Source organism: Streptomyces sp. NPDC025273 (assembly GCF_040638585.1).
Lineage (GTDB): Bacteria > Actinomycetota > Actinomycetes > Streptomycetales > Streptomycetaceae > Streptomyces > Streptomyces cinereorectus.
Genome location: NZ_JBEZYP010000011.1, coordinates 1 through 115,343 on the forward strand (window position 1 = coordinate 1; position 115,343 = coordinate 115,343).

Sequence of the window (115,343 nt, forward strand, 5' to 3'; positions counted from 1 at the left end):
GCTAGGTCACTCGCATCAACGGAGCTTCAGCCCGTTCGGTCACACCCCGCCGACCAGCCACTTCACAAGATCAATTCGATCTTGCAAGAGCCCTGCCAGATGACCCCGCTCAATACGACACCGGATTCCGGCTACCTTCCCTTCTTCGGCAAGGACTCCATCAAGTTCCTCGGCACCAAGGTGCGCTGCGGCAAGGACACCGGCGGGTGCGTGGAGGAGGAGACGGGCATCACCTGGGCAGGGGGTGAGGAGCCTGCCTGGGACGGGAACAGCGACACCGATGTGGTTTCCGGCAATGTGACCCACAAATGGAATGGTTCACTCCAGAACGAGTCCGGCCTGAAGGACATCGACCTGTCGAAGAATTTCCCGGTGGACTTCGCCTGGCTCTTCACCTCGGAGCAGGAGCTGGTGGACCCCGGGAAGGGTGGTTCATGGGAGATCGTCGAGGGGTCGACGGGGTCCGTCACCGTCCGGTGCGACAAGGTGTACGCGGTGCACGGCTGCGTCCTGCCCGACTACGTGCCGGGGTACAAATTCAACGCCGCGAACTACCCCGCGGCTTCGGCGCACGCGTGGCTGATCCAGAACAAGACGAAGTACAAGGGTCTCGGCGCGAGCCCGGACTATCCGCTGAACTACATCCCGGGTCCCCGGGGCGACGAGAAGATCCCCTCCCGGCCGGGCGGGGACGCCACCGGGTACAACAAGAACGATTCCCGGGAAAAGGTGATGTGCCCCTTGAGCGGCTCGAAGCGGGCCGATGGGTGGGTGCCGAAGAAGCGGTTCCTCAAGCACCCGTTCACATTCCTGCACCATGAATTCCTCCCGTCCGGGATGCCGGACAAGATCTCCTGCGACGAGTACCCGTTCGCGGCGACCTACCAGTCGCCGGGTATGCCCTCGGCGGTCGGCGGGCTGATGCCGGCCGGCGTGAACGGCGGCGGTGAGTGCGTGCAGACTGCGGCGGTGAAGGCCGACGACGGCTCGGAGCACCTGGTCGACGATACCCGCTACGACCCGCCCACCTGGGAGGAGACCTGCGGCCGTTCCTCGATGTCCAATGCCATTAACGGCGGCTCGATGAACCGGATGGCAATCGGAACCGAACCGTTCCTGTCCTCGATGCGGATGCTGGACAAGGACGCGTTCTGGGTCGACCCGGGCAACGAATGGTTCACGGGCTGTGACACGTCCGCACTCGAGGTCAAGTGCCGGATGGAGAAGTGAGCCCGGGCCGCGGCACCACCCGCGTCGGACCGTGAGGACCCTCACGTGCTGACGGGCGGGCGGGGTGCGACACCGAGTGGTGCCCCGCCCGTCGTCCCCGGTGCGGGTTCGGGGTCCGGGTCGGGGTCGGGGTCGGGGTCGGGGTTCAAGGATGCAGGGGATGCCAGGGTGCCTCGTCGAGGGACACCCGCTCCGGGTCCTCCCACAGCAGACAACCGAGGGCTATGCCGGGCCGACTGCGCGGATCGATCAGCGGCCCCGTTCCCGACTCGAGAGCCTCCGCGAAGGCCGTGAGATACGCAGCAAGGGACGTGACATAGGCGGGCGTGGGCTCCAGCGGGGCCAGGCCCTCGTCGGGAAAGCGTGTGACGTGCCCCGAGGCGGCCTCGACGGCGAACCCGTAGTGGCCGTCCCCCGGGGCAGCCCAGGGCGCCCGGTCCGGCCGGCCGGAGCCGGCCAGGGCGACGGCCGGCAGAGCGAGCATCCGGTCCAGGGGAAGCCATTCGGAGCTCTCTGGCAGCCAGGCCGCGGGATTGACCTCGCCCTCCTCGTCCCCGTCGATCTCGTAGGACTCGGTCCCGTCGTGGAGGGCGAGCAACGTCCGCAGATCCTCGTGGAGCGGCACGTACTCGTGCGCGTGGGCGATGTCGAGGTCGCTGGCCGGGGGTCGCAGGGAGCGGTGGGAGCCGGGCGCGTTCTCGGCGAGCCACGTCTCCACCCGTTGCCACGCCCGCCATGTTTCCATGTTCATGATCGGCAGCGTACTGGCTCCCGGAGCGGGGCGGCAGGAGGTCGGTCTCACCGAAGTTGCAGGACATCCGGACGCGACTCGACGGCCTGCCGACCGCCATGGACCAGAACCAGTGGCTGCCCTCCAACTCCGACGCGGAGCGACGGGAGTGGATACGGGCCAATCGCGAACACATCAAGGACGCCGCCGCCTATACGGGCCTGCCGGCGGACGTGGTCGCCGGAATCGCCTGGCAAGAGGTGCAGGGCGATCCGAAGTGGGTCGACGACGTGAGCGACAACGCCCGGCAGAACCAACACTAGGTATGGCCGGAGTTCCAGTGGGTGGCGGACAAGGTCGGCCTCACCGGTGAAGCCGACCAGACCTCCATGGGCCCCATCGCCATCCAGATTCGCAGGTCTGCGGAAGTGCTCGGGTACGACCCGGAGAACATGACGCAGGCCCAGCGCGACGAGGTGGAGAAAGCCACTCAGGACCCTGCGACCAATGTGTACATCGCGTCGGAATACCTCGCCCAGCTGAAGGCGGAGAGCTCCTTCGCCGGCGTGCCTGCCGACCAGATGACTCCCGCGCAGTATCAGGAGCTGGCCGCCCGGTACAACGGTGGCCCGGGTTGGCAGACCGACGACGCACAGGCCTACGGTCGCGGCTTCGGTTACAACCTGGACCAGGCAAGGCAGGCACTGGATGACTGAACAGGACACGAAGGAACGGACGCGAAGGCCGCCGGGGAGGGCGGTCGCAACAGCTCTGTGTGCCGCGTTTCTGCTCGTGCTGCATGCCATCGGCGGGTTCTTCCTGCTGAACGCCCTGCTCGTCGAGTCCGAGGGCCCGTGGGACAGGACGGTCACGGACACCGCACGGGCGATGGCTCTTCTCGCCCTGGTGACGGAGCTGCCGGCCGCCGCGGTCACGGGGGCCTTCGTCGCGCTGGTGCGACTTCGGCGCTGGTGGTTCGTCATCCCGGCCGTGCTGATCCTGGCGGCGATCGCGCGGATGGTGTTCCCACCGGTTCCGTAACGGCCTTGGCGAAAGCCGGGCGGGCGAAAGCTCACCCCCCGGCTCGGCAGGCTACCCACCTTCTCTGTGACCCACCTGGGAAAACCGTCCCGCAGACGGTGACCTTCGACGTGGAGTCAACGGCCGGATCCGAAGAACGACACTCTCGGCCCCGGTCGTCCGTGGAACGTGTGGAACGTGCATGACCTGCCGGGGAGGCACAACCCGCCCTCGGTGTGCCGCATCCCCGACCAGGGTCATTCTCGTAACGAGCCGCTCACGCACCGTCATCTGGCGCGTGTCGTCAGGCCCGGGAACCCACGAAGAACGACCCGAAGGAAGACCTCCATGGCATCGCCGCAGACACCGGAGCAGAAGCCGCCCCTCCCCCGCAGGACACCTGGTGGGAACACCACCGCCACCGCCCGCTCTGCCGCCGCTGATCTCCCCCAGCCAGGGTCTCGGTCCGCCATGGCCAAGATCCAGGAGGCCGTCGAAGCCCGCGACACCCTCGCCGCCGCACTGTCCGCCGCCGGCATCCAGCTGCCCGCGTTGGACATCCGTACGCCGTGGCCGGAGCCGGACTCCGCTGCGGGCGATAGTGACGACGGACGGCAGCAGCGTTACGCCCTGATCCACCTCGGCATCTGCGCCGCCCCCGTCGCGCTGGTCCTGGCAGACGTGATCAGGAAGGGACTGGACAGGTGACCGATGCCGGCGTCCCCGACCTCGGGGCGGCCGTACACGACGGCGGGAGTGGCCGAGTGGGGCTGGTGATGGGCCAACAGGGCCCCTACCTCCAGCTCCGCCCACTCGGTGGGGGCCGCGAGTGGGACGCCGACCCCGCCCGCGTACGGCCGGCCAGTCGGGAGGAGTTGCTCAGCGCTCAGCTCGCCGAGGTGAACGCCCGCAGCCGGCGCACGATCTGATCACCGCCCGTCCCGCCGGGCCACCCGCCCCGCCCACCACGGTCCAGCACACCGGCCGGGCAGACCCACGCCCGACGCCTGTGCGGGCTCCCCGAGCCCGGCCCGTCCCCGATACCCCCGCCGCCCGATCCTGCCCTCCCCTAGGATGAAAGAGATCATCTGCGGCCCGACGGGCTTCCGTTCCGCGTCAGCGGACTGAAGAGGACATGCCCCCACCCGCACGAGTTACTTCGTGCTGCCTGGGGGCATTCCTTGCTGTTCCGCGAGTCCGCCGCGACCGTCGCCGCCCGCAACCTGGAAGGGATGCTGGCGCTGCACCTGATGGAGAACTTCCAGCACGCGCACGGCTGTCGGCCCTCAGCGTCCGAGGTGCGGTCCTGGGAGCGCAGCCTCCCCGCCCTCACGGGTGCCCTGCTCGATGCGGGGCTCGGCGATGTCGAGATGCTGATCGAGTACACCCTCCCTCTGACCAGCAAGCGCGCCGACGTGATACTCGCCGGGGTCCACCCGTCGACCGGCGACCCTTCGTACGTCGTCGTCGAGCTGAAGCAGTGGAGCCAGGCCTACGCCGAGGAGGAGGACCCCCTGCTCTGCCGGATAGACGCCTACCCGCGTCCCGTGCTCCACCCGGTCGAGCAGGTCCGTGGCTACTGCTCCTACCTGCTCTCGTTCAACGGTGCGCTGGAGCGGACACCGGAGGCGGTCGCCGGAGTTGCGTTCCTGCACAACGCGACGGAGTTCGGCATCAGTTCGCTGCGCGAGGTCCCGGAGGACCTTCAGGGCCGCATGTACACCGCCGAGCAGCGCGGGGCGTTCCTCGACTTCCTCCGTTCGCGGCTCGCACCCAAGTCCGGTGCGCGGGCTGCCGATCTGCTCGTCCAGGGCCGGACGCGCCCGTCGAAGCAGCTGATGGCCGTCGCTGCGGCCGAGGTCCGCGACCGCGAGCAGTTCGTCCTGCTCGACGAGCAGCGGATCGCCTACGAGCTGGTGCTGTCGGCGGTGCGCAGGGCGAAGCGGTCGAACCACAAGCAGGTGGTCGTGGTGACCGGCGGCCCCGGTTCCGGAAAGAGTGTCATCGCCTTGTCGCTTCTCGGCGAGCTGTACCGGCGCGGGGAGACTGCTCTGCACGCGACCGGTTCGTCGTCGTTCACCACGACCATGCGTAAGATCGCCGGCGCCCGGAAACCCGAGGTGCAGCAGCTGTTCAAGTACTTCAACAGCTTCATGGAGGCCGAGCCGAACGAACTCGACGTCCTCATCTGCGACGAGGCCCACCGGCTCCGGAAGACCTCCGCCAACCGCTACACCACGGCCGCTCTGCGCACCGACCGCCCGCAGGTGGCGGAGCTGATCGACGCGGCACGGGTGCCGGTGTTCCTGCTCGACCAGCACCAGGTGGTGCGCCCCGGCGAGATGGGGACCAAGGAGCAGATCAAGGACGCCGCCGCCGCGCAGGGTCTCGACTGCATTGTGGTGGAGCTGGACAGCCAGTTCCGCTGCGGCGGCAGCGAGGCCTATGTGAAGTGGGTCGCGAACCTGCTCGGGCTCGAGGGCGACGAGCCGACGGCCTGGGAGCCGGACGGCAAGGTGGAGCTGCTGATCGCCGACAGCCCGCAGGAGCTGGAGGACTTCCTCGTCGCCCGCCGCGAGGAGGGCGAGGGGAAGAAGTACAGCGCGCGCATGGCGGCCGGGTACTGCTGGACGTGGACCAAGAAGATCACGCCGGAGATGTCCGAGCTGCCCCGCGACGTCGTCATCGGAGCGTGGTCACGGCCCTGGAACGTTCCTGGCGATCGGTCGTTGTTCGGCGCCCCGGCGGCGCCGCTCTGGGCCAATGATCCGGCCGGTTTCGGCCAAGTGGGCTGTGTGTACACCGCTCAGGGCTTCGAATACGACTGGTCGGGCGTGATCATGGGGCCCGACCTGGTGTGGCGGACCGACCGCTGGGTGGTGGACCGTACCGCTTCGAAGGACCCGATCTTCACCAGGTCGACCCCGGACGCCGAAGTCCACCGGCTCATCCGCAACACGTACAAGGTGCTGCTGACCAGGGGGATGGTCGGGACGATGATCTACTCCACGGATCCGGAGACCCGCGAGAAACTGCGCTCGCTCGTCCGTCCAGGCACGGGAGTTGAAGCGGCCGCTCTCGTCTGATCCGGGATTACGGAACCATCGTTCCGTTCTCGCACACACACCCTACGATCGGACGGCACCCGCGCCACCGCCCGTCGGAGAGTGAGATCCGCCCATGGCCCAGCAGCCGCCCCTGCTCCGCGATGTCATCGACATCAAGGAGTCCCTCTCGACCTCGGACTTCGTCCTCCAGCTCTCGGAGGCGACGACCCCACAGGGCGCCGAGCGCGCTCTGCGGGACTACGTGGTCACGGAGCGGCTGCGGGACAACTTCGACGAGGCGCTGGGGCTGATCAAGGCGGCGCTGGACGGCCACACGTCCAAGGCGGCTTACCTGCACGGCTCGTTCGGTTCGGGTAAGTCGCACTTCATGGCCGTCCTGCACGCCCTGCTGAGCGGCAGCCCCGCCGCCAGGTCCCGGGCGGACCTCGACCCCGTACTGACCAAGCACGCCTGGCTCGGCACGGCCGGCAAGAACTTCCTGCTCGTGCCGTACCACATGCTCGGGGCCAAGGCCCTGGAGCAGCGGGTCCTCGGCGGTTACGTCAGCCATGTGAAGAAGCTGCATCCCGAGGCGCCGACGCCGCAGGTGTACCGGACGGACGCGCTCTTCGACACCATCCGCTCCCTGCGCGAGCGGCACGGCGACCGCTTCATCATCGACGGCCTCGCGTCCGCGGATCCCGGCGCGGCGGACGACGATGACGAATGGGGCGAGGCCTTCGCCTGGGAGCCGGGTCTCCTGGACACGGCGCTCGCCGCCGAGGAGGTGCACGAGTCCGGCCAGGCGCTCAACCTGGTCAGCCCCTCCGCACCGGCGGAGCTGCGGGCCCGCCTCGTCGAGGACGCGAGCACGAACCTGCTGCCCGGGTTCGCGCAGAACGCCGCGGAGGACGAGCACGGGTTCGTCTCCCTCGACGCGGGCCTGTCCGTCATAGCCGAGCACGCCAAGTCCCTCGGCTACGACGGTCTGATCCTCTTCATGGACGAGCTGATCCTCTGGCTCGCCACCCTCATCCACGACCAGAAGTTCGTGGCCCGCGAAGCCAGCAAGATCACCAATTTCGTGGAGGGCGGTGACGCCCGCCGTGCCGTCCCCGTGGTGTCCTTCATCGCCCGCCAGCGCGATCTGCGGGAGCTCGTGGGCGAGGAGGTGTCGGGAGCGGCCGAGTCGTCCATCCAGGACACCCTCAACCTGGCCTCCGGCCGCTTCGACAAGATCACGCTGGAGGACCGCAACCTCCCCCAGGTCGCGCACGCGCGCCTGCTGACCCCCAAGGACGCCGAGTCGGCGGCACTCGTGAACGCCGAGTTCGAGAAGACCCGCAAAGTGCGCCAGGAGGTGTGGGACACCCTGCTGGGCTCCGACCGGGGCACCGACGGTGTGGGCGCCGACGAGGAGAGCTTCCGTCTGACGTACCCCTTCTCGCCTGCCTTCATGGACACCCTCGTGCATGTCTCCTCCGCACTCCAGCGGAACCGGACCGGCATGAAGCTGATGGGCCAGCTCCTCGCCGACCACCGCGACGAGCTTCGGCTCGGCGACCTCATCCCGGTGGGCGACCTCTACCCGCTGATCACGGCGGGCGGCGACAAACCCTTCACCGACAGCCTCAAGGTCGTCTTCGAGGCGGCCGACAAGCTCTACCGCACCAAGCTGCGTCCGTATCTGCTCGGCACGTACAACGTGTCCGAGGAGGACGTGGAGCAGTACACCCACCGCGGTCCCGCCGGCATCACCGATCCCGAACTGCGCGGCCGAGTGAAGACGTTCGTCGGTGACAACCGGATCGTCGGCACCCTGCTGCTGTCCGCCCTCGCGCCCAGTGTCCCCGCGCTCGCCGACCTCACGATCCGCCGGCTCTCCGCCCTCAACTACGGTTCCGTGGTCGCGCCGATACCCGGGCGCGAGTACGGCATCCTGAAGAACAAGGTCGCCGAATGGGCGGGCCGTTTCCCGGAGATCAAGGAGACCGGCACCGACACCAACCCGGGTGTGCGCCTCGAACTGACCGGTGTGGACGTCGACTCGGTCATCGCCAACGCCAAGGTCAACGACAATCCGGGCAACCGTCAGGCGCTGGCGAAGCGGATCCTCTCCGAGGAGCTGGTGCTGGAGCACGGGCAGCTGACGAGCCGGGTGAACTTCGACTGGCGTGGCACGAGCCGGAGCGCCGAAGTCGTCTTCGGGAACGTCGCCGACGAGGAGGAGCTGCCCGACCACGACCTCATGCCGCAGGAGGACAGCCTGTGGCGGATCGTCGTCGACCTCCCCTACGACGAGAGCGAGTACGGCACCGCCGAGGACGTCGAGCGCATGCGCCGGCTGCGGGAGAAGCAGCAGGGCGAGCGTTCCCGCACGGTCGCCTGGCTGCCGGCCCACCTCTCGGCGCAGCGGTACACCGACTTCTGCCGCCTGGTGGTCATCGACAAGGCCCTCTCCGACGGGCAGCGCTTCGACAGCCAGTACGCCGGTCACCTCAACGCGGACAACCGGGCCCGCGCCAAGGGTCTGCTGGAAACCCAGCGCGAGTCCCTGCTCAAGAACGTGAAGGCCGCCTTCAAGCAGGCGTACGGCCTGGCCGAGAAGAAGCCCACCGATGTGGAGCTGGGTTTCGGCGACCACCTCCAGGCCCTCCGCGATGTCGACGGGCTGGTCTTCTCCATGGGCCAGTCCCTGCGCGACGGTCTGCGGCACATCGCGGGCAAGCTGCTGGCGGCCCAGTTCCCCGACCATCCAGACCTGGACGCCGAGAAGACCGGTTTACCCCTGAAGGCGGCCGACGCCCGCAAGGTCTTCACACACATCCAGGCCGCCGCCGAGGCTCGCGACGGACGGACCGAGGTCCCGGCCGGGGACCGCAAGCTCCTTCAGCGCATCGCCGGTCCGCTGCGCCTGGGACAGCAGAAGGAGGCGTACTTCGAGCTGTCCCTCTACTGGGCCGACCACTTCCGGCAGCTGGCCCGCGAGCGCGGCGCCACCGGTGACCTCTCCCTGATCACGCTGACCGACTGGACGGACCTGCCACAGCCGCGAGGGCTCCCGGAGTTCCTCTCCCGGCTCGTCGTGGCCTCGTTCGCCGAGATGGACGACCGGGTGTGGGTGCGCGGTGGGATGCCGCTCGACCCGGCCCCCGAGCTGTCGCAGATCAAGGACGTCGACACGCTGCGCAGCCAGCCGCTGCCGTCGCAGGAGGACTGGGACACCGCGCGCCGGCGCTTCGAGGCGATCTTCGGGAAGCCGGCTCCGGCCCTGCGACGGGGACGCATGGTCAACCAGCTCGCCCGGCAGATCATCGAGCAGGCCCGCCTGTACGAGGACCACGCGGTCGCTCTCGTGGCGAAGCTGGAGGAGCACGCGGGATTCCTCCGGCTCGACGCCACCGACGAGTCGGGACGGCTTCCGCTCGCCCGGCGGTCGGTCGACCTGCTCAAGGCCCTCACGCGCGCGGCAGGGCAGGGTGCGGCCGGAGCGAAGAAGACGGTGGACGCGCTGGCCGCCTTCGAACTCGGGCAGGTCGGCGCGGACCGTTTCGGTACGTCCGTCACCCAGGCCAGGGAAGTGGCCAGGGCCCTGACCGACGCGTCCTGGACCACGCTCGAACTGGCCACCAGCGAGGGCCCCGAGGGGCAGGCCCTGCTGGAATCCCTGCGCAACGCCGCCGCCGCCGACCAGCGGACCAGCCCTCTGCCGGAGGCACTGGCCCGGACCCAGCGCGAGGTCCTGGCGCTGGTCAAGCGCAACCGCGCCGCCGCCACTCCACCGCCGCCCGCTCCCGCCCCGCCGAGCGCCGGCCAAGTGCGGCTGGACACCGACACCAGCCACCCGCCCGTCCCCACCGACCGCACTCCCGCAGCCACGGTCTCCGGCGGCACGCCGATACGGCGGTCGGGGGGCGGGCGTACCACCGCGGCGCGTGCCGTGGCGGAACTGCAGGCGGAGATCGCCGAGCTGGCAGCGCGTGAGCCCGGTGCGACGGTCCAGATCACCTGGCAGGTCGTCGCGTCATGAGCACCACGCAGGTGACCACGCGGCTGAACATCGCCACCATCACCCAGTACCTGACGTCCCAGACGTCGCTGGCCGCCTCGCTCACCGGAGCCGGGCGCCGCCGTGCGGTCCTGCTGCGCTCCGCGCCCCAGTGGGACGGGCCGGCCGAACCGGCGTGGGCCGAGGGCCGCACGGCCCGTATCGCAGTGGCTCCCTCACCCTTGGCCGTGCACGAGCTCCTTCTGGACCACCTCGGTGAGCCGACCGCAGGCACCGGGCCCGCCGTGCTCGTCGTGCTGACCGACCGCGAACAGAGCGAGCTCGACCCCGCGATCCTGGCCCGCGCCCACAAGAAGCGCATCGACACGCTCGACAGCTGGGACGTGGTGCGCGAGGCCTTCGGCGCGGAACAGGTCGACACCCGGCTCAAGGACTCCAACTGGGCTGCGGAGGCCCTGCTGGACGCCACTCCCCCCGGGGGCTGGCCCCAGCTCGCGGGCGGTGTGCTCTCCCGGCAGAAGGCCCTCTCCGTACTCGCCCTGCGTCGTCTCAGACTCGGCAGGTACGACACCGAGTCGGGCGGACGGCCGGCCACCGTGGCGACGGACGCCCTGGACACCCACGCTCTCCTCGGGTGGTCCCTGAGTCCCGGTGGTCCCGAACGGCTACTGGAGCTGCGAGGGCCCGAACGGGCCGGTCTGCGGGACTTCCTCGGCGAGGCGGACCAGGCGGGACTGGCCGGTGCGGCCCTGCTGGCGCTGATCGAGGCCGAACACGGCGCGGACGCGGTGGCGTTCGGTCTGGTCTGCGGGGCACTGTGGCTGCACGCGAAGCCGGACGCCGACGTCTACCGTGCGCGGGGACGTGCCGAGCGCTGGTTCGGCGAGAGGCCCCTGGCCACCGGGGAGCAGCTCGATGCCCTGGCGTCCGCGTTCGGGCGTGCCTGCGAGGAGTACGCGAGTCTGCTGCTGACCGCGGGGGGCCGGGGCCGGGACGGGGAGAGCGACGAGGCGGCCCGGGAGGCACGCCGGGCCGACGACACGGTCCTGGAGCGGGCTTCCTCCGTCGTCCGGCAGTTCGGGGCCGAGTCCGCCGCCCGGGCCAGTCCCCTGCTCCCGCTGGGACTGGAAGCACGCTTCACCGCGGTGGGACAGGCTCTGGAAGCCGGCCACCCCGGCCCGTTGACCGCGGCCCTACGGGACCTGGAGGACCACCGCCGGGCCGAGGGTCCCGACGCCCTGTCCCGCATTCGACGGGCCCGGATGGGCGGGCGGCTGGCACAGTGGCTGGCCGGTGAGCCCTCCGTCGGGTGCGACTCGACAGGTGACGGCATAAAGCGCCACCTCGCGGAGACCGGATGGGTGGACCACGCCCTGGAACACATCGAGGCCGGCGGCGACCCGGACCCCGTCCTGAGCTCCGCGTACGACAGGCTGGGAGCCCGCATCCGGGAGCGACGGCACGAGATCGACCGGCACTTCGCCCGAGCCCTCGCCACCTGGACCGCGGCAGGCACACACCCCGGCTCCATGCTCACCGTGGAGTCCTTCCTCGAGCGGGTCGTGCAGCCGGTCGTCCGTGGCACGGACAGCAGGCGAGTCCTGTTGCTCGTCCTGGACGGCATGAGTGCGGCGATCGCCACCGAGCTGGGCGAGGAACTCCGCTCATCGTGGGCCGAGTTCGATCCGGTCAAGGAGGGCGAGCCGCGCCGCCGGGCCATGGCCGCCGCCCTGCCGACCCTCACCGCCGTCTCCCGTACGTCGTTGTTCGCCGGACGACTGATGAAGGGGGCACAGGCGGACGAGAAGCGGCTCTTCCCGCAGCAGAAACTGTGGGGCGGTGCTCCGGCGGCCGTCTTCCACAAGGACGACCTGCGCGCCGCGAGCGCCGGGGAGACATTCGGTCCCGCTCTCGGTGAGGCACTGACCGACGGACGCACCCATGTGGCCGTCGTCCTGAACGCCATAGACGACCGCCTGGCCAAGGAACAGAAGCTCGGCGACGGGGCGTGGCGGGCCGCCGACGTCCCCGGCCTGGTCGACCTGCTGAGGGTGGCCGCGGTGCAGGGTATGGCGATCCTGATCACGAGCGACCACGGGCACGTCGTGGACCGACACGGCACGAAGGTCGGCGCGGACACGCCTGAATCGGCCCGCCACCGCCTGCCCGGCGGGGAGCCGGGTGCGACGGAGGTGGCGCTGACGGGCCCACGGGTGGTCTGGCCCGGTCCCGCTGCGTCGATCGTGACCCTCTGGGACGCCGACTCCCGGTACACCGCGCACAAGGCGGGTTACCACGGTGGAGCCTCCCTCGCGGAGTTCACCATCCCCGTCCTCGCTTTCCTCCCCTTCGGGGCGATACCGCCCAGGGAATGGCGGGAGCTGGGCGATCAGCGGCCCCCATGGTGGTTCCTGGACGAACGCGCGCCCGCCGCCGCACCCGTACCGGCCCCGTCCAGCCCCGCATCCGCTTCCAAGAAGCCGACTCGACAGGCGCCGTCGAAGACGCAGGCCGAACTGGCGCGGACACACGATTCCCTCTTCGATGTCGTCCTGGTCCCGTCGGACGAGACCGCGGACGCCCTGGTCATCCCGGAGCTGCGTACCCGGTCGCAGGCGCTGGTCGCCGCGCTGTTCGCCTCGGCGGCATTCCAGGACCAGGTGGAGCTCCTGGCCCGCAAGCCGCGCGAGCGTGAGCTGGACAGGTTCCGGCAGGCCGTACAGGAGCTCGCCGATGCCGGAGGGACCCTGCCGGTGACGGCGCTGGCACAGCGCGTCGACTTCCCGGTGAGCCGTGCGGACGGATTCGCGGCGGTCCTGCGCCAGTTGCTCAACTTCGACGGTGTGCAGGTCCTGGAGACCCTGCCCGACGGGCGCACTCTGCGCCTCCATCAAGGTCTCCTGCGAGACCAGTTCGGGCTGGGCTGAGGGACGGGGAGCGCGGCGGTCAGGAGCGCAGCCGCGCCCCCTCCTCCGGTCCAGGGGGAGTGAGAGACTGTGACGGTGAGTTCAGAGAAGTCGAACCCCTCCTCCCCCGCGTCGGCCGTCCGTCGGCGGGCGGTGATCGGGGCGCTGCGCCGCGGTGCCGTGCCCGACAGTGGGTTGGATCTGCTGGCCACGGGCCTCGACCGGTTCGAGGCGGCACTTGACGCCGAGCTCGACGCGGTCGCTTCGGGTGGGGCGGTGTTCAAGGCCGTGCGGGGGGAGTACGGCTCCGGCAAGACCTTCTTCACCCGCTGGCTGGGCGAGCGGGCCAAGCGTCTGGGCTTCGCGGTCGCCGAGATACAGGTCTCGGAGACCGAAACCCCTCTGCACAGGCTGGAGACCGTCTACCGGCGGCTGACCGAGCGGCTCACGACGACAAGCTTCCCTCCGAGTGCGCTCAGGCCGATCGTGGACGCCTGGTTCTACGCGCTGGAGGAGGACGCCCTCGCGGCCGGGGCTACCGAGGACGAACTGGCCGGTGAGGTCGAGACACTGCTGACCGCCCGGCTGGCCGAAGTCTCCCGACACGCCCCTTCCTTCGCCACCGCCCTGCGTGGATACCGGGCCGCCCTCGCCGAGGGCGACGAAGCGACCGCCGCCGCCGTGCTGGCCTGGCTCGGCGGCCAGCCGCATGTGGCCGCGGCTGCACGGCGATCGGCCGGGGTCCGGGGCGATCTCGACCACTTCGGCGCTCTCGGCTTCCTGCAAGGGCTGCTGACCGTGCTCCGCGATTCGGGGCACCGGGGGTTGTTCGTGGTGCTGGACGAAGTGGAGACGCTCCAACGGGTACGATCCGACGCCCGCGACAAGGCGCTCAACGCCCTGCGCCAGCTCATCGACGAAGTCCACTCCGGTCGCTTCCCGGGCCTCTATCTGGTGATCACCGGAACCCCCGCCTTCTACGACGGACAGCAGGGCGTGCAACGGCTGGCCCCGCTCGCGCAGCGCCTGGCCACCGACTTCACCACGGACCCACGATTCGACAATCCCCGTGCGGTGCAGCTGCGGCTGCCCGGCTTCACGCAGGACTCGTTGGTGCATCTCGGCGTGACCATCCGCGATCTCTACGCGGCGGGGGCCACGGCCACGGATCGCGTCCACACACTCGTGGACGACACATACGTCGCGGACCTCGCGCGGGCGGTCGGCGGCGCGCTCGGCGGCAAGGTGGGGGTGGCGCCCCGGATCTATCTGAAGAAGCTGGTGGGTGACGTCCTCGACAGGGTCGACCAGTTCGACGACTTCGACCCGCGGCGGGACTACAAGCTGACGATGGGCGGCAACGAACTCAATGACGTCGAAAGGAACGCCGCGGCCGGCCGCGCCGACGACATCGAACTGGACCTCTGATGGCGGAGGCACCCACCTCGAGTGACCCCGTGGACCGGCTGGACCCGGTCGTCCTCCACCACGTGGTGAACACTCTGGGCTGGCCCGACCTGCGGCCGATGCAGCGTGCGGCGATCCACCCGCTGATGGACGGGGAGGACGCCATCCTCCTCGCACCCACCGCCGGGGGAAAGACCGAGGCCGCGTGCCTGCCCATCCTGTCAGCCATGTCGGAGCAGCGCTGGACCGGCACGTCCGTCCTGTATCTGTGCCCGCTCAAAGCGCTGCTCAACAACCTCGTGACACGTATCGACGGATATGCCCAGTGGCTCGGTCGCCGGGCCGCGCTGTGGCACGGCGACACCAGGGAGTCCCAGCGGCAGCGCATCCGCAGCGAGCGGCCGGACATCCTGCTCACCACGCCGGAGTCGCTGGAAGCGATGCTCATCGGTGTCAAGACCGATCACTCACACCTTCTGGGAGGCGTGCGGGCGGTGGTCGTGGACGAGGTCCACGCCTTTGCGGGTGATGACCGTGGCTGGCACCTGCTTGCGGTGCTGGAGCGCCTGGAAAGGGTCGCCGGACGTCCCGTCCAGCGCATCGGACTGTCGGCGACCGTCGGCAATCCCGAGAACCTGCTCACCTGGCTGCAGGGATCGGGGGCGGGAAAACGCCCGGCCCGCGTCATCGCCCCCGGTGCGTCCGCCGGCTCCACCTCTCCTGCGCCCCCCGCCGGCGAGGTGGAGCTGGACTACGTCGGCTCTCTGGAGAACGCCGCCAAGCTGATCACCGCGCTGCACCGCGGTGAGAAGCGGCTGGTGTTCTGTGATTCCCGACGGCAGGTCGAGCAGTTGGGCGCTGCCCTGCGCGAGCGCGAAGTCACGGTGTTCCTCTCGCACGCATCGCTGTCGGCCGCGGAGCGCGCCAGGTCGGAGCAGGCCTTCGCCGAGGCCCGTGACTGCGTCATCGTGTCCACCTCCACGCTGGAACTGGGCATTGACGTAGGCGACTTGGACCGTGTCATCCAGATCGACTCACCGAGCAGTGTGGCCTCGTTCCTGCAACGCATCGGGCGTACGGGGCGGCGCCCCGGCAGCACGCGCAACTGCTTGCTCCTCGCCACCCGGAAGGACACCCTCCTCCAGGCAGCCGCACTGCTCCTGCTCTGGGGAAAGGGCTGGGTCGAACCGGTGAACCCACCACCGGAACCACGCCACTTGGTGGCCCAGCAACTGCTCGCCGTCACCCTTCAGGAACAGCGGATCGGTGACCGGTTGTGGCCCGACCAGTGGAACGGGCTCGCTCCCTTCGACCTCTCGGCGGAACCGATCGTGCGCCACCTGACGGACCAAGGCTTCCTCGACTCGGACGAGGGCCTCCTGTTCATCGGACCTGAGGCGGAAAAACGCTTCGGCCGACGGCATTTCATCGAGCTGACGGCGTCCTTCACCGCGCCCCCGCAGTTCACCGTCCTCTCCGGGCGCACCGAGATCGGCCAGGTGGACCCCTCGGTACTGACCGAGGAACGCCCGGGGCCCCGCCGGCTCCTGCTCGGCGGACGCAGCTGGCAGGTGACGTTCATCGACTGGACCCGGAAGCGGGCCTTCGTCGAGCCGGCCGACGGGGGCGGCATCGCCAAGTGGAGCAGCGGCTCGCTCGTCGGCCTCTCGTACACCCTCACTCGCGCGATGCGGGAGGTGCTGCTGGGGGCCGACCCTCCGGTCTCTCTGACCCGCCGGGCCGAGGTGTGCCTGGCCGAATGGCGGGAGGAGGCCCCTGCGCTCGTACACCCTGGAGCCACTCTCGTAGCCCGCCACGGCACGGACGTCCGGTGGTGGACCTGGGCCGGATACCGCGCGAACGCGACGCTTGCCGCGACGCTGCCTTCGATCGCCGACCCTGTCCAGCGGCCGACTGACTCCTGTCTGCGGCTGCGCGAGGACCTGACTCCTGACATGTGGCGCGCGAGCCGTCAATCGGCCGGCAACGGCACGGCCCTGGTACTTCCGGATGTCGACCGCCGCGCCGTACACGGCCTGAAATTCTCCGTGGCCCTGCCCGAGCGGCTCGCGGTGGCCACAGTCGCCGCGAGGCTCGCCGACTTCGACGCGGCACGTACGGTCCTCCAGGAGCCCGTGCGTCACCACCGTTGACCGCCCCGCCGTCTGCCCGCTCACAGCGCCCCGGCACCGAGACCCATCCCGGGGTGAGTCGACGTCCTGCCTCCTCCCCCACGCGAAGCGATCAAGGAGAAGGGCCAGCAGCCGCTGACCGCCGGCCGCTCATGCAGCCACCGGGCCCGGTGACCAGGCACCGCTCACCGGGAGACCCGGTCCGTCCGCGTGTCACTCCGGATCGTTCCGGGTGCCCTGCCCGACGCTCCCCCCACTAGCTTGTCGACGGCCCGCAAGACCGACCCGTCCGGAGCCCGGGGAGCAGCGATGCCGACGACCGTCACCACCGACCGCTCTGCCGCCACCCTGCTCAGGGATCAGGAGCGCCAAGTGCTCTCCGCGGTCGGCTGCGGCCTGCGGGACGACGAGATCGCCGCCGCCCTCGCCGTCCCCGAGGCCGCCGTGGCCGAGCACCTCGCGCGGATCCTGGTGAAACTCGGTCTGCGCGACCGGGCCGCCGCCATCGTCCACGCCTTCGACTGCGGTCTGGCCGTCCCCGGGCATGGCCCCCGCACACGGCCGGTGAGACCGGTTCCGCGTGCCGTCGCCGTGCGAGCGGCGGGACCGAGGGTACGGATCTCCCTGCTCGGGCCGCTGCAGGCGTGGCGGGACGGGCGGCCGCTGAACCTGGGGCATCTGCGCCAGCAAGCCGTCCTGGCGGCCCTGGCGCTGGGCGCGGGGCGGTCCCTCAGTCAGCAGGTGCTGCTCGATGACGTGTGGGGGATGGAGCCGCCGGTCGCGAACGTGGTGCCGGTGTACATCTACCGACTGCGCAAGGTCCTGCGCGTCGGGGACGGTCCGGACTCGGTCATCACGCGCGGACTCCGTGGTTACCAGCTGCTCCCCGACGCGGTCGACGTGGACGTGGCACGCATGGAAGAGCTGGCCGCCGGCATCGGGAGGGCCGATCGAGCGGGCGAGCCGCTCGAGGCGGTCCGCCTCTGTGCCCAGGCGCTGGAGCTGTTCCGCGAGGAGCCCCTGGCCGGTCTGCCGGGGCCGCTGGCCGAACTGGAACGGCTCCGGCTCACCGAGCGCAGAATGGCCATCGTGCAGCGGAAGGTGGAGTGGCAGCTGCGCCTCGGCCAGGAATCGGAGGCGATCGCCGAGCTGTTCGCCCTGTCGGCGGCGCACCCCCTCAACGAGCGGTTGGCCGCGATGCTGATGCGGGCGCTGTACCGGAACGGACGCCGGGCCGACGCCCTGACGGTGTTCGAGCGCGCCCGCCGCCTTCTCGCCGCCGACCTCGGGGTTCCTCCGAGCCGGATGCTGCGGCGGGCGCACCAGATGATTCTGTGCGGTGACGAAGCCGGTCTCGGCCTCATCCCGTCGGCCGGGTCCACCACCGGCCCGTGATCACCAGGCGGCGGGATACCAGGCGCCGTTGTACCACTGCTCGTTGGCGCTGTCGTTGTGGTGATCCATGTTGAAGTCGTTGGGGTAGTTCCTGACGTGGTTGCCCGGGTACGTCCAGATGCCGGCGGACTCGTCGCAGACGTAGTCCCAGTGGCAGATCGTCTTGACCGGTATGTTGCCGAAGAACCTGTCGGCGCCGGCGAGCGGGGCGCCGACGATGCCGCCGAACGGCACGGATCCCCCGTTGGCGCCGGGGCCGCCCTGGCGCTTGGGGTCCGCTATGAGAACGGCGTTGACGTTGCCGAAGGTCTGCCAGTTCTCGGTGACCCAGATGTGCACCACCGCGGCGCCCAGGGAGTACCCGCCCATCTTGACGTGCTGGCCCGGACACGCGGCACGCTGGTCGCGCACAAGCCGGTTCAGCTCATCGACGCCTGCCCGCGCGCTCGCGCCGTTGGGAATCTGGGTGGGGTACCCGACGTGCTGCTGGATGTTGCCGGTGAAGCCGTCGTTGTTCCACGAGCTTCCCGTGCCGCCGACGACGATCGTGTAGGTGCCCTCGCACGAAGCCGCCGCTGCCGCCTGCGCCGTGGACGCCTGTGTCACCGAAAGCCCTGCCGTCAGCAGGAGTCCGGCCAGCGCGGCCGCCATCCTCTTCGCTCGCATTTCGTTCCTTCCCCTGTGGTCCGCCTACGGCTCACGACATTGGCAGGGGCCGATGACATCCCGATGAAACGCGCGGGAGGGCCGATTCCATCGTCATTTCATCGGTGCTTCCTACTGTCGGCCGCCGACGACCGGAGTCCACGACGGAGGGGCACACATGGCAGGAAACGGCTTGTACCGCATATGCACCAGACTGGCCTTGCTGGCCGGCATCTGGGCGTTGGTCGTCGGGATGACCGCCTCGGTCGCCGTCGCCCGGCCCGGGCCTGCTCCGGGGCCGGGCGACGACCGGTCCGGTGTCTCCCGGTACTTCAGTGGCCCGCAAGGCTTGGCCATCGCGACCGCGCCGTGTGACCCGGCAGGTCCGTCGGCCACCGACGGCGTGATGGCCGACCAGCTCAACCCGCAGCTCGGCGCGAAGATGGCCGGCTATCTGAACGCGTACAAGATCTCCTGCGCGCGGATGGTCACGCAGGCGGTGAAGGACCGGGGGCTCAACCGGAGAGCCGCGGCGATCGCCATCGCCACGATCATCGTGGAATCCAGCATGAACAACTACTCCGAGGCCGTCGACCACACCAGCATCGGACTGTTCCAGCAGCAGGACTGGTGGGGCACCCGGGAGCAGCGGCTGAACCCGGCCTACGCCACCAACGCCTTCCTCGACGCGATGGAGCGGGTGTATGCGGGCGGCTCGTGGAACGACGCGCCGATCGGCGACGTGTGCTGGCGGGTGCAGCAGCCGAGAGAGGACCTGCGCCACTTGTACGGGATCGAGGCGGGCGACGCCACGCTGATCGCCAACGCGTTGTGGTCCGGTACGAGCACCGGCCCCCGGCATCCGTACGCCTCAGGCCGGGTCGTGTCAGGGAAGTCCGCGGACGGCCGTCTCGAGGCGTTCGCCGCCGGGGCCGACGGCGTCTATCACGCGTGGCAGACCGCGGTGAACGGCGCCTGGTCGCCGTGGCGGTTCGTGGGTGGTCCGCGCAACGCCCAGCTGGCGGTGGCGTCCAACGCGGACGGAAGGCTGGAGCTGTTCGCACTGTCGGACAGTACGTTCGATCACATGTGGCAGACCGGACCCAGTGCCGGGTGGTCCGCCTGGGAGAACTTCGGCACCGGCGGGTCCCGACTGGCGGCGGGCAACAACGCCGACGGCCGGATCGAGGTGTTCGCCTCCAACGCCAACGGTGTGTTCCATCGCTGGCAGAGCGCGCCCAGCGGTGCCTGGAACAACTGGGAAGGCACTCACGGCGGCCCTGCCCACGCGCGACTCGCCCTGGAGAACGCGCCTGACGGGCGCCTCGAGGTCTTCGCGCTGTCCGACTCGACGTTCGAGCACCTGTACCAGACCGCGGTCAACGGCGGGTGGTCCGCCTGGGAGAACTTCGGTACGGGAGGACGCGCCGTCACCGCCAGCCACAACCAGGACGGCAGGCTGGAGGTGTTCGCCTCCAACGCGGACGGGGTGTTCCATCGCTGGCAGACCGGTCCGACCACGTGGTCGGCGTGGACCGGTACCGGCGGGATCCCCGACGCCGAGCTGGCCACGTCGCGTTCGGTCGACGGGCGGGTCGAGGTGTTCGCGATCAACTCCACCACCGCGAGCCATGCCTGGCAGACCGGTCCGAACGCGGCGTTCTCGCAGTGGGAGAGCTTCGGCGGCGGTGGCACGTCGATCGGTGCGGGCAACAACGCCGACGGCCGCATCGAAGTGTTCGGCACCAGCCATGCCGGGGTCTACCACCGGTGGCAGACCGGCTTCACCACCTGGTCGGAATGGGCCTGGCTGAACGATGCCGGCCCTGCGATCACCTAAGGGCTGTCCTTCGTCCGGATCAGGCCGGACCCCGCGAGCCCGGCCTGATCCGCATGACGGGCCCCAGGTCGCCGGTCTTGCCGTCGGGCCCCAGATGGCGGGACCTCTGGGCGTCGACCATCAGATGGGTGTCGGCGAGGGTGCAGATGTGTCCTCGGCCGCCGCATATCCGTAACCCGTCCCCAGCCCCTCCCGGTCCGAGACGATGATGTGCGGGATCCCGTACTCGGTGTAGCGAATCGTCGCCTTGTCCGGCCCCGTTTCGGCGGCTGCCGCCCTCGTGACCGTCGACCCGCCGGCCGCCGGCGTGCTCATCACCGCCACGGCGGCCAGGACCGCGTCGGCAGCCTCGCACTGTATCTCCTGCGTGCCATCGCCGTCCTTCCCCTCGTGCAGGCCGTCGTCCGAACGCGGCCAGGCCAGGAAGGACCGATGGAATCTCGATGACCAGCGGCAACAGACATAGCCGACGTGCTCCCGCCTGTCAGTCCGTAACGTTCCGGGGTCTTTCCGGACCGGCCTGTTGCTAGCTTCCGTACCGCTCGTCCGCACGGCCCCGACCGTCCATCCCACTCACCCCGAGACCGACAAGGGGAGGAGGACTCGTGCTTCCAGGGTTTTCCCGACGCGCACTGACCTGGGTTCTCGCATCGACGACCGCCTTGCTGCTGCCGACGCTGCTGCCCGCGACTCCGGCGGCGGCAGCCCGGACCGCCGCCGCCGCGGCCTGCCCGGCCGCCGGTTTCGTGTCCCAGCACTTCCACGACGGCCACAACGGCACCGACATCGCCAACGTCGTCGGGACGCCGATCTACGCCGTGGGCGACGGCGAGGTGACCATCTCCGGGTACGAGAGCGGCTACGGCCAGTGGATCCGGGTCCAGCACCCCGACGGGAGGATCTCCGAGTACGGGCACATGGTCCGGCGGGACGTCTCGGCCGGCGACCGCGTCGTGGCCGGTCAGCAGATCGCCCTGATGGGCGCCGAGGGCAACTCCACCGGTCCCCACCTCCACCTGCGGATCTGGGCAGACCGGTCCACCTCCTACGGTATCGACCCCGAGGTCTACCTCGCGGAGCGCGGAGTCGTACTGCCCTGCACGCCCGGCAGCGGTCCGCGGCCCGAACCGCTGGTGTATCCGGCGGAGTCCGGCCGGGTCGTGTCGGCGCGGTCCGCCGACGGGCGCCTGGAGCTGTTCGCCGCAGGAGCCGACGGCATCCACCACGCCTGGCAGCGGCAGGCCAACGGCACCTGGTCGGAATGGGAATCGCTCGGCGGACCCGGCAACGCCGAACTCGCCCTCGCACCGAACGCCGACGGCCGCCTGGAACTGCTCGCCATCAACGGGAACACCTTCCAGCACCGCTGGCAACTCGGCCCGTCCGGCGGCTGGTCGGGATGGGAGAGCTTCGGCGGTGGCGGCCGGGACACGGCGGCCGGTGTGAACGCCGACGGCCGCATCGAGGTCTACGCCTCAGGACCGGCCGGGCTCTTCCACCGGTATCAGGTCGCCCCGAACGGCGGCTGGTCGGAATGGGAGTCCGCGGGCGGCGGCCCCGCCGACAGCCGTGTGGAGATGGAGAAGGCACCCGACGGACGCCTGGAGGTCTTCGCTCTCAACGGCAGCGTCTTCCAGCACCGGTACCAGACCGTCCCCAACGGGGGCTGGTCCTCATGGGAAGGGTTCGGCGAAGGCGGCCACGACCTGACGGTCGACCACAACGCCGACGGCCGTCTGGAGGTCTTCGCCTCCGGCCCGGTCGGCGTGTTCCACAAGTACCAGACAAGCCCAACGAGTTGGTCCGAATGGGAACCCGTGGGCGGCCCCGCCGACTCACAGCTGACCAGCGAACGCACCCCCGACGGCCGCGTCGAAGTCTTCGCCATGAACGGCACCACCGCCCTGCACATCTGGCAGACCGGCGTGAACGCCCCCTACAGCGACTGGGCCCCCTTCGGCACCGGCGGCACCGAGGTCACGGCCGCCACCAACGCCGACGGCCGCATCGAGGTCTTCGGTGCCAGCCACGCCGGTACCTTCCACACCTGGCAGACCGGCTTCGCGACCTGGTCCGACTGGACGTGGCTCAACGACTCCGCCGGCCCCGCGGTCGGCTGACCCTCTGAAGGAACTCATGTTTCCGATCAGCAGACGGAGCCTGTTACTCGGCGCCGCCGGCGCCCTCCCGCTCCTGGCCGCCGGCCCGGCCGTCGGTGCCGCCTCCGAGGACGCCGCGCCCCCTGACCGGGTCGGCGCGGGACCCTTCACGTACGCCTACGACCCGTCCACCTCCGCGGGCCCGCGCTATCTCAACGATCACACGCTGATCGAGGCTCAGGGCCGCTGGCACCTGTTCGGCATCGTCGGGAACAGTGCGCCGCGCGGCGAGTCTCCGGACAGCGCGGCGGAGATCTCCTTCGCCCACGCCTCCGCGCCGAGCCTGCACGGACCGTGGACCAGCCACCCCGACGCGCTCGTCGTCGACCCGTCCTACTTCGGCGAGGAGCACCTGTGGGCGCCGCACGTCGTCGAGGCGGGCGGCAGGTTCTGGATGTTCTACGCCGCCGGCGGCGCGAGCGGCGCGGCGATCAACCTCGCCACGTCGAGCGACCTGTTCACCTGGACCCGCGAACCGTCCGGCCCGCTGTTCCGGGGGCTCGCGGCGCGTGACCCGATGGTGCTGCGGGTCGGCGGCGAGTGGGTCATGTACTACACGGAACTCTCCGGCCCCGGCGGCCACCATGTCGTGGCCTACCGGCGCTCGGCCGATCTGCTGCACTGGAGCGAGCCGGGCGTCGCGTTCACCGACGCCGGCACGGACGCGACCGTCTCGGTCACCGAGTCGCCGTACGTCGTCGAACGAGACGGCTGGTACTACCTGTTCATCGGTCCACGCAACGGCTACGAGGGCACCGACGTCCTCTCGTCGCGGGATCCGTTCCATTTCGGGCTCGCCGGATGGGCCGGACACGTGGCCGGTCACGCCGTGGAGGTGGTCCGTGACGGGGAAGCCTGGTACGCCGGCGCCGCGGGCTGGTTCCGGAACGGGCTGTACGTGGCGCCGCTGTCATGGCGGGACACGCCACCGCCGTGGCAGAGCCCTGACAACCCGGTGGCCGGACTCGACGTGGGCGGCCGTCTGACGGTGTTCGCACTCGACGCCGCCGACCGCGCCATGCTGCGGCGCGTCCAGCTCGACCCGCACACGGACAGCTGGTCGGACTGGGAGCCCTTCGGAGGGCCTGCCGGTGCGGTTCCCACGCTCGGACGCACCAGCGACGGCAGGCTCGAGGTGTTCTCCCTCGCCCCGGGCGGCGCCAAGCTGCACCATCGGGTGCAGCGGCCGGACGGCGGCTGGCACGACTGGGAGGAGTTCGGCGGCCCGGCCGGTGCCGCCCCCGCCGTCGCCCGTGACGCCTACGGCAGGCTGGAGGTCCTGGCCCTGAGCCCGGGAGGCGCATCCGTCGCGCGGCGACGGCAGAGGTCGGCCGGATCCCTGGCCTGGGACCCGTGGGAGCCCGGGTTCGGCGGTGCGGCGGGCGCGCCACCGGTTATCGCGTCGAACGCCGACGGTCGGCTGGAGGCGTTCGCCCTCACCCTCGGCGGCTCCGGCATCGACCACCGTTGGCAGGAGGCCCCGGGCGGCCCCTGGACCGCGTCATGGCACCGATTCGGCACCGCGGCCGGCGCCGCGCCTCGGGTGGCCAGGGACGGCAGCGGCCGGCTCACCGTCGCCGCGATCGGACCGTCGGGCGTGGGAACCTTCGCCCGGCGGCAGGCCGCGCCGAGCGGCGGCTGGGGCGACTGGCAGCCGCTGTTCGGCTGGAGCGCCGCCGCCCCGGCGTTCGCCGTGAACGCCGACGGCCGGCTGGAGGCGTTCTCACTGACGCCCGGCGGAGCCCGACTCGGCCACCGCTGGCAGGTCACTCCTGGCGGGGACGCCCATCCCGGCGGGGAGTTCGGTGAGCCCGGCATCCGGCTCGTCGCCACTCCCACGGCGGCGCTCGACGCCGCCGGGCGGCTGCACGTCTTCGCCGTCACCGTCGCGAGCCGGATGCGGACCCGCGTGCAGGCGCAGCCGAGCGGCGGGTGGCAGCCGTGGACGGCCTTCGGGGACCGCCCGGTCGCACCCCTCGTGTCGGGCAGCCCCGCTCTCTGAGCGGAGCGAGCGGGCGGGCGTTCGGATCTCGCCATGGGAACGGGGCTTCGGCGCTTCCTTCGCGCCGCCCCTCCCCCCTGCACCGGGCTCCTGCCCTCCTCATGCGGTGACTTTCCCCACTGTGCGCGGTCGGGAACGAGGCCTCCACGGTCCTCGGCGGCCGGTCCGGCGATGTGGCCGAAGTGCGCCGGTGAACTCCCCTGAGAGATGAGTATCGTTCCGCTGGTCCGACAAGCGACGCGTGGAACGGGGGGAGCGGTGAGCGGCGTAGTCGTCCATCTGCCGCAGGGAAGCCGTGGCACCGCCGGCGGCGAACCGCCCGGTGCCGCGATGACGTTACGACTGGGTCCCGGCGAAGTCGCCCGCTTCGGACGGGGCTCCACGGCGTTCCCCGTCGAGCTGCGCCTCGACGACCCGGCGATCTCCCGGCTCGCCGGGGAGATCCGAGTGACCGACGACCACTGGCAGTTGACGAACCACAGCACCACCCACAGCTATCTCGTGGAGAACCCGGAGGGAGCGGGGGAATACCTGAGGGTTCCGCCGCGACGGGTCGGGGCGCCGATCCCGTTCGAGTTCTCACGCGTCGTACTGCCCACGCGCGGTGACGTCACGGTCTCCTTCCAGGTGTTCGCTCCAGACCACGTCTATCTGGACCCGGAGGCCATGGGCGTGCCCTGGGGGAACAGCACGGTCACCGCGTACTCCCTGAACGAGACGGCCACGTACTTCCTCGTCCTGGTCGCGCTCTGCGAACCGCGTCTGCGCGACCAGTCACGCGTGGCGGTCCCCACCACTCCCCAGATCGTCGAACGGCTCAGAGGGCACCTCACCGGTGGCGAGCTGACCGCACGGGCGGTCAGCTCGCACATCGACTACCTCGCCGAGGAGAAGCTGCGCATCGGCGTCCCGGACGCGCACGAGCCCGGCAAGGGCGACCGCCGCAACGGCAAGCGGGAGGAGGTCGTCGGGCTGGCGCTGCGGTTCGGGCTCGTACGGGAGGAGCACCTCGCGCTGTTGCCGCCCCTGGCAAGGGCCGGAGGGCGGGAGCGGCAGGCCGCGCCATGAGACCGCCGCACGGCCTGGGGGGCACCACCGCGTGCGGCCCGACGGACCTGCTCCCACCCGGCTACCAGGTCGGAGAGTGGGTGGTCACCCAACTGATCGGTTCCGGGGGCTGGTCGACGGTGTACGCGGCGCGACCGGCCGACGGGCACCCGGGCCGGACCGGCCGGGCCGCCACGCCTCAGGGCCCCGCCGACGTCGCACTCAAGATCATGCCGACCGCCGGGCTCGCGCCGCGCCAGGCACGCAGGATCGTGGAATCCGCCCGCCGCGAGGTCGAACTCGGTCGCAGGGCCGGGCATCCCCGGCTGATCGGCCTCCTGACGTCGTTCGTTCTCGCCGCACCCGACCGCCCCTCGCTGGAGGGCGCGATCGTGCTGGTCATGGAACGGGCGGCCGTCAGTCTGCGGGAGCTGGTCGACGCGGGGGTGCCCGAGGCCGATCGCGGCCGGCTGATCGCGGGCATCTGTGAGGGGCTCGCCCATCTCCACCGGTCGGGCTGGGTGCACGCGGATCTCAAGCCGGAGAACATCCTGCTGGGCAGGGACGGCTCCGTGAAGCTCTCGGACTTCGGTCTCGCCACCGAGCTGACGGGGACACACGGCTACGCGCCTCCCATGGGCACCCTGGACTACTTCCCGCCCGAGCGCTGGAAGGCGTCACTCGGCGAACTCGGCGTGCGGGTCCGGCCGACCGCGGACATCTGGGCGCTGGGCATCGTCATCCACGAGGTGTTCGCGTCCGGCGGCTCACCGTTCGCCGGAGCCACACCCATGGCGCGGGGCGCCGCGGTCCAGGAGTACGGCGAGGGGCGCGCGCCGCTGCGGATGGACCACGCCGTGCCGCCGTTCTGGCGCGCGCTGGCCGCCGACTGCCTCGCCCCGACCCATGAGGCCCGCGCCCCGCACACCGCCGAGAGCCTGCTCGCCCGCATCGCCGCCCACCAGGAGACACCCGAGCCGGGGGCGGGACGGCCGGGCGGCCGGGCCCGCGCCGCCGTCCTGGCCGCCGCGCTGTGCGCAAGCGCCGGCGCGATGCTGTGCTCGGACGCGGTACGGGCGACCTCGGCCGCGCCGCCCGGCCGTGCGGTCGCCCCGACGCCCGGCACGATCCGGGTGTACAACGCGGAGCGGGGCTGCTGGGAGCGGGTCGACCGGGACCCTCGGTGCAGCTTGGGTCTGGCGATCGACCCCGTGCGGCCCTACACCTCGGAGAACGTCGTACCGACCAGGGTGTGGCACGGCGACGTCCTGACCGCCGACTGCCAGGTGCCCGACGGGGAGCCCGTCATCGACGAGGAGGACCGCCGGTCCACCCACTGGTTCCGCGTCCGCCTCCCGGCCGGCTCCGAGCCCCCCACCGCATGGCTCCCCGCCGTACGCACCAGGGAACGCCCGGCGCTGCCGGAGTGCCTCCACTGATCTCGCGCGGGCTCGGACCCGACCGCGTCGGACACGGTCCCCCCGGATGATGGTGCCGTGGTGGGACAGCAGGACGGGCGCGCCGGTGACAGCGTCCCGCGCGGAGGGCACGTCCACAGCGGGACGACGTCGGCCGCCCGGACTCTCCCGGGCGCGCCGGCGGTCGGCTCGGCGGAGGGCCGGGGATCACCGGTCGTGGGACTGCGGCGAGAGCTGCCCGTGACCGGCGGATCATGTGCGTGCCGGGTCAGGTCCATGCCTGTCGTTCCCGGGCGCGGGGGTCGTCGATCTGCGTCCAGTCGGCGTCGACACGCATGGTGGCCCGGCGCTCGGGGCCGTACGGGTCCCAGCCGGGATCGCCGGTCGCGGCGAACCGGATCCACGTCGCGTGTACGCGGGGGGCGAGACCGGCGGGCGGCTCGTCCGGGCCGAGCAGGGCACGGGTACCGCGCAACCGAGGTATCTGCGTGAGATCGAAGACGAAGGGCAGTTCCACCGCGTGGGTGGCGCCGAGCTCCCCGTCCAGGGCGTGGGAACGCCACGCGAACTCATAGCTGAAAGTGGTGGATCCGGACCGGCCGGCGTGTGCGTCGGCCAGGGCCCAGCTGCCCGCACCGAACAGGGCGTCGCCCATGATGGCGGACCGCAGCTCGCCGGGAGTCGCCCTCGGGCGGGTCCTGCGGTACGTACCGACGAGCCGGGCCGGGTCGGGATGCGCACGTGCCGCGACGGCATCGACGTCCTCACTGGTCGAGGTGGCGTACGCGCCCACCGGGACCAGGTAGAGGTTTCCCTCCTCCGTGTTGGTCCCGATGAGCAGGTCGACGCCGGCGCCGAGACCCGCGGCGACGGATTCGGCGGGCTGGGTGTCCAGGACCAGGCTGAAAGGGCTGAGCCCGATGAGCGGGTCGTGGTGCGTCGCTGTCCTCAGGTCCGTGCCGGCGAGGGCGGAGGCCGCCTCGACCAGGCGGTCGTCCGTGATCTCCGCGAAGGCATCGGCATGGGGTTCGATACCCAGGACCCGGGCCGCCGCCGTGGTGACGCGGGCGGCCTGCTCGGTCGTGAACGCCCCCAGGCCGTTGCCGCTCTGGACGATCGCCCGGTGGAACAGACCCGCGGCTTCCGGGGCGGCCAGGACGCCGCCGACTACGGTCGCTCCCGCCGACTGGCCGAAGAGGGTGACGTTGTGCGGGGCACCTCCGAAGGCGGCGATGTTGTCCCGTACCCAGCGCAGCGCGGCCACGACGTCGAGCAGGCCCCGGTTGGCGGGCGCTCCTGGGATGTCGAGGAACCCCCCGATCCCGAGCCGGTAGTTGAGGGTGACGAGGACGACACCGTCGCGGGCGAAGGAGGATCCGTCGTACAGCGCGGACCGCGTCGACCCTGCGACGAATCCACCGCCGTGGACGAACACCATGACGGGCAGATCGCCGTCCGCGTCGGCCGGCGTCCAGACGTTGACCGTGAGGTAGTCCTCCCCGCGGCTCCAACCGGTCCCGAAGTAGGGGGTCATGTCCACGCTGCCGAGCTTGCGTGCGGACTGCGGAGCATTGGGCCCCGGCGTCGTGGCATCCCGTACGCCGTCCCAGGGTTCGTGCGGCCGGGGTGGCGCGAACCGGCCGGCACCCCGGGGCGGGGCGGCGTAGGGGATGTTCAGGAAAGCGGTGGCGCCGCCTTGGCGCAGACCGCGGACGGATCCCTGCGTCGTGGTCACGACGGGGTCGGTGCGATGGTTCACCGGCGACCTTTCCGCAGGGCTCAGCCCTGCTCTGTGTACGGGGCGAAAGGGGCCCAGCCCTTGACGGCGAACCTGCTGCCGTCGCGCACCACCTGCGCGGCGCCATGGCCGCCCAGGTGTGCGGGAATGACGAGGGTGTTGCTGTCCGCAGCCCGGCCCAGCACCTTGCGACGGGTGGCGCGGGCCTGTGCGGGGTCCTCGCAGAAGCAGCTGTTGGAGTCCGGTTCGAGGATCTGCACCGGACTGTGCAGCAGGTCGCCTACGAAGACCGCGCGGTCCGTCCCTGAGGTGAGGGTCAGTACGGAGGAGCCGGGGGTGTGTCCGGGGGCGGTTTCCAGGCGCAGGCCGGCGTCGATCTGATGGCTGTTCTCCCACAGCAGTGTCTGGCCGGCGCGGTGCACCGGGGCGACGCTGTCCTCGAACACGTTCTGGTTGCCGCGGCCGAGTACGGACGTGTGACCGTTCTCCGGGTTCCAGAAGTCGAAGTCGTCCTTCGGCATCAAATAGGTGGCGTGGGGAAAGGTGGGAACCCAGGTCCGCCCGTCCAGGTACGTGTTCCAGCCGACGTGATCGATGTGAAGGTGTGTGTTGATCACGATGTCCACGTCCTCGGGGCGGACGCCGGCGCGGGCGAGGTTGTCCAGGAATCCGGTGTCCATCCGGCTCCACACCGGGGCGTACGGGCGCTCCTTGTGATTGCCCACTCCGGTGTCGACGAGAATGGTCCTGCCCTCGCTGCGCAGCAGCCAGGTCTGGATCGCCGAGTTGACGATCCGGGTGCCGGCGTCCAGGAAGTCCGGGACCAGCAGGGCGCGGTGTTCTTCCCATGCCTTCGCGGGGCCGTCCGGGAAGAAGGTCTCAGGAGTCATGTCCACGGGCCCGAAATACTCCCGGACGCGGGTGAGCGTGATGTCGCCCAGGGTGATGGTGTTCACGGTCGGTCTCCCTGCGTTTCCTCATCAGCCGTCCGGCAGAACGGCTGTCGGTGGTGGGGCGGGACGGAGTGCCTGCCCCCGGCGTCAGGGACTGGTGGTGTCGCCTCGCTCGGCGATCCAGCGCGCCAGGGCGAGGAGGGTGCGCTCGACGCTGGTGGCCATGTGGTCACGCAGGGCGTCGAGGTCGCGGCGCGTGCTGCCGAGCACCGGGTCCAGGCGCAGCAGCTGCCAGGACTGCTCCACGACGGTCCCGGTACCGTCGGCACGGAAGGTCCAGCGCCATCGGACGATGTCGTCGACGACGAAGGCGAAGACGCTGCCGGGCAGGCTCTCGACGACCTGGGAGCGGCTGCCCCACTCACGCTCGCCTCTGCGGTTGCGTCCCTGGAAGTGGGCGCCGGGCCAGGGCCCGTCACCGTCGTCGTAGGCGACGCCATGGGCGCTGGGGCTCCAGGTGCTGATCGTCGAGACATCGCTGATCAGGTCGAACAGGGCATCCGGGGAAGCGTGGACCCACGTGTTGCGGGTGAACGTGTACGCGGCCGCCTCGGGGGCGGGCACGGAGTCGATCTGGCGTGCGGTGTCGTGCAAGGGATGCTCCGGGATCGGACGGCCGGCGGACAGCGGCCGGAATCGGGTGAACGGTGCAGGATCCATGTCACCGTCATCGCGGCCGCGGAGCCAGACCGGGCTGTGCCTATCCTCGGCAGGGTCAGGTTCCCGGCGCTCCGTGCGCAGATGCTGGAGCCACGAGGGGACGGCGGGAACCCGTGAGCTTGCGATGCGGACAGGACGCTGACGGCTGAGGCGCGTCAGTCCGTCGCCAGCGGCGATCGGCCCAGGAGCACGATGCCGATCACGGCCGCCGCCGCGCCCACCATCTGCACCGCCAGGGCCCCGGCCGAGAGTGCGAGCTGTTCGCCGAAGACGGCTACCCCGATGACCCCGGCACCGATCGGCTCCAGGGTGTCGATGATCGGCAGGCTGATGGCCAAGGAGCCCGCCTGGAAGGCGCTTTGTGACAGGACCAGGCCCAGCACTCCGACCGCCATCAGCGCGTACAGCTCCCAGTGGAAGAGCGCGCCGAAGCCGTCCGTACGCACTCGGTCGGCCGTGCTCTTGGTCAGGCCGTCGAACAGAGCCAGCATCACTGCCGCGGCGACGGCGTACGAGGCCGGCCGCACCGGCCCTCGCCGGCTCGCACCCACGGCGGTCAGCAGCGCCACAAGGCCGGCGACGACCGCGAGCACAGGCACCCACTCACGCACCGCCGCGACAGACGAACCCCCGGGGGATTGAGGGAGTGCCGTCAGGAACACCGTCAGTCCCCCCACCGTGCAGAGGATTCCGGTCACCTCGGAACGGCTCAGCCGCTCCCTGCGCCGCACCGCCAGCAACGGCAGGGCGAAGACGAGATCGGTCGCCGCCAGGGGCAGGACCAGAACCAACGGCCCGAAGGCCAGTGCGAGACTCAGGAAAGCGAAGGAGGAGATGGACAGCCCCAGCCCCGCCAGCCACATCGGCCGACGCGCCAGGTCGAACAGAAGTCGAAGACGCAGCGACTCCCGCGAGGGCGCCTGCCGCGCCGCCTCCTGCTGGAGCACCGACCCGACCCCGAAGCACAAGGCGGCCATCAGCGCGCTCAGCACCGCCACCGCGGCGTTCATGTGCCCAGGATCCTCACGCCCGCTCCGCGTTCGGCGTCCGACACGCGGGAGGGAGGGCTGAACGCATCGCCTCCGGCGCCTCGCGAGCACGCCGGCCGCCGTCCGGTTCGCGTGACAGTCCCCGTGGCGAAGCGGTGGTCCGGGCGTCGGCGGCTGCCTCGTCATTCACGGCGATGACGGCAACGGGCGCGGCGCAGTGGTGAATCACCGCATGGGTGACGGACCCGATGTGCGTGCCCAGTGACCCTCTGCGCACGCGTCGGCCGACGACCACGAGATCCGCGCCCACCGCGGCGTGCAACAGCAGTTGAGCGGGGCCACCGACACACGCTCGCTCCACGAGGTCCACCGAGGGGAACTTCCGCCGCCATGGCCTCAGGTCCTGGGCAAAGCGCCGCCCGATGTCCGGGCCCATCTCCCGCTCGGCCGCCACGAGTGCCGAGGCGTCGCGGACCACCGGGGGGATCGACCATCCGTACAACGCGACGACGCGGTCACCCCGGCGTGCGGCCTCCTGGAAACCGAAGTCGAGGAGCGGGCCGAAGGACTGGTCGATGTCCACCCCCACGACGACGTCGCGCGAGGGACCGGTCAAGGCGGACGGGTCCGGGGCAGCGACCGGCCCCGGCGTCCGGACGAGCACGACAGGTCGCTCCGTGGCACTGATCGTTGCCATGCTGACCGAGCCGAGGAGGAAACCCCTCACACCACTCAGTCCGCGCGAGCCGAGCACCAGCAGACCGGCTTCGGCCGCATCAGCGGTCAGGGCGGCGGCGGGCCGTCCGGACAGCTGCCGAGTGTCGATCTCAAGAGAAGGGTGCTCTCGCCGCACGGTCTCCGCTGCCGCGGCCAGCAGCTCCTCTGCCCGGCGGCGCCGCGCATCAGGTCCGATGCCTGGCACGGTCGCACCCGCCCACTCGTCCGCGTGCACGAGGCGCAGCGGCACACCCCGGAGTTCTGATGCGCCTGCGGCCCATTCCGCGGCCGCCATGCTCTCGGGCGACCCGTCCACACCGACGGTGACCGGGCTGGACATACGGCGCCCTCCATTCGGATGACGACACGGCTGCGCTTCTCCCGAGACCACGTCTCTTGTGACTCGCGTCGGCATCCCATCGGAAGCCGGCGACCGAGCCCGGGGCGGCGCAGTTCAGCCGCCGCTCGGCTGACGCCTCAGCGTCCAGTATCCCAGAACAGGCCGGACCCGCACGCGCCGCGCCCGTCAGCCAGCCGCAGGAAGACGCGCATGGCAAGCCAGGCGGTGCGCTTGTTGCCGACGGCGGCGTGGATGTGCCGCATGGTGCCACCACCACCTGAACGAAAGACGACGCACGCCCAGACGGGGAAAGCCCGGTCATGAGTGCCTGGCGATATGCCGACAGTCTCGTCGGTAACATCCGATAGGATGCCGACACGCAAGTCGTCAAGTTTCAGCAAAGCAACGGGGGCGTCCCGTCGCCTGCGCCCGTCACCCTCATCGCTCGGAGATTCCGTGTTCCTCGCCCTACGCGATCTGCGCTTCGCCCGCGGTCGCTTCGCCCTCATGGGTGCGGTGGTCGCACTCATCGCCGTACTCGGCGTACTCCTGTCCGGACTCGCTTCAGGCCTGGCGGATGCCGGCATATCCGGTCTGCGCGCGCTGCCCATGACCCATATGGCCTTCGACCAGAAAGCGACCAGCGAGCAGTTCTCCCGTTCGACCGTGGAGCAGAAGGACTGGGAAGCCTGGTCCAGGGCCCCGGGCGTGGAGCGGGCGGAGCCGTTCGGGAACACCCTGGCCAACGCCCAGGTGACCCAGGGTGCCGAGAAGGGCGAGCAGGTCAACCTCGCTGTCTTCGGTATGGCGCCGGACTCACCCATGGCTCCCAGCTCCGCCAAGGGTGAGGGTCTGAAGGAGAACAGTGCGGGGATTGTCATCACACGGGAGATCGCCGATCTGGGTGTCGAGGTCGGGGATGTGCTGACCGCGGACAGGAGCATGGTGCGGCTGAAGGTCGTAGGCGTGGTCGACGAGACCGTCTCCTACGGCCACATCGGGGTCGCCTACACAGATCTCGACACCTGGCGGCATCTGCACTACGGCCTGCCGGGTGACCTGCCCGAGGCCGCACGCCAGCAGGCCACGGCGGTCGCCCTGACTCTGGAGGAAGGTGCCGACGTCGCCGCCGTGGCGAAGGCGACCGCCACCCGCGCCGACACCAAGGAGACCACCTTCGACGCGTCCCCGGGCTACGCGGCCGAGTCGAGCACCATGGCCCTGATCAAGGGCTTCCTGTATGCCATCTCCGCTCTGGTCGTCGGTGCCTTCTTCACCGTCTGGACCGTGCAGCGCAAGGCCGAGATCGCCCTGCTGAAGGCGCTCGGCGCCCCCACCGGATACATCCTGCGCGACGCACTGGCACAGGTCGTCGCCGTGCTCGTCGGTGCGACGGCCTGCGGCACCGCTGTCGGCCTGGCCCTGGGGAGCGCAATGATCGGAAAGGCCCCGTTCTCCCTCTCCGCACCGGCCATCGCCACTTCCTCCGGCCTCCTCATCGGCCTCGGAACCGTGGGCGCCATCGTTGCCGTACGCCGCATCACCGCCGTCGACCCCCTGACCGCTCTGGGAGCCACCCGATGACCACACCCTCCACCGACCACCGGGCCGCCTCGGACGCGGCAGGCTCCGGTGGGCTGCGCCTGCTCGACATCAACCTCACCCTGGGAGACGGCGACACCGCCGTCACCGCCCTCGACCACGTCGACCTGACCGTCGCTCCTGGAGAGTTCGTCGCCGTCGTCGGCCCCTCGGGCTCCGGCAAGTCAAGCCTCCTCGCCGTCGCCGGAGGCCTTCAGCAACCCACCTCGGGCAAAGTCCACATCGCCGGCACCGAGCTGACCGCTCTGTCGGACAAGGAACGCACCGCGGCCCGCCGTCGCCATATCGGCTTCGTCTTCCAGCAGTCGAATCTGCTGGCCTCCCTGACCGTCCGGGAACAGCTTCTCCTGCCCCTGCACATCGACGGACGCCTCGACGCCGCGGCCCGGACCCGGGCCGACGAGCTCATCGACGCGGTCGGGCTCTCACACCGCGCCGGCTCCCGTCCGCACCAACTGTCCGGAGGCGAACGCCAGCGCGCCGGTCTGGCCCGCGCACTGATGACCTCCCCCGCCGTCCTGCTGGTGGACGAACCCACCTCCGCGCTGGACCGGGTACGTTCGGCCGAGGCGGTGCAGCTGATCGCCGAGCAGACCCATGAGCGCGGCACGGCCACGGTCATGGTCACCCACGACACGGCGATAATGGACACTGCCGACCGGGTGTACGAGATGGTCGACGGCCGCCTGTCCTGACCGGGGCCGCAGGCCGACGCCTCAGCTCCCGGCCCCGCTCGCCACCCAGGAGTCTGTCCCGCATGCCGAAGATCAACGCCTCCACCGTCGCCGAACATCGCGCGCAGCAGCGCGAAGCGCTGATCGGGGCAGCGATCGACATCCTGGTGAACGAGGGCGCCACCGCCGTCACACCCGCGGCGGTCGGCGCCCGGGCGGGCCTGGCCCGCTCCAGCGTGTATCAGTACTTCAACTCCTCCGCAGCCCTGCTGGCCACCATCACGGAGGAGGCGTTCCGGCGCTCCAACGAAGCACTCGCCAACGCCATGGCCGCCGCGAACGGCCCGGTGGAACGCGTCGAAGCGTTCTTCAGAGAAAGCCTCCGCCTCGGTGCCGAAGGCGCGCACCGGCCGACGGCCGCCCTCATGAGCGCCGGTCTGCCTCCCGCCGGCATGGAGAGGCTGTTGGAGCTCCACCTGGAGCAGGTCGCACCGTTCCGTGACGCCGTCAGGGAGATCGACGTCCCCGAACCCGAGCTCACGGCCGACCTGATCGCCGGAATGCTGCACACGGCCCTGTCCGCCGTGGAGCACGGCACCCCACTCGATACGGTCACCGAGCGCACTCTCGCGCTAGTACGCCGCTGCCTCACTCCGGCCGACAGCATGATCCACGAACCGAAGCAAGGTGCCCGAAGGCCCCGTATCCCAAGCTAGGGCCTCGACCCACGGCCCGAGGGCGCCAGTCACGTGGCTGCCCCGGCATCGGCAAAGGGGCATTCGTCCACCAGCTACGCCTACGACGACGCCGACCAGCTCACCTCCACCACCGCCGGGCCACCACCACCGCAACCAGGAGTACCAGCGGTAGGATAGGTAGCATGAGTGAAGCTACCGGGAAGTACTCCATCACCATGCCGCGGGACATCGCCGAGGCCGCCCGCGGCCGCAGCGGCCCCTCCGGCCTCTCCGCCTACGTGGCCGCAGCGGTCGCCCGTCAGATCGAGCGCGACAATCTCAACGAGCTCATCGCCGTCGCGGAGGCGGAACACGGCCCCGTCACCGACGAGGAGATCCAGGCCCTGCGCGACGTGCTCCACCAGGCCCGGCAGCAGCAGGGATCTGGCCGGGCGGACGCCGCGTGACCCGCACGTCCCCCGCGGTCCCGGGCGGCTCCCTCGTCCTGGACAGCGAAGGGCTGGCGAAGGCCGTCCTGCGCGACCGCACGGTCACCGCCTGGCTCGCCCTCGCCCGCGCCGATGATCTCCGGGTCATCACCTCAGCGGCCACCCTGGTCGAGGTCATCCACCCCCGGATCAACCGCCCCGCCCTGGAGTGGACCCTTTCCCGGCTAGTCGTGGAACCGGTCACCGACCCGCTCGCCCGGCACGCCGCCACACTCCTCACCGACTCTGGGCTCCACGGCCCCAAGTACGCCATCGACGCCATACTCGCCGCGACCGCACTCGCCGCCCCCGGCCCCCGCACCGTGCTGACCTCCGACCCGGAGGACCTCACCACCCTCTGCGGGACACGGGTCACTGTGATCAAGATCTGACGGGAACCGCCCAGCCTTACGTCAGTGGTAGCCACGAGGTGCACGATCGATGTCGGAGCACCCGCCTCGTCGTACTCGAAGGCGATCCAGCGGCCGTTGTGGTCATCGATCCGGGCCAGGAGCGACAGCTCTCCGGCGGGATGGTCCACGAAGTGCCGCACTCGACCGGTTTCCGGGCCGGTGATGGTGTGGCCGTCGTCCACCCTGTCCAGGGCCAACGCCGGCCGTGTGAAGGCATGACGGGAGCGCCGGGTGCCGGGTGCGGATAGGGGTCGGTGCGTGGCCCGCTCTGCTGTATCGGGGCCGGGCCGTGACGGGAGCGAAAAGGTGTCGAAGTCACCCGCAGCCGTAGGCCGTGTGCTCCGACCTCGTCCTCTCACGCGACAGGAGAATGCCTGATCACTCCCGACTCTCCCTGCCGTCGCGGCCAGCGGCACATGACACCTATGCGGCCCCTCCCTGGAGAACGGACGACGACATCGTCCACGCGGGCGGCAGCACCGGCGTCCCACTCGGTGACGAACCATCAGAACGAGCGTCAACTGAGCGTCGAGGCGGTCGACCTCTCTTCGCACCCAGGGAAGTTAATACCGCACCGTCATCCCGGCACGGCCCCTTAAAACGCCAAGGCAGACTGCATTCGCCAGCACACGATCCGCTTCACGTCGTGCGCCAACGAAAACAGGTCGACCCGAGGGGCCAAAATCGGCAGGGCCGGAAGAAACAGCAGGTCAGGCGCCCTTCGCTGCAGGCTCAAGAATCGCTACGCACTCAACGTGCGACGTCATCGAAAAGACGTCACCGATAGTCGATGTGAGAGAAACTGCAGGTCAGATAGGTTTTGCCGACTCTGCAGGCGGGCTTTCAGGGCTCGGAGCGTCAAATGAGCGTCACGGCAGGCGTGTCGCGGAGCCCGCGTCCGCAGCGGTGCTCGCCCACCGGCGACCGGACCGGGTCACCCGCACGCAACACGGCATCGGCAAGCATGAACAGTGAACAACGCCTCGCACGCCTGCGGCCGACCGTCAACGGCTGCCGTACTACTCGACCAGTTCGCCGATCAGAGCGAGGAGCGCGTCGGCCCGGTTCCGGTCCTCACGCTGGTCACGCAGCCTGCGGTCAAGCTCCCGCAAGGCGGACAGGGCTGCCGGATCACGGCGCCGCACCGCGTCCAGCCACGGCGTGGTGACGAGGTCCATGCACGCGGTGAACAGGGCCCGGGTCGACGGGGCGGGAGGAGCCGGGTCGGGGGCGGCGAACCCGGTGGTCACGTACCGGACCGGGTCGGTCAGGCTCCACCCGACGACGGCGCCGTCCTGAACGAGAAGTGCCACGTCCGGGGCGATACCGACGCGTGCCTCCAGCGGCTCGTCCAGGACATCGAGGTCACGCAGACAGGTCAGTACGGCATCCTCTGGGGCACGGCAGAGCTCGGTGGTCACCTCCAAGCGGAAGTCCCGGACCTCTTCGGCGCGAAGTCCGCCCGGGTGGACGGCGGGTACGGCAGGAAGTCGGGCACAGTCCTCAGTGTCGGCAGCCTCGTGGGGCAGGCGGAACCCGGCCCCGACCAGTTCCCGGCTGTCCGGGTCGAACCGGAGCTCGTCGGGGTCGTCCCACAGCCACTCCTGGCTGCCGAAGGTGTCCCCGAGGGACTGTTGCCATTCCTTCACGTCCGCGTACTCCGCGACGCGCACACACTGGCCCCGGAAGTCGAAGCGCGGACAGATGCACAGGGGATTGCCCGTCACCGTCGCACTCCAGTCGCCGTCGAGGACGAGTCTCATCGCTCGTCACCGTACGAACCATCCACCGCCGGCCGGTTCACCTTCACGTTGCGTAATCGTCCACGTAAGTGGCGATCAAGGCGAGCAGGGCGTCAGCCCGGTGCCGGTCTTCGTGCTGGGCTCGGAGGGTCTCGTCGGCGGCCCGGAGGCGGGTCAGCGCGGCAGGTTCACCGTCCACCACGTCGTCGACCAACGGCGAGGTGACCAGGTCCAGGCATTCAGTGAGCAGACGACGCGTGGCCGCGGAAGGCGAGCCCGAGTCGGGAGCGGTGTGCGCGGCGGTGAGGTACCGCGCGGGGTCGGTGATGCTCCAGCCGACGACGGTACCGTCCTGGACGAGAAGCGCCACGTCTGGTGCGATGCCGACACAGGCATCCAGGGGTCTATCGAGGACATCGAGGTCACGAAAGCAGGCCAGCACGGCATCGCCGGGAGCCCGACACAGCACCGTACACATCTCGTGGCGGAAGTCCCGGACCTCGTCCGCACGGAGCCCGCCCGGACGAACCTCGGGCATGACGGGAACGCCGGCGAAGGTCTCGGCGTTCGCGGACACATACGGCATCTGGAGTTCGGCCCCGACCAGCTGCCGGCTGTCCCGGTCGAACCGGAAGACGTCCGGCGTATCCCACAGCCAGTGCTGGCTCCCGAAGCTATGCGCGACGAACCGCTCGCGCTCCATCACGTCCGCATAGTGCATGACGCGCACGGAGTCGCCTGCGAAGCGAGGGGTGGTGTGCAGCGGATCATCCGTCACCGTTGCACGCCAGTCGCCGTCGAACGACAATTTCATGGTCATCCCTGCCTCATCTGATCTGCACTCCCGGGGCCAGGTTGCCGAACTTGCCAGGGATTCTGCCCTCCACGATGTCCTCGTGGGTAACTGGCTTACCAGGGTCCGACGGACTGCCACCGAGCGCCCTCGCACCGGATTCCCCCTTGATGCCCGACTCTCCGTACGCCGTGATGGCCTGGCCCTGCTTGGAGCCGGGCCCATACACCACGGCAATGTCATTGTCCTTCCGAAAGAGGAAGTTTCCTGCTTGGCCTGATGACTGGTACACGGCATCGGGGCTCTTCAGAATTTCCAGGACTCGTTCGTCGGTGAAGGCGTGCCCCGTGTCCCCGTGGTAGTCGGCGTGTTTCTTGAACCCGCCGTTCTCTGCCCTCTCCACGATGCCGTCCAAGATCTTGTCGATCCGCTTCTGTGCCTTCTCCTCCTTCGGGTACTTGGGCATGAGCCCCAGCGGGTCCGACGCGGTGGTCGGGTTGTCCACGTAGCCGACGGGGTTCGGGGCGGGGGCGAGGCCGAGGGGGTCGGGGGAAACGTAGCGGCCGGTCTCCGGGTCGTAGTGGCGGAGGTAGTTGTAGTGGAGGCCGGTCTCGGGGTCGTAGTACTGGCCCGGGAAGCGGAGAGGGGTGTAGGTGCTGCCGTCGCGTGCCCATGCGGTGGTGCCCCACAGCGTGGCACGGGAGCGCCAGGCGATGTCGCCGGATTCGTCGATCAGTTCGGTGGGGGTGCCGATGAGGTCGGTGGCGATGGCGAAGAAGCGGCGGTCGATCTCGTTCTGCCGGTCGTCGGCGGTGAGGATGCGCTCGGTCTGGGCTAGGGGGGTATGGCCGCGGTGGTCCCAGGTGAGGGCGACCGTGTTCAGCTGGTCGGGTCCGTGGCTGGTCTGTTCGCACAGGGTCAGGCCGTCCCAGGTGAACCGGACCTCCTCGACCACGCTCTCACCGTCGTCCGCCATGCGCTGCTTCGCGGTGCGTCGGCCCAGCGGGTCGTAGCGGTACCTCCACCGGGTCCCGTCGGGGGTGGTCACGGAGGTGAGGCGGTTCTCCGTGTCCCATGTGTAGCGCCAGATGTCGGGCTTGCGGGAGAGGCGGGCCTTCCGACGCAGGATCACCCGGCCGAGGGCGTCGTGCTCGAAGCGCACATCGCCGGCCCGGGTGACGGTGGTGCCGGTGTAGTTGCGTGGCCCGGTGGCTTCATGGCCGGGGTGGCCGGACGGCCAGGACGCCGAGGTCTGGTTGCCGGCGTCGTCGTAGGCGTACCGCTCCGTCCATCCTTGGGCGTGGACGGCGGTGACCCGGCCAGCCCGGTCCAGGTCGAAGGTCCGAGTGCCCGTCAGCCGGTCAGCGGCGGAGGTCAGCTGACCGTCGGCGCGGTAGGAGTAGGCGCGGCTGTTGACGGTACGCCCTGACGCGGTGACCTGCTGCTCGGCCAGCCTTCCGGCCGCGTCCCAGGCAGAGGTCACGGTGACCGCGTCGCTGAAGACGCGGGCGAGTTCCCGGCCGGCCGCGTCGTGCGTGAAGTCGATCCGCCGATCGCCGCTGGTCAGGCGGTGGGGCATTCCATCGGCGCCGTAGGTGTAGGTGGTGACGTGGCCGGTGGGGGTGATTCGGCGGGTTCGGCGGCCCAGGACGTCGTAGGCATACGTGGTGGGGCGGCCGTCGACGAGTTCCGTCTTCGTGAGCCCGCGCCGGTCGTACTGGTACCGGAGTTCGCTGTCCGGTCCGGCGGCCTCCAGGAGACGTCCGGCAAGGTCGTGGCCGTAGGTCGTCACACGACCGTCGACGTCCTTGCTGATCACTTGGCCCAGTTGGTCACGCTCGAACGAGATGGTCCCGCCGAGCGCGTCAGTACGGACGGCGAGCCGTCCCGCCGCGTCCACCTCGTAGCTGAGTGTGCGGCCGTCGAAGTCGGTCTCGGAGAGGACGTTTCCGGCTGCGTCGTACTCGTAGGTCCAGGTCAGCCCCTGCGGGTTGTGGACACGGGTGAGGCGCAGCTCGGCGTCGTGCTCGAACTCGAACCGTGCGCCGTCGGGGTGGATACGGGCGAGTGGGAGGTCGAAGTGGGTGTACTCGAAGCGGGTGACATCGCCGGACGCCTCGGTGCGGGTGAGGAGGTTGCCCTCGCCGTCGTACGTCCACGTTTCCGTGGCCCCGTCGGGCCCGGTACGCCGGGCGAGCTGCCCGTCCGCGTCCCACTCGAAGCAGGTGACGGCGCCGGCCGGGTCGGTGACGCGGACCGGTCTGCCGAGGGCGTCGCGCTGGGTGCGGGTGACAGCCCCTGCCGGGTCGGTCACCTCCACGGGCAGTCCCGCCGCGTTGCACACCGCGTGTGTCGTGGCGCCGAGGGCGTCGGTGACCGAGGTGAGCCGCCCGCCGCTGTCGTAGGTGTAGCGGGTGATGGCGCCGGCCGGGTCGGTGACCGCCGTGCGGTTGCCGTGTTCGTCGAACGCGTGGACCGTGCGGGCGCCACCCGGACCGTAGACCTCGGTCGGCAGGCCGAATTGGCCACGCACGGTGCGCAGTTCGCTTCCGTCAGGGCGGACGGCGGAGATCAGCCGGTCGTGCTCATCGTACGAGAAGGCGGTGGTCAGACCCAACGGGTCGGTGCGGGTGCGTGTGTTGCCGCGCGGGTCGTAGGTGAACTGGGTGGTGTGGCCGAGCGGGTCGGTGACGGCCAGGAGACGGCAACCGGGGCCGAACAGGTGGCGGGTCGCGTGCCCGTCGGCGGTGGTGAGTGTGGTCGCGTGGTGACCGGTTTCGGGGTCCGGGTCGGTGTAGGCCAGGCTGATCCGGACGTGGCCGGCCTCGCCGCCCTCCGCCACGACGCGGTCGCGGTCGTCATAGAGGTAGTCGTAGCGGCTGTTGTTCGAGTCGATCCAGGCGATGACGCGCCGACGGTCGTCATAGACGTAGGTGGTGGTGGCGCCGGACGGCTTGGTGACGGTGGTGAGATTGCCGTCCTCGTAGCCGTAGGCCATCAAGGGCAGGTCGGCGCCGTCCTCGCCCGCACCGGCCAGGGCCAGGGCAGTGACCAGGCCGTCGGCGGCCGACAGCGTCACCTGGTGACCCGCCGAATGGACCAGCGCCAGAGGCAGACCGTCCTCGCCGCGGTCGATGTGGATCGTGTGGCCGTTGCGTTCGGTCACTTCTGACAGCCAGGCGGTTCCGTCGCCCCCCGGTTCGCTGCCGGACGGCGCGGTGAAGTGGAACGTCAGGCCGCTGTCCAGGGCGGTGACCATGTAGTCGCCATCGACATCGCGGGCCAGCAGGGTGCGGGACCGACCGGTCGCCGGTGCGGTGGGCGCGCCGGGGGCCGGGTGCGGGTACGGGACCAGGAGCCCTTCGGCAGTGACGTGAAGGACGCCGACGGCGTCGATCTGTAGACGCTCGTCGACGGTGGACGTCCAGGCGGGCCCCACGAAACGGCCGACCGCACAACCCGACTCGGTGCGGCGGGTGAAGACCACCGGCAGGATGCCGGGAAGCTCGACGTCGGTCTGGGGCAGGTACATCCGGCCCGTGGCGAGGTCCACCGGATCGCCGCCCTGCTTGCGGTCGCCGTCCGGGGTGCTGTGGGTTCCGTCCGGGACGTCGTCGACCAGCTTGCGGAGCCTCGCGGCTTCGGCGGCCTCCTTGATGGCGCGCACGCCCTTCACCGCGGCGCCGCCGCCGGTGGCGGCGGTCAGCGCCAGGTCGGGAATCAGCCGGCCGAAGCCCTCGGCCGGGTCCTTCATGAAGTCGCCGATCATCTGCTTGCCGGTCCCGACGGGGTCGTTGGCGGCGATCACCAGCCCCGCGGCCAGGCTGTTGAGGGACGTGGCGTACTCAGCCGGGTGCGTGAGGTTGTACGGGTCAAGGGGATTGACTTGGCGGACGAAGTTGAGGATCCCTGCCGTGCCCTTGATGATGCCGCCGCCGACGTGGTCGCCCATGATCTGCAGCTCTTGGAGCCCGTGGCCCAGCTGCTCGGCGTACGACGGCTTCTCCGGGGCCATGTCGCGGGCGGCGCGGACCGCCGTGCGTGCGGTCTCCGCCGCCGAGTTCCGCTGCTTACGGGCCTCGGCGAGGATGTCCTGCGCCTCCTGCATCAGCTTCCTGCCGGGGTCCTCGAACGTAGCCGCGGGCATGGGAGGGAGCGAGGACGGCTTGCGTTTGTCGGCGGGCTGGGCGTTGTAGCGGTCGACGGCCGCGTTGTAATCGTCGACCTTCGCTCGGTGGGCGTCGGCGGCTTCCTCGGACGCCTTGACACCCTCCTTCCACTTGTCGATCGCCGTCTGCGCCTGTCCCTGCGCCCAGGTGACGGTGTCGGCGAACGCCTCCAGTGCGCCGACCGCCTTCTCGCTGGCATCGGCGGCGGCGTACCACTTGGGCGGCTGGGTGCTCACCGCGGTGCGCAGTGCGTCGGCCGCCTCGCCCTTGAGCTGGGAGGAGTCGAGGCTCTTGAGACCGTCGCCGGTGGTATCGAAGGCCGTCTGGAAGGACCGGAGTCTTCTGGCGGTGGCGTCGAGCTTGCCCGCGCTGCCGTAGATCAGCTTGGTCTTGTCCTCGGTCTGCCCGAGGTCCATCTCGTCGACCTCGGCGCCCATCCGGTTGGCGACGGAGCGGGACTGCTCGCGGACCCAGTCCGCACCGGACTCCCAGCCGGCGTCATCCAGCCGGTCGGCGGTCCAGTGCCCCGCGTCCTCGACACGGTTGCCGGCCCACTCGACGCCGTCCTCGACGACGCTCTCGACCGAGTCGGGCGTGATGTCACTGACGAAGTCGCCGATACCCGCAGTCAGTTCCCCCCGGGCTCAGTCTGCTGCTGCGCCCGCAGGGCGCGTTCCTCCGGCGACGGGCCAAAGGCGTCGTCCAGCGCCCGGTTCCACTGGTCGTCGGAAAGGCCGAGCTCGTCCTTGAGCATCTCGGACCGCTGGCCGCCCTGGCCCTCGGTCAGGACAGTGCGGCCGGTGTCCTTCCACGTCTGCTCCATCTCCTGACCGGCCTGCTCGAACGAATCGGCGCTCCAGTCCGGGTCCAGGTAATCCGGAGTGAACACGTCGCCCCAACCCTGCTGGGTGATCTCCTCCTCGGTGGCGTGCGGGCTCCCGCCCATCACCGAGTTCACGCCGACCTTGAACGTGCCCTCGATGTACTGGTCGTGCTCCCACTGGGTGCCCGCCGCAAGTCCGAGTCGGTCGGCTATCGCACTGGCGTCGCCCACCAGGGCTCGCACACCCCACTCCCAGCGTTCACAGAAGTCCTCGAAGTCGACGGACAGGCCGTGGTGCCCGGCCTCCATCCCGGTCATGGACAGCTCCGAGAAGCCCTTGCCCATCACCGAACCGGTCGACCCACCGAGTTCACCGAGCTGGTCGATCGTCGAGCCCAAGCCCTGCGTGAACTTAACGACGGACGCCTTGCCGAAGCTGAGGTCCCCACCGTCCACGCTCATCGCCCGCTCCCTTCGGAGCCCACGTCCAACGCGACAGCGTCCGGCACAATCCCGGCAGCCGGCGGGAAGAACATCGACCCGTCCTAGGTCGCAATGTCGACGGCCAACCCGGCGGGCCCGTCCAGCGACGGCACCACCTCGTCCACGATCCGGGCACCCAGCAGCGCCGCGTACTCCATGGGCCGGTCACCGGAAGCGTGGCTGAGGGCGAACCGGGCGAGCGCCGCCTCGTCGGTGAACCCGCAGACCCAGCGCACTCCACCCGACCACGCCGACCACAGTCCGCCGCCGACCACCGGCACCAGGAGGATGGAACGGCGCATCTCACCGACCAGAGCCCGCGGGTCGCCGTCCCCCGCCCTCTGCTTGCCTATCCGCTCGGCAAGAGCTGTCCTTGCCTGCTCCATGGCCCCTCCCCCATTCTCATCGCGGATGGTGCACAACCGTAGATCAAGACGCATCTCGTGGAGCAGCAGTTCTTGTGAAGACGCGCACAGCGTGATTGGTCAAGCACCGACGCCAACAGCTCTTGCACTACGTACGGTTACGACGCGGCGCACCGCCTGACGTCGGTCACCGACCCCCTAAGTCGGGCGACGACCTACGCGTACGACGCGGACAGCAATCCGGTCAGGGTGACGACGCCCCGCGGCTCCACCACCCGGACGTACGCCAGCCGCGGCCCGGTGATCAGGATCGGCTACTCGGACACCAGGCCCCTCGTCGCTCTCGGACCCGACGACTCCGGACGCACGCCCCCGAGCCGACGCGGAGATCGCCGAGGACTTCGTCTACAACTCGGTCGGCGACCTCACCAACACCCGCGGCTTCGCCTGTACCTACCAGGGAATCGCTGCACGAGTCGCAGGGCACCCGGAGATCGTGGAGTTGCCGCTGCACGGGGCCTGGTCTGCGCCTACTGCCCGGTTCCGGCCTGACCCGAGCAGGATGCGTGAGGCCCGGGCGCACGCCCGGGCCTCACGTCGTCGAACGTCGGAAACGGGGACCCAGGCCGACAGGCGCAGGGGACCCTCGCCGACAGGCGCTTGGCAATGACCGGTACATCGACGTGGTCCTGCGCACCCAGCCGGAGACGTCCGTGAGGTTGAGACTCCCGATTCGAGCGTCGTACGAGCGTCAAGAATCTCCGAACAAGCTCCTGAGAGCATCGCCGCTGCAAGCGTCTTCCTGATGAATTCGCAGCTCAGACGTCTAAAGGGTCGAGCCGTCAACTCGACCCGCCCCCCGGTGGGAAACATGTCGAGCGCATCCCGCCATGCCTGAGAACCCCGGGAAAACTGCAGGTCAGAGCCCCTTTGCAGCAGGCTCCAGAATCGCGACGCACTCAACATGCGACGTCATCGGAAAGATGTCGGCCTGGGCGAGTCACGGAAAAGCCCAGGTCAGATACCCATTTCTCAGCTCGCCATCCTGCGTGGGGGACCTGGAGCGTCAAACGAGCGTCACAGCCGACAGTCGGTGAGCAAGCCGCCAAAGTGCCCGCCGGGGCCGGTTACAGGTGCAGTCCCACATGGTTCACCTGAACCGCTCTCCTCGGAGTCGAGGGCGAAGTAGATGCGTCCGACCTCGTTGGGCGAGACGGCGTCCCGTACCTTGGTGGGCCTGCGCGAGAGACCTCGCCCCGTCCTGGTGCACTCTGGTCACGCCACCCAGTCACCGACCCACGGCGGCGGGCCCGGGCTCTCTCTGGGCGTCCTGCCCCGGCGCGACCTGCACCCCCATCGCGACGACGCAGGAGATCGGTGACCTCGTAGTGGAACAGGTCGACGAGCCCGATGCGCAGGGGTTGCCAGCGGGAACGCCGCGGGGTGGGGAGGCGGGTCATGAGGTGGCCTTTCGCTGCGGAGGCACGGGGGCGGAACCGGGTTCGCGGATGACGGTCTCGCCGACCGCGTACCGGGCGAGGGCGGGGCGCACCACGACCGCGTAGGGAGTACGGGAGACCAGGCCGAGCGCGGCCAGCCGGGCGACGGCCTGTTCGACGAGCTCGGTCTCCATGCCTGGCTCCCGGGCGGACTTCGACCAGAATCCGCCGTGCTGGGAGGCGAGTTCACGGACTCGGAGGGCAAGCTCGTCGAGATCGACGGGGCCGTCGGCGGCGGCCAGGTGCTCGGCGAGCAGCAGGGTGACATGGCCGTAGGTGCCCTGTTCGGGCATGCGGAGGTCGGTGAGGTCGTCTTCGGGGTCGACCATGGCGATCCCCTCGGCCCGCACCTCGGCGACCAGTCCGGTCAGCTCGGTGATCCGGGCGGTGAGGAAGCCGCGCTGCCGGGTGAGGTAGCCGAGTTCGGCGTCGCTCAGGTCGTCGTAGTAAAGCACCGGATCGTCGAGGAGCCTGCGGGTGAGCGAGCGGCGCATCGCGCGGAAGCGCAGCTCGTCGCTGTCCATGGCCGTTTCGGCGACGAGTTCGGCGAGCCGGTCGTCGAAGGCTTCGGCGTGGACGGTGGAGGGCCCGCGGCGGGACGCCAGGAGCCCGGCGAGGACCCGGCGTTCGACGTCGTACAGGACATCGCCCGCCCCGCTGACGTAGGCCTCTTCCTCGCCCGCGACCCACCTCAGCACGTCGAGGCCGAGCAGCAGCCGTACGACGGCGGCGAGATCGAGGCGCTCGTCTCGGCGTTCCAGGGCGAACTCGATCCCCGTCGCGGCGAGTCGGGGATTCGTCGCTGCCACCCGTTCTCGGGACAGCCTCGCCATCTTCTGGCACGGCCGTCCGAGCCCGTTCCTCGGACCGCTCATGCGGTTGCCCGCTTCATGAACACACCGGACGGCTGAACCACCCTGGAGCAGGAGATCCTGGGGGACTCAGCCGCCCCGTTTGGCGAGCCCAACGCTCCGGAGCACTGATGGCGCAGGTGACGCGTAATCAATAGTGGACGGGACGACGAGAACAGCTCCGCCCAGTGCGATCCCTCGGTCACTCCTGACACGCTTGCGCGATCAGGCCGTCAGCACACCCCTCGTTTGTGTGCCAGCTCGCCGCCGCCACGGGCCGACGGTCAGGGGTTCACTCGCCCAGGCGGCTGATCGGGACCGCTCGACACACGAAACTCCCGGCGCCTTGCCACACCCGCACACGCAGGAGACCGCCTGACCAAGATTTGGGCCATACGCGGACCAGCCGCCTACAGCTTGGCCGCATAGTGGCCGTTTCCGCTGGCCAGGGGCCATGGAAGGCGCGTGTACACCAGCAGACGAAGAACCTTCTGGCACTTTGGCCTGACGAACCATCAGAGCGAGCGTCACGATGCCTCGGAGAGCGCCATTTCAGCGTCAAGATATCGCCCGTAACGCCCACAGTGCACATAACGCACACCGCCCAGACCCGCAGGTCAGACGGCCTTTGCGATCGGCTCGAGGACCGCGACCCACTCCACGTGGTGCGTCATCGACATGCTTAAACAACTCAGGATTACTTCCGGTGAATTCGACTGCGGGGTGCGGCAACTTCATGTGCGCACGGCGAAGTTATTCGAGCCGGAAGTGCAGTGGAGCGCGGGCGAGGGCATCAGGGAAATTCCGGGTCGCCGCAATCCGGGTGCGGCCGATCCGCCAGGGAGGCAAGGCGACCGCCCCGGGGAGGCCCTTAGCCCTTCGGAATCGATAAGGCGTGGAGAAACGCAGGTCCGCAATGCGCAGACGCAAGGGGGTGGACATTCGCGCAAACTTCAGCCCTCCGCGGCGTGCTGTCGAGCAGCGGCAGGACGCATCGGCAAGCGGAGGACAACCTGCCCCGGCGCGGCTCGTTAAGAAGTTTATCTCTGGACTAAGGGCTGTCCCGCAATTCCCGGTGGATCAGCGCGCGGCGTCAGATGCGGTGCATCGCAAGGCGGAGGGGCATCCGCATACTGGATGTATGTGGATGTTCCGACAACGCGGCGAGGTGCCGTAGCTGTCGTCGTGCGCCCGCCGGGAATTGCGGGACAGCCCTTAGCTGCGCCCGAGGGGCAGGTTCTCGCCGAGCGGTCGACATCTCACATGACGAGGAGCCCCGACTCCATGGCCCGGACGACCGCCAGAGTCCGGTTCGGGCAGTTGAGCTTGGCCAGAATGATGCCGACCGTGCGCTTGACCCCGTGTTCGGAGACACTCAGCGATCGGGCGACCTGCCGGTTGCTGAGCCCCTCGGCGATCAGACGCAGCACCTGATGTTCACGTGCCGTCAGGGATATCGTCGACGCGCGCTTCGAGGTGCTTCCGTCCCCGACCTGGTCGGACGCCGTCACGGACCGTCGGGCCAGGGTCGCCGACACATGGAAGCGCCCGGCCTGCACATCGACGATCGCCGCACGCAGGGACTCGGGGCAGAGATCCGCCCAGTCCAGGAAGCCGTTCGCGTGATCGGCCCAGGGCTGCTCGACCACGTCCGCCGAGTCCACCAGGATCAGTACGGGTGTGTTCTGCCTGCGCAGCCTTTCGGAGATCTCGTCAGGTACGGACTCCAGAGCAGTACTGCCCGAGATGACCAGCCAGCCGTTGCAGAAGGACGAGAGATCTTCGGCATTCGTCACGGATCGAACGGTCAACTGGATGTCGAGTGAACCAAGCATTCCCTCGATACTGTATCGGCGGATGTCGTCTTCGATGATCAACGCTATAGCGGTGCGCAGGGAAGCTTGTCCGTCACGTATGCCAGGCGCCACATCATCTATCCGAATGCTGTAGTTCTCGCATTTCCTGTCACTCGATATCGGCTGCCGAATTAACCTGTTCTTCACGCTGCCCATGTCAACGATTCCCCCGTTGCTCATATCGCTTCCCCATTCCTTTATGCTGCAAATCCGGAAGGGTCACTTCCTGATACATGAGCATGGCACGGAGTGACGCTAACTGTCTACCCCGCGCTGATCAGCCCCGTTCGATCGCAAGGCATCTCCGAAGAAAAATTTCAAGTAAAAAATTCGCATAGGATCTCGGGGCTGTTTCCGCGTTCGATGGTCCCGACCTGATCGCGTATGCGCCTATGCCGGGTTCATCTCGACGAGTCGGAGGGCTGTGCGGTGCACCGGGAGAGGGTGGGGGCGGCCTCGACGGCCCGGACGTCGTGCGTCATGGGGGCCTGTCGGGTGTGGCCGGCGGCATGCCCGTGGACAGCCGGGCTGAGGGTTTCCGGCGCGGACTCGGTCTCGGGCTCGGGCCCGGCGTGTACGACCGGGAGCGCGACGGTCGGCTTCACCCTGCCGCGGCGGGGAGCGGGACATCGTCGGCTCGGACCGGACCGTGGGCGGCCGGGTGCGCGCGGGGAGGCGGCGAGCGGCCCGGCGGGGGCGGGGCGGTGATCGTCCCGCGTCGGCGGCGCCCGCGGTGACACCGCGGGCGCCTCGTGTTCAGGCGGGCTGGACGGTGATGGTGCAGAGGCGCTTGGTCGCGCGGGTCAGGGCCACGTACAGGTCCCTCTCCCCGCCGGGGTGGGCCGTGATGATCTCCTCGGGGTCCACGACGACGACCCCGTCGAATTCGAGGCCGCGTGCTTCGGACGCGGGCACGATGCGTGCGTGGTGAGCGATGCCCTGGGCCGTCAGTTCCCTCACCCTGTTGACCGCGCAGATCACACCCAGGAGCTCGCCCGGATGCGTGGTGCTCTGGGCGCGGAGTTCCTGGACGGCGGCGGCCACCAACCCGTCCGGGGGGGTGGTCACGGTGCGAGGGCTCTCACCGCTCCGCAGTGACCGTGTGGGCTTCTGGTCGGGGGCGATTCGCGTGAGCAGGTCCCGGACGCTCTCCAGGATCTCCTGCGTGGTGCGGTAGCTGACGGTCAGGTTGTGGAGCTTGAACCGAGGTCCGACGTGAGGGCTCAGCGCTTCCTTCCAGTCGCATGCGGTCGCGACCGGGCCCGCCTGGGCGAAGTCCCCCACCAGCGTCATCGCCCTCGCCGGGCAGCGGCGGACGATCATCCGCCACTGCATGGCGGTCAGTTCCTGGGCCTCGTCGACGACGACATGCCCGTACGTCCGCTCCGGGGGGCCGTCGACCAGGCTCGCCGCCTCGTCCAGCAAGGGCACATCCGCATCGGTCCACGGGTCGTCCGGGCCGCGCAGCAGAAGGGACCGCTCCTGCGCGGTCAAGCGGGGCAGGTACTCGGCGAGAGCGTCGGCATCCTTCAGGAGCGCCTTCACGAGGTCACCCGGTACCAGCCGTGGCCACAGCGTCTCGACCGCCCGGTCGACGCCCGCGTCGTCGAGGAGATCGTCCCGGATGGCGTCCAGGTCCAGTTCGTGGACCGGACCGGGGTCGGCCGCACCTTCGACGCGGCGCTGGGCGACGCCCGTGAACCGGTCGAGGTTGATGCCCGTCATCCTCTCGGCATCGGCGTCGATCTGTTCGAGGACCTCGCTCATGTCCCGTTGCATCGCGTCGGTGACGGCGTCGACCAGGAGCTCCTTGAACGCCTGGCGCGCGGGGTTGTGCCCCGATACGGCCCGGACGGCGGCCTCACGTGCCATGGCGACCTCCTCGCCGGAGAGGTGGACCCGTTCCTGTCCGACCCGCACGGTGAAATCGCCGGCAGGGGCCTGGTGGACGCGCAGCAGACCGGCCAGCGCGTCGGCGAGGTCGGAGCCGCCCTTGAGACGCGCCCTGTCGAACGGGTCCACCGCGTCCGTGGAGACCCCGGCCAGTTCCTGGCAGGTCGCCAGGACGACATCGTTCTCGCCCAGCGAGGGGAGAACCTGGGAGATGTAGTCGAGGAACCGGGCGTTCGGCCCCACCACGAGGACACCCTCCTCGGCGGCGCGCGGGAACGCGTACAGGACGTAGGCCGCCCGGTGCAGGGCGACCACCGTCTTTCCGGTGCCGGGGCCGCCCTGGACCACGGTCACCCCGCGGTGGGCGGAGCGGACGATCTCGTCCTGCTCGGCCTGGAGCGTCGCGACGGCCGCCTGCATCATGCCCGTACGCCGTGCCGACAGAGCCTCGGTCAGCGGACCGTCCCCCACGACGTCGTCGTCGGTGGGGGCGGTCCCGTCCAGGAGCTCGTCGCTCACCGAGATGACCGTGCGCTCCTCCAGACGCAGGTGCCGGCGCCGCCGCAGGTCCATCGGGTGGACCGGTGTCGCCTCGTAGAAAGGACGTGCCGCGTTCGCACGCCAGTCCACGAGCAGAGGCAGGTCGTCCTCCTCCGTCTGCAGTCCGATGCGCCCGATGCGCAGGGCCGTGCCGTCCGTCCAGTCGATGCGCCCGAAGACCAGCCCCTTCTCGGCGCCCTCCAACCGGCCGATCTCCTTGGCCAGCCGCTCGGCGGCGATCTCTCTCTCGTATGCCTCACCCGCACTTTCCGCCTTGGCCTTCAACACGCTCGCCCGGCTCTCGCGGGCCTCGGAAAGCCGCTCGTTGAGCAACGCGTACAAGGAGGAGGCGTAATCCCGCTCCGCTTCCACCGCACGCACAGCGGGATCATTCATGGTCGACAACCGGGGGCTCCTTCGGGTCGGGCGAGACATACGGGGTGAGATCTTCCGCCGGGAATCGGACCGCTCCGCCGGGAGACGGACCGGCGGACTCGCACCCCGCTCGCCGCAGTGCAGCCCGGCGGCGGGTGACCGACAGCCCTTCACGGCGGCGGCCGTCGGAGTTCCGTCCGCGTTCCCGCCCGTTCCGGTCCGGGTTCCCGTCCGCGTCCACCCCGTCAGGCGGTGGAATGAGGCTCGGCGCTGCGGGCCCCTTCGTACTCCGGTTCCGGTGCCGGGTTCTTCTTCTTTCCGGCAGCGGGCAGGGCGATCATCAGCACGGCCACCGCGACGAGCGTGATGAGCATGATCCAGACCGCACCGACGTGCATGGCGTGGATGAACGCCTGATCGGCGGCCCGCGCGAGAGCGGGCTGATCGATCGTGGTGGCGACATGGCGGGCCTGTTCCGCGGAGACCCGGGCGCTGTCCCGCACCGCCTCCGGGACAGCTCCCAGCGAGGGTTCGATCGCGTCTCGGTACGCGATCGACATGATCGTGCCGCCCACCGCGATCCCGATCACGCTGCCGACCTGCCGCGCCGTGTTGGTGACGGCCGACCCGGCACCGGACCGCTCCAGCGGTAGGCTGCTGAGCAGTGCGCCGGTCACCGGGGCCATCACCATGCCGACGGAGAGGCCCTGCGCCAGCAGCAGGAGAGCGATCCAGACGAGCGGGGTGTGCAGATCGAGGAATCCGACCGCGCCCATGGTGAGCGCCGCCACCGTGAGCGCCGGCACGGCGACGGGGCGCAGTGACCATCGGCCGACGAGACGTGCGCCCAGGGGCGCGCCCACGACGGCGCCGACGGCCGTCGGAACATTGGCCAAACCGGCCTTCATCGGTGAGTAACCCAGCGCGCCCTGCATGTAGAACGCGTTGTAGAAGGTGATGGCGGCGACGGAGAAGAACAGCAACGCCATGGACGCGTTGCCACCGCCGAACATCCTCTGGGCGAGCAGCCGGGGATCGAAACTCGGTGCCTCGGTCCGCAATTCGACGAGCACGAAGACGACCAGCAGGACGATCCCGGCCGCGGTCGGCGCCCAGACGTCCCAACGGCTCCAGTCGTCCACCTGCCCCGCACGGATCACGCCGTAGGTCAGCGCCGCGAGTCCGGTGATGGACAGCAGGATCCCGGCCGGGTCCATCGGCCGCACGGAGGGGCTGCGGAAATTGGGGACCAGAAAGACGATCCCGGCCAGTGCCACCACGATGATCGGGACGTTGACGAGAAAGACCGAACCCCACCAGAAATGGCCGAGCAGAAGTCCCGCCAGCACCGGGCCCGCCGCCATTCCGACACCGGTGGATGTCGAGGAAATGGCGATCGCGGTTGCCCGCCCGGCGCCGGTGAAGGTCCACAACAGAATGGCGAAGTTGGCCGGCATGATCAGTGCGGCGCCGACTCCCATCGCGGCCCGTGCGGCGATCAGCTGGCCCGCATCGCCCGCGTACGCCGCCCAGATCGAGGCCCCGGCGAAGATCACCAGGCCGATGGCGAGCACATTCCGGTGGCCGAAGCTGTCGCCCATCGCACCGGCGGTGAACATCAGGGTCGCGAAGACCAGGGTGTAGGCGCCGGTGGCCCATTGCAGCTCGGCCGGGCTGGCGCCCAGCCCCTGGACCGGGTCGGCAAGGGTCTCCAGAGTGATACTGAGAACGGTGTTGTCCAGCCAGATCAGCAGCGAACACACCATGAGTACGGCGAGAATTAACCGTTGCCTGGATTTCGGCAACGTCGGAGGCGCGGTCATGACCACCTTCGAATATCGATCGGCGGAAACTTGAACGACGCGACTATAAACAGGCCCTACAACACTGTCAAGCTCAGAATTTCTCGCCGACACGGTTGCAACCGGGCGGCCTTTATGCCTCCGGCGGATTTGCAGACCGCGCCATTCTGTGCCTCCATCGAATTTGCGGATCGAATAGTTTTCTGTCTCCGGTGAATTTCCGAGCCGGAGGAATTCACCTCCCTCGGTGGTTGCGGCCGAGGCAATTCTTTGCCCTCGGGGACCTGAACTGTCGCGCGGCGCCCCCGCTGCGGACGGACGAGCCCGAGCTCGAGCGCGCCGCGCGGGCGGCGTGCTCGGGCTCGGGCAGAGCTGTCAGGCGTCTCCGTTCCCCCGTTCCGACGGTCCGGCCCTCACCGGCCGCCGAGTGAGTCCAGCCAGCGCCGCAGATGCGCGGCGGTCTCCGGCGCCCGCTCCTCGATGATCGAGAAGTGATCCGCCTCGATGTGCTCGATCGGTCCACGGTGCTGCCAGTCCGGGACGGGGTCGCTGTCTCCGAAGGTGCTCAGCGTCAGGGTGGCCCGCAGATTCAGTGTGGGTGCGGCGATCTGTTCGGCCTCGCGGTCGGGGTAAATGCGCACATAGCCACCCATGGCGAGCAAGCCGTGGTCGTCCACGGGGGTCAGAGCGTTGTTCCGGGACAGGATCTGCCCCAGCGCGTCGGTGAGCACGTGGCGGTTGAGTTCGATGTCGTCCGGGGAGTAGGTGTCGATCATCGCGACGCCCGCCAGCGTGCCTCCGTCGTCCTCGATCCGCCGGGCGACCGCATGGGCGATCGCGCCACCGGCCGAATAGCCGATGAGCGCCACCGGGCTTCGGCCGAGCTCCGCCGCGACGCTCGCGGCGAGGCTCTCGATCGCCGCCGTCCAGGTCGGTGGCAGGTCGTCACCCGCGCGCGTGCCGGGCAGCCGCAACGCGCTGACCCGCCGCTCGCCGCCCAGTTCACGGGCGAGGCGCGCGAACTGGTGGGAACCCGATCCCGCGAGGAACGAGGGGATGCAGACCAGTGCCGGTGCCGTGTCGCCGCGCGCCAGGAGCTGCGCGGCCGGGCGCCGGGTGGCGGCCTCCTCGGCGGAGTACAGGGGCATCAGGGCGGCGCTCGCGGTCAGCAGCGGCATCGCCCCTGCCAGCTCACCGCGGCGATGCGCCGCCGACACCAGCTCGGTGATCGTGCCGCGCACGCCGGCCGGTACCTGCTCGGCCACGCCGGTGCCGGACTCCTCGAACCGCGACCGCACCAGTTTCGCCACATCGGCGGCGGTCGGGTGGTCGAAGATCAGCGTCGACGGCAACGTCAGCTCGGTCAGCTGTGCCAGCCGGTTCCGGAACTCGACGGCACCGAGGGAGTCGAACCCTAGCTCGGTGAACGGCGCGTCCGGGTCGATCGCGTCACCGGAGAGGTGGCCGAGGACCGCCGCCGCGACGTGGCGTACCTCGCGCAGGACCGCGGCGTCGAGGTCGGCGTCGGGCAGGGCGGCCAGCTGCCGCGCCAGACTGACACCGGCGCTCCCGGTGACCCGGGGGACCCGGATCATGCCGCGCAGCACCGCGGGCAGTGTGCCGCCGCGCGCCAGGGCGGTGAGCGCCGCCGTGTCCAGCAGCGCCGTCATCGGTGTCGCCCGGTCGGTCTCCAGCGCGTGGTCGAACAGCGCCATCCCGGAATCCGGGTCGATCGGGACCAGGCCCAGCCTGGCCCGGATCCGGCGGGCGTACTGCTCGGCACCGTCCCCGCTGAGCGCCCCTGCCATGCCGACGGTCCACAACCCCCAGGCCAGGGAGTGCGCGGGCAGGCCCGCGCTGCGCCGCAGGCGTGCCAGGGCGTCCAGGGCACTGTTCGCGGCGGCGTAGTTGCCCTGTCCTTGTCCGCCGAGCAGCGGGGCCGCGGACGAGAAGAGCACGAACGCCGACAGATCCAGATCGCGCGTCAGCTCGTGCAGATGCAATGCCGCGTCGACCTTCGGCGCCAGCACCCGTGTCGTCCGCTCGGCGGTCAGGGCGTCGAGTGTGCCGTCGTCCAGGACGCCCGCCGCGTGGATAACGGCAGTCAGCGGCGCGTCGGTGCCGATGCCGGCCAACAGGTTCTGGACCGCGGTGCGTCCGGTAACGTCGCACGCCACGACCTGGACGTGGGCGCCGTGGCCGGTCAGCTCGGCGGTCAGTTCGGCGGCGCCGTCCGCGGCAGCGCCGCGTCGCGACACCAGCAGCAGCCGCCGTGCGCCGTGCGCCGTGACCAGATGCCGGGCGACGATCGCACCGATGCCGCCGGTGCCGCCGGTGATGAGCACGGTGCCCCGGTCGAACGACGGCGGCGCGCCCGCTCCGGTGGCGGGCAGCGACCGCAGTCGCGGTGCCAGGAGCCGTCCCCCGCGCACGGCCAGGTGCGGTTCGTCCTGGGCCACGGCGTCGGCGAGCGAGGTGAGCGGCAGGGCGTCGCCGTCGTGGTCGATGAGCAGGAAACGGCCCGGATGCTCGGCCTGTGCGCTGCGCACGAGGCCCGCCACGGCGGCCCCGGCCAGATCGGGCTCCTCACCGGGCAGCCCGGCGGCCGTGCGGGTCACGATCACGAGCCGGCCGGGGTGAGCGGCGCCTGTCCAGCCCTGCAACAGGGCGAGCGTCGTCAGAACGCCGGTGTGGACGTCCGCCGCGCCCGCCCCTGTCCCGCGGGGCGCCTGCCATACCACCGTGTCGGGAACGTCCCCCAGCCCGGCGAGTCCGGCCAGATCGGCACAGCTCGTCGCGGGCTCCGGGGCCTCGACGGCCGCCGGGTCACCCAGCACGACGACGCGCCCCGCATCCGCCTCGGGGGCGGCAGGCACGGCGACCCATTCCAGGTCGAACAGCGGTGCCGCGCCGCGCAGCTCGGCCAGCGCCTGCGGCTCGATCGGGCGGGACCGCACCGATTTCACGCTCAGCACGAGGGCACCGGTCGCGTCGGCCGCGTCCACGCGCAGGGTGTCCGGTGCGATGCGGGCGATACGGACACGCAGGGCGCCCACGCCGGACTGTGCCACCTGGACACCGTCGAAGGCGAAGGGGAGGGGCAGCCGGCCGTCGGGCCCGCCCTCGACGAGAGGTCCGACCGCCGCGTGGAACACCGCGTCCAGCAGTGCCGGGTGCAGCCCGAAGTCGGTGGCGCGCGCCGCGCTGTCGGTGTCGAGCGCCAGGTCGGCGAAGACTTCCTCCCCACGGGTCCACGCGGCGCGAACACCCTGGAACACCGGGCCGTACCCGAAGCCGAGGTCGCCGAGCGCGCGGTACACCTGCTCCCCGTCGACCGGCTCGCCCGCGGCCGGAGGCCACGCGCGGGACCAGTCCGGTGCCGGGACCGGTGCGGCGGGCGTGAGCAGGCCATGGGCGTGCGGCACCCAGGCGTCGGCGACGCGGGCGTGGACGGCCACGGTCCGGTGCCCGGCCGCGTCGGGTTCGCCCACGGCGAGCTGGAGGTCCGCGGTGCCGTCGGCCGGGAGGACCAGCGGCGCCGCGAGGACCAGTTCAGCCAGCCGTGGCACGCCGAGCCGGGCGCCGGCCGCCAGGGCCAGTTCCACGAATCCGGTCCCTGGCATCATGACCGTGCCCAGGACCGTGTGGTCGGCGAGCCAGGGGTGCGTACGCAGCGAGAGCCTGCCGGTGAACAGCCATTCGTCCTTGCCGGCGAGCTGCATCTGGGCGTGCAGCAGCGGATGGCCGGCGGAGTCGGCGCCGGCGAGCGGCGCTGCGGCCTCCGCGGGCAGCAGCCAGAAGCGTTCGTGCTGGAAGGGATAGGCGGGCAGCGTGATCCGTGCCTGCGGTCGCGCTCCGAAGTAGTCGGACCACCGCACCGGCCGGCCCGCGCAGTGCGCGGTGGCCAGCGCGGCGACCAGCTGTCCGGGTTCGTCGACGGTGCGGCGGGACGCCGCGACCACCGAGGCGCGCGCCGCGACGTCGGCCGCCGCGGTGGCGCGGGTCATGGCCGTCAGCACCGCGTCCGGGCCGAGCTCGACGAACAGGCCCACGCCCGAGTCGAGCAGGGACCGCACCGCCGGGGCGAAGCGCACCGCCTCGCGCACCTGCCGTACCCAGTACTCGGGCGTGCCCACCGCGGCGCCGGCGAACGCGCCGGTGACCGTGGAGCACAGAGGGATGCGCGGCTCCCGGTACGTCAGGCCGGCGGCGATCTCCGCGAACTCGGCCAGCATCGGGTCCATCAGGACGGAGTGGAACGCGTGGCTCACCCGCAGCCTGCTGGTCCTGACGCCTTCGGCCACGAGCCTCGACTCGACCGCCGAGACCGCGTCGGCGTCTCCGGAGAGGACCACCGCGTCGGGGGCGTTCACCGCGGCCAGGGAGACCGCGCCGGCTGCCGGACCGGCGTCGGCCGCCAGCAGCTCCAGGGCCCGCCCCTCCGGCACCGCGGCGGCCAGCATGCTCCCGCCTGCCGGCAGCGCCCCCATCAAGCGGCCTCGGGCCGCGACGAGGGTGCACGCGTCCGGCAACGACCACACACCGGCCACGTAGGCCGCGGCCAGCTCGCCGATCGAGTGCCCGGCGACCACGTCCGGCGTCACGCCCAGCGACTCGACGAGGCGGTACATCGCCACCTCGAACGCGAACAGCGCGGGCTGGGTGTACTCGGTGCGGTCGAGCAGCGTCTCGTCGGCCGCGCCGAACATCACGTCCCGCAGCGCGTGCCCCAGGTGGGCGTCGAACTCCGCGCACACCTCGTCGAGCGCCGCCGCGAAAGCGGAGAACGCTCGGTACAGCCCGGCGCCCATCCCGGTCCGCTGGGCGCCCTGGCCGGTGAACAGGAACGCGGTCGTCCCGGTCCGGCCGGCGTCGTCGGCGATGCCCGGTCCCGGCTCGTCGGCCGCCAGGCGCGCCAGGGCGGCGAGCAGTGTCTCCCGGTCCTGGCCCACGGCGGCGGCGCGCCGGTCGAACCGCGCGCGGTGCAGTGCCAGCGTCACCGCGACATCGGTGAGGTCGAGCTCCGGACGTTCGCTCAGCGTGTCGTGCAGACGGCGCGCCTGGGACCGCAGCGCGGCAGGTGTCCGCGCGGACAACAGCAGCGGCACGGCCGGCGGGCGCGGTGGATCGACCGGCCGGGGCGGGGCCGGGGGCGCCTCCTCCAGGATCACGTGCGCGTTTGTCCCGCTGATCCCGAACGACGACACCCCCGCCCGGCGCGGGCGACCGCCGGCGGGCCACGGCTCGGCCTCGGTCAGGATCCGTACCGCGTCCGCCGGCCACTCCACGTGCGGTGACGGCTCGTCGACGTGCAGGGTGGGCGGCAGCGTCTCGTGCCGCAGCGCCTGCACCATCTTGATCACACCGCCGACACCGGCAGCGGCCTGCGCGTGCCCGATGTTCGACTTCAGCGACCCGATCCGCAGTGGCTCGGCGCGGTCCTGGCCGTAGGCGTTGATCAGCGCCTGTGCCTCGATCGGGTCACCCAGCGTGGTGCCGGTGCCGTGCGCCTCCACGGCGTCCACCTCGGCCGCCGACACCCCTGCCCTGGCCAGTGCCTGGGCGATCACCCGCTCCTGGGAGGGCCCGTTCGGTGCGGTCAGGCCGTTGCTCGCGCCGTCCTGGTTTACCGCGCTGCCGCGGATCACGGCCAGCACGGGGCGCCCGTTGCGCTGCGCGTCGGACAACCGCTCCAGGGCGAGCACGCCGACGCCCTCGGCCCACGCGACACCGTCCGCGGCGCTCGAGAACGCCTTGCAGCGCCCGTCCGGTGACAGGGCCCGCTGCCGGGAGAACTCCTGGAACAGCATCGGGGTGGACATGACCGTCACCCCGCTGGCCAGGACCAGCGACGTCTCCCCGGCGCACAGGGCCTGCACCGCCAGGTGCAGGGCCACCAGCGACGACGAGCACGCCGTGTCCACCGTCACCGCGGGTCCTTCCAGACCGAGGGCGTAGGACACCCGGCCGGAGACGACGCTGCCGCCCGATCCGGTCGCCAGATAGCCTTCCGCGGCACCGTCGGCGGCCTCGCGCGCCGTGTAGCCGTAGTCCTGGTACATGACGCCGGCGTACACCCCGGTGTCGCTGCCGCGCAGGGAGGCCGGGTCGATACCGGCGTCCTCGAGCGCTTCCCAGGACGCTTCGAGCAGCAGCCGCTGCTGCGGGTCCATCGCCGCTGCCTCACGGGGGCCGATGCCGAAGAAGGCGGCATCGAAATCACCCGCGGCGCGCAGGAATCCGCCTTCCCGTGTGTACATCTTGCCGGGTGTGCCGGGGACGGTGTCGTACAGGTGGTCGATGTCCCAGCCGCGGTCATCGGGCATCGGGCCGATCGCGTCCACGCGCCCGGCGATCAGGTCCCAGAGCTGGTCGGCGTTCTCCACGCCGCCGGGGTACCGGCAGCTCATGCCGACGATCGCGATCGGCTCGTCGGCCCTGGCCCTGGCCGTGGCGGGGCGCGACCGTGCCGGCGCCGCGCTGTCGACCCTGGTACGCAGGAAGTCCGCGACGGCGGCGGTGGTCGGATAGTCGAACACCAGCGTGGACGGAAGCGGGACACCGGTGGCGGCGGTCACCTTGTTGCGGAACTCGACTCCGCCGAGCGAGTCGAAGCCCAGTTCCGTGAAGGGCGTTTCGGGGTCGACGGCGTCGGCCGACTCGTGGCCGAGTACCCCGGCGGCGATCGCGCGGACCTCGTCGCGGATCAGCGACTCCCACCGATCGGCGGGGGCGTCCAGCAACCGCCGGCGCAACGGGCTGTCGGAGGTCCGGCCGCGCGACGGCACGTGGATCAGACCACGCAGCACGGCGGGCAGCGTGCCGAGCCGGCCCAGCGCGGTGAGGGCCTGCGTGTCGAGCAGCGCGGTCATCAGCATCGGTTCGCCGGTGGTCAGCGCGTCGTCGAACATCCGCATGCCGGTGTCCGGCTCGATCGGGGACAGGCCCAGACGCGTGCGGATCTGACGGGCCAGGTGTTCGGCGCCCGCCTCGTTCAGCGCCTCGGCCATGCCGCGCTTCCACAGCCCCCAGGCCAGCGAGTGTGCGGGCAGACCGGCACTGCGGCGCAGCTGGGCAAGGGCGTCCATCACCGCGTTCGCCGCCGCGTAGTTGCCCTGGCCCTGCCCGCCGAGCAGCGGCCCGGCGGAGGAGAACAGCACGAACGCCGCCAGGTCCATGTCGCGGGTGAGCTCGTGCAGATGCCAGGCGGCATCGGCCTTCGGGGCGAGCACCCGGTCCACCTGCTCCGCGGTCAGGGTCTCGACGGTGCCGTCGTCGACCACGCCTGCGGTGTGCACGACAGCGGTCACCGGTTCGTGCACGGGTACGGATTCCAGCAGCGCCGCCACATCGGAGCGCTTGCTGACATCGCAGGCGGCGACGCGTACGCGGGCGCCCAGCGCGGTCAGTTCGGTGACCAGCTCCGCGACCCCCGGCGCGGCGGAGCCCCGGCGCGAGACGAGCAGCAGCCGGCGCACCCCGTGGCGGGTGACCAGGTGGCGTGCGGTGACGGCGCCCAGTCCGCCGGCGCCGCCGGTGATCAGGACCGTGCCGTCACCGAAGGGCTCGCCGGCCGGCGCGGCGGTGGCCGCACGGACCAGCCTCGGTGCCACCGTGGCGCCGACACGGATCGCGAGCTGGGGTTCGTCCATGGCGGCTGCGGCGGCGATCCGCCGGTGCGGGTCCGCGAGGTCGTCGTCGTCGAGGTCCACGCTCACGATGCGCCCCGGATGTTCCGACTGCGCGCTGCGCACCAGGCCACGGACGGCCGCCGCCGCGAGATCCGGCGTCTCACCGGGCAGACCCGCCCCGTTGCGGGTCAGCACGATCAGCGTCGAGTCGGCGCAGCCCGGTTCGGCGAGCCAGTCACGCAGCACCGCGAGGGCGTTGTGCACGGCGGTGCGGACGGTCGCCGGGACGTCGGCGCCGTCCTCCGCCGCCGTTCCGGGCGACCAGACGACGGCCGCGCCGGTGGGGTTCCCGCCTGCCACGAACGCCGTGACATCCTCGAACGTCTCGGCGCAGCCCTCGACGGGCCGCCCCAGGGCGACCAGGGGCCGGTCCGGCACCTCGGGCGCCGTCACCGGCGTCCAGGCGATCGTGTGGAGCGGGGAGCGGGCCCCGGCGAGAGCGCGCGCGTCCGCAGGGCGGGCGAGCACGGCGTCGATCGACAGCACGGCGGCGCCGGTGGCGTCGCAGGCGTCGATGCGCACTTTCTCGGAACCCGACCGGATGATGCGGGCGCGGACCGCGCTCGCGCCGCGCCGGAAGACACGGACGCCGCCGAAGGAGAACGGAAGCGGCAGCCTGCCGTCGGGGAGGTCGTCGGCGAGTACGTCGATGGCGGCGTGGAAGATCGCGTCCAGCAGCGCCGGATGGACCCCGAAGGCCGCCGCCCGGCCCGCCGTCGTCCCGTCCAGGGACACCTCGGCGAAGACGTCGTCACCGCTGGTCCAGGCGGCGCGCACGCCCTGGAAGCTCGGGCCATAGCCGAATCCCAGGGCGGCGAGCCGGTCGTACAGCCGCGTTCCGTCGATCGGCTCGCCGTCGGCCGGCGGCCAGTCGGGGTCGCTCCAGGCCGGTGTAACAGCGTCGGCGGGAGCGAGGACGCCGGTGGCGTGCAGCGTCCAGTCCGGCTCGCCCGGGTGGGACGGCGCGGTGCCGGTGGCGGCACGCGAGTGGACCGACAGGCGCCGTCGGCCGGTGTGGTCGGGCTCGGTCACCGACACCTGTACGTCCACGGCGGCGGTGCCGTCGAACACCAGCGGTGTCTCCAGGACGAGTTCGTTCACGACGGGCAGGTCCAAGCGGCTGCCCGCCGCCGACGCGAGCTCCACGAACCCGGTGCCGGGCAGCAGCCTCGAACCGAACGCCGTGTGGTCGGCGGTCCACGGCTGGTCGGTGGTGGAGAGCCTGCCGCTGAAGAGCCATGCGTCACGCCCGGCGAGCGGCGCGGCGACGCGCAGCATCGGGTGGTCGAGCGTGGACAGGCCGGCGCGGCCCAGGTCACCGAGCGCGCCGTCCTCGGGCTGCACCCAGTAGCGGCGGTGCTGGAAGGCGTAGACCGGCAGGTCGAGGTGGGTGACCGGCCCTGCCGGTGACAGCGGCGACCAGTCGACGGTGACGCCCGAGCAATGGGCGGCGCCGAGCAGCCGAAGGAACTGGCCGGCCTCGTCGACGCCCCGCCGTGACGCCGCCTCGACCAGCGAGCGCTGCGCCACCTCGTCGTTCAGCGTGTGGCGGGTCAGCGCCGCCAGCACCGCGTCCGGACCCACCTCGACGAACCGGCGCACCCCGGCGTCGGCGAGCGACCGCACCGCCGGGGCGAACTGCACGGCCTCGCGCACCTGCCGCACCCAGTACTGCGGCGTCAGCAGCTCGGGACCGGCCGGCGCACCGGACACCGTGGAGCACACTTCCATGCGGGGCTCCCGGTAGGCAACCGACCCGGCGACCTCCTCGTACGCGGCGAGCATCGGCTCCATCAGCGCCGAGTGGAAGGCGTGACTGACCGTCAGCCGGTTCGTCCTGACGCCCTCGTCCTTCAGCCGCTCCTCCAGGGCGGCGATCGCCGCCGTCCCGCCCGAGAACACCACGGCCGTGGGCCCGTTCACGGCCGCCAGCGAGACCGGCCCGGTCGCGAGCAGGTGCAGCGCCCGCTCCTCCGGCACCGCGACGGCGAGCATCGCTCCGCCGGCCGGCAGCGCGCCCATCAGCCGGCCACGGGCGGCGACGAGCCGACACGCGTCGGCCCGCGACCACACCCCGGCCACGTAGGCCGCGGCCAGCTCACCGATCGAATGCCCGACCACCACGTCCGGGGTCACGCCGAACGACTCCAGGAGGCGGTACAGCGCCACCTCGAACGCGAACAGCGCGGGCTGTGTGTACTCCGTCCGGTCGAGCGGGGCGCTGTGCCCGGTGTCGCCGGCCCGGCCGGACATGACCTCGCGCAGCGACACCCCCAGCAGGGCGTCGAACTCCGCGCAGATCTCGTCGAGGGCGGCGGCGAACACGGGGAACGCGGCGGCCAGCCCTTCGCCCATGCCGACGCGTTGCGCGCCCTGGCCGGTGAACAGGAAGGCCGTCCCGCCGGTGGTGGCGGCACCCGACACGAGCTGCGGGGACTCCGCGCCCTCGGCCAGGGCCGTGAGGCCGGCGAGCAGAGCGGCCCGGTCGGCGCCGAGCACCGCGCCGCGCCGCGCCAGCTGAGCGCGCCCGGTGAGCAGGGCGGCGGCGACATCAGCGTCATCCGCCTCGGGGTGCGCGGCGAGCCAGTCCCGCAGCCGGCCCGCCTGCGCCTGGAGCGCGGCTTCCGACTTGGCGGACAGCAGCCACGGCGCCGGCAGCGCCGGCGCGCCCGGCTCCGGCCGCTGTGCGTCGTCCGCCGGTCCGGTGGCACGGGCGCGTGGCGCCTCTTCGAGGATCACGTGAGCGTTGGTCCCGCTGATCCCGAAGGACGACACACCCGCCCGGCGCGGACGGCCGAGCTCCGGCCACCGCTGAGTCCGCGTCAGCAGCCTCACGGTGCCCGCCGACCAGTCGACCTCGGGGGTCGGCTCGTCCACGTGCAACGTCGGGGGCATAACCCCCTCGCGCATCGCCATGACCATCTTGATCACGCCCGCGACACCCGCCGCGGCCTGCGTGTGACCGATGTTCGACTTCACGGAACCCAGCCACAGCGGGTTGTCGTCCCCCCGGGCCTGGCCGTACGCGGACATGAGCGCCCGCGCCTCGATCGGATCGCCGAGCCGTGTACCCGTACCGTGCGCCTCCACGGCGTCCACCTCGGACGCCGACAGCCGCGCGTCGGCCAGCGCGGCCCGCACGACCCGCTCCTGCGACGGCCCATTCGGTGCGGTCAGCTGGCTGCTCGCACCGTCCTGGTTCACCGCCGAGCCCCGCACCACCGCCAGCACCCGGTGCCCGGCGCGCTCCGCGTCCGACAGCTTCTCCAGCACCAGCACGCCCACGCCCTCGGCCCAGCCCGTGCCGTCCGCCGACGACGAGAAGGCCCTGCACCGCCCGTCCGGCGCCAGCCCGCGCTGCCGGGAGAACTCCACGAACGTGCCGGGTGTCGCCATCACGGTCACACCGCCGGCGAGCGCCATCGAGCACTCACCCTGGCGCAGCGCCTGCGCGGCGAGGTGCAGCGCGACGAGCGAGGAGGAACACGCGGTGTCGACCGTCACCGCCGGCGCCTCCAGGCCGAAGGTGTAGGCCAGCCGGCCCGACGCGACGCTGCCCGCGCTCCCGGTCAGCATGTAGCCCTCGAAGCCCTCGGGGGTGTGGGGGCGGGAGCCGTAGTCGTCGTACATGACGCCCATGTACACCCCGGTACGGGTGCCCCTCAGCGTCGTCGGGGCGATGCCCGCGTGCTCGAAAGCCTCCCAGCTGGTCTCCAGCAGCAACCGCTGCTGGGGGTCCATCGCCGCCGCCTCGCGGGGGCTGATGCCGAAGAACTCGGCGTCGAACCGGTCCGCGTCGTACAGGAAGCCGCCTTCGCGGGCGTACGAGGTGCCGAGGTGGTCGGGGTCCGGGTGGTACAGGTTCTCCAGGTCCCAGCCACGGCCGTCCGGGAAGGGACCGACCGCGTCACGTCCGGCGCTCAGCAGCTCCCAAAGGTCCTCCGGGGAGGCGACACCGCCCGGCAGCCGGCAGGCCATGCCCACGATCGCGATCGGCTCGTGTGCGCGCTCCTCCAGATCCTGCACCCGCTGCCGGCTCTCCCGCAGATCGACCGTCGCCCGCTTGAGGTAGTCGCGAAGTTTCTGCTCGTTGTCCATGTCTACCTGCCGAGTTCGTTGTCAAGTGCTGCGAAGAGTTCGTCGTCGGTCGCCAGGTCGATGTCGGCGCCGTGGGGGCCGCCGTCCACCGTCCGGAGCAGACCGCGCAGTCGCGTGGCGTACGTTCCCGCCGGGCCGTCGCCGTCCGGAGGTCCGGCGGCCGAGAGCGCGGCCTCGAGGGCGTCCAGGGCCGCCTGGACCGGGTCCGCCGCTTCGCCGGCCAGCTCGCCCCGCAGGTGTTCGGCGAGAGCCTGAACGGTCGGGTGGTCGAAGACGAGCGTGCTGGGCAACCGCATTCCGGTGACGGTGTTCAGCCGGTTGCGCAGTTCGACCACGGTCAGGGAGTCGAAGCCCAGGTCCAGCAGTCCGCGCTGGACGTCGATCGTCCGCGGGGCCGGGTGGGCCAGCACGATGCCGACCTGCTCCCTGACGAGGTCGAGCAGCCGCTGCCGCTGCTCCTCCGCGTCCAGGCCCGAGAGCCGTTGCGCGAGGGGGATCTCCGCCGGGGCGGAGGCTCGCCGGCCGGTGTGGGGCCCGGTGCGCACCAGGCCCCGGTACAGCTCGGGCAGGGCGTCCCCGAGGCTCCGCAGGGCCGCGAGGTCGAGGGCCACCGGTGCGAGCACCGGTGGCGTCGCCGCCGCGCCGGCCGCCGGTGGCGCCTCGGCTCCGGCCAGGGCCGTGTCGAGGGCGGCGAGCGCCCGGCCGGCCGGCATCGGCAGGATCCCGTTGCGTGCGAGCCTGGCCCGGTCGGCAGGGTCGAGGTCGTTCGCCATGCCGTCCTGCCACATTCCCCAGGCGAGGGACACGGCGGGCAGGCCCTCGGCGCGCCGGTGTCCGGCGAGCGCGTCCAGGAAGGTGTTGCCGGCGGCGTAGCCGGCCTGTCCGGCGTTGCCCACCAGACCGGCGACGGACGAGAAGAGGACGAAGTGCGTCAGCTCCAGCCCGGCGGTCAGCTCATGCAGGTTCCACGCGGCTGCCACCTTCGGCCGCAGGACCCGGGAGAGGCGCTCCGGGGTCGTGGCCTCCAGCATGGCGTCCTCGACGACTCCGGCCGCGTGCACGACCGCGGTGAGCGGGTGCTCGTCCGGGACCGAAGCGAGCAGCGCGGCCAGCGCGTCGCGGTCGGCCGCGTCGCATGCCGCGACGCGTACGTCCGCGCCGAGCGCCGCCAGTTCGGCGACCAAATTCCGCGCCCCGCCTCGCCGGCTGGTGAGCAGCAGGCGACGGGCGCCGTGGGCGGTCACCAGGTGCCGGGCGACCTGGGCCCCGAGGGCGCCGGTGCCCCCGGTGACCAGCACCGTGTGCTCCGGGTCGAACGCGCCGCCGGTGTCCCGGGCCGGGTTCGGGACCTTGGCGAGCCGGGTCACGTAGGCCAGCCCTCCGCGCAGTTCGATCTGCGGCCGAGGGTCGGCCAGGGCCGCCGCGAGCAGGTCGCCGCCGGCCGGGCGGCCGTCCGTGATCACGTGCTGGAAACGTCCCGGATGTTCCGACTCCGCGGTCCGCATCAGCCCGGAGAGCGCGCTGTGCGCCAGTTCCCCGGTGCTGACCACGGCGAGCCGCGCTCCGGCCGCCGGGTCGGTGGCGAGCCACTGCCGCAGGACCGTCAGCGTCTCCTCCGTGACCCGGCCGGTCTCCTGCGGGGTGGCCGGGCGTACCGGAAGGACGACCACGTCGGGTACGGGCGCGCCGTCCGCCGTCGAGGCCGCCAGGCCGGCGAGGTCGGCGTGGTGCCGGGCGGCGAGTCCGAGGGTGGTCCCGCCGAGGACCGCGAGGCTCATGTCACCACCGGTGGCAAGTTCCACAGCGGCCCGCTCCACCGCGTACACGAGCGGCTCCGAGGGGCGGGTCAGCGAGGTCCCCGCCGGCACGGCCCGCACGGCGAGCGAGGCGACGGTGGCGACCGGCGCGCCCGTCCCGTCGGCGACGGCGACCGTGACCGTTCCGTCCGGGCGGGGTGACAGCTTGACCCGCAGGGTGCCGGTCGCGGTCCCGGTCAGCTGGACGCCGCCGAAGGAGAAGGGCAGCCGTAGTGCGGCAGGCTCCTCCAGGAGCAGTGCGTGCAGCGCGGCGTCGAACAGGGCCGGGTGCAGGGCGAATCCCTCATCGAGGTCGACGGGCAGCCGTACCTCGGCGTAGAGGTCCTCGCCCGAGCGCCATGCCGCCCGGAGGCCCTGGAAGGCGGGTCCGTAGCCGTAGCCCCGGTCGGCGAGGCGGTCGTACAGGTCCTCGACCGGCTGGGGTTCGGCGCTGGCCGGGGGCCACGGGACGAGGTCGGGGCCGGGGGTGCCGGGGACGGCGGCCACCACGGTTCCGGTGGCGTGCCGGTCCCAGACGTCGCCTTCCTGGTCCCCGCGCGAGTGGACGGCGACGGGCCTGCGGCCGTCTCCGTCGGGGCCGCCGACGGTGATCTGGAGCTGGAGCGCGCCCTCGTCGGGGAGGACCAGAGGCGCCTGGAGGGCGAGTTCCTCCAGCCGCTCGCAGCCGAGTGCGGCGCCCGCGTGGAGCGCGAGCTCGACCAGGGCCGTGCCGGGGACCAGCAGGGTGCCGGCGACGGCGTGGTCGGCGAACCAGGGGTGGCTGCGGGCCGATATCCGGCCGGTGAACAGGACACCGTCGGAGTCGGCGAGCGGGACCGCGGCCCCGAGCAGCGGGTGCCGTGCGGCGTCGAGCCCGGCCGAGGTGACGTCGCCGCCGGGCCCCTCCATGAGCCAGTAGCGCCGGCGCTGGAAGGGGTAGGTCGGCAGCTCCGCTGCCGGTCCCGTGTCCTCGCCGAACAGGGCGCGCCAGTCCACCGGCACCCCCCGCACGTGTGCGTGGGCCAGGGCGGTGACGGCTGTGTGCGGCTCGGGCCGCGTCCAGGAAGCGCACGGGGCGGCGGGCGTGCCGGACCCAGTACTCGTACGTGGTCAGCTCCTCGGCGCCGGCGAGCTGCCCCGTCAGGGTGGAGACGACCGGGATGGCGGGCGCGGCGAAGGTGAGCCCCTTCGCGACCGTCTGGAATTCGTCCAGCATCGCGTCCATGTGCGGCGAGTGGAAGGCGTGGCTGACGCGGAGCCGCTTGGTCCTGCGTCCCAGAGCGGAGAGTTCGGCTCCGACGGCCTCCACGGCCTCCTCGTCGCCCGAGAGCACCACGGAGGTGGGGCCGTTGACGGCGGCGATGTCCAGCAGGTCCTCCCGCCCGGCGAGCAGCGGCAGCACCTCCCGCTCCTCGGCCTCCACGGCGAGCATCGCGCCGCCGCCGGGCAGCGCCTGCATCAGCCGGCCGCGGGCCGCGACGAGCTGCGCCGCGTCCGCCAGGGAGAGGACGCCGGCGACGTGCGCGGCGGCCAGCTCACCGACGGAGTGCCCGGCGACGAAGTCCGGTCGCACGCCCCAGCCTTCGAGGAGCCGGAAGAGCGCGACCTCGGTGGCGAAGAGGGCGGCCTGCGTGAAGCCGGTCCGGTCCAGCGGCGCCGGGTCCGTGCCGAAGAGGACCTCGAGCAGCGGCTTCTCCAGCCACGGGTCGAGCTCCTCGCACACGGCGTCCAGCGCTGCGGCGTAGGCGGGGTAGACGGTGTACAGCTCCCGTCCCATGCCGAGTCGCTGGCTGCCCTGGCCGGTGAAGAGGAAGGCCGTACGGCCGTCCACGGGGGTGCCCCGCACGGCCGGTGCCGCGCATCCGTCGACCGCTTCGGTGACGGTGGAGGCCACCACGACGGCGCGGTGCGGCAGTCCGGCCCGTCCGAGGGCCAGGGTCCGGCCCGCCGGCGCCAGGTCTCCACGCGCGGCGCCGGCGAGGGCAGCGCCCACCCGGTCCGCCTGCGCGAGCAGAGCCGCGTCGTTGTGCGCGGACAGCAGCAGGGGCACGACCGGCATCGGCGCGGCGGGCGGAGCCACCCCCTCGGCCGGCGGCTGCTCCACGATGACGTGGGCGTTGGTACCGCTGATGCCGAAGGAGGACACGCCTGCCCGGCGCGACCGGTCCGACTCGGGCCACGGCACCGCCTCGGTGAGCAGTTCGACCGCCCCGGCGGACCAGTCCACGTGCGGGCTGGGCTCGTCAATGTGGAGGCTCCTGGGGAGCACCCCGTGCTCCATCGCCATGACCATCTTGATGACCCCGGCCACGCCGGCGGCGGCCTGGGAGTGTCCGATGTTGGATTTCAGGGAGCCCATCAGGAGGGGCGCCGTACGCTCCTGCCCGTACGTGGCGAGTACGGCGCGGGCCTCGATCGGGTCGCCCAGCGTGGTACCGGTGCCGTGGGCCTCCAGTGCGTCGACGTCCGCGGTGGTCAGGCCCGCGTTGGTCAGGGCCTGGCGGATCACCCGCTCCTGCGAGGAGCCGTTGGGGGCGGTGAGGCCGTTGCTCGCACCGTCCTGGTTGACGGCGGTTCCCCGGATCACGCCGAGGACCCGGCGGCCGTTGCGCCGGGCGTCGGAGAGCCGTTCCAGCAGGAGGATTCCGGCGCCTTCGGCCCAGGCCGCCCCGTCCGCCCGGGCGGAGAAGGACTTGCACCGGCCGTCCGGTGCCAGGCCGCGCTGCCTGCTGAACTCCACGAACAGAGTGGGCGCGGCGAGGACGGTCACCCCGCCGGCCAGGGCCAGCCCGCACTCGCCGTTCCGCAGCGCCTGCGCGGCGAGGTGGAGGGAGACGAGGGAGGAGGAGCAGGCGGTGTCGACGGTGATCGCCGGTCCCTGGAGGCCGAAGGTGTAGGCGACGCGGCCGGAGGCGACACTGACCGTGCTGCCGACCGACAGATAGCCCTCCAGGGCCTCGGGGGCGTCCTTCAGGCGTGCCGCGTAGTCGTTGGCCATGACACCGGCGAACACCCCGGTCCGGCTGCCCTTGAGTGAGGCCGGGTCGATGCCCGCGCGTTCGAATGCCTCCCAGCAGATCTCCAGCAGCAGGCGCTGCTGCGGGTCGATGGCGGTGGCCTCACGGGCGCTCACCCCGAAGAGCTCGGGGTCGAACTGCGGGGCGTCGTAGAGGAATCCGCCGTGCCGGGTGTACGAGGTGCCCATGTGGTCGGGGTCCGCGTCGTACAGGCCGTCCAGGTCCCAGCCACGGTCGTCCGGGAACGGGCCGATGGCGTCCCGCTCGTCGGACAGCAGCGCCCACAGCTCCTCCGGCGAGCTGACCTCGCCCGGATAGCGGCAGGCCATCGCGACGATCGCGATCGGCTCGTCGGAGGCGCCGACGGCTGGTTCGGCCTCGGCCGGTGCGGCGGCCCGGCCGAGCAGCTCGGTCCGCAGGAAACCGGCCAGTTCGACCGTACTCGGGTGGTCGAACACCAGCGTCGCGGGCAGCTTCAGACCTGTGGCCGCGTTCAGCCGGTTGCGCAGTTCCACCGCCTTGAGCGAGTCGAAGCCCAGCTCGTTGAAGGCCCGGTCGGGCGCGACCTGGCCGGCGTCGGTGTGCCCCAGCACGGAGGCCACCACGCCGCGGACCAGCTCCAGCAGCGCGCGCTCCTGGTCCTGGGGGGCCAGGGGCGCCAGGCGTTCCCGGAGGGAGTTCCCGCCCGCCCGCTCGCCGGCGGCGGTGCGCCGCGCCGGGCGCGCCAGGCCGTGGAAGAGCGCGGGCAGGGTGCCGTCCTCGCTCCGGGCCCGCAGTCCGGTGTAGTCGAGCAGCGCCGGGACGAGCACCGGGCGGCGGGTCGCGAGGGCCGCGTCAAACAGCGCAAGCCCCTGCTCGCTGCCGAGGGGGGCGATGCCGCCCCGGGCCATGCGGGCGAGGTCGGCCTCGGTCAGGTGACCGGTCATCCCGCTGCCCTCGGCCCACAGCCCCCAGGCCAGCGACGTACCGGGCAGGCCGAGGGCCTGGCGGTGGTGCGCGAGGGCGTCCAGATAGGTGTTGGCCGCGGCGTAGTTGGCCTGCCCCGCCGTGCCGACCGTACCGGCGAGCGAGGAGAACAGGACGAACGCGTCCAGGTCCAGGTCGGCCGTCAGCTCGTGCAGGTGCCGGGCGGCGTCGACCTTGGGGCGCAGTACGTCGTCGAGCTGCCGGGCGGTGAGGGCGTGCAGCGTGCCGTCGTCGAGGACACCGGCGGTGTGCAGGACGGCGGTGAGCGGGTGCTCCGAGGGGATCGCGTCCAGCAGCGCGGCGACCGCCGTGCGGTCGGCAGTGTCGCAGGCGACCACGGACACGGCGGCTCCGTGGGCGGCGAGTTCGGCCTCCAGCTCCGGCATGCCCGCCGCGTCCCGGCCACGGCGGCTCACCAGCAGCAGCTGCCGTACGCCGTGGGCGGTGACGAGGTGGCGGGCGAACAGCCGGCCCAGGGTGCCGGTGGCGCCCGTGACGAGCACGGTGCCCGCGGGGTCCAGGGCGGGCACGGTGTCGTCGCCAGCCGTGGGCGAGGTGACCAGCCGGGGTACGAGCAGCGCCCCGTCGCGCAGGCTCACCTGCGCGTCCGGTACGGCCAGCGCGCGGCCGAGCTCGGCCTCGGAGACGTCCCAGTCCGTCAGGTCCAGCAGCCCGAACCGGCCGGGGTGCTCGGCCATGGCGGTCCGCACCAGCCCCCAGACGGGAGCGGAGCCGAGTCCGGCCTCCGTGCGGGCGGTGGTCGCGTCGCGGGTCACGAAGACCAGGCGCGAGTCGGCGAACCGCTCCTCGGCGAGCCACTCCTGGGCCAGCCGCAGAGCCCGGTGGGCCACGGCGCCGGGGCCGTCCTCACCGGGGAACGGGACCACCACGAGCGGCGGGGCACCGACCGTGCCGGCGAGGTCCGGGTAGCTGCCCAGAGGGGCCGGCAGACCGGGACCGGAGGCGCCGACGACGGCCCACCCGGTGGCCGGGGCGGCCTCCGGGGCGGTCGTCCACTCCACCTGAAGCAGCGGCCGGCGGGGCGCGCCCGAGCCGGCGATCCGCGCGGGGTCCACGGCCCGCAGGCCGAGCGTCCTCACCGACGCGATCGGCGCACCGCTCGCGTCGGCGAGGGAGAGGGCGGCGCCCGAGCCCTCCGGAGTGATCCGTACGCGCACCACACCGGCGTCCACCGCGTACAGCCGGACGCCGGTCCAGGCGAACGGCAGCGCCAGGCGGCCGTCCTCCGCGAGCGCCAGCGGGTGCAGGGCGGCGTCGAGGAGGGCCGGGTGGATCCCGAACTCGCCCGGGGCGACGCCCTCCGGGAGCGCGACCTCGGCGAACATCTCCCGGCCGGCGCGCCACAGCGCCCGCAGGCCCTGGAAGGCGGGCCCGTACTGGAAGCCCCGCTCGGCGAGCGTGTCGTAGGCCGCCGTCAGGTCGACCGGTTCGGCGCCGGCCGGGGGCCACGGGGTGCCGGCCTGTACGGCCGGACCTTCCTTCGCGTGGCCCAGTACGCCGGTGGCGTGCAGGGTCCACGGGTGGACGGCGGCGGCGTCGGGCTCGGGTTCCGGGCGGGAGTGCACGGACAGCGCGCGCCGGCCCTCCTCGTCCGGGGCGTCGACCACGACCTGGAGCTGGACTCCGCCACGGCCGGCCAGCACCAGGGGGGCCTGGAGGGTCAGCTCGTCGAGCTCGTCGAGGCCGGTATGGTCACCCGCCCGGATGGCGAGGTCCACGAAGGCGGTACCGGGGAGCAGCACGGTGCCGGCCACGGCGTGGTCCGCGAGCCAGGGCTGCAAGGTCAGGGAGACCCTGCCGCTGAGGACCAGCTTGTCCTGGTCGGCCGTCCAGAGCGCGGCGCCGATGAGCGGGTGCCGCTCGGCGGCCATGCCGAGCCCGCCCGCGTCCCCGGCCGACGCCGGGCCCTCCAGCCAGTGGCGCCGGCGCTGGAAGGGGTAGGTCGGCAGGTCGACGACCGCGCCGGGCCCGCCGACCACCGCGGTCCAGTCGAGCGGGGCGCCCGAGACGTGGGCCTGCGCGGCGGAGGCGAGGAAGTCGTCGATTCCGCCCTCGTCACGGTGGAGCGAGGGCACGGTGACGGCACTGTCGTACGGCGTGTCGTCGATCGTCTCCTGGAGCGCGACGGTCAGCACCGGGTGGGCGCTGGCCTCGATGAACACGCGGTGGCCCTGTGCGAGCAGGGTCCGGGTGGCCTCCTCCAGCCGGACGGTCCGGCGCAGGTTGCTGAACCAGTACGAGCCGTCGAGCTCCGTGCCGTCCAGCGGCTGCCCGGTGACGGTGGAGAGGAAGGGCACATCGACGGCGCGCGGGGTGAGCGAGGACAGGGCGTCGAGCAGCTCGTCCCGCACGCTGTCCACGTGCGCGGAGTGGGAGGCGTAGTCGACCGGGATGCGCTTGGCGCGCAGGCCGTTGGCCTTGCAGTGGGCGACCAGCTCCTCCAGGGCGGTCACCTCTCCGGCGACCACCACGGAACGCGGACCGTTGTGCGCGGCAATGTCGATCGCGCCGTCCCACCGCGCGACGAGCTCACCCACCTCACCCGCCGGCAAGGCCACCGAGACCATCCCACCCGTACCCGCCAGCCTCACGATCGCCCGACTGCGCAACGCCACGACCTTCGCCGCGTCCTCCAGCGACAACGCCCCCGACACCACCGCCGCCGCGATCTCACCCTGCGAATGCCCCACCACCGCATCCGGCTCCACACCCACCGAACGCCACAACGCCGCCAACGACACCATCACCGCCCACAACGCCGGCTGCACCACATCCACCCGATCGAAACCAGGCGCACCCTCCGCACCCCGCAACACATCCAGCAACGACCACTCAGTGAACGGCGCCAACGCCCGCTCACACTCCCCCAGACGAGCAGCGAACACCGGCGACACCTCCACCAGCCCCACCGCCATACCCCGCCACTGCGACCCCTGACCCGGAAACACGAACACCGTCGTGCCCGGACCGGTGACGGTGCCCCGCACCAGGTTCGGCGCGGGCCCGCCCGAGGCCAGCGCGTCGAGACCGGCGAGCAGTTCGTCGCGGCCGGCGCCGGAGACCGCCGCCCGGAAGGGGAGGTGCGGGGCGCGGGTGGCGAGAGCCGAGGCCACCCGTGCCGGGTCGACGGTCTCCGGGGCCAGCAGCTCGCGCACCTGGCCGGCGCGCGCCGCCAGGGCCGCCTCGCTCTTCGCCGAGACCACCAGCGGAAGTCCCGCCACCACCGGCTCACCGGCCGCGGCAGGCTCGGGGCCCTGCTCCAGGACCACATGGGCGTTCGTACCGCTGATACCGAACGAGGACACGGCCGCGCGGCGCGGACGCGCCACCTCCGGCCACGGCCGGCGCTCGGTGACCAGCTCCACCGCACCCGCCGACCAGTCGACGTGGGGTGTGGGCTCGTCCACGTGCAGCGTCGGCGCGAGCTCCCCGTGGCGCATCGCCATCAGCATCTTGATGATGCCCGCGACACCCGCGGCGGCCTGCGTGTGACCGATGTTCGACTTGACCGAACCCAGCCGCAGGGGCTCCTCGCGTTCCTGACCGTAGGTGGCGAGCAGCGCGTTGGCCTCGATCGGGTCACCGAGCCGGGTGCCGGTGCCGTGCGCCTCGACCGCGTCCACCTCGTGCGGGGCGAGACGAGCGTTGGCGAGGGCCTGGCGGATGACGCGTTCCTGCGAGGGCCCGTTGGGGGCGGTGAGGCCGTTGCTCGCACCGTCCTGGTTGACCGCGGAACCCCGGATCACCCCCAGCACGGTGTGCCCGAGCCGCTGGGCGTCCGACAGCCGCTCCAGCACCAGCATGCCCGCGCCCTCGCCCCAGCCCGTACCGTCCGCCGACGCCGCGAACGACTTGCAGGTGCCGTCCGGCGACAGACCGCGCTGACGCGAAAACTCGACGAAGGTCGTCGGCGTGGACATCACGGTGACCCCGCCGGCGAGTGCCATCGAGCACTCGCCCTGGCGCAGCGCCTGAGCGGCCAGGTGCACCGCCACCAGGGAGGACGAACACGCCGTGTCCAGCGTCACCGCCGGTCCTTCCAGACCGAACGTGTAGGCCACCCGGCCCGACAGGACACTGGAGATCGTGCCCGTCAGGAGATGCCCCTCAAAGCCCTGCGGCGCACGTCCCAGCCGCGACCCGTAGTCGTTGTACATCACACCCGCGTAGACACCGGTCGAGGAGCCGCGCAGCGAGGCGGGGTCGACTCCCGCACGCTCCAACGCCTCCCAGGCGACCTCCAGCAGCACCCGCTGCTGCGGGTCGGTCGCGATCGCCTCACGCGGACTCAGGCCGAAGAACTCGGCGTCGAAGTCGGCGGACCCGTAGAGGAATCCGCCCTTGCGGGTGTACGACGTGCCGGTCTTGTCGGGGTCCGGGTCGTAGAGGCTCTCCACGTCCCATCCTCGGTCGGCCGGGAACTCGTCGATCGCGTCCCGGCCCTCCGCGACGAGCCGCCACAGGTCCTCCGGCGAGGAGACCCCGCCCGGATAGCGGCATCCCATACCGACCACGGCGATCGGCTCGTCCGTTCCCTGGGCGTGGGCGGCCACCGACGGGACGACGGCCGTCCCGGTCGCGTCGAGCCGGTCCAGCAGGAAGTCCGCCACCGCCCGGGGCGACGGGTGGTCGAACACGAGGGTGGTGGGCAGGCGCAGCCCGGTCACCGCGCTGAGCCGGTTGCGCAGTTCGACACCCGTGAGGGAGTCGAAGCCGATGTCCATGAACGCCTTGACCGGGTCGATGCCGGCGCCGGCCCCGTGTCCGAGGACCAGCCCCACGGTCTCCCGTACGGTCCGGAGCACGGCCTGGGCCCGCTCCTCCGCGCCCAGCGCGTTCAGCCGCCCGGCCCACGACGAGCCGGCGCCGGTGGTGGCCGCCTGCCGGCGGCGGACGCGGACCAGGCCGGTGAACAGCTCGGGAAGCGTGTTCTCAGCGGCACGGGCCCGCAGGGCGCGCAGGTCGAGTTCGGCGGGGACCAGCAGCGGCTCCGCCGAGGCGAGCGCCGCGTCAAAGAGGTCGAGGCCCAGTTCCGGGGTCAGCGGGACGATCCCGCTCCGCTTCCACCGCGCGACATCTGCGTCGGCGAGGGTCGCGGCCATGCCGTCGACGCTGTCCCACAGGCTCCACGCTAGGGAGGTGGCGGGCAGGTTCCGGGCGCGGCGGTGCTGCGCGAGGGCGTCGAGGAAGGTGTTCGCGGCGGCGTAGTTGGCCTGGCCGGCGTTACCCATGAGACCTGCGATGGACGAGAACATCACGAACGAGGCGAGGCCGCGGGACTCGGTGAGGCGGTGGAGGTTCCAGGCCGCGTCCACCTTCGGACGCATCACGCGCTCCAGCTGACCGGCCGACAGCGAGGCGACCGTCGTGTCGTCCAGGACACCCGCCGTGTGCACCACGGCGGTCAGCGGACGCTCGGCCGCGACCTCGTCCAGCAGACCGGCCAGCGCGCCGAGGTCCGACACGTCACAGGCCGCCACGCGCGCCCGCGCGCCCGCCTCCGCCAGCTCCGCCACGAACTCGGCGGCCCCCGGCGTCCCACCCCCGCGACGCGACACCAGCAGCAGGTGCCGGGCACCGTGATGCGTCACCAGGCGGCGCGTCACCAGCCGGCCCAGCGTGCCCAGAGCACCGGTCACCAGGACCGTGCCCTCCGGGTCCAGATCCTCCGCCACGCCCGCCGCGACACCCTCGGCACGCGTCAGGCGCGGCACGAACAGCGCGCCGCCCCGCACCGCCACCTCGGGCTCACCCGACGCCAGTACGGTGGGCAGCAGTTCCGCCCCGCCCTCGTCGACGTGGGCGAGGACCAGCCGGCCGGGCTGCTCGGTCTGCGCGGTACGGATCAGGCCCACGAGCGGGGCCGTGTGCAGCGCGCCGTCCGGGACGACGAGGACGAGGCGGCTGTCCGCGAACCGCGGGGCGGCCAGCCACTCCTGTACCGTCTCCAGCCCGCGCGAGGCGGTGGAGTGGGTCCGGTCGAGTACGTCACCGGTGCCGTCGTCGACGAGTTCCCGCTCGCCGATCACCACGAACTCCGGCACATCGGATCCGGCGTCGAGCGCGGCGCCGAGGGCGGCGAGGTCAGCGTAGGGCGCCTCGCCCAGCCGGACCCACCGCCGGCCGGCGACCGGCTCGGCCGCCGGGACGGGCTCCCAGGCCACCCGGTACAGGGACTCCACGGCCGGGCCGGCGACGGCGATCCGGTCGCGGGCGACCGGCCGCAGGATGACCGACTCGATGGTCGCCACCGGAGCGCCGGCGCCGTCGGCGAGAGCGAGACGGGCCGTGTCCTGGCCGGTCCGGGTCCAGTGGACGCGCACCACCGTGGCGCCGACCGCATGCGGCGCGAAGCCCGCGAACGAGAACGGCAGTCGGATCGTGGTGTCGTCCTGCGCCGAGGCCGCGGCCTCCAGCACGAGCGGGTGCAGGACCGCGTCGAGCAGGGCGGGGTGCACCCCGAAGCGCGCGGCTCCCGGGTGGAGCTGCTCGGGCAGGACGGCCTCGGCGAACAGGTCGTCACCGGCGCGCCAGGCGGCCCGTAGCCCCTGGAAGGCCGGCCCGTAGCCGTAGCCCAGGTCGCCGAGGCGGTCGTAGACGCCGTCCAGCGGGACGGGCGTGGCGCCTGCCGGGGGCCATGTCTCCAGGGAGACACCCGGCGAGGGGACGGCGGAGGTGAGCAGGCCGGTCGCGTGGGCGGTCCACTGCTCCTCACCGGTCCGTGCGTACACGGTGAACCGGCGGTCGCCGCGCACGTCGGCCCGGTCGACGGTCAGCCGCAGCTGAGCGCCCGTCGTCCCCGGGAGAGCCAGGGGGGCCTGGAGGGTGAGCTCCTCGACGCCGGCGTATCCCAGCTGTTCGGCCGCGGCGCCCGCGAGCTCCAGGAAAACCGTCCCCGGTACCAGGACCGTCCCACCGATCGCGTGATCGGCCAGCCACGGGTGCGAGGACGACGAGACCGAAGCCGAGAACTGGACCGCGTCACCGTCCGGCTCCGTGATCACCGCAGCCAGCAGCGGGTGATCCACAGCCGTCAGACCCAGACCCGCCGCGTCACCGGAGCGCGGCGCGTCCAGCCAGAAGCGTTCGCGCTGGAAGGCATACGTCGGCAGCTCCACCACACCGGAGCCCGGCAGGAACCGCTCCCAGTCCACACCCGCGCCGTGTGCGTGCACAGCGCCCAGGGCGGCGAGCAGGGAACGCTTCTCGGGACGGTCCTTGCGCAGCACCGGAACCGTGACGACGTCTTCGGTGCCGTCCAGGCACTCGCCCGTCAGAGCCGCGAGTGTCCCGTCGGGGCCCAGCTCCACGAGCGCCGTCACACCGAGGCCGGCCAGCGTGGCGATGCCGTCGGCGAAACGGACCGCCGAACGGGCCTGCACGGCCCAGTACTCGGGAGTGAACTCCTCGACCACCTCACCGGTGACATTCGAGACGACCGGGATCCGGGGAGCCGAATGGGTCAGGGTCCGGGCGATCTCGGTGAGCTCCGCCAGCATGCCGTCCAGGTGCGCGGAGTGGAAGGCGTGGCTCACCTTCAGCCGTGTGGCCCGCACGCCCTCCCCGCGCGCCAGCTCCAGGACGTCGAGCACGGCCGTCTCGTCGCCCGAGATCACGGTGGCTGCAGGGCTGTTGACCCCGGCCACCTCCACCCCGGAGCGGCCCTCCAGCCACCCGGCGACGCGCGCCTCCCCCGCGTTCAGGGCGGCCATCGCCCCGCCCTCGGCAACACCCTCCATCAGACGCGCCCGCGCGCACACCAGACGCGCGGCGTCCTGGAGCGACAGCACACCCGCCACATGGGCCGCCGCCAGCTCACCCACCGAATGACCCACCAGGTAGTCCGGGGTCACCCCGTAACGGGTCAGCAGACGGAACAGGGCCACCTCGACCGCGAACAACGCCGGCTGGGTGTAGAGGGTCCGCCGCAGCAGCTCCGGCTCGCCCTCGATCACCTCGGCGAGCGAACGGTCCAGGTGGACGTCCAACGCCTCCGCGGCCTCGTCGAACGCAGCCGCGAACACCGGCTCCGCCGCGTACAGCTCGCGGCCCATACCCACCCGCTGACTGCCCTGCCCCGAGAACAGGAACGCCACCGGGCCCGCCGATGCGGCCTCACCCGGAGTCAACGCCCGCAGGGCGCCGAGGAGTTCCTCGCGGGTCTCCCCCACGACCACCGCGCGATGGGCGAATCGGGCACGTGACACGGCCAGCGCACGGCCCACGGCCGCGGCGTCCAGCTCCGGCCGTTCCTCCAGGAACGACACCAGCCGCTGCGCCTGCTCCGACAGAGCGGCCCGAGACCTGCCCGACACCACCCACGGCACCGGTCCCGGCACCGACGGCTCCGCCACCGGGGCTTCGGTCTCCGTCACCTGCTCGACGATGAGGTGTGCGTTGGTACCGCTGATTCCGAACGACGAGACGGCTGCCCGGCGCGGGCGACCGCGCTCCGGCCACTGCTCGGCCCGCGTCAGCAGCTCCACCGCGCCGGCCGACCAGTCGACGTGCGAGGTCGCCTCGTCCACGTGCAGCGTCGCCGGGAGCACCCCGTGCCGCATGGCCATGACCATCTTGATCACGCCCGCGACACCCGCCGCGGCCTGCGTGTGACCGACGTTCGACTTCAGCGAGCCGAGGCGGAGCGGCTCCTCGCGGTCCTGGCCGTAGGTGGCCAGGAGCGCCTGCGCCTCGATCGGGTCGCCGAGCCTGGTGCCCGTGCCGTGCGCCTCCACCGCGTCCACCTCGGACGCCGACAGGCGGGCGTCGGCCAGCGCGGCGCGGATGACCCGCTCCTGCGCGGGCCCGTTCGGGGCCGCCAGGCCGTTGCTCGCCCCGTCCTGGTTCACGGCGGAACCACGGATCACCGCGAGCACCCGGTGCCCGTTGCGTTCCGCGTCCGACAACCGCTCCAGCACCAGCAGGCCCACGCCCTCGGCCCAGCCCGTACCGTCCGCCGACGACGAGAACGCCTTGCACCGCCCGTCCGGCGACAGCCCGCGCTGCCGGGAGAACTCCACGAACATGCCGGGCGTGGCCATGACGGACACACCGCCGGCGAGCGCCATGGAGGACTCGCCCTGGCGCAGCGACCGCGCGGCGAGGTGGAGTGCGACGAGTGAGGACGAGCAGGCGGTGTCGACCGTCACCGCCGGGCCTTCGAGACCGAAGGTGTAGGCCAGCCGGCCCGAGGCCACACTGGCGGTGTTGCCCGTCAGCAGGTAGCCGTCGTGTCCGCCGGACGGCTCGTGCAGCCTCGGCCCGTACTCCTGCGCCGTGGCGCCCACATACACACCGGTTCGGGTGCCGCGCAGGGCGGCGGGGTCGATGCCCGCCTGCTCCAGGGCCTCCCAGGCCGTCTCCAGCAGCAGCCGCTGCTGGGGCTCCATCGCCGCCGCCTCCCGGGGGCTGATGCCGAAGAACTCGGCGTCGAACCGGTCCGCGTCATGCAGGAAGCCGCCCTGGGTGGCATAGGTCGTGCCGGGGCTGTCCGGATCGTCGGTGAAGAGCGCGTCGAGGTCCCAGCCCCGGTTGGCCGGGAATGGGCCGATCGCGTCGACCTCGTCGCTGACCAGGTTCCACAGGTCCGCGGGGGAGGCGACCCCGCCCGGCAGCCGGCACGCCATGCCCACGATCGCGATCGGCTCGTCGAGCGCCACGGCCTCGTAGGCGTCGTCGTCCAGGCCCTGGTCCTGGCCTTCGTACAGGTCCTCGTACAGCTCCTCGTCCGGAGGGGGGTCCTCGGCCAGGTCCGGGAGCTGAGCGCCGAGGTGTGCGGCGAGTACGGCCGGGGTCGGGTGGTCGAAGAGGAGGCCGGCGGGCAGCGACAGCCCGGTGGCCCTGTTCAGCGCGTTCCGGAGCTCGACGGACGAGACGGAGTCGAAGCCCAGGTCCTTGAAGGTCGTGTCGATGTCGACGTCACGCGCCGAGCCGTGGCCGAGCACCGCCGCCGCGTGCGCACGCACCAGCTCCAGGGCGTCGCCGCGCGGCGCGGACCTCTTCCGGCCGCTCCGCCGTGCCACGGCGGTCCGGGCCGGGGCCGGCCCGGCCGCCGTGCCCTCCAGCCAGTAGTGCTCACGCTGGAAGGCGTACGTGGGCAGATCCACCAGCCCCGGACCCGGCAGCAGACGCTCCCAGTCCACCTCCACGCCGTTGGCGTGCGCCTCCGCGACCGAGGTCAGAAAACGGTCCTGCCCCCCGTCGTCGCGGCGCAGCGATCCGACGACGACGGTGCCGCCGACTCCGGCCTCCTCGGCCGTGTCACTGAGGGCCGAGGCGAGCACCGGGTGGGCGCTGACCTCGATGAAGACGTGATGCCCGTCGTCGAGCAGAGCGCGGGTGGCTTCCTCCAGCCGGACGGTCCGGCGCAGGTTGCTGAACCAGTACGAGCCGTCGAGCTCCGTGCCGTCCAGCGGCTGCCCGGTGACGGTGGAGAAGAACGGGATGTCACCCGCACGCGGCGTGACATCGGCCAACAGCTCCCGCAGCTCGTCCCTCAGCAGGTCGACGTGGGCGGAGTGGGAGGCGTAGTCGACCTTGATGGTGCGGGCACGGTACCCCTCGGCCTCACCGCGCGCGACGAGGTCGGCCAGGGCCTCCGGGTCGCCGGAGACGACCGTGCTCCGGGGACCGTTGTGCGCGGCGATGTCGATCGCGCCGTCCCACCGCGCGACGAGCTCACCCACCTCACCCGCCGGCAAGGCCACCGAGACCATCCCACCCGTACCCGCCAGCCTCACGATCGCCCGACTGCGCAACGCCACGACCTTCGCCGCGTCCTCCAGCGACAACGCCCCCGACACCACCGCCGCCGCGATCTCACCCTGCGAATGCCCCACCACCGCATCCGGCTCCACACCCACCGAACGCCACAACGCCGCCAACGACACCATCACCGCCCACAACGCCGGCTGCACCACATCCACCCGATCGAAACCAGGCGCACCCTCCGCACCCCGCAACACATCCAGCAACGACCACTCAGTGAACGGCGCCAACGCCCGCTCACACTCCCCCAGACGAGCAGCGAACACCGGCGACACCTCCACCAGCCCCACCGCCATACCCCGCCACTGCGACCCCTGACCCGGAAACACGAACACCGTCCTACCGGGGCCTCCCGGCACCGCACGGCCCGTCACCACACCGGCCGCAGGCAGGCCCTCGGCCAACGCCCGCACACCCGACAGCAGTTCGTCGGGGGTCTGCCCCACGACCACCGCACGGTGATCGAAGCGGGCACGCGACGCCGCGAGCGAGCGGCCCACCGCCACGGCGTCCAGCTCCGGCCGCTCCTCCAGGTACGACACGAGCCGCCCGGCCTGGCCGGCCACGGCTTCGGCCGACCTGCCCGACAGCACCCACGGCACCGCACCCGTGCCGGACGCGGCGGCAGGCGGACCCTCCGCAGGCCCGGTGCGCCAGTCCGACAGCACGACGTGGCAGTTCGTACCGCCCACGCCGAACGAGCTGACGCCTCCGTAGAGCGGTTCGTCCGGCCGCGGCCATGCCTCGACGCCGCGCTGCACGGCCAGCTTCAACGCGTCGAAGGGGATGTCGGGGTTCGGGGTCTCGAAGTTGAGGCTCGGCACGAGCTCGCGGTGACGGATGCAGAGCGCCGCCTTCAGCAGGCCGACGATGCCGGCGGCACCCTCCAGGTGCCCGACGTTCGTCTTCACCGATCCGACCCGCAGTGCGGCTCCGTCCGCGCGGCCGTCACCGAGCACCGCGCCCAGAGCCAACGCCTCGATCGGGTCGCCCACTTTGGTGCCCGTGCCGTGCAGTTCGACGTACTGGACCTGCTCGGCGGCCACGCCGGCACGCCGGTACGCCTGCCGCAGGACCTCCTGTTGGCCGGCCGAACTGGGCACGGTGAGGCCCTCGGTGGTCCCGTCGTTGTTCATCGCGCTGCCGCGCAGCACGCAGTAGACCGGGTCTCCGTCCGCCACGGCGGCGTGCAGTGGCTTGAGCAGGACGAACGCGCCGCCCTCACCGCGTACGTATCCGTTCGCCCTCGCGTCGAACGTGAAGCTGAGGCCGTCCGGTGACAGGGCGCCGAACCGCTCGGCGCTGGTGGTGCTGTCCGGCACCAGGTTGAGGCTGACCCCGCCGGCCAGGGCCATGGTGGACTCGCCGCGGCGCAGGCTCTCGGCTGCCAGGTGCACGGCGACCAGTGAGGAGGACTGGCCGGTGTCCACGGCCGCGCTCGGTCCGTGCAGACCCAGGGTGTAGGAGATCCGGTTGGCGATGACACCACGGTTGAGACCGGTCAGGGTGTGGCGGGTGACGCCGTCGCCCCCGTGCTGACGCGTGAGCGCGGCGTAGTCGTCGGCGATGACACCGACGAAGACACCGGTCCGGCTGTCGGCGAGAGCGGACGGGAGGATCCTGGCGTCCTCCAGCGCCTCCCAGGCCAGCTCCAGCATCAGCCGCTGCTGCGGGTCCATCGACGCCGCCTCACGCGGGCTGACGCCGAAGAAGCCCGCGTCGAAGCCGCTGACGTCCTCCAGATAGCCCCCCGGCCGGGAGGGCAGTCCGGGGCGCCCCGCCGGGGGCGCGCCGATCGCACTGCGGCCCTCGCGCAGCAGCCGCCACAGTTGCGCGGGGTTCTCCGCGTGCGGCAGTCGGCAGGACATACCGACGACGGCGATCGCCTCGGCCGATATCGACGTGTCAGCTTGGAATTCAACCATGGTCGAGTACGCCCTACCTATTGATCCGTACGATTCCTGAGCGGGGGCACAGCACCCGCAGCCGTGCCGCGGGTGCTGTGCCGATGTGCTTCTATTTCGTCTGCGATGACGAGCCGGCCGGCTCGTAGGCCGCGACCAGCATCCGTTTGAGGACTTTTCCGCTGGATCCCAACGGGAGGACGTCGGTGAACTCGACGCGCCGTGGGTATTTGTACGCGGAAAGGCGCTGTCTGCCCCATTCGATGATCTCGGCATCCGTTCCGGCGGTGATGTCCTCCGGCCGGGCAGGCACGACAACCGCCCAGACCTCTTCACCGAGTTCCGGGTGCGGGACACCGATGACCGCCACCTGCGCGACGGCCGAATGCCCGGCGAGGATCTCCTCGATCTCACGCGGATAGACGTTGTAGCCACCGCGGAGAATCATGTCCTTCTTCCGGCCCACGACCGAGAGGTAACCGTCACCGTCCAGCGTCCCGAGATCACCGGTGAGGAACCAGCCGTCGGTCAGGACCTCGGCGGTGATGTCCGGGCGACCGAGATATCCGGCCATGACGTTCGGACCGCGCACCACGATCTCGCCCACCTCGCCGGCCGGCAGGAGATCGATCCTGTCGGTGTTCGGCCGGGCTATGCCGACCGTGACGCCGGTGATGGGAACACCGACCGTTCCGGGGCGGAACGTCACGCCCGGATAGTGATAGGCCACGCTGCACGAGGTCTCGGTCATCCCGTAGCCCTCGTACACAGGACATCCGAACGTGCTCCGGACCTCTTCGAGGGTCTTCACCGGGAGCGCCGATCCCCCGCTGTACACGCGGTCGAGTCGAGGGGCCTGCTCACCCCGCGCCACCGCGTCGAGCAGCTTGACGTACATGGTCGGTACGCCCATGAACACCGTGCACCGGTATTCCGTCATCAGCGCGAGTGCCTCCCGCCCGGAGAACCTCGGCATCAGGACGATGGAGATACCGGCGCGGAAGCCGGTCAGCATGCCGCAGATCTGACCGAAGCCGTGCGACAGCGGCAGACAGCCGAGCAACACGTCGTCACTCCGGAACATGTACGGAGTGGTGACCATCCTCTCGACGTTGTGCAGGATGTTCCGGTGGGTGAGCATCACCCCTTTCGGCTCACCCGTCGTGCCGGACGTGTAGAACACGACCGCGACGTCGTCGGCTTCCCGCACCGCGGCATCGTCGATCGGCGCCGTGTCCTGTGCCGCGCTCTCCAGGTCGACCGTGCCCTCGGGGCCCGGCCCGACGGTGAGGAGCACCGTGCCGAGCTGCTCCGCCGCCTCTCTCGCCCCGGCGAGCAGGGGGGCGTCGCACACCAGGAAACGGGCGTCGGCATCGGTCAGTACGTGATCGATCTCCGAGGGGGTCGACATGACGTTCAGCGGGACCACGACGGCGCCGGCCGCCAGCACGCCGAAGTACACGACGGGGAACCGCGGGGTGTCGGCCAGGAGCATGGCGACCGCGTCTCCCGGCCGCACCCCGTCGGCCCGCAGTACGGCGGCGTAGCGACGTGCCTGGTCCCACAGCCACCCATAGGTGACACGCTCGGAGCCCTGGATCACGGCCGGGTGGTCGGGTCGCCGCGCCGCCGCGCCGGCGAGTACACCTGCGACGGACATGGTCATCCGGCGGTGCGGGCGCCGCGACCCCGGAGACCGGACGTGGCCCACTCCCGTGCACTCGCGGTCGGGATGTCCAGTTCCTTCCAGATCCCGTGCAGGGCGTCGGCGAAGGTCTCGACATCCTTCTGCTCGTGCACGGCGGACGGAGCGATCCGCAGGATCTCCTCGCCCGCGGGCACGCTGGGGGCGTTGATGGACTGGACGTAGATCCCGTGCTGCTCGAACAGCAGCCGGGACGCCCGCTTGCACAGTTCGTCGTCACCGACGAAGGCCGCGACGATGTGGGAGTCCGTCGAGATGAACGGGATGTCGGCCGCGATCAGACGGCTGTGCAGCAGCCGCGCGTTCGCCGCGAGGGCCTTCCGCTCGGCATCGGAGGACCGCAGGTACTGGACCGACGCCAGCGAGGCAGCCGCGACCGCCGGCGGCGGCGAGGTGGTGAAGACGAACGAGCGCGAGTAGGTCCGCACCGCGTCCACGAGGGCCGCCGGGCCCGCGATGTAGCCGCCGACCGTCCCGTACCCCTTCGCCAAGGTACCCATCACGACCGTGAACCGGTCGGCGATGCCTTCCCGCGCGGCGATTCCGGCGCCCTGCGGTCCGTACATGCCGACCGCGTGGACCTCGTCGATGAAGGTGGTGGCACCGTACTTGTCCGCGATGTCGGCGATCTCGGCGAGCGCCGCGACGTTGCCCGACATGGAATAGACCGATTCCACGACGATGAGCTTCGGGCAGTCGGCGGGAGCAGCCGCGATCAGTTCTTCCAGGTGGGCGACGTCGTTGTGCCTGAAGATGTGCTTCTTCGCGCCGCTGTGCCGGAGGCCGTCGATGATCGAGGCGTGGTTCTTCGCGTCGGAGAACACGACGGTGTCTTCCGGCAGCCCCGCCAGCACGCTGAGGGAGCCCTCATTGGCGGTGTATCCCGAAGTGAAGAGGAGAGCGGATTCCTTGCCGTGCAGATCCGCCAGCTCATTTTCGAGAAGGACGTGGTAGTGGTTGGTCCCGCCGATGTTCCGGGAACCTCCGGAGCCCACACCATGGGTGTCTATCGCGGCGTGCATGGCGGCGTTGGCCTGGCTGTTCTGGCCCATTCCCAGGTAGTCGTTGCTGCACCAGACGCTTACTTCCGAATCCACCCCGTCGCGCCGCGCAGTGGCCATGGGGTAATCACCGGAACGCCGGCCGATCTCCAGGAACTCCCGCTTGCTTCCGGCGAGATCGCCGACGGTGGTCCCAATCAGATATGATGCCAGGTGAACGTTCATTCACTCGCCTTCTCGACGTAGTGGTCGGATTGAACTGCGAACCGAAGGTTTCACGGTCTAGGAATACTGGGACTTCAGGAGCACCTTGTCGGGCTTGCCGTTGCTGTTCATCGGCAGAGCGCTCAGGACGTGCACTTTCTCGGGCACGTGAATCGGAGAAAGCCTCTCAGCGATCCGCGTACGGATGCCTTCCACGTCGACCACCTCGGCCGGGTCGCATTCGACAGCGGCGTGGATGTGATCGCTTCCGTCCTCGTCCTGCACGCCGTAGACGGCCGCGTGCAAGACTCCGGGGTGGGAGAGGATTTCCGCCTCGAGAACGATGGGATGGACCTTGACGCCGCCGACCTTGATGACGTGGGCCACCCGCCCCAGGAGAGTCAGATAGCCCCGCTCGTCGAGGCGCCCGATATCACCGGTGAAATACCAGCCGTCCCGAATGACCTGTGCGGTCAATTCCGGGTTGCCGTTGTAGCCGTCCATCATCTGTGGCGAGCGGACACGGACCTCGCCGATCTCCCCCGGCGCCAACTGCGCGCCGGTATTCGAGTTGCAGACGGCGACCTCCACCTCGGGAAAGGGCCGGCCGACCGTGGCCGCGAGTTCCGGGTCGCCGTGCTCCAGAGGAGTCAGGATCGTGATCCGGCCGCTCTCACTCGTGGCGTAACCCTGCGCCATGGCAGGGCCGAACAGCTGAAAAGCCTGTGCGATGCGCGCGGGTGCCGCAGGGCTGCCGCCGTAGACGATCCGCTTCAGCGAGGACAGGCCCGCGACTTCCAGATCGGCAGTGTCACGAATTCCTCGCCCAGCCAGATGGTCCATGACCTGGAACACGTGGTTCGTCGCCATGAACGTCCACGAGATCTCCTTCTCGGCGGAGACGGTGTCCACGAACTTTTCGGCATCGAAGCTCTCATGGAGATGGAGCGCTCCCTCCAGCGCGAAGACCGCGTCCACCATCGCGGCGACGCCGTGACTCAGCGGGGTCGTCACCAGGATCGACGCACAGTCGTATTCACGACCGACATCCATCCACGCACGTACCGTGGCTTCCCACGCGCGGCCCGACAGCCGGATGCCCTTGGGCCGGCCGGTGCTGCCACTCGTGAAGCCGATGAAGGCCAGCGCCTGCGGATCCCATGACGCGAGCTCCGGGGCACCCATACCCTCGGCCAGGCCGGCCTCCCCGCGTCCCCCGTCCTGAACGCGCGTAAGAGGAAGCCCACCGGCCTCGGCCAGCTCGGTCGCGCGCTCCGAGCACTCCGCGTCGGCATAGAGGGTCACCGCATCGGTTTCGCGCAGGATCTGCATCTGGTGATCCAGCGGAAGTACCGTTGTCCTGGTACCCGGATTGGTGGTTCGCAGATAACACACGGCGCCGCCGAGCAGATGGGTCGCGTACCGCACGGTGAGCATCTCGGGGCTGTTGGGTGCGACAAATATCGCCACAACATCCCCCTTGCCCACTCCACGGTCGCGCAGCGCAAGGAATGAATCCGTGACGGACCGGACCATTTCGCCACCGGAGAACGCTTTGCCGCGCCAATGAACGACATCCCGATCCGGCGTTGCTGCGAACAGCGAGAGGATCTCCGAGACATAACTCCGACTTGCGCTCCACCAATGCTGCGGCAGGCTCATGGGACCTTCCTTTTACCTTGCCAACTGTCACGACGTCGTCCGATCGGGCATTCAATCTTCACCATGCGAGGGAAGGAGGCGGTAGATCGTTCGACTGGCTACAACGGAGAGCCGGAAGGCATCCCGATCGGGGTAGCCGTTCGGGGCACACGCCGGGCGGCCTCTCGGGGGGAACATCAGTGCCCAGCGGCGAGACCAGTGGCCGCAGCGTGAGCAAGCAGCCGGTGGACCCCAACGACCCTCTGTCCGGGTACAAGCAGGGCGGTCTGAATGCCAAGGCGTACGACGTGAGCGGTGTCGACACGCGTATCCGCTACGACAGCAGCCGCAACCCTCCGTTCACTGTCATGACGTCGATGCCCTCCAAGTCCTGGCGAAAGCCGAGAAAGGCCAGCACCACATGTCCGTCGACCAGACGTCCTGGTAAGCCGCGGTACGCCACTTGTACGAGGACGCGTACCCGTACGACGCCACGGGCCCGCGTCGCCACGAGAACTGGGTCCTCGACGTCCTCGCTCTGATGGCCCGGACCCCCGCGGTTGGACCGGTCTCGATGACGCGGCTCAGAACTCGGAGCGCGAGGCGTCGCCCACCTACCCCTTCGTCGCCCACCCGCCTGAGTACATCGCGAGCCGCCTCCAGGAGATCGATCGGGACAGCGCCGAGAACCTGCTCCTGGCCCTTACGGATGACGGCTGCACCCTGTCCAACCTGAGTCGCTTCGCCGAAAGCGAGGTGGCGCTGAGGGCGATGGCGCGCACGATCCTCACGCGCTACGGGGACTCCGCCTGTTTCCACACCAACGTCAATAAGCCCGGTCACGTGAGCGGCACGCTCGACTTCACATCGTCGGGCTGGGCGTACAGCCCGCTGAGCGTGTACTCGGAGGACTACGGCCTGATCGTCGTCTCGGAAACCGAGGTGGGCATGTTCTGGAACTTCGCCGACTACTGAACCGCCTGCCACCCGTGGGAGCTCGGCTCCTGGCGAGGCAATTTGAGAGGATGCCCCCGTGCTGACCCGATCCGCCTCCTATCCCGACCGGGAGACCGCCCAGTGGGCCACCCAGCAGGTGGTGACCGCCAACGAACAGGCCGTCCACCGCTGGCTCGCCCAGAACACCCGGGTCCGCCTCACCATCGAGGCAGCCTGGCCGTCCCGTGAGGAGCCCGTGGGCCGGGTCCAGCTGGAGGGCGACCTGCTGGCCGGGCGCGGCCCCGTCGATGTGCGCGCGGCGCGCGTGGTGCTGCGCCGCGAGGCGACGAGTCCGCTCGGCTTCGTCGTCCACACGACCGTCCCGTTCTACCTGTAGGGGTCACACGCACATGTCCATGAGCCCCTCGAACACGACCGGCAGTATGGCGAGTTGGACCAGGTGATGCGCGCGTATCTGGGTCAGCCGGCCGACGACGCCCCGGAGCGGCGCAGTCGCGCCCTGGACGCGTATCTCCGCCATACCTGGCATACCCGCCCCTCGGCCATCGCAGAGGCGGAGCGACAGCTGCGCGAGTACAGCCGCAATCCTCCAGGCCGCATCCGGCAGGAGCTGAGTGAGTTCTACTCGATCCCGGACACCGGAAAGCCCCAGTCGGACATCGGTAACTGGCTGATGGTGCTGGCCGACCACCTGAAGAGGAGCATCGAGGAGGGCGACGTCCCCGAGCCATCGTCCCCGCAGACGCACTGGGAGTGGCACGCCCGTTTTCCGGAGACCGCGCAACTGCTGGGGGCTGGTTCTCGCAGGACATCGTTGACGAGTTCCGCGGCCACGACGCCGCAGTCGCCGACTACGCCGATACCGCAAACCCGCAGTTGGTCGCCCGCCTCGTGGGCGAACTGCACGAGTTGCTCGCCCTCCCCCTGGACGAGGGGGACTACGCCCTGGCTGCCGCCGAACTCGGCCATGGAGGTCGGCCCGCCGGAACCGTTCTCCCACGGCGCCTGGTTCCAGTCGCTGGCGGCGACGCTCTCCGGTGTCTGATCCGGCTGAGCGGTCGCGGGGCGGGCTCTCCACAGCCGCAGGATGGCACGAACGTGGACAACACCTCAGGGCCGAGCCCTCGCGAGACCCAACCTGAAGGTCCGTCCGGCCGGTGACCGCAGTCCTTTGAGAACATCGCCAGCACCTCAACAGCGCAACCCGGAGGAGACGCAGGCGATCCGCAGTCCGAAGGCGGATGTATCTCAGCGCCCTGACCGCACCGACCGAGGCCAGGACGGCTACACCGACCTGGCCACCCGGGCGGCCAGATGACTCGCGGCGGCCAAGAAACCTCTCCTCCATGATGACGCGACGACCCGTACCGCGCCGTGGGTTCGAGGCTCACCTGACGCACCATAAGAGCGAGCGTCAGATGAGCGTCGAGCCCGTCATGCACCATTCCCAACGAAGACCGCCGCAGACTGCCTGCCCCTGCACTCTCGGGTGAAACCGCAGGTCAGAGCAGTGTGCCGGGACTGCTGCGCGCTCCACGTCGCGTCCGGTGGAAAACATGTCGAGCGCATCGCCGTGCCTGAGAACCCCGGGAAAACTGCAGGTCAGAGCCCCTTTGCCGCAGGCTCCAGAATCGCCACGCACTCAACGTGCGAAGTCATCGGAAAGATGTCGGCCAGAGCCGGTCTCAGATAAGGCCAGGTCAGAGCCGATGTCTCGGCTCGCTGTCCCGCTTGCGGGCGCCCAGAGCGTCAAACGAGCGTCATGACCACCAGTCGGTTCCTCATCGTCGGGGCGCCAGCCTTTGCCCCTCCCGGCAGCTTGAGCCCTCGCACCGCACCGGGAGAAGTTCCGGCGGCGTCTGCGGAAGTGAGCCGCCGGACGAGCTGTAGGGCCCCGCTCAAGGTGCCGCGCAGCCGCCGCTCCGCACGGCTTGGTCCAGGACGGTCTCGACAGGGATGGCCTCGGACGGCATGGCCACGCCGTCCGGAGCCGGGAACCGTCGCGTCATCGCAGTGATTGAACGGCGTAGAGGGCCCCGAAAGCTGCGGCAAGGGTGCCGAGCAGCAGGCGCAGAGCGGTTTCGGGCAGACGGGGCTGCAGGTACGCCCCGAAGTAGCCGCCGATCAGCCCGCCCAAGCCGCAGGCCAGTCCGAGGTGCCAGTGGGGGGCAACGTCCCCGGAGCCGGTCAGGGACAGCAGCGCGAAGGCCGCGGCACCGGCCACGGAAGTGGTGAAGGTGGAGGCGAGGGCTGCCGGGGCGACTTGACTCACGGGCATGCCCCGGCCGACCAGGAGGGGGCCGATGATGGAGCCGCCGCCGATGCCGTAGATCCCGCCGACGATGCCGACGGCCAGGGCCAGGCCGGTGATGGTGCGAGGGGCGATCTCCGCCGCCGGGGCCGGCGGGGCGCGCCGGAGGGTGCGGGCGATCAGCCACAGGCCCAGAGGCATCAGCAATCCGGCGACGAGTAGGCGGAAGGCGGTGGGGCCGGGGACGGCGAAGACCCGTACGACCGCTCCGATGACCACACCTGGCAGGGTGCCGATGACCAAGCGGCGGGTCAGTGGGCTGTTCAGCAGGCCGGCTCGGCGGTAGCGCAGCAGTGCTCCAGGCCCGGCCACTACGTTGAACAACAGGTTGGTGGGTGTGACCGCCGGACTGGGCACGCCGAACAGGCTCAGCTGCGCGGGCAGCAGGAACACCGCACCCGAGACCCCCACGGGCGCGGTCACCACCGCGATCATCATGCCGATGGTCAGCCCGTACAGTTCCGCCGCCCCGGACACGTCAGCTCCGATCATTCGAACGTCGGCACGGCATTGCCACCGCCTCGCACTGGCACCTCGTCAAGAGGTCCCCTGCTGACGAGCGGGAGAAAAGTGCCACAGCGGTCAGAGCTGTGGACGGGCTGCGCACGTGGGGTGATGGGCGCACGGCCGCATCGGCGGGTGCCCGTACCCGGCGGGAGTGCGAGTCGACGGGAACCGCCGAATTAGGTGCCGAGGGTTCGCCGCTCTGCGGATACGCGGGAGATCGATGTGGCGGCGGAGGGCCGGCAGGAGAGGCGACCGTCCGGCGCTGTCGACGGGCGACTTCAGGCGCTCGGGCGATCTGGGTGGGAAAGCCGACGCCAAGCGCCGAACGTGGTGACCGAGGCGCCGTGGCCGCCGTGGACGACATGACGGCTGTCGCCTTGGCGGACCGGACGGTGGAAGGTGTGAGCCCCATGGAGGCTCACACCTTCCACTGGTCGTCGGCAGTCACGGTCAAGCTGCTCGTCCCACGGTCACCGGCAGGGCCGTACGGCTGCTGAGGGCTTCGGCGAACTGGTCGACGACCTGCGCGAGGGCCTCGGCCGGGCCCGGTGCGATGGTCAGGGTTTCGTCTGCGCCCACCACGATGTCCTTGTCGAGCGTGAACCAGCCCTGGACGATGTGGGCGGCACCCATGGAACTCAGCACCGGGCGCAACGCGTAGTCGATCGCCAGGACGTGAGTCGTGGTCCCACCGGTCGCCAGCGGGAGGACCGTCTTGCCGACCAGGCCGTACTGCGGCAGCAGGTCCAGCAGGGACTTCAGCAACCCGGAGTAGGCGGCCTTGTAGACGGGCGTGCCGATCACGACCCCGTCGGCGCGGGCGAACAGTTCGGTCACCTCGACGATCGCAGGGTGCCGGGGGTCGGCGCCGAGCAGGGCCTCGGCGGGGATGGTGCGCACGTCCAGCGGGATCACCTCGTGTCCCCTGGCCGTCAGCCGGGTGTCCAGGTGGCGCAGCAGTTGGGCGGTACGAGAGATGGCGGAGGGGCTTCCGGAGACGGACAGGATGGTGGCCATGGGGAATCCTTCGGGAGCGTGAGGTATGCGTGGGACTGGTTGCGGGGCCGCCTACTGCCGCCCCGCATCCTCGACGGCTTGTTGATGGTGTACGACAGTCCGGGCGGACTGATCTCGGGCCTGGTAACGGCCTCGTCGGGCATGCTTCAGTGATTCAGCGCCTTGGCGTACGTGCCGTTGTCGATGATCTCGTTGAGTGCTTCGGCGAGCGGCTCGACCAGGCCGCTGTCCTTCGCGGTGATGGCCGCGGTGAGGCCCGAGCGTGGAGCGCGCACGGGACTGCGCGTGTTCCGCGCCGAGTTGCCGCAGCAGCGGTTCTACCCTCTGTTCGGGCACGGCTGCCCAAGTGCGTACGACCGCGCTGCTCAGAAGAAACCTCGGCCCGCAAGGGTCACCGAGGCAAGAGGGGCCTGTCAGAGGGCCCGCTATCGCGTCAGGCGCAACACGCGGCGGACCACACCCGACCGAAGTCGATGTGGTCACGGGTGACCAGGCGCTGCTCGGCATTCATGCGACCAATTGAGCAGTACATCTCGCTTCTCGTCAACTACGGCCCGGATGCCGGACCGGTGGAGCTCCGCTTCCGTGCATGGTGGACATTGCGCGTGGTGCGCCCCTGCGCCGAAGGAGGTCTCGGCTTCCCCCGCGCGGCAGCCGAACCGGCCGCAGCGAGCGTGATGACGCCCAAACGCGGCCGCTGACCCGGGGCTACGCGAGAGTCATCGTCCCGACGCTGCACGAAGCCGCGCATGCAGCCGAGTTCGCCGCTGCCGTGCCACCCTCGGGCGCATCATCGTCACGACCGTGCTCAGTGCAGGACAGTTCTGAGTCGAGCCCCGACTACGCGCGCGGTCCCGCGCAGGGTACGTCCGGCGGTCGACGGTGGCCGGCGAGCCCGCCCGCGGGGCCGCGTTCCCTATGTTTCCTATTGGATTACTAGGAAAGTATTGACGGGCCGCCCAACGAGTGCGCAGGATGATGCACATGGCCCACACGCAGCAGCGACTCGTTCGTCGTCGGCATGTCGACTTTGGTCACGTCGTCAGTGCTGCCTGCCGTCGCGTGTAAGGCACGCGGCTCACACCTTGCGCGTGCCGATCCGCTCGTTCTCTCTCCTCTCAGGCCATCAGGCGAACCCACCCGTGTGCCCGATGGCCCGACACACCCCTGAAGGACGAACGCCATGACCACGGCACTTCCGGCCCAGGCCGCTCCATCGGACTCACCCTCCCCCGACATGCGCCACCTCCGCCTCGTGGGCGACGCCAAGCAGTTCGGCGACGAGGGAAACGGTCCCTCTCCCCTCGTCGGCTACCTCGTGCTCATCCCCGAGGGCACCGATCCCACCCAGATCTTCGCCAAGGACGTGCCACGGCCGGAGATCCGACCGGTCGCCTACACGGACTCACCTCCCGTACCGCAGACGGGAGGCGGTGTCGTCCGCATCGATCCGGCGCGACATGTCGCGGAACTGGACGGCTGCGAACTCGACCTCACCTACCTGGAGTTCGGGCTGCTGGCCCATCTCGTGCAGCATCCCCACCAGGTGCACTCGCGCGAGCAGCTGATAGCCGGCATCTGGGGCTACGACCACATCGGCGACGGCCGCACCGTGGATGTTCACATCGCGCGCCTGCGGCGCAAGTTGGGCAGGGCTCACCGGCACCGCATCGTCACCGTTCGGCGTGTGGGCTACAAGTACGCGCCCGACCAGCAAGGAGGCACCAACGCCACGCCCTGCCACCGGCCTTGAGGAGACCACCACCATGGGTGCTGCCACCGCGCCGTCCGGCCCCGCCCCGGCATCCGACCGGACCGGGCCCGGCCGCGGGCACTGGCTGCGCGTGGGCCGCGAAACCGCTGACGACCTGGCCACGGACGCGGTGACCAGGGAGCAGGCGGGCAAGGCCCCCTTCGACGAGGTGGCCCGACTGCGGGAAGCAGGACTGCTGACGCTTCTCGTACCGGCGGAGCTCGGGGGAGGTGGCGCGGACTGGCCCACGGCCTACGCCGTCGTGCGGGAGATCGCCGCCGCCGACGGCGCGATCGGTCAGCTGCTCGGCTGTCACTACTTCCTGTCGTCGAGCGCCCGGTTCTTCAGCGAGCCAGCCCTCGCCGCTCAGGTCGAGCGGAAGTCCGCCGCGGAGCAATGGTGCTGGGGTGGCGGCTTCCCCCGCCAGGAACTGCCCCTGACGCTGGCCAGGACAGCCGGCGGCTATGTCCTCGACGGTCGGCAGAGCTACGCGACCGGGGCGCTGGTCGCCGACCAACTCGCCGTGCGAGCGGAGTTGGCCGACACCGGTGAACCACTCGCCGTCGTCGTCCGTCCCACCCGCAACGGCGTGAGGATCGACGGCGACGCCGACACCTTCGGCCAGCGGCTCGCGGCCGGCGGGAGCGTGGAGTTCGACGCCGTACCGGTCGCTGCCCACGACATCCTCGGCTCCCTGGCCGCGGACGAGGACGTTCCCTCACCCCTGGCTGCGCTGGCATCGCCGGTCGGGCGTCTCCTCTCCGTGCAACTCCTTCTTGGCATCGCTGAGGGAGTGCTGGCGGAGGCACGTGAGTACAGCCGGGTGGGCCCTTCGCCCTGGCACGCCTCCTGGCCGGACGGACCGCCCCAGGACCCGCAGGTGCTGACCGTCTACGGCGAACTCACCGTCCTGATCCGCTCCGCGTCCGCGCTCGCCGATCAGGCACGGGAAGCCGTGCACGGCGGGCTGACGCGCGGTGAAGACCTCACCTACGACGAGTGCGCGGAGATCTCCATCCTCGTGGCCATGGCCGAAGCCGCGGCTTCCAGGGCTGCGCAGGAGGGCACCTCCCGCACCCTCGACATCATCGGCTTCCGCTCCACGTCGTCACGTCTGGGCTTCGACCGCTTCTGGCGCAATGCCCGGACCCTCGCCTTGTACGAGCCCGTCGCCCACCGGCTCCGCGACGTCGGGGACTACTTCCTCAACGGTGCGCACCCTCCGTTCGTTCTGCCTGCCCGTTCCTGAGAAGTCGAAGCTCCGCGCCAACGGCAGGCGCCTGCCTCGAAACCCTGTCGGCCAAGCACCTCAGGGGCGAAATCAGCGGGATCGGATTTCGCCATCCACCCAGGCATCCCCGTAATTGTGAACGCCGCGCTTCGCCCGCATGTCGGATGGCTCAGGATATGAGACATACGCGCACGCGACATTGACGTGGCCGAATTTCACTGCAATTCTCATGACTGTGAGCAACTTCGAGAACCTCGCCGCTCGCCTGCACGTCGATCTGCGACGTCAGGCCAGCGCCATCTGTGCCGTCGGCCGCTGAACCCGCCGACGGGCGCTTCGCTCTCCCGCTCCATTTCCAGGTCGGCTGCTACGGCCCTGGCATTCCTGGTGTAGATCACTGATTTCTCACAGGAGTTCCTGCCGCGACGCTTCTTCTTTTCTTGGTCGCCCTTGCCGCGGTCAACTACCGAGCGTCCTTTCCTGCTGGGATTCTTCATGGCGAAGACCCTCAATAGGCGTCGCTTATCGCTATTCCAGGAAGCACCTCACCCCGATTCCACGTCAGTCCCACTCGTTTGAACAGGACCTTGCCATGGCCACTACGGCATCGACCCGACGCCAATTCCTCTCCCTGCTCGGACTTTCGGCGGTGGCCGTGAGCTGCGGCACCACCGCAACGGGAGCCACCTCCGGCAAGGGCCAGACCAAGACGCTCCGGTACCAGGGCTGGGCGGGCCAGGTCACGTTGCCCGAGCTTGCCGAGGATCTCGGCTATCTGGAGGACGTGAAGCTGAAGTGGGTCGGCAACACCATCAGCGGCCCGCAGGACATCCAGTCAGCGGCCACAGGCCAGACCGACTTCGGCGGCGCCTTCAACGGCGCGGTCGTCAAACTCGCCGCGGGCAAGGCTCCCATCAAGTCCGTCATCAGCTACTACGGCTCCGACAAGCACGCCTACAACGGCTTCTACGTCCTCGAGGACAGTCCCATCCGCTCGCCCCGGGACCTGCTCGGCAAGAAGGTCGGGATGAACACCCTCGGCGCCCATTCCGAGGCCATGCTCGACATCTATCTGCAGCGAGGCGGTCTGTCAGGTGCGGAGATCGACGAGGTCGAGCCACTCGTCGTACCTCCGGTGAACACCGAACAGTCGCTGCGTCAGAAGCAGATCGAGGTGGCCGTACTCGGCGGCATTCTGCGCGACAAGGCTCTGGCAACCGGAGGCATCCGCCCGCTGTTCACGGACCATGGGCTGCTCGGTTCGTTCAGCGCCGGCACCTACGTGATGACGGACCGCTTCCTGAAGCAGAACCCCGACACGGCCCGCGTCTTCGTCACCGCCGTGGGGCGGGCCATCGAGTGGTCCCGTTCCACTCCGCGCGAAGAGGTCATCGCCCGGATGACCGGCATCGTGAAGAAGCGGAGCCGCAACGAGGACACCGCACCGTTGAAGTACTGGCGGTCCTACGGCGTCGCCGAGAGAGCGGGCCTGATCACCGGTGAGGAACTCCAGCTGTGGATCGACTGGCTGGCCGATCGCGGCGACATCAAGAAGGGCCAGGTCACGTTGTCGGACCTCTACACCAATGAGTTCAACGACAACAAGACCCCCTCCGCGGCGAAGAGCGGGAGCTGATCCCATGCCGGAATCCACCACGCCCAAGATCACGTTCGAGGACGTGAGCAAGGACTTCACTATCAACGACCGGAAGCGGAGCGGGCAGGCAACCCGGTTCACCGCCCTTGACAGCATCGATCTGGAGATCGCGGCCGGCGAGTTCGTCGTCCTGGTCGGTCCCAGCGGCTGCGGAAAGTCGACGCTGCTGGATCTGCTCGGCGGCCTCACCCGACCCAGCAGCGGACGGATCCTGCTGGACGGCACACCCATCACGGGGCCGGGCCTGGACCGCGGCATCGTGTTCCAGCAGTACGCGCTGCTGCCGTGGCGCACGGCCCAGGGCAACGTCGAGTTCGGCCTGGAGGCCACCGGCGTCCCTCGGCGCAAACGTGCCGCACGAGCCAGGGAGTTCCTGGATCTCGTCGGCCTGACCGGGTTCGAGGACCGCCATCCGCACGAGCTGTCGGGAGGAATGCGCCAGCGGGTGGCGATCGCCCGCAGCCTCGCCTACGACCCCGACGTGCTCCTGATGGACGAGCCGTTCGCCGCGCTGGACGCCCAGACCCGTGAGTCGCTGCAGGACGAACTGCTGCGCATCTGGCAACGCACCGGCAAGACCGTCGTCTTCATCACGCACGGCATCGACGAGGCCGTCTACCTGGGACAGCGCGTCGCCGTCATGACATCAAGGCCGGGCCGCATCAAGCAGATCGTGCCGGTCGCCTTCGACTCCCGTGCGGCGACGGACGACCTCCGATCCAGCCCCGAGTTCGCCCGATACCGGCACGAGATCTGGTCGCTGCTGCACGACGAGGTGGCCAGGGCCCAGCAGTTGGAGAAGGAGGAGGCTACCGTATGAGCACCACAACCGGCACGGCCACCGAGAAGACCACGGCGCTGGACCCGGTGAGCACCGCCGAGCCCGTCCGAGCCCCTGTCTCTGCTCCGTCCGCCGCGTCCAAGCCACCCGGGGCATCGTCGTCGCGCGGGCGTCCAGCCCGCCCCAGGGCGGCCCGCGTCCGACCGGCAGTGCGCCGGCTGCTGTACTTGCTGGTCAAGGGGGCGACCAAGTCCATTGCGATCGTGGCTCTGGTCCTGCTGTGGGAGACCGCACCACGACTGGGTCTGGTCGACCGGACCTTCCTGCCGCCGTTCAGTGAGGTCGCCCGCGCCTGGTGGGAACTGGCCGCCGACGGGCAGCTCGCCGACAACGTCCGTGCCAGCCTGGTGCGCTCGTTCAGCGGATTCGGCCTCGCCGGGGCCGTCGCCGTGCCGCTCGGCCTGCTGATCGGCTGGTACCGGCCGGTCGCCGACCTTCTCGGACCACTGCTGGAGGTGTTCCGCAACACGGCGGCGCTGGCCCTGCTGCCGGTGTTCGTGCTGCTGCTGGGGATCGGCGAGACCTCGAAGATCTCCATCGTGGTGTACGCGTGCACCTGGCCGATCCTGCTCAACACCATCAGCGCGGTCCGCAACGTCGACCCCACCCTGCTGAAGCTGGCCAGGTCGATGGATCTGCCCGCACCCCGTCTCTTTCAGAAGGTCATCCTGCCGTCCGCGGTGCCGGTGATGTTCACCGGCATCCGACTGGCCGGAGCGGTGTCGATCCTGGTACTGGTCGCCGCCGAGATGATCGGCGCCAAGGCGGGCCTCGGCTATCTGATCAACGCCTCGCAGTACAACTTCGCGATCCCGCAGATGTACGCGGGCATCATCACGATCTCCGCCATCGGTGTGGCCTTCAACCAGTTCCTGGTGGCCGTGGAGCGGCGGCTCAGCTCCTGGCGCGTACCAGCCGACGGCTGACCCGGGACAACGGCTGAGCGGCCGCCCGCTCGTCTCGTTGCCCCCCGGTGTCGTCACACTGCCCCGCTTGTCTCCTTCCCCGCCATCTCCCGCCCCGTTGCTCTCACTCCCCCGATCCGAGGAACGCCATGACCGCGACCAGCCCCCGTCGGCTGCACCTCAACGCCTTCCTGATGAACGCCGGCCACCACGACGCGGCCTGGCGCCACCCGCGCACCCAGCCTGAACGCGTCACCGAACTGCGCTACTTCCAGCAGCTCGCGCAGACCGCCGAACGCGGCCTGCTCGACTCGGTCTTCCTCGCCGACGGCCTCGCCCTGTGGGGCAAGGTCCGGCACAACGCGCTCGGCGGCTTCGAACCGCTCACCCTGTTGTCCGCCCTGGCGGCGGTCACCGAGCACGTCGGCCTGATCGCCACCGTCTCGACGACTTTCAACGAGCCTTTCCACACGGCCCGCAAGTTCGCGTCCCTGGACCACATCAGCGGTGGCCGGGCGGGCTGGAACATCGTCACCTCCGGCACCGTGAACGAGGCCCGCAACTTCGGGCAGGAGGAGCACCTGGAGCACCGGCTGCGCTACGAGCGGGCGCGGGAGTTCGTCGAGGTCGCCACCAAACTGTGGGACAGCTGGGAGGACGACGCGATCCTCCTCGACCGTGAGCAGGGTGTCTACGCCGACACCGACAAGGTGCGGGAGATCAACCACCGCGGGGAGCACTTCGGGGTGCAGGGCCCCCTGAACGTACCGCGCACCCCACAGGGATACCCACTGCTGGTGCAGGCCGGTTCGTCCGAGGACGGCAAGGAGTTCGCCGCCCAGCACGCCGAGGCCGTCTTCACCGCGCAGCAGACGCTCGCCGACGGACAAGCCTTCTACAAGGACCTCAAGTCACGGCTCACCCGCTACGGCCGCTCCGAGGACCAGCTGCTGGTGCTTCCCGGCATCGCCCCCGTCATCGGGTCCACCGAGGCCGAAGCCCGAGCGCTGGAGCAGGAGTTGACGGCCCTTCAAGTACCGGAGTACGGGCTCGCCCAGCTGTCCGGGATGCTCGGCACCGACCTGACCGGGCTGCCGCTGGACGGTCCGTTGCCCGAGCTGCCCGAGGAGCGGGACATCAACGGCAACAAGAGCCGCTTCACGCTCGTCGCCGAACTCGCCCGCCGCGACGGCCTCACCGTGCGTGAGCTCATCGCCCGTCTCGGCGCCGGCCGAGGCCACCGCGTCTTCGCCGGCACTCCCGAGCAGATAGCCGACGAGATCGAGGAGTGGTTCACCGAGGGCGCCGCTGACGGCTTCAACATCATGCCGCCCCATCTGCCGGGCGGCCTGGAGGACTTCGTCGACCACGTCGTCCCGATCCTGCAGCGGCGCGGGCTGTTCCGCACCGAGTACACCGGCCGCACCCTGCGCGAGAACTACGGCCTGGCCCGCCCCGCCAACCGGCTGGCCGCGGCGGCCGCAGCACAGGGACGGTCCGCGTGACCGGGCTGGACCTCCCCACGGACGTCCTGGTGGTCGGCGGCGGCCCCGCCGCCACCTGGGCCGCGCTCAAAGCGGCCCAGGACGGAGCGGACGTCGTCCTCGCCGACAAGGGCTACTGCGGCACCAGCGGCGCCACCGCCTCCGCCGGCACCGGCGTCTGGTACGTCCCCCCGGAGCCCGCCGCGCGGGAGGCCGCGATGGCGAGCCGGGAGGCACTGGGCGGATTCCTGGCCGACCGACGCTGGATGAGCCGGGTGCTGGACCAGACGTACGCGGGCATGAACGAGCTTGCGGCGGCCGGACGCTACCCCTTCCCCACAGGGCCGGACGGCAGGCAGCTCAGGAACGGCCTCCAGGGGCCGGAGTACATGCGCAGGATGCGCATCCGCGTGCAGCGGGCCGGGGCACGCGTCCTCGACCACAGCCCGGTCACCGAACTGCTCACCGACGCCTCCGGGGCGGTCGCCGGAGCCAGGGGTTACCGACGGCAGGCCGGTCAGCCGTACCGGGTGCGCGCCGGGGCGGTCGTTCTCGCGACCGGCGGCTGCGCGTTCCTCAGCGGCGCGCTGGGCTGCAACGTCAACACCGGCGACGGGGCACTGTTCGCCGCCGAGGTGGGCGCGGAGATGTCCGGGATGGAGTTCTCCAACGCGTACGGCATCGCGCCCGAGGGAACCTCCGTCACCAAGACCGCGTTCTACTCCTTCGCGACCTTCTACCACGAGGACGGCACGGTCCTGGAGGGCGCGGCCAGCCAGGGCGGCCGGTCCGTGATCGCGAAGGCCCTGCTCAGCGAGAAGGTGTACTGCCGCCTGGACCGGGCGGACGAAGCGGCCCGGCAGGCGATGCGGCTGGCCCAGCCGAACTTCTTCCTCACCTTCGACCGGCTCGGCATCGACCCCTTCACCCAGCGCTTCGCCGTCACGCTCCTCGCCGAGGGCACCGTGCGCGGCACCGGCGGCATTCGCATCACCGGCGACGACTGCTCCACCACCGTCCCCGGGCTGTACGCGGCCGGGGACGCGGCCACCCGTGAGCTGATCTGCGGCGGCTTCACCGGCGGCGGCAGCCACAACGCCGCCTGGGCCATCTCCTCCGGCATCTGGGCCGGCCAGGGCGCGGCCCGCCACGCCCGCTCACTCGGCGCACGCGCCGCCACGAGGCACCTGGTGGCCGCGGGCGGGGCCGGGCTCCGGCCCACCGGGGCAGCGGGTCCGGCCGACGGCTTCCGCGAGGTCGTCACCGCGGTCCAGGCCGAGGTACTGCCGTACGAGAAGAACTACTTGCGGCACGGCCGCCGACTCGCCGCCTCGCTGGAGGTGCTCGACACCGTCTGGGCAAGATCGCGTGCCTCCCTGCATGCCCGGAGCGGGGACGTCGTGCAGGCCAGGCAGGCGGCGGCGATGGCGGCACACGCCCGCTGGATGTACGCGTCCGCACTGGCCCGTACCGAGACCCGCGGCATGGCCAAACGGCTCGACCACCCGACGCAGGACCCCGGGCAGCACCACCACATCACAACTGGCGGCCTCGACCGGGTGTGGACCCGCACCAAGCCCCTGACGAACGCGCCGACCGGATCGGCGACACCCGTCTCACCACAGGAGGTGGCTTCGTGATCGAACTTGTCTCGGCGGAACGCTGCATCACCTGCGACAAGTGCATCAAGGTCTGCCCGACCAACGTCTTCGACCGCGGCGAGGACGGCATCCCGGTCCTCGCCCGCCGCGACGACTGCCAGACCTGCTTCCAGTGCGAGGCCAACTGCCCGGCCGACGCGCTGTACGTCGCACCCCTGGCCCGCCCACTGCCCGACGACTCCACTGCCCGGGACGAGGAGCACCTCGACCGTACCGGCCTGCTCGGCAGCTACCGCCGACACATCGGCTGGGGGCGAGGCCGCACCCCCGGCTCCCTGCGAGCCGTCGGCCCTCCCCTCGGACCTCCGGGGTCCAAGGGAGCCTCCCCGCCCATCACCTCCTGATGACCTCCCGACCGATCACCTTCCCGCTCATCGCCCCCGAAAGGAACACCCGCGCATGACCACCAGCACCGGCTTCGACATCCGCAGGATCGGCGGCCGCATCGGCGCCGAGATCCTCGGAGTGGACCTGACCACCGGCCTCGACCCAGCCGTCGTCACCGAGATCAACTCCGCGCTCCTGGAACACAAGGCGCTCGTCTTCCGCGACCAGGACCTGGACGACGAGGGCCAGCTCCGCTTCGCCTCCCTCTTCGGCGAACTCACCACCGCGCACCCGACGGTCCCCTCCGTCGACGGCCGGCCCCAGATCCTGCCCGTCGACGGCGACGAGGGCATCCGGGCCAACCAGTGGCACACCGACGTCACCTTCGTCCGTACGCCCCCGAAGGCGTCCACACTGCGCAGCATCGTGGTCCCGCCCTACGGTGGAAACACCCTCATCGCCAACTCGGCCGCCGCCTACCGGGACCTGCCCGAGCCGCTGCGCGAGCTCGCGGACAAGCTGTGGGCGGTGCACACCAACGACTACGACTACGCCGCCCCGAAGAACGAGAAGGCGGCGGAGCACCGCAGGCGGTTCGTCTCCCGCACGTACCGCACCGCCCACCCGGTCGTCCGCGTCCACCCCGAGACCGGGGAGCGGGGGCTGTTCATCGGCGGCTTCGCCCAGAGCATCGTGGGCCTCGGCCCGTCCGACTCCCGGGAACTGCTGCGCATCTTCCAGTCGTACGTCACCCGACCGGAGAACATCGTGCGGGTGGCATGGGCGCCGGGCGACCTCGTCCTGTTCGACAACCGCATCACCCAGCACTACGCCCCCGACGACTACGGTGACCTGGCGCGACTGCTGCACCGGGTGACCGTCGCGGGCGACGTCCCGGCCGGTGTCGACGGCGCTCTCAGCCACGTCATCGAGGGCGACGACGCCGCCCACTACACCCCGGCCGCGGCCTGAGCACCGCACCCGCCACGCACTGCCGCCGGGCAGGGGCATCCGCTCCCGCCCGGCGGCCTGCCGGCAGCGGATACCGACCGAAGCCTTGGTGGATAATGGACGCATGCGGATCTCAGCCAGGGCGGACTACGCGGTACGTGCCGCACTGCAGCTTGCCGCGTCCCAGGACGGCGGTCCACTGAAGGCCGAGGCCATAGCCGAGGCTCAGGACATTCCGCACAAGTTCCTCGAAGGCATCCTGAACGACATGCGCCGAGGCGGCCTCGTGCTCAGCCAGCGCGGCGGCAACGGCGGCTACCGATTGGCCAAGCCCGCCGAGTCCATCAACATCGCCGACGTCATCCGCGTCGTGGACGGCCCACTGGTATCGGTACGCGGGGTCCGCCCCCCGGAGCTGTCCTACACCGGCCCCGCCGAATCACTGCTCCCCCTGTGGATCGCATTGCGGTCCAACGTGCGCGAGATCCTCGAGGGCGTATCGCTCGCCGATGTCGCATCGGCCCAACTGCCGTCCGATGTATCCGCGTTGACCAAGGCCCCCAGAGCCTGGGTGAACCCCTGACACGCCGGACCAAGTACCACTCATCCCACAAGGTGGGATAGCGACGTCCACCATGCGAAACACCCCTTGGGGCGAGCGCCACCTTCTGCCACGATCCCTATCAGTCAGGTAGGAAAACTAGGGAATTCCGGGGGGTAGTCATGGGAACGTTCAACCGTGCGGTCCAGTCGCTGCCCCTGCTGACCCGCCGTCGTCACATCGACCTCGGCCACACGGCCAGCGCCATCTGTCGGCCTCTCTGACGCCGCGGAAGCTCCTCGCTTCTCGCCGGCGCTGCTTCCCCGCCTTCGCTCCGCTTTCGCCGGACCGGGCGTCCTCGGCCGGCCACGCCCCACTTCTCGGCCCGCGACAGCATGCCTGCCGCCGATGCCCGGGACGGAATGCCGGTGCGTGCCGAGAAGCAGCACGCCTCGCACCTCCGTGCCGCCTCCCTGATCTCCCATCCCCAGAAGGGACACCTCCGTGTCTGCCGCAAGACCGCTCACCGCCCTGCGCACCATCACCGTCATAGCCGCGCTTCCCCTCCTGCTCACCGCTTGCGGCTACGGTTCCGAGTCCACTGACGACGGCAAGCAGACCGAGGTAGCGGCGGGCGCCAAGAAGCTGTCCGCCGACGAAGTGAAGATCGGCTACTTCCCCAACCTGACGCACGCCACCGCCCTGGTGGGCGTCCAGGAGGGCCTGCTCCAGAAGGAGCTCGGCGGCACCACGATCAAGGCGACCACCTTCAACGCAGGCCCCTCCGAGATCGAGGCTCTGAACGCCGGCTCCATCGACATCGGCTTCATCGGCCCCTCCCCCTCCATCAACGGCTACACCAAGTCGAACGGCGAGAACTTGCGCATCGTCGGCGGTTCCGCCTCCGGCGGTGTGAAGCTCGTCGTCAACCCGGCCAAGATCAAGTCCCTGGACGACCTCAAGGGCAAGAAGATCGCCACGCCGCAGCACGGCAACACCCAGGACGTCGCGTTCCTCAACTGGATCGCGGAGAAGGGCTGGAAGACCGACGCACAGAGCGGCAAGGGCGACGTCTCCGTCGTCCGCACGGACAACAAGATCGCCCCGGACGCTTACAAGTCCGGCTCCATCGACGGCGCCTGGGTGCCGGAGCCGACCGCCTCCAAGCTGGTCGCGGAAGGCGCAAAGGTCCTGCTCGACGAGTCGACGCTGTGGCCCGACAACAAGTTCGTGATCACGAACATCATCGTGTCGCAGAAGTTCCTCAAGGAACACCCGGACGTCGTCGAGGCCGTACTGCGCGGCTCGGTGAAGACCAACGAGTGGATCAACGCCAACCCGCAGGAGGCGAAGGTGTCCGCCAACGCGGCGTTGAAGAAGCTGTCCGGCAAGGAGCTGCCCGCCGAGGTCATCGACCCGGCCTGGAAGTCCATCACCTTCCTCGACGACCCGCTGGCCGCCACCCTCGACGCCCAGGCGAAGCACGCGGTGAAGGCCGGACTGCTGGAGGAGCCCAACCTCAAGGGCATCTACGACCTCGCACCGCTCAACAAGATCCTCAAGGCCGAGGGCAAGGACACGGTCGACGACGCCGGTCTCGGAACCAAGTAACGACAACCCGGCCCCACGATTCCCAGGAGGTGACGACCTTGGCCACGACGATCGCCACAGCTGCCGAGGACGCCACGGCGGTGACACACGCCGCCCGTATCGAACATGTCTCGAAGTCCTTCCCCACGCCGGGCGTGCCCGGCGGACAGCAACTCGTACTGGACGACATCACGCTCGATGTCGCTCCGGGTGAGTTCGTCACCCTCCTGGGAGCCTCCGGCTGCGGCAAGTCCACCCTGCTCAACCTGGTCGCTGGGCTGGACCGGCCGTCCGCAGGCTCGATCGACACGGACAGCCGGCCCGCCCTGATGTTCCAGGAGCACGCGCTGTTCCCGTGGCTGACCGCGGGCAAGAACATCGAGCTGGCCTTGAAACTGCGCGGGGTCGCCAAGTCGGAGCGTCGGCACGAGGCGCAACGGCTGCTGGAACTCGTCCGGCTGCAGGGCGCATACGGCAAGCGGGTGCACGAACTGTCGGGCGGAATGCGACAGCGCGTCGCACTGGCCCGCGCGCTGGCACAGGACAGTCGGCTGCTGCTGATGGACGAGCCGTTCGCCGCGCTTGACGCGATCACCCGGGACGTTCTGCACGACGAACTGACCCGCATCTGGCGGGAGACGGGCCTGTCCGTCCTGTTCGTGACGCACAACGTGCGGGAGGCGGTGAAGCTGGCCCAGCGGGTGGTGCTGCTGTCCTCCCGGCCGGGGCGGATCGCCCGGGAGTGGACGGTCGGCATTCCGCAGCCGCGCCGCATCGAGGACGCCGCGGTCGCCGAACTGTCCGTCGAGATCACCGAAGAACTGCGTGGGGAGATCCGCCGCCATGGCCGGCACTGACACCGGGGTCCACATCAAGAAGCACGGCTCGCCGGCGGCCGCGGGCCCCCAGGACCCGCACGACCTGGCGGGACTGGAGGCAGGGCTCGACGCGCTGGACTCGGTGGAGGTGGTCCGCACACCCCTGCGCGAGACCCTGATCCGCAAGGTGCTGCCGCCCGTCACCGCCGTCGTGCTGGTGCTGGTGGGCTGGCAACTCCTGGTGTGGGCCGAGGTCGCCCCCGCCTACAAGCTGCCCTCGCCCTCCGCGGTGTGGGACGAGGTGGGAGCGGCCTGGCGGCAGGGCACCCTCCTCGACTACATCTGGACCTCCGTCTCCCGCGGGCTGCTCGGCTTCCTGCTGGCCCTCGCCATCGGTACACCGCTCGGCCTGCTCGTCGCCCGGGTGAGGTTCGTGCGGGCCGCCATCGGCCCCATCCTGTCCGGCCTGCAGTCCCTGCCGTCGGTCGCCTGGGTACCCCCCGCCGTGATCTGGCTCGGACTGAACGACTCGATGATGTACGCCGTGATCCTGCTCGGCGCGGTCCCGTCCATCGCCAACGGCCTCGTCGCAGGCATCGACCAGATCCCGCCCCTGTTCCTGCGGGCCGGGCGGACCTTGGGCGCGACCGGGCTGAGCGAGGCCCGGTACATCGTGATGCCGGCCGCACTTCCCGGCTATCTGGCCGGGCTGAAGCAGGGCTGGGCATTTTCCTGGCGTTCTCTCATGGCCGCCGAGATCATCGCCTCCTCGCCCGACCTGGGCGTCGGCCTCGGCCAGTTGCTGGAGAACGGACGCAACAACGCCAGCATGTCCCAGGTGTTCCTGGCCATCTTCCTCATCCTGCTCGTCGGCATCGCCATCGACCTGCTGATCTTCAGCCCGCTGGAGCGGCGAGTACTGCGCAGCCGTGGCCTGCTGGTCACCCGCTGAACGAGCGGCCCCCGGTCGACACGGGATACCGACACGTCCCACCACGCAGTCACACACCCGGCGCACGGCAGCACCGGCCCCGCTGTGGACGATTCCACAGCGGGGCCGGTGCTGCCGTGCGCGGAGGAACCGTTTCCCGCCCCGCACGGGCCTACGGTGCACTGATGGGCAGGCCCGCCGCACTCCACGCCTGGAAGCCGCCGACCAGATCGGTCGCACGGTGCAGCCCCAGCAGGTGCAGCGATGCGGCCGCCAGGCTCGACGCGTACCCCTCGTTGCAGATCACCACGATCCGCAGATCGTGATCCGTGGCCTGCGGGACGCGGTGGGAGCCCAGTGGGTCGAGGCGCCACTCCAGTTCGTTGCGTTCGATCACGAGGGCTCCGGGAATCAGCCCGTCGCGCTCGCGCAGTTCGGCGTACCGGATGTCGACCAGCAGCCCCCCGTCGGCAGCCGCCGCGTACGCCTCCTGCGGGCCGACACGGTCGAGCCCGGCGCGGACCCGCGCCAGGTGCTCGTCGATGGACAGCATTCCGCTCACTGCCAGTCCTCCGGCCTCTCGACCTGCTCGAGCCGGAACACCGAACCGGTCCGGCTGAAACGGCGCATCAGCGGCAGCGGCGGGTAGTAGGCATGCACGGAGACGGCGTGCTCGGTAGGGGACTCGTTCAGCACTTCGTGCACGTGGTGGTGGCCGAAGGCCCGGCTCTCGCCGGGTGGCAACTTCCGTCGGCGGTCGTTGCCTTCGGCCAGCTCCAGGGACCTCCACCCCTCGGTGGGAAGCCGTACCGCGAGCGCGTTCTCCGTCAGTTCGCCCACCGCCGTGGTGAAGGCGCCGATCGATTCAGCGTGGTCGTGCCAGCCGGTACCCGCGCCGGGCGGCCAGCCGATGAGCCATGCCTCGCTGCCACCCGGGCCCTCAAGGCGTACCCAGGTACGGCCTTCGGGGTCGAGTGGGAGCGCAGCGACGAGGTCGGCGTCCGCTGCGGTGCGGCGCACGAATTCGAGAAGCTGGGCAGGGGTGGGGCCCGGGAATTCGGCGGACCTCTGTGTGGGAGAGGTGGCCTGAACGGGCGCAGAAGTGATCGTCCTGAGGGACACGGGTACCGTCCTGGGTTCGCTGGGGTCGCGCGGGCGTCACACAGGGCGCGGCGCAAGGAAGGAAAGCGATTTTCAGGACGGACGACACAGGCAGCCCGCGTAGCGGAGGAGGTCCATGTGGACCCTTCGCCACAGGTGCGGGGCAGTGTCACTCATGCCCCATGAGTACAGCAGGACGTGCGCCGGGGCAAACGCATCTCACAGTGTGGCGGCTGGCGACTCCAACCGGTGCCGGGGCTTCGTCCGCGGTGTGCGAAGGCGAGGCCACCGACCGCATCGTGGGCACCCTGAGTCCGCGTTATGGGCGACAGGGTGGCGGATCCCCGCACTCTGCCGATGAAACCGCAGCTCAAAGCGGTGCTGAGAGCGCATCAGGTGGCGCAATACTGCGGCAACACCATCGGAGCGGTTCCCCTTGTACGTTCCCTGTCATGCCAGCCGAACCCGCCCCCGCCGCCCTCCCGGTGGCCGCCGCGCGCCGCCGGCGGCTGCGTGCGGACCGGGCCCGGCACATCGCCGATCTCCTGCGGCACCAGATCCTGACTGGGAGCTTCCCAGGCGGGATCCTGCCTCTCGAGGACGTCATCGCAGCCGACCACCGTGCCAGCCGCAACACCGTCCGACAGGCCCTGGACCTGCTACGCGACGAGCAACTCGTCCACCGGCAACCGGGCATCGGCACCGTGGTGGTCTGCGAGAAGTACTCGCACGGACTGGACCGCCTCCAGGGCCTGGCCGAGACCCTGCACGAGCACGGCCGGGTCACCAACGAGGTCCGTACCGTCGGACCGATCACCGCCCCCGGCCCGGTGGCGCATCGACTGGGCCTGCCCGAGCACGCCGACGTGCTGTGCATCGAGCGGCTGCGGCGCCTGAACGGACTGCCGCTCTCACTGGACCTGTCCTACCTGCCCATGGACGTGGGCGGTGAACTGCTCGGCTGCGACCTGGAGAACACGGACGTGTTCCGGCTCCTGGAGTCGCTGACGGGCGGCCCGCTGGGCCAAGCCGAGATCACCCTGGAAGCCGTCAACGCCGACGCACACTGTGCCGCGGTACTCCAGGCCCCGCGTGGGGCCGCGGTGCTGATGCTTGAACGTCTGACCTGTCTGCCCGACGGGCGGCCGGTGGACCTGGAGTTCATCCGGTTCCGCGGCGACCGCATCACCATGAGCGGCGTGCTGCACCGCTCCGTCTGATCCCTGAGCCCCTTCCTTCCGTTCCCCGCTGTTCCGGCCCTGCCAGGCCCTTTGGAGACAACCATGCCTCTCGTTCCGCAGCGCGCCGACGTGCCCGTGACCATCGACGAGTCCAAGTGCATCGACGGCTGCACGCTCTGCGTCGACATGTGCCCCCTCGATTCCCTCGCGATCCGCGAGGACAACGGCAAGGCGTACATGCACGTGGACGAGTGCTGGTACTGCGGCCCGTGCGCGGCCCGGTGCCCGACCGGCGCAGTCACCGTCAACATGCCCTACCTGCTCCGGTGAAAGGCCGAACTCCCATGCCCCGCAAGAGAATTTTCCTGCTTCCGCTCCTCCCGGTCGCCCTGCTGCTCCCGCTGACCACCGGCTGCGGCGGCACGGCGGGCGCCGGCGCGAAGACGGTCACCGTGACCGTCGGCTACCAGTCCAAGACCATCAACACCGTCACCGCCGGCACCCTGCTGCGTTCCCTCGGCTACTTCGAGGAGGAGCTCGCGGCCCGCGGGAAGAAGGACGGCATCGCCTACAAGGTCGAGTGGCAGGACCACGCGACCGGTGCCCCGATCACTGCCCAGATGACGGCAGGGAAGATAGACATCGGTTCGATGGGCGACTTCCCACTGCTGATCAACGCGGCACGCGGCAAGCAGCTGGGGCAGCCGACCCGGCTGGTCTCGGTCACCGGATACAACCTGCGCGGGGGCCTGAACACCGTCGTCGCCGCACCCGGTTCGCCCCTGCGGTCGCTGGCCGACCTGCGCGGCAAGAAGGTGTCCACCAGCGTCGGCTCGGCCGCCGACGGCACCCTGGTCCGGGCTCTGCAGCGGGCCGGCATCGACCCAGACAAGGGGATCCAGAAGCTCAACCAGCAGCCCAGCGTCGGTGCTTCGGCTCTGGCCGCGGGCAGCGCCGAAGCGCTGTCCCAGTTCGTCGCCTGGCCCGGCAAGCTGGCCTTCGAGGGCCGGGCCACCGCTCTGTACGACGGGGCGGAACTCAACCTGCCGACCTTCCACGGGGTCGCGGTCAGGGAGGAGTTCGCCGAGGAACGGGGCGGGGTCCTCGACGACTTCCTCAGGGCACAGCGCCGGGCCACCGACTACCTGCGCGCCCAGCCGGTCGCCGCCGCCGAGTCGGTGGCCAAGGAGACCGGGTTGCCGGCCGAGGTGGTGTATCTCTACAACGGCGCCAACGGCATAGCAACCTTCGACCCGGAACTCCGGCCGGAGTTGATCGCCGCTCTCAAGGAGGACGTGCCGGTGCTGAGAGCCGCCGGGCTGGTGCGCGAGGTCGACGTGAACGCCTTCGTCGACCCGGGGCCACTGAAGCGGGCCGTTCAGGCGCCCCCCTACCCGAAGGCGGGCGCCGTGAAGCCCGAACTGTGGCTGAAGGGCGAGACCACCACCCGCACCTTCGACAGCCCCGAGGAACTACTGAAGGCCGCCAAGGGCGCCAGCGTGCGGGCAGCCTACGTGCCGGACGAGCTCACCGGCACCCTGTGGTTCGCGGACAAGGCGGTATGGGTGGCGGACGGCCCCGAGCTGCGCGCCTTCGTCACCCGGGCGAGTGCCGAGAAGTTCACCGGCTTGAACGCCGGAGCCCGGATCATCAGCTACGCAGACGCCGTGAGGCTCGCGTCATGAGCCTGGGCAGTCGGCTGCTCCGCGTGGCCTCGCTGGGCGCGGCCCTCGGGGCATGGCAGCTCCTGACCTCCCTGGACGTCAACATGTGGCTGCGGTTCGAGCAGTTCCCCACAGTCAGTGAGGTGGCGTCCGCCTTCGCCGACCGGGTCGGCACCGGTCCGTACTGGCAGGACCTGGGCCACAGCCTGCGCCGGATCGTGGTGGGATTCCTGCTGGCCTCGGTGTTGGGGGTGGCGACCGGCACGGCCATCGCCCGGTCCCGGTGGGCCGCCGATCTGCTCGGCCCGCTGGTGGAGGTGGTACGGCCCGTGCCGGCCATCGCCCTCGTTCCGGTCGCCATCCTGCTGCTGCCCACCAACGAGCAGGGCATCGTGTTCATCACCTTCACCGCCGCCTTCTTCCCTGTGGTGGTGTCGACCCGGCACGCGGTCCGGGCGCTCACCCCGATCTGGGAAGAGGCCGTGCTCACCATGGGCGCCGGCCGGTTGCGGGTGTTGTTCTCCGTGGTGCTGCCCGGCGCCCTGCCGGGCATCTTCGGCGGCCTTTCCGTAGGCATCGGCGTCTCATGGATCTGCGTGATCTCCGCGGAGATGATCTCCGGCGAGTACGGCGTGGGCTACCGCACCTGGCAGGACTACACGATCGTCGACTACCCGGCGGTGTTCGTCGGCATGGCCACCATCGGGGCCCTGGGATGGCTCACCTCGACCGCGGTGGAACTGCTGGGCCGTCGCGCCACCTCCTGGCTGCCCCGCCCCGCCGTGCGGGGAGCCGCCAGCGAACCACGTCCGGCGTCCCGCAGGTCCGGCCGTGCGCCCACGGACGCCGGGGCCGAACCCGTCACCGAGGTCCGTACCACTGCTGCCCGGAAGGAGCCGGTCCCATGAGCACGGCAACACTGCCTGCCGCCGCCGCACCGACAGGCGCCGAACTCGCCCTGCACGACGTACGACTCGGTCACGCGGACGGCGCTGCCCTCTCCGGCCCGATCGCGCTGCGGATCGCGCCGGGGGAACTGCTTGCCGTGGTCGGGCCCTCCGGCTGCGGGAAGTCCACACTGCTGCGTACTCTCGCCGGCCTGCTGCCTCCACTGGACGGGCAGGTCACCCAGGACGGCGAGCCGGTCGCCCGGCCCGCCGCCGACCGGGCGCTGGTCTTCCAGCACGATGCCCTGCTGCCCTGGCGGACCATCCGCGCCAACGTAGAGCTGCCCCTGGCGATCCGCCGGGTCCCGCGGGCCCAGCGGCGGCGGTCGGCGGCCGACTGGCTGGACCGGGTCGGTCTGGCCGGACATGCCCACAAGCTGCCGCATCAGCTGTCAGGAGGGCAACGGCAGCGTGTCCAACTCGCCCGTGCCCTGGCCGGCCGGCCCCGGGCGGTGCTGATGGACGAACCCTTCGGCGCGCTCGACGCCCACACCCGCGCCGGGATGCAGGACCTCCTGGTGGACATCCTGCAAGGCACCGGCGCGACCGTCGTCTTCGTCACCCACGACGTGGACGAGGCTCTCTACCTCGGCGACCGGATCGCCCTGCCGGCCTCTGGGCAGGTGCTGGACGTGCCACGCCCGCGTGACCGCGATGCGCACAACTCCTCCGGCACCGCCGAGCTGCGCCGCCGCATACTCGATTCCTTCTGAAAGGCACTTCCCGTGGACACCCTGGTGGACGCTCCGCTGACCGTCCCGGCTCTCGCCGACGCGACCGAACTGTCCTGCGACGTCCTCGTCATCGGCGGTGGCACCGCCGGCACCATGGCCGCGCTGACCGCCGCCGGTCGCGGCGCGCAGGTGCTGCTGCTGGAGAAGGCGCATGTGAGGCACTCCGGCGCTCTCGCCATGGGCATGGACGGGGTCAACAACGCGATCATTCCGGGCCGGGCCGAGCCCGACGACTACGTCGCCGAAATCACCCGCGCCAACGACGGCATCGTCGATCAGTCCACCGTCCGGCAGACCGCGACCCGCGGCTTCGACATGGTCCAGCGCCTGGAGTCGTACGGGGTGAAGTTCGAGAAGGACGAGCACGGTGAGTACGCCGTCCGCCAGGTGCACAGGTCCGGCTCGTACGTGCTGCCGATGCCGGAGGGCAAGGACGTCAAGAAGGTCCTCTACCGGCAGTTGCGGCGGCGCGAGATGCGGGAGCGGATCCGCATCGAGAACCGGGTCATGCCGGTCAGGGTGCTGACCCACCCGGACGACGGCCGGGCCATCGGCGCGGTCGGGTTCAACACCCGCACCGGCGCGTTCGTCACCGTCCGGGCGGGCGCGGTGATCCTGGCCACCGGTGCCTGCGGCCGACTGGGACTGCCTGCCTCGGGATACCTCTACGGAACGTACGAGAACCCCACCAACGCGGGCGACGGCTACGCCATGGCCTACCACGCAGGGGCCGCGCTCACCGGGATCGAGTGCTTCCAGATCAACCCGTTGATCAAGGACTACAACGGTCCTGCCTGCGCGTACGTCGCGAACCCGTTCGGCGGGTACCAGGTGAACCGCCACGGCGAGCGGTTCGTGGAGTCGGACTACTGGTCCGGGCAGATGATGGCCGAGTTCGCGGCCGAACTCGCCTCCGACCGAGGGCCGGTGTACCTCAAGCTCAGCCACCTGCCCGACGAGACCATCACCGCCGTCGAATCGATCCTGCACACGACGGAGCGGCCCACCCGCGGCACCTTCCACGAAGGCCGCGGCCACGACTACCGCACCCACGACGTGGAGATGCACATCTCGGAAATCGGCCTGTGCGGCGGGCACTCCGCCTCCGGGGTACGCGTCGACGCGCATGCCCGCACCACCGTGCCCCGGCTCTACGCGGCCGGCGACCTGGCCTGCGTGCCGCACAACTACATGATCGGCGCATTCGTCTTCGGTGACTTGGCCGGTGAGGACGCCGCACGCTACCGGGCCTACGAGGGAGAGCTCCCACAGGACCAACTGGTCGCCGCCCACCGCCTCGTCTACCGGCCACTCGGCAGTCCGGACGGGCCGCCGCAACCGCAGGTCGAGTACAAGCTGCGGCGGTTCGTCAACGACTACGTGGCACCGCCGAAGACGGGTGCGAAGCTGTCACTGGCGGTGGAGGCGTTCACCCGGATGTCGGAGGAGATCGCCGGGATGGGGGCGCGGACCCCGCACGAACTGATGCGGTGCGCGGAGGTCACCTTCATCCGGGACTGCGCGGAGATGGCCGCCCGGGCCTCGCTGGCCCGGACCGAGTCCCGGTGGGGTCTGTACCACGAGCGGCTGGACCACCCTGAGCAGGACGACGCGCGCTGGCTGCACCACCTGGACCTGCGCAAGTCTCCTTCAGGGGCAATGGAGTTCACCGCTCGACCGGTGGAGCCATACGTGGTATCGGTGCCGGAGTTCGCCCCGTCTCGGGGACCGGAGCGGCACCTCGGTGAGGTCGCTCTGCTGCCGGTTGCCACGGCCGGCCCGCGAGACGCTGCCCCGGCCGCCCGCCCTGCCGCAGCTGCCGCAGCTGCCGCACCTGCGGCGGCTCCGGCCGCTGACGAGGCCCTCGACGTGTCCGCGCCCAGTCCCGCCCTCCTCCGCCTCCTCTCGCTCACCGAGGAATCCCCCGACCTCCAGGCGCTCCGGCCCTACCTCGCGGACGCCGACCCGGCGGTGCGGGCAGCCGCTGTGGCCGC

General features: G+C 70.8%; 73 protein-coding genes and 4 pseudogenes (1 of these 77 running past the window's edge). 47 read left to right on the plus strand and 30 right to left on the minus strand.

Going from position 1 to position 115,343, the window contains the following annotated elements:
- The first annotated feature begins 99 nt into the window (after positions 1 to 99).
- Positions 100 to 1,230, plus strand: a complete 1,131-nt coding sequence (locus AB0F38_RS19275; protein WP_361894399.1) for a hypothetical protein — start codon at positions 100 to 102, stop codon at positions 1,228 to 1,230.
- A 145-nt stretch (positions 1,231 to 1,375) separates the two neighbouring features.
- Here the strand turns inward: AB0F38_RS19275 and AB0F38_RS19280 are convergent, their stop codons facing one another.
- Positions 1,376 to 1,981: a hypothetical protein gene (locus AB0F38_RS19280; RefSeq protein WP_361894402.1), complete on the minus strand. Its 606-nt coding sequence runs from the start codon at positions 1,979 to 1,981 to the stop codon at positions 1,376 to 1,378.
- Positions 1,982 to 2,037: 56 nt separating this feature from the next.
- Between AB0F38_RS19280 and AB0F38_RS19285 the strand changes: the two genes are divergently transcribed.
- The 11 genes from AB0F38_RS19285 to AB0F38_RS19335 all read left to right on the plus strand — a co-directional run bounded on the left by AB0F38_RS19285 (position 2,038) and on the right by AB0F38_RS19335 (position 17,876).
- Complete coding sequence (locus AB0F38_RS19285) at positions 2,038 to 2,283, plus strand: hypothetical protein (protein ID WP_361894404.1); 246 nt, start codon at positions 2,038 to 2,040, stop codon at positions 2,281 to 2,283.
- Positions 2,284 to 2,304: 21 nt separating this feature from the next.
- On the plus strand, positions 2,305 to 2,676 hold the full coding sequence (locus tag AB0F38_RS19290; RefSeq protein ID WP_361894407.1) for a hypothetical protein: 372 nt from the start codon (positions 2,305 to 2,307) through the stop codon (positions 2,674 to 2,676).
- Positions 2,669 to 3,001: a hypothetical protein gene (locus AB0F38_RS19295; RefSeq protein WP_361894410.1), complete on the plus strand. Its 333-nt coding sequence runs from the start codon at positions 2,669 to 2,671 to the stop codon at positions 2,999 to 3,001. The genes AB0F38_RS19290 and AB0F38_RS19295 overlap by 8 nt, the downstream gene beginning before the upstream one ends.
- Before the next feature lie 327 nt (positions 3,002 to 3,328).
- Entirely contained in the window at positions 3,329 to 3,688 is a 360-nt protein-coding gene (locus tag AB0F38_RS19300; protein WP_361894412.1) for a hypothetical protein, read from the plus strand.
- Entirely contained in the window at positions 3,685 to 3,909 is a 225-nt protein-coding gene (locus AB0F38_RS19305; protein ID WP_361894415.1) for a hypothetical protein, read from the plus strand. The genes AB0F38_RS19300 and AB0F38_RS19305 overlap by 4 nt, the downstream gene beginning before the upstream one ends.
- Positions 3,910 to 4,161: 252 nt before the next feature.
- Positions 4,162 to 6,066, plus strand: a complete 1,905-nt coding sequence (locus tag AB0F38_RS19310; protein ID WP_361894418.1) for a DUF2075 domain-containing protein — start codon at positions 4,162 to 4,164, stop codon at positions 6,064 to 6,066.
- A gap of 94 nt (positions 6,067 to 6,160) precedes the next feature.
- Positions 6,161 to 10,057 (plus strand): phage resistance protein, encoded by a 3,897-nt coding sequence (locus tag AB0F38_RS19315; RefSeq protein ID WP_361894421.1) that lies wholly within the window; start codon positions 6,161 to 6,163, stop codon positions 10,055 to 10,057.
- Positions 10,054 to 12,963, plus strand: coding sequence for a BREX-2 system phosphatase PglZ (gene pglZ, locus AB0F38_RS19320; RefSeq protein ID WP_361894424.1), 2,910 nt, complete (start codon positions 10,054 to 10,056; stop codon positions 12,961 to 12,963). Before AB0F38_RS19315 ends, pglZ begins: the two co-directional genes overlap by 4 nt.
- 75 nt (positions 12,964 to 13,038) lie before the next feature.
- Positions 13,039 to 14,370 carry a BREX system ATP-binding protein BrxD gene (gene brxD / locus AB0F38_RS19325; protein ID WP_361894427.1) on the plus strand — a complete coding sequence of 444 codons (1,332 nt, stop codon included), beginning with the start codon at positions 13,039 to 13,041 and terminating at the stop codon, positions 14,368 to 14,370.
- Complete coding sequence (locus AB0F38_RS19330) at positions 14,370 to 16,502, plus strand: DEAD/DEAH box helicase (protein ID WP_361894430.1); 2,133 nt, start codon at positions 14,370 to 14,372, stop codon at positions 16,500 to 16,502. Before brxD ends, AB0F38_RS19330 begins: the two co-directional genes overlap by 1 nt.
- 288 nt (positions 16,503 to 16,790) lie before the next feature.
- Positions 16,791 to 17,876 carry a BTAD domain-containing putative transcriptional regulator gene (locus tag AB0F38_RS19335; RefSeq protein ID WP_361894433.1) on the plus strand — a complete coding sequence of 362 codons (1,086 nt, stop codon included), beginning with the start codon at positions 16,791 to 16,793 and terminating at the stop codon, positions 17,874 to 17,876.
- Here AB0F38_RS19335 and AB0F38_RS19340 read toward each other — a convergent pair whose 3' ends face one another.
- On the minus strand, positions 17,877 to 18,542 hold the full coding sequence (locus AB0F38_RS19340; protein WP_361894436.1) for a cutinase family protein: 666 nt from the start codon (positions 18,540 to 18,542) through the stop codon (positions 17,877 to 17,879).
- A gap of 157 nt (positions 18,543 to 18,699) precedes the next feature.
- Here AB0F38_RS19340 and AB0F38_RS19345 point away from each other — a divergent pair, with 157 nt between their 5' ends.
- On the plus strand, positions 18,700 to 20,361 hold the full coding sequence (locus tag AB0F38_RS19345; protein ID WP_361894439.1) for a peptidase M23: 1,662 nt from the start codon (positions 18,700 to 18,702) through the stop codon (positions 20,359 to 20,361).
- Between the two features lie 120 nt (positions 20,362 to 20,481).
- On the opposite strand, the gene AB0F38_RS19350 is transcribed toward AB0F38_RS19345, so the two are convergent.
- A complete protein-coding gene (locus AB0F38_RS19350) occupies positions 20,482 to 20,913 on the minus strand; it encodes a penicillin acylase family protein (protein WP_361894442.1) in 432 nt (143 codons plus the stop codon).
- Between the two features lie 53 nt (positions 20,914 to 20,966).
- Between AB0F38_RS19350 and AB0F38_RS19355 the strand changes: the two genes are divergently transcribed.
- The 4 genes from AB0F38_RS19355 (at position 20,967) to AB0F38_RS19370 (ending at position 27,008) form a co-directional block, all read left to right on the plus strand.
- Entirely contained in the window at positions 20,967 to 22,481 is a 1,515-nt protein-coding gene (locus tag AB0F38_RS19355; RefSeq protein ID WP_361894445.1) for a peptidoglycan DD-metalloendopeptidase family protein, read from the plus strand.
- A 16-nt stretch (positions 22,482 to 22,497) separates the two neighbouring features.
- A complete protein-coding gene (locus tag AB0F38_RS19360; RefSeq protein ID WP_361894448.1) occupies positions 22,498 to 24,522 on the plus strand; it encodes a family 43 glycosylhydrolase in 2,025 nt (674 codons plus the stop codon).
- 258 nt (positions 24,523 to 24,780) lie between these two features.
- The gene (locus AB0F38_RS19365; protein ID WP_361894451.1) at positions 24,781 to 25,590 is read left to right on the plus strand and encodes an FHA domain-containing protein; all 810 of its coding nucleotides are present in this window, start codon (positions 24,781 to 24,783) and stop codon (positions 25,588 to 25,590) included.
- Complete coding sequence (locus tag AB0F38_RS19370; protein WP_361894454.1) at positions 25,587 to 27,008, plus strand: serine/threonine-protein kinase; 1,422 nt, start codon at positions 25,587 to 25,589, stop codon at positions 27,006 to 27,008. Before AB0F38_RS19365 ends, AB0F38_RS19370 begins: the two co-directional genes overlap by 4 nt.
- Before the next feature lie 247 nt (positions 27,009 to 27,255).
- Here the strand turns inward: AB0F38_RS19370 and AB0F38_RS19375 are convergent, their stop codons facing one another.
- From AB0F38_RS19375 to AB0F38_RS19395, 5 genes are all read right to left on the minus strand, one after another.
- Positions 27,256 to 28,746, minus strand: a complete 1,491-nt coding sequence (locus AB0F38_RS19375) for a carboxylesterase family protein (RefSeq protein ID WP_361894457.1) — start codon at positions 28,744 to 28,746, stop codon at positions 27,256 to 27,258.
- Positions 28,747 to 28,766: 20 nt separating this feature from the next.
- On the minus strand, positions 28,767 to 29,681 hold the full coding sequence (locus tag AB0F38_RS19380) for an MBL fold metallo-hydrolase (RefSeq protein ID WP_361894460.1): 915 nt from the start codon (positions 29,679 to 29,681) through the stop codon (positions 28,767 to 28,769).
- Between the two features lie 84 nt (positions 29,682 to 29,765).
- Positions 29,766 to 30,272 (minus strand): SRPBCC family protein, encoded by a 507-nt coding sequence (locus tag AB0F38_RS19385; RefSeq protein WP_361894463.1) that lies wholly within the window; start codon positions 30,270 to 30,272, stop codon positions 29,766 to 29,768.
- Between the two features lie 221 nt (positions 30,273 to 30,493).
- A complete protein-coding gene (locus tag AB0F38_RS19390; protein WP_361894469.1) occupies positions 30,494 to 31,348 on the minus strand; it encodes a DMT family transporter in 855 nt (284 codons plus the stop codon).
- 13 nt (positions 31,349 to 31,361) lie between these two features.
- Positions 31,362 to 32,384 carry a universal stress protein gene (locus AB0F38_RS19395; RefSeq protein ID WP_361894472.1) on the minus strand — a complete coding sequence of 341 codons (1,023 nt, stop codon included), beginning with the start codon at positions 32,382 to 32,384 and terminating at the stop codon, positions 31,362 to 31,364.
- A 456-nt stretch (positions 32,385 to 32,840) separates the two neighbouring features.
- Here AB0F38_RS19395 and AB0F38_RS19400 point away from each other — a divergent pair, with 456 nt between their 5' ends.
- The 5 genes from AB0F38_RS19400 to AB0F38_RS19420 all read left to right on the plus strand — a co-directional run bounded on the left by AB0F38_RS19400 (position 32,841) and on the right by AB0F38_RS19420 (position 36,217).
- Positions 32,841 to 33,968, plus strand: a complete 1,128-nt coding sequence (locus AB0F38_RS19400) for an FtsX-like permease family protein (protein ID WP_361894475.1) — start codon at positions 32,841 to 32,843, stop codon at positions 33,966 to 33,968.
- Positions 33,965 to 34,681, plus strand: coding sequence for an ABC transporter ATP-binding protein (locus tag AB0F38_RS19405; protein WP_361894478.1), 717 nt, complete (start codon positions 33,965 to 33,967; stop codon positions 34,679 to 34,681). The genes AB0F38_RS19400 and AB0F38_RS19405 overlap by 4 nt, the downstream gene beginning before the upstream one ends.
- Before the next feature lie 62 nt (positions 34,682 to 34,743).
- The gene (locus tag AB0F38_RS19410) at positions 34,744 to 35,376 is read left to right on the plus strand and encodes a TetR/AcrR family transcriptional regulator (protein WP_361894481.1); all 633 of its coding nucleotides are present in this window, start codon (positions 34,744 to 34,746) and stop codon (positions 35,374 to 35,376) included.
- A 164-nt stretch (positions 35,377 to 35,540) separates the two neighbouring features.
- Positions 35,541 to 35,804, plus strand: a complete 264-nt coding sequence (locus tag AB0F38_RS19415; protein ID WP_361894484.1) for a CopG family transcriptional regulator — start codon at positions 35,541 to 35,543, stop codon at positions 35,802 to 35,804.
- Positions 35,801 to 36,217 (plus strand): PIN domain-containing protein, encoded by a 417-nt coding sequence (locus tag AB0F38_RS19420; protein ID WP_361894487.1) that lies wholly within the window; start codon positions 35,801 to 35,803, stop codon positions 36,215 to 36,217. Before AB0F38_RS19415 ends, AB0F38_RS19420 begins: the two co-directional genes overlap by 4 nt.
- Positions 36,218 to 37,257: 1,040 nt before the next feature.
- On the opposite strand, the gene AB0F38_RS19425 is transcribed toward AB0F38_RS19420, so the two are convergent.
- From AB0F38_RS19425 to AB0F38_RS19445, 5 genes and pseudogenes are all read right to left on the minus strand, one after another.
- The gene (locus tag AB0F38_RS19425) at positions 37,258 to 38,001 is read right to left on the minus strand and encodes a hypothetical protein (RefSeq protein ID WP_361894490.1); all 744 of its coding nucleotides are present in this window, start codon (positions 37,999 to 38,001) and stop codon (positions 37,258 to 37,260) included.
- Between the two features lie 43 nt (positions 38,002 to 38,044).
- Entirely contained in the window at positions 38,045 to 38,794 is a 750-nt protein-coding gene (locus AB0F38_RS19430) for a hypothetical protein (protein WP_361894874.1), read from the minus strand.
- A gap of 13 nt (positions 38,795 to 38,807) precedes the next feature.
- Positions 38,808 to 43,574 (minus strand): putative T7SS-secreted protein, encoded by a 4,767-nt coding sequence (locus AB0F38_RS19435; protein ID WP_361894877.1) that lies wholly within the window; start codon positions 43,572 to 43,574, stop codon positions 38,808 to 38,810.
- Positions 43,571 to 44,227 (minus strand): hypothetical protein, encoded by a 657-nt coding sequence (locus AB0F38_RS19440; protein ID WP_361894493.1) that lies wholly within the window; start codon positions 44,225 to 44,227, stop codon positions 43,571 to 43,573. The genes AB0F38_RS19435 and AB0F38_RS19440 overlap by 4 nt, the downstream gene beginning before the upstream one ends.
- A pseudogene (locus AB0F38_RS19445) lies at positions 44,224 to 44,634 on the minus strand (hypothetical protein). The gene AB0F38_RS19440 and the pseudogene AB0F38_RS19445 overlap by 4 nt, the downstream one beginning before the upstream one ends.
- 156 nt (positions 44,635 to 44,790) lie before the next feature.
- On the opposite strand from AB0F38_RS19445, the gene AB0F38_RS19450 reads away from it, so the two are divergent.
- Positions 44,791 to 45,165 (plus strand): RHS repeat domain-containing protein, encoded by a 375-nt coding sequence (locus AB0F38_RS19450; protein WP_361894880.1) that lies wholly within the window; start codon positions 44,791 to 44,793, stop codon positions 45,163 to 45,165.
- Between the two features lie 904 nt (positions 45,166 to 46,069).
- On the opposite strand, the gene AB0F38_RS19455 is transcribed toward AB0F38_RS19450, so the two are convergent.
- The 11 genes and pseudogenes from AB0F38_RS19455 to AB0F38_RS19505 form a co-directional block, all read right to left on the minus strand.
- Entirely contained in the window at positions 46,070 to 46,921 is an 852-nt protein-coding gene (locus tag AB0F38_RS19455; RefSeq protein ID WP_361894496.1) for a TIGR02678 family protein, read from the minus strand.
- 1,301 nt (positions 46,922 to 48,222) lie between these two features.
- The gene (locus AB0F38_RS19460; RefSeq protein ID WP_361894499.1) at positions 48,223 to 48,759 is read right to left on the minus strand and encodes a LuxR C-terminal-related transcriptional regulator; all 537 of its coding nucleotides are present in this window, start codon (positions 48,757 to 48,759) and stop codon (positions 48,223 to 48,225) included.
- 816 nt (positions 48,760 to 49,575) lie between these two features.
- A complete protein-coding gene (locus tag AB0F38_RS19465; RefSeq protein WP_361894883.1) occupies positions 49,576 to 51,648 on the minus strand; it encodes an AAA family ATPase in 2,073 nt (690 codons plus the stop codon).
- A gap of 224 nt (positions 51,649 to 51,872) precedes the next feature.
- Positions 51,873 to 53,450 (minus strand): MFS transporter, encoded by a 1,578-nt coding sequence (locus AB0F38_RS19470; protein ID WP_361894502.1) that lies wholly within the window; start codon positions 53,448 to 53,450, stop codon positions 51,873 to 51,875.
- Positions 53,451 to 53,842: 392 nt separating this feature from the next.
- Positions 53,843 to 65,218, minus strand: coding sequence for a type I polyketide synthase (locus tag AB0F38_RS19475; RefSeq protein WP_361894505.1), 11,376 nt, complete (start codon positions 65,216 to 65,218; stop codon positions 53,843 to 53,845).
- Positions 65,219 to 65,220: 2 nt separating this feature from the next.
- On the minus strand, positions 65,221 to 67,521 hold the full coding sequence (locus AB0F38_RS19480) for a type I polyketide synthase (RefSeq protein WP_361894886.1): 2,301 nt from the start codon (positions 67,519 to 67,521) through the stop codon (positions 65,221 to 65,223).
- 108 nt (positions 67,522 to 67,629) lie between these two features.
- Positions 67,630 to 67,923 (minus strand): annotated as a pseudogene (locus AB0F38_RS19485) (hypothetical protein); the annotation flags it as partial.
- A 193-nt stretch (positions 67,924 to 68,116) separates the two neighbouring features.
- A pseudogene (locus AB0F38_RS19490) lies at positions 68,117 to 83,710 on the minus strand (type I polyketide synthase); the annotation flags it as partial.
- 91 nt (positions 83,711 to 83,801) lie between these two features.
- Positions 83,802 to 85,355 carry a long-chain fatty acid--CoA ligase gene (locus tag AB0F38_RS19495; protein ID WP_361894508.1) on the minus strand — a complete coding sequence of 518 codons (1,554 nt, stop codon included), beginning with the start codon at positions 85,353 to 85,355 and terminating at the stop codon, positions 83,802 to 83,804.
- Positions 85,352 to 86,620, minus strand: coding sequence for a 5-aminolevulinate synthase (hemA, locus tag AB0F38_RS19500; protein WP_361894511.1), 1,269 nt, complete (start codon positions 86,618 to 86,620; stop codon positions 85,352 to 85,354). Before hemA ends, AB0F38_RS19495 begins: the two co-directional genes overlap by 4 nt.
- Before the next feature lie 57 nt (positions 86,621 to 86,677).
- A complete protein-coding gene (locus tag AB0F38_RS19505; protein ID WP_361894514.1) occupies positions 86,678 to 88,261 on the minus strand; it encodes a fatty acid--CoA ligase family protein in 1,584 nt (527 codons plus the stop codon).
- A gap of 750 nt (positions 88,262 to 89,011) precedes the next feature.
- Between AB0F38_RS19505 and AB0F38_RS19510 the strand changes: the two genes are divergently transcribed.
- The 3 genes and pseudogenes from AB0F38_RS19510 to AB0F38_RS19520 all read left to right on the plus strand — a co-directional run bounded on the left by AB0F38_RS19510 (position 89,012) and on the right by AB0F38_RS19520 (position 90,242).
- On the plus strand, positions 89,012 to 89,215 hold the full coding sequence (locus AB0F38_RS19510; RefSeq protein WP_361894517.1) for a hypothetical protein: 204 nt from the start codon (positions 89,012 to 89,014) through the stop codon (positions 89,213 to 89,215).
- Between the two features lie 58 nt (positions 89,216 to 89,273).
- A complete protein-coding gene (locus AB0F38_RS19515) occupies positions 89,274 to 89,573 on the plus strand; it encodes an RNase A-like domain-containing protein (protein WP_073882224.1) in 300 nt (99 codons plus the stop codon).
- Between the two features lie 66 nt (positions 89,574 to 89,639).
- Positions 89,640 to 90,242: pseudogene (locus AB0F38_RS19520) on the plus strand (contact-dependent growth inhibition system immunity protein).
- Between the two features lie 960 nt (positions 90,243 to 91,202).
- On the opposite strand, the gene AB0F38_RS19525 reads toward AB0F38_RS19520, so the two are convergent.
- From AB0F38_RS19525 to AB0F38_RS19535, 3 genes are all read right to left on the minus strand, one after another.
- On the minus strand, positions 91,203 to 92,000 hold the full coding sequence (locus tag AB0F38_RS19525) for a sulfite exporter TauE/SafE family protein (protein ID WP_361894521.1): 798 nt from the start codon (positions 91,998 to 92,000) through the stop codon (positions 91,203 to 91,205).
- A 465-nt stretch (positions 92,001 to 92,465) separates the two neighbouring features.
- Positions 92,466 to 93,032 carry an NADPH-dependent FMN reductase gene (ssuE, locus tag AB0F38_RS19530; RefSeq protein ID WP_361894524.1) on the minus strand — a complete coding sequence of 189 codons (567 nt, stop codon included), beginning with the start codon at positions 93,030 to 93,032 and terminating at the stop codon, positions 92,466 to 92,468.
- Between the two features lie 146 nt (positions 93,033 to 93,178).
- Complete coding sequence (locus AB0F38_RS19535) at positions 93,179 to 93,307, minus strand: hypothetical protein (RefSeq protein WP_361894527.1); 129 nt, start codon at positions 93,305 to 93,307, stop codon at positions 93,179 to 93,181.
- Between the two features lie 234 nt (positions 93,308 to 93,541).
- Here AB0F38_RS19535 and AB0F38_RS19540 point away from each other — a divergent pair, with 234 nt between their 5' ends.
- From AB0F38_RS19540 to AB0F38_RS19610, 15 genes are all read left to right on the plus strand, one after another.
- Complete coding sequence (locus AB0F38_RS19540) at positions 93,542 to 93,733, plus strand: hypothetical protein (protein ID WP_361894530.1); 192 nt, start codon at positions 93,542 to 93,544, stop codon at positions 93,731 to 93,733.
- A 482-nt stretch (positions 93,734 to 94,215) separates the two neighbouring features.
- Entirely contained in the window at positions 94,216 to 94,785 is a 570-nt protein-coding gene (locus tag AB0F38_RS19545; RefSeq protein WP_361894533.1) for a winged helix-turn-helix domain-containing protein, read from the plus strand.
- 13 nt (positions 94,786 to 94,798) lie between these two features.
- On the plus strand, positions 94,799 to 96,034 hold the full coding sequence (locus tag AB0F38_RS19550; RefSeq protein WP_361894536.1) for an acyl-CoA dehydrogenase family protein: 1,236 nt from the start codon (positions 94,799 to 94,801) through the stop codon (positions 96,032 to 96,034).
- A 211-nt stretch (positions 96,035 to 96,245) separates the two neighbouring features.
- The gene (locus tag AB0F38_RS19555) at positions 96,246 to 96,335 is read left to right on the plus strand and encodes a putative leader peptide (protein ID WP_361894539.1); all 90 of its coding nucleotides are present in this window, start codon (positions 96,246 to 96,248) and stop codon (positions 96,333 to 96,335) included.
- A gap of 273 nt (positions 96,336 to 96,608) precedes the next feature.
- Complete coding sequence (locus AB0F38_RS19560) at positions 96,609 to 97,652, plus strand: ABC transporter substrate-binding protein (protein WP_361894542.1); 1,044 nt, start codon at positions 96,609 to 96,611, stop codon at positions 97,650 to 97,652.
- Positions 97,653 to 97,656: 4 nt separating this feature from the next.
- Positions 97,657 to 98,493 carry an ABC transporter ATP-binding protein gene (locus tag AB0F38_RS19565; protein WP_361894545.1) on the plus strand — a complete coding sequence of 279 codons (837 nt, stop codon included), beginning with the start codon at positions 97,657 to 97,659 and terminating at the stop codon, positions 98,491 to 98,493.
- Positions 98,490 to 99,440: an ABC transporter permease gene (locus AB0F38_RS19570; protein ID WP_361894548.1), complete on the plus strand. Its 951-nt coding sequence runs from the start codon at positions 98,490 to 98,492 to the stop codon at positions 99,438 to 99,440. The genes AB0F38_RS19565 and AB0F38_RS19570 overlap by 4 nt, the downstream gene beginning before the upstream one ends.
- Before the next feature lie 128 nt (positions 99,441 to 99,568).
- Complete coding sequence (locus tag AB0F38_RS19575; RefSeq protein ID WP_361894551.1) at positions 99,569 to 100,924, plus strand: LLM class flavin-dependent oxidoreductase; 1,356 nt, start codon at positions 99,569 to 99,571, stop codon at positions 100,922 to 100,924.
- A complete protein-coding gene (locus tag AB0F38_RS19580) occupies positions 100,921 to 102,543 on the plus strand; it encodes an FAD-binding protein (RefSeq protein ID WP_361894554.1) in 1,623 nt (540 codons plus the stop codon). Before AB0F38_RS19575 ends, AB0F38_RS19580 begins: the two co-directional genes overlap by 4 nt.
- The gene (locus AB0F38_RS19585; RefSeq protein WP_361894557.1) at positions 102,540 to 102,908 is read left to right on the plus strand and encodes a ferredoxin family protein; all 369 of its coding nucleotides are present in this window, start codon (positions 102,540 to 102,542) and stop codon (positions 102,906 to 102,908) included. Before AB0F38_RS19580 ends, AB0F38_RS19585 begins: the two co-directional genes overlap by 4 nt.
- Before the next feature lie 55 nt (positions 102,909 to 102,963).
- A complete protein-coding gene (locus AB0F38_RS19590; RefSeq protein WP_361894560.1) occupies positions 102,964 to 103,863 on the plus strand; it encodes a TauD/TfdA family dioxygenase in 900 nt (299 codons plus the stop codon).
- A 103-nt stretch (positions 103,864 to 103,966) separates the two neighbouring features.
- Complete coding sequence (locus AB0F38_RS19595; protein WP_361894563.1) at positions 103,967 to 104,425, plus strand: Rrf2 family transcriptional regulator; 459 nt, start codon at positions 103,967 to 103,969, stop codon at positions 104,423 to 104,425.
- 462 nt (positions 104,426 to 104,887) lie between these two features.
- Positions 104,888 to 105,994 carry an aliphatic sulfonate ABC transporter substrate-binding protein gene (locus AB0F38_RS19600; RefSeq protein ID WP_361894566.1) on the plus strand — a complete coding sequence of 369 codons (1,107 nt, stop codon included), beginning with the start codon at positions 104,888 to 104,890 and terminating at the stop codon, positions 105,992 to 105,994.
- Positions 105,995 to 106,032: 38 nt separating this feature from the next.
- Positions 106,033 to 106,830 (plus strand): ABC transporter ATP-binding protein, encoded by a 798-nt coding sequence (locus AB0F38_RS19605; RefSeq protein WP_361894569.1) that lies wholly within the window; start codon positions 106,033 to 106,035, stop codon positions 106,828 to 106,830.
- Positions 106,817 to 107,743: an ABC transporter permease gene (locus AB0F38_RS19610; protein ID WP_361894571.1), complete on the plus strand. Its 927-nt coding sequence runs from the start codon at positions 106,817 to 106,819 to the stop codon at positions 107,741 to 107,743. Before AB0F38_RS19605 ends, AB0F38_RS19610 begins: the two co-directional genes overlap by 14 nt.
- Positions 107,744 to 107,894: 151 nt before the next feature.
- Here AB0F38_RS19610 and AB0F38_RS19615 read toward each other — a convergent pair whose 3' ends face one another.
- The 3 genes from AB0F38_RS19615 to AB0F38_RS19625 form a co-directional block, all read right to left on the minus strand.
- Positions 107,895 to 108,275 carry a rhodanese-like domain-containing protein gene (locus AB0F38_RS19615; RefSeq protein WP_361894889.1) on the minus strand — a complete coding sequence of 127 codons (381 nt, stop codon included), beginning with the start codon at positions 108,273 to 108,275 and terminating at the stop codon, positions 107,895 to 107,897.
- A gap of 5 nt (positions 108,276 to 108,280) precedes the next feature.
- On the minus strand, positions 108,281 to 108,829 hold the full coding sequence (locus AB0F38_RS19620) for a cysteine dioxygenase (protein ID WP_361894892.1): 549 nt from the start codon (positions 108,827 to 108,829) through the stop codon (positions 108,281 to 108,283).
- Between the two features lie 87 nt (positions 108,830 to 108,916).
- The gene (locus tag AB0F38_RS19625; protein WP_361894895.1) at positions 108,917 to 109,000 is read right to left on the minus strand and encodes a putative leader peptide; all 84 of its coding nucleotides are present in this window, start codon (positions 108,998 to 109,000) and stop codon (positions 108,917 to 108,919) included.
- A gap of 275 nt (positions 109,001 to 109,275) precedes the next feature.
- Here AB0F38_RS19625 and AB0F38_RS19630 point away from each other — a divergent pair, with 275 nt between their 5' ends.
- The 6 genes from AB0F38_RS19630 to AB0F38_RS19655 form a co-directional block, all read left to right on the plus strand.
- Positions 109,276 to 110,043 carry a GntR family transcriptional regulator gene (locus AB0F38_RS19630; RefSeq protein ID WP_361894573.1) on the plus strand — a complete coding sequence of 256 codons (768 nt, stop codon included), beginning with the start codon at positions 109,276 to 109,278 and terminating at the stop codon, positions 110,041 to 110,043.
- 63 nt (positions 110,044 to 110,106) lie between these two features.
- The gene (locus tag AB0F38_RS19635; protein WP_125741086.1) at positions 110,107 to 110,334 is read left to right on the plus strand and encodes a ferredoxin family protein; all 228 of its coding nucleotides are present in this window, start codon (positions 110,107 to 110,109) and stop codon (positions 110,332 to 110,334) included.
- Between the two features lie 14 nt (positions 110,335 to 110,348).
- Complete coding sequence (locus AB0F38_RS19640; RefSeq protein ID WP_361894576.1) at positions 110,349 to 111,689, plus strand: ABC transporter substrate-binding protein; 1,341 nt, start codon at positions 110,349 to 110,351, stop codon at positions 111,687 to 111,689.
- Positions 111,686 to 112,576, plus strand: coding sequence for an ABC transporter permease (locus AB0F38_RS19645; RefSeq protein ID WP_361894579.1), 891 nt, complete (start codon positions 111,686 to 111,688; stop codon positions 112,574 to 112,576). Before AB0F38_RS19640 ends, AB0F38_RS19645 begins: the two co-directional genes overlap by 4 nt.
- On the plus strand, positions 112,573 to 113,328 hold the full coding sequence (locus AB0F38_RS19650; protein ID WP_361894582.1) for an ABC transporter ATP-binding protein: 756 nt from the start codon (positions 112,573 to 112,575) through the stop codon (positions 113,326 to 113,328). The genes AB0F38_RS19645 and AB0F38_RS19650 overlap by 4 nt, the downstream gene beginning before the upstream one ends.
- Before the next feature lie 12 nt (positions 113,329 to 113,340).
- Positions 113,341 to 115,343, plus strand: the 5' portion of a protein-coding gene (locus AB0F38_RS19655; RefSeq protein WP_361894585.1) for a fumarate reductase/succinate dehydrogenase flavoprotein subunit. 760 nt of this gene lie beyond the right edge of the window; 2,003 of the gene's 2,763 nt are visible here — the first part of the coding sequence; it begins with the start codon at positions 113,341 to 113,343; its stop codon lies beyond the right edge, outside the window.

What these genes read in the sequence shown, in the direction of transcription:
- AB0F38_RS19560 (WP_361894542.1), top strand. Translation starts at nt 96,609, where the DNA reads ATGGCCACTACGGCATCGACCCGACGCCAATTCCTCTCCCTGCTCGGA.
- AB0F38_RS19625 (WP_361894895.1), bottom strand. Translation starts at nt 109,000, where the DNA reads ATGAGTGACACTGCCCCGCACCTGTGGCGAAGGGTCCACATGGACCTC.
- AB0F38_RS19360 (WP_361894448.1), top strand. Translation starts at nt 22,498, where the DNA reads ATGTTTCCGATCAGCAGACGGAGCCTGTTACTCGGCGCCGCCGGCGCC.
- AB0F38_RS19565 (WP_361894545.1), top strand. Translation starts at nt 97,657, where the DNA reads ATGCCGGAATCCACCACGCCCAAGATCACGTTCGAGGACGTGAGCAAG.
- AB0F38_RS19555 (WP_361894539.1), top strand. Translation starts at nt 96,246, where the DNA reads ATGACTGTGAGCAACTTCGAGAACCTCGCCGCTCGCCTGCACGTCGAT.
- AB0F38_RS19505 (WP_361894514.1), bottom strand. Translation starts at nt 88,261, where the DNA reads ATGAGCCTGCCGCAGCATTGGTGGAGCGCAAGTCGGAGTTATGTCTCG.
- AB0F38_RS19475 (WP_361894505.1), bottom strand. Translation starts at nt 65,218, where the DNA reads ATGGACAACGAGCAGAAACTTCGCGACTACCTCAAGCGGGCGACGGTC.
- AB0F38_RS19425 (WP_361894490.1), bottom strand. Translation starts at nt 38,001, where the DNA reads ATGAGACTCGTCCTCGACGGCGACTGGAGTGCGACGGTGACGGGCAAT.
- AB0F38_RS19540 (WP_361894530.1), top strand. Translation starts at nt 93,542, where the DNA reads ATGCGACCAATTGAGCAGTACATCTCGCTTCTCGTCAACTACGGCCCG.
- AB0F38_RS19495 (WP_361894508.1), bottom strand. Translation starts at nt 85,355, where the DNA reads ATGACCATGTCCGTCGCAGGTGTACTCGCCGGCGCGGCGGCGCGGCGA.
- hemA (WP_361894511.1), bottom strand. Translation starts at nt 86,620, where the DNA reads ATGAACGTTCACCTGGCATCATATCTGATTGGGACCACCGTCGGCGAT.
- AB0F38_RS19615 (WP_361894889.1), bottom strand. Translation starts at nt 108,275, where the DNA reads ATGCTGTCCATCGACGAGCACCTGGCGCGGGTCCGCGCCGGGCTCGAC.
- AB0F38_RS19590 (WP_361894560.1), top strand. Translation starts at nt 102,964, where the DNA reads ATGACCACCAGCACCGGCTTCGACATCCGCAGGATCGGCGGCCGCATC.
- AB0F38_RS19595 (WP_361894563.1), top strand. Translation starts at nt 103,967, where the DNA reads ATGCGGATCTCAGCCAGGGCGGACTACGCGGTACGTGCCGCACTGCAG.
- ssuE (WP_361894524.1), bottom strand. Translation starts at nt 93,032, where the DNA reads ATGGCCACCATCCTGTCCGTCTCCGGAAGCCCCTCCGCCATCTCTCGT.
- AB0F38_RS19415 (WP_361894484.1), top strand. Translation starts at nt 35,541, where the DNA reads ATGAGTGAAGCTACCGGGAAGTACTCCATCACCATGCCGCGGGACATC.
- AB0F38_RS19470 (WP_361894502.1), bottom strand. Translation starts at nt 53,450, where the DNA reads ATGACCGCGCCTCCGACGTTGCCGAAATCCAGGCAACGGTTAATTCTC.
- AB0F38_RS19315 (WP_361894421.1), top strand. Translation starts at nt 6,161, where the DNA reads ATGGCCCAGCAGCCGCCCCTGCTCCGCGATGTCATCGACATCAAGGAG.
- AB0F38_RS19335 (WP_361894433.1), top strand. Translation starts at nt 16,791, where the DNA reads ATGCCGACGACCGTCACCACCGACCGCTCTGCCGCCACCCTGCTCAGG.
- AB0F38_RS19635 (WP_125741086.1), top strand. Translation starts at nt 110,107, where the DNA reads ATGCCTCTCGTTCCGCAGCGCGCCGACGTGCCCGTGACCATCGACGAG.
- AB0F38_RS19440 (WP_361894493.1), bottom strand. Translation starts at nt 44,227, where the DNA reads ATGAGCGTGGACGGTGGGGACCTCAGCTTCGGCAAGGCGTCCGTCGTT.
- AB0F38_RS19410 (WP_361894481.1), top strand. Translation starts at nt 34,744, where the DNA reads ATGCCGAAGATCAACGCCTCCACCGTCGCCGAACATCGCGCGCAGCAG.
- AB0F38_RS19340 (WP_361894436.1), bottom strand. Translation starts at nt 18,542, where the DNA reads ATGCGAGCGAAGAGGATGGCGGCCGCGCTGGCCGGACTCCTGCTGACG.
- AB0F38_RS19430 (WP_361894874.1), bottom strand. Translation starts at nt 38,794, where the DNA reads ATGAAATTGTCGTTCGACGGCGACTGGCGTGCAACGGTGACGGATGAT.
- AB0F38_RS19640 (WP_361894576.1), top strand. Translation starts at nt 110,349, where the DNA reads ATGCCCCGCAAGAGAATTTTCCTGCTTCCGCTCCTCCCGGTCGCCCTG.
- AB0F38_RS19370 (WP_361894454.1), top strand. Translation starts at nt 25,587, where the DNA reads ATGAGACCGCCGCACGGCCTGGGGGGCACCACCGCGTGCGGCCCGACG.
- AB0F38_RS19545 (WP_361894533.1), top strand. Translation starts at nt 94,216, where the DNA reads ATGACCACGGCACTTCCGGCCCAGGCCGCTCCATCGGACTCACCCTCC.
- AB0F38_RS19345 (WP_361894439.1), top strand. Translation starts at nt 18,700, where the DNA reads ATGGCAGGAAACGGCTTGTACCGCATATGCACCAGACTGGCCTTGCTG.
- AB0F38_RS19575 (WP_361894551.1), top strand. Translation starts at nt 99,569, where the DNA reads ATGACCGCGACCAGCCCCCGTCGGCTGCACCTCAACGCCTTCCTGATG.
- AB0F38_RS19465 (WP_361894883.1), bottom strand. Translation starts at nt 51,648, where the DNA reads ATGAATGATCCCGCTGTGCGTGCGGTGGAAGCGGAGCGGGATTACGCC.
- AB0F38_RS19610 (WP_361894571.1), top strand. Translation starts at nt 106,817, where the DNA reads ATGGCCGGCACTGACACCGGGGTCCACATCAAGAAGCACGGCTCGCCG.
- AB0F38_RS19405 (WP_361894478.1), top strand. Translation starts at nt 33,965, where the DNA reads ATGACCACACCCTCCACCGACCACCGGGCCGCCTCGGACGCGGCAGGC.
- AB0F38_RS19525 (WP_361894521.1), bottom strand. Translation starts at nt 92,000, where the DNA reads ATGATCGGAGCTGACGTGTCCGGGGCGGCGGAACTGTACGGGCTGACC.
- AB0F38_RS19650 (WP_361894582.1), top strand. Translation starts at nt 112,573, where the DNA reads ATGAGCACGGCAACACTGCCTGCCGCCGCCGCACCGACAGGCGCCGAA.
- AB0F38_RS19395 (WP_361894472.1), bottom strand. Translation starts at nt 32,384, where the DNA reads ATGTCCAGCCCGGTCACCGTCGGTGTGGACGGGTCGCCCGAGAGCATG.
- AB0F38_RS19630 (WP_361894573.1), top strand. Translation starts at nt 109,276, where the DNA reads ATGCCAGCCGAACCCGCCCCCGCCGCCCTCCCGGTGGCCGCCGCGCGC.
- AB0F38_RS19295 (WP_361894410.1), top strand. Translation starts at nt 2,669, where the DNA reads ATGACTGAACAGGACACGAAGGAACGGACGCGAAGGCCGCCGGGGAGG.
- AB0F38_RS19280 (WP_361894402.1), bottom strand. Translation starts at nt 1,981, where the DNA reads ATGAACATGGAAACATGGCGGGCGTGGCAACGGGTGGAGACGTGGCTC.
- AB0F38_RS19390 (WP_361894469.1), bottom strand. Translation starts at nt 31,348, where the DNA reads ATGAACGCCGCGGTGGCGGTGCTGAGCGCGCTGATGGCCGCCTTGTGC.
- pglZ (WP_361894424.1), top strand. Translation starts at nt 10,054, where the DNA reads ATGAGCACCACGCAGGTGACCACGCGGCTGAACATCGCCACCATCACC.
- AB0F38_RS19300 (WP_361894412.1), top strand. Translation starts at nt 3,329, where the DNA reads ATGGCATCGCCGCAGACACCGGAGCAGAAGCCGCCCCTCCCCCGCAGG.
- AB0F38_RS19510 (WP_361894517.1), top strand. Translation starts at nt 89,012, where the DNA reads ATGGCGCGCACGATCCTCACGCGCTACGGGGACTCCGCCTGTTTCCAC.
- AB0F38_RS19275 (WP_361894399.1), top strand. Translation starts at nt 100, where the DNA reads ATGACCCCGCTCAATACGACACCGGATTCCGGCTACCTTCCCTTCTTC.
- AB0F38_RS19550 (WP_361894536.1), top strand. Translation starts at nt 94,799, where the DNA reads ATGGGTGCTGCCACCGCGCCGTCCGGCCCCGCCCCGGCATCCGACCGG.
- AB0F38_RS19645 (WP_361894579.1), top strand. Translation starts at nt 111,686, where the DNA reads ATGAGCCTGGGCAGTCGGCTGCTCCGCGTGGCCTCGCTGGGCGCGGCC.
- AB0F38_RS19570 (WP_361894548.1), top strand. Translation starts at nt 98,490, where the DNA reads ATGAGCACCACAACCGGCACGGCCACCGAGAAGACCACGGCGCTGGAC.
- AB0F38_RS19330 (WP_361894430.1), top strand. Translation starts at nt 14,370, where the DNA reads ATGGCGGAGGCACCCACCTCGAGTGACCCCGTGGACCGGCTGGACCCG.